This is a genomic window from Photobacterium sp. NCIMB 13483 (assembly GCF_003025475.1).
In the GTDB taxonomy this organism is placed as follows: domain Bacteria; phylum Pseudomonadota; class Gammaproteobacteria; order Enterobacterales; family Vibrionaceae; genus Photobacterium; species Photobacterium piscicola.
In genome coordinates this window covers 115,343-230,685 of sequence record NZ_PYLV01000002.1, presented here as the reverse complement: position 1 = coordinate 230,685, position 115,343 = coordinate 115,343, and the positions used below count along the sequence as shown (strand labels likewise).

Annotated in this window: 117 protein-coding genes and 2 pseudogenes (2 of these 119 running past the window's edge); 68 read left to right on the top strand and 51 right to left on the bottom strand. The window is 36.4% G+C overall.

The genetic code is table 11. The annotated features are described in order from the left end of the window. Positions 1-514, bottom strand: partial view of a protein-methionine-sulfoxide reductase heme-binding subunit MsrQ gene (gene msrQ / locus C9I86_RS02990; RefSeq protein WP_107275583.1) — the 5' portion only. It extends 158 nt beyond the left edge of the window; the window shows 514 of its 672 coding nt (coding positions 1-514); its start codon is at positions 512-514; its stop codon lies beyond the left edge, outside the window. After that, the gene (gene msrP / locus C9I86_RS02985; RefSeq protein WP_080156016.1) at positions 514-1,527 is read right to left on the bottom strand and encodes a protein-methionine-sulfoxide reductase catalytic subunit MsrP; all 1,014 of its coding nucleotides are present in this window, start codon (positions 1,525-1,527) and stop codon (positions 514-516) included. Before msrP ends, msrQ begins: the two co-directional genes overlap by 1 nt. Before the next feature lie 144 nt (positions 1,528-1,671). On the opposite strand from msrP, the gene C9I86_RS02980 reads away from it, so the two are divergent. The 3 genes from C9I86_RS02980 to C9I86_RS02970 all read left to right on the top strand — a co-directional run bounded on the left by C9I86_RS02980 (position 1,672) and on the right by C9I86_RS02970 (position 4,576). Next, entirely contained in the window at positions 1,672-2,154 is a 483-nt protein-coding gene (locus tag C9I86_RS02980; protein ID WP_080156015.1) for a hypothetical protein, read from the top strand. A 91-nt stretch (positions 2,155-2,245) separates the two neighbouring features. Next, positions 2,246-3,379 carry a fatty acid desaturase gene (locus C9I86_RS02975; RefSeq protein ID WP_080156014.1) on the top strand — a complete coding sequence of 378 codons (1,134 nt, stop codon included), beginning with the start codon at positions 2,246-2,248 and terminating at the stop codon, positions 3,377-3,379. 291 nt (positions 3,380-3,670) lie between these two features. After that, a complete protein-coding gene (locus C9I86_RS02970) occupies positions 3,671-4,576 on the top strand; it encodes a L,D-transpeptidase family protein (protein WP_080156013.1) in 906 nt (301 codons plus the stop codon). A gap of 250 nt (positions 4,577-4,826) precedes the next feature. Here C9I86_RS02970 and C9I86_RS02965 read toward each other — a convergent pair whose 3' ends face one another. From C9I86_RS02965 to C9I86_RS02950, 4 genes are all read right to left on the bottom strand, one after another. After that, complete coding sequence (locus C9I86_RS02965; protein ID WP_080156012.1) at positions 4,827-5,090, bottom strand: Lpp/OprI family alanine-zipper lipoprotein; 264 nt, start codon at positions 5,088-5,090, stop codon at positions 4,827-4,829. 457 nt (positions 5,091-5,547) lie between these two features. After that, positions 5,548-6,141: an SCO family protein gene (locus C9I86_RS02960; protein ID WP_080156011.1), complete on the bottom strand. Its 594-nt coding sequence runs from the start codon at positions 6,139-6,141 to the stop codon at positions 5,548-5,550. A gap of 180 nt (positions 6,142-6,321) precedes the next feature. Then, positions 6,322-7,239, bottom strand: coding sequence for a DUF368 domain-containing protein (locus tag C9I86_RS02955; RefSeq protein WP_107275582.1), 918 nt, complete (start codon positions 7,237-7,239; stop codon positions 6,322-6,324). A gap of 229 nt (positions 7,240-7,468) precedes the next feature. Next, positions 7,469-8,086 carry a hypothetical protein gene (locus C9I86_RS02950; RefSeq protein ID WP_241956841.1) on the bottom strand — a complete coding sequence of 206 codons (618 nt, stop codon included), beginning with the start codon at positions 8,084-8,086 and terminating at the stop codon, positions 7,469-7,471. Positions 8,087-8,966: 880 nt separating this feature from the next. On the opposite strand from C9I86_RS02950, the gene C9I86_RS02945 reads away from it, so the two are divergent. Then, on the top strand, positions 8,967-9,380 hold the full coding sequence (locus C9I86_RS02945) for an NADH:ubiquinone oxidoreductase (protein ID WP_080156008.1): 414 nt from the start codon (positions 8,967-8,969) through the stop codon (positions 9,378-9,380). A gap of 96 nt (positions 9,381-9,476) precedes the next feature. Here the strand turns inward: C9I86_RS02945 and nagA are convergent, their stop codons facing one another. Further along, the gene (gene nagA / locus C9I86_RS02940) at positions 9,477-10,610 is read right to left on the bottom strand and encodes an N-acetylglucosamine-6-phosphate deacetylase (RefSeq protein ID WP_107275580.1); all 1,134 of its coding nucleotides are present in this window, start codon (positions 10,608-10,610) and stop codon (positions 9,477-9,479) included. Between the two features lie 561 nt (positions 10,611-11,171). Between nagA and C9I86_RS02935 the strand changes: the two genes are divergently transcribed. The 4 genes from C9I86_RS02935 to C9I86_RS02915 all read left to right on the top strand — a co-directional run bounded on the left by C9I86_RS02935 (position 11,172) and on the right by C9I86_RS02915 (position 15,978). After that, positions 11,172-11,936: a hypothetical protein gene (locus tag C9I86_RS02935; RefSeq protein ID WP_080156006.1), complete on the top strand. Its 765-nt coding sequence runs from the start codon at positions 11,172-11,174 to the stop codon at positions 11,934-11,936. Between the two features lie 243 nt (positions 11,937-12,179). Then, positions 12,180-12,866 (top strand): VC0807 family protein, encoded by a 687-nt coding sequence (locus C9I86_RS02925; RefSeq protein WP_107275578.1) that lies wholly within the window; start codon positions 12,180-12,182, stop codon positions 12,864-12,866. A 157-nt stretch (positions 12,867-13,023) separates the two neighbouring features. Further along, the gene (locus tag C9I86_RS02920) at positions 13,024-13,503 is read left to right on the top strand and encodes a hypothetical protein (RefSeq protein WP_107275577.1); all 480 of its coding nucleotides are present in this window, start codon (positions 13,024-13,026) and stop codon (positions 13,501-13,503) included. 909 nt (positions 13,504-14,412) lie between these two features. Then, complete coding sequence (locus C9I86_RS02915) at positions 14,413-15,978, top strand: EAL domain-containing protein (protein ID WP_158258911.1); 1,566 nt, start codon at positions 14,413-14,415, stop codon at positions 15,976-15,978. Positions 15,979-16,033: 55 nt separating this feature from the next. On the opposite strand, the gene nagZ is transcribed toward C9I86_RS02915, so the two are convergent. Then, a complete protein-coding gene (nagZ, locus tag C9I86_RS02910; protein ID WP_107275575.1) occupies positions 16,034-17,038 on the bottom strand; it encodes a beta-N-acetylhexosaminidase in 1,005 nt (334 codons plus the stop codon). 240 nt (positions 17,039-17,278) lie between these two features. Here nagZ and C9I86_RS02905 point away from each other — a divergent pair, with 240 nt between their 5' ends. Next, positions 17,279-17,752: a DUF1097 domain-containing protein gene (locus C9I86_RS02905; protein ID WP_080156000.1), complete on the top strand. Its 474-nt coding sequence runs from the start codon at positions 17,279-17,281 to the stop codon at positions 17,750-17,752. A gap of 78 nt (positions 17,753-17,830) precedes the next feature. Here the strand turns inward: C9I86_RS02905 and C9I86_RS02900 are convergent, their stop codons facing one another. Beyond that, positions 17,831-18,769, bottom strand: a complete 939-nt coding sequence (locus tag C9I86_RS02900; RefSeq protein WP_107275574.1) for an NAD(P)-dependent oxidoreductase — start codon at positions 18,767-18,769, stop codon at positions 17,831-17,833. Positions 18,770-18,877: 108 nt separating this feature from the next. Then, positions 18,878-20,005, bottom strand: a complete 1,128-nt coding sequence (locus tag C9I86_RS02895) for a serine protease (RefSeq protein ID WP_107275573.1) — start codon at positions 20,003-20,005, stop codon at positions 18,878-18,880. Positions 20,006-20,202: 197 nt separating this feature from the next. Between C9I86_RS02895 and C9I86_RS02890 the strand changes: the two genes are divergently transcribed. From C9I86_RS02890 to C9I86_RS02880, 3 genes are all read left to right on the top strand, one after another. Further along, on the top strand, positions 20,203-21,054 hold the full coding sequence (locus C9I86_RS02890; RefSeq protein WP_369924954.1) for a DUF5718 family protein: 852 nt from the start codon (positions 20,203-20,205) through the stop codon (positions 21,052-21,054). Between the two features lie 76 nt (positions 21,055-21,130). Further along, positions 21,131-21,691: a nucleotidyltransferase family protein gene (locus C9I86_RS02885; RefSeq protein WP_235865768.1), complete on the top strand. Its 561-nt coding sequence runs from the start codon at positions 21,131-21,133 to the stop codon at positions 21,689-21,691. 8 nt (positions 21,692-21,699) lie between these two features. Then, positions 21,700-22,557 carry a sulfurtransferase gene (locus tag C9I86_RS02880; protein WP_107275571.1) on the top strand — a complete coding sequence of 286 codons (858 nt, stop codon included), beginning with the start codon at positions 21,700-21,702 and terminating at the stop codon, positions 22,555-22,557. A gap of 111 nt (positions 22,558-22,668) precedes the next feature. On the opposite strand, the gene C9I86_RS02875 is transcribed toward C9I86_RS02880, so the two are convergent. Then, positions 22,669-23,490: a phosphate ABC transporter substrate-binding protein gene (locus C9I86_RS02875; RefSeq protein WP_107275570.1), complete on the bottom strand. Its 822-nt coding sequence runs from the start codon at positions 23,488-23,490 to the stop codon at positions 22,669-22,671. A gap of 398 nt (positions 23,491-23,888) precedes the next feature. Here C9I86_RS02875 and C9I86_RS02870 point away from each other — a divergent pair, with 398 nt between their 5' ends. Continuing rightward, positions 23,889-25,544, top strand: a complete 1,656-nt coding sequence (locus C9I86_RS02870; protein WP_107275569.1) for an ATPase RavA domain-containing protein — start codon at positions 23,889-23,891, stop codon at positions 25,542-25,544. A gap of 60 nt (positions 25,545-25,604) precedes the next feature. After that, a complete protein-coding gene (viaA, locus tag C9I86_RS02865; protein ID WP_080155993.1) occupies positions 25,605-27,062 on the top strand; it encodes an ATPase RavA stimulator ViaA in 1,458 nt (485 codons plus the stop codon). An 85-nt stretch (positions 27,063-27,147) separates the two neighbouring features. Here the strand turns inward: viaA and C9I86_RS02860 are convergent, their stop codons facing one another. Then, positions 27,148-28,281, bottom strand: a complete 1,134-nt coding sequence (locus C9I86_RS02860; protein ID WP_107275568.1) for a transporter substrate-binding domain-containing protein — start codon at positions 28,279-28,281, stop codon at positions 27,148-27,150. A gap of 260 nt (positions 28,282-28,541) precedes the next feature. Here C9I86_RS02860 and rlmF point away from each other — a divergent pair, with 260 nt between their 5' ends. From rlmF to C9I86_RS02785, 15 genes are all read left to right on the top strand, one after another. Next, positions 28,542-29,564 carry a 23S rRNA (adenine(1618)-N(6))-methyltransferase RlmF gene (rlmF, locus tag C9I86_RS02855; protein ID WP_107275567.1) on the top strand — a complete coding sequence of 341 codons (1,023 nt, stop codon included), beginning with the start codon at positions 28,542-28,544 and terminating at the stop codon, positions 29,562-29,564. A 258-nt stretch (positions 29,565-29,822) separates the two neighbouring features. Next, a complete protein-coding gene (locus C9I86_RS02850; protein WP_107275566.1) occupies positions 29,823-30,917 on the top strand; it encodes a YdcF family protein in 1,095 nt (364 codons plus the stop codon). A gap of 166 nt (positions 30,918-31,083) precedes the next feature. After that, a complete protein-coding gene (locus tag C9I86_RS02845; protein WP_107275565.1) occupies positions 31,084-31,629 on the top strand; it encodes a cytochrome b in 546 nt (181 codons plus the stop codon). Positions 31,630-31,680: 51 nt separating this feature from the next. After that, complete coding sequence (locus C9I86_RS02840) at positions 31,681-32,268, top strand: YceI family protein (RefSeq protein ID WP_080155989.1); 588 nt, start codon at positions 31,681-31,683, stop codon at positions 32,266-32,268. A 198-nt stretch (positions 32,269-32,466) separates the two neighbouring features. Next, a complete protein-coding gene (locus C9I86_RS02835; protein WP_107275564.1) occupies positions 32,467-33,414 on the top strand; it encodes a 2-thiouracil desulfurase family protein in 948 nt (315 codons plus the stop codon). A gap of 46 nt (positions 33,415-33,460) precedes the next feature. Beyond that, entirely contained in the window at positions 33,461-34,261 is an 801-nt protein-coding gene (locus tag C9I86_RS02830) for a MerR family transcriptional regulator (protein ID WP_107275563.1), read from the top strand. Between the two features lie 25 nt (positions 34,262-34,286). Further along, entirely contained in the window at positions 34,287-35,783 is a 1,497-nt protein-coding gene (gene phrB, locus C9I86_RS02825) for a deoxyribodipyrimidine photo-lyase (RefSeq protein WP_107275562.1), read from the top strand. A 25-nt stretch (positions 35,784-35,808) separates the two neighbouring features. Then, positions 35,809-36,246 (top strand): nuclear transport factor 2 family protein, encoded by a 438-nt coding sequence (locus tag C9I86_RS02820; protein ID WP_080155985.1) that lies wholly within the window; start codon positions 35,809-35,811, stop codon positions 36,244-36,246. Next, entirely contained in the window at positions 36,243-36,989 is a 747-nt protein-coding gene (locus C9I86_RS02815; protein WP_080155984.1) for an SDR family NAD(P)-dependent oxidoreductase, read from the top strand. The genes C9I86_RS02820 and C9I86_RS02815 overlap by 4 nt, the downstream gene beginning before the upstream one ends. Beyond that, on the top strand, positions 36,986-38,260 hold the full coding sequence (locus C9I86_RS02810; protein WP_107275561.1) for an NAD(P)/FAD-dependent oxidoreductase: 1,275 nt from the start codon (positions 36,986-36,988) through the stop codon (positions 38,258-38,260). The genes C9I86_RS02815 and C9I86_RS02810 overlap by 4 nt, the downstream gene beginning before the upstream one ends. Continuing rightward, positions 38,253-39,083 carry a DUF1365 domain-containing protein gene (locus C9I86_RS02805; RefSeq protein WP_107275560.1) on the top strand — a complete coding sequence of 277 codons (831 nt, stop codon included), beginning with the start codon at positions 38,253-38,255 and terminating at the stop codon, positions 39,081-39,083. Before C9I86_RS02810 ends, C9I86_RS02805 begins: the two co-directional genes overlap by 8 nt. A gap of 14 nt (positions 39,084-39,097) precedes the next feature. Beyond that, positions 39,098-40,336, top strand: coding sequence for a cyclopropane-fatty-acyl-phospholipid synthase family protein (locus C9I86_RS02800; protein ID WP_107275559.1), 1,239 nt, complete (start codon positions 39,098-39,100; stop codon positions 40,334-40,336). Next, complete coding sequence (locus C9I86_RS02795; RefSeq protein ID WP_107275558.1) at positions 40,336-40,851, top strand: DUF2878 family protein; 516 nt, start codon at positions 40,336-40,338, stop codon at positions 40,849-40,851. Before C9I86_RS02800 ends, C9I86_RS02795 begins: the two co-directional genes overlap by 1 nt. Continuing rightward, positions 40,848-41,345 carry a hypothetical protein gene (locus C9I86_RS02790; RefSeq protein ID WP_235865767.1) on the top strand — a complete coding sequence of 166 codons (498 nt, stop codon included), beginning with the start codon at positions 40,848-40,850 and terminating at the stop codon, positions 41,343-41,345. The genes C9I86_RS02795 and C9I86_RS02790 overlap by 4 nt, the downstream gene beginning before the upstream one ends. 53 nt (positions 41,346-41,398) lie before the next feature. Further along, positions 41,399-41,953 carry a DUF3833 domain-containing protein gene (locus C9I86_RS02785; RefSeq protein ID WP_080155979.1) on the top strand — a complete coding sequence of 185 codons (555 nt, stop codon included), beginning with the start codon at positions 41,399-41,401 and terminating at the stop codon, positions 41,951-41,953. An 86-nt stretch (positions 41,954-42,039) separates the two neighbouring features. Here the strand turns inward: C9I86_RS02785 and C9I86_RS02780 are convergent, their stop codons facing one another. Together C9I86_RS02780 and C9I86_RS02775 are read right to left on the bottom strand one after the other, a co-directional pair. Continuing rightward, the gene (locus C9I86_RS02780; protein ID WP_107275557.1) at positions 42,040-43,038 is read right to left on the bottom strand and encodes a sensor domain-containing diguanylate cyclase; all 999 of its coding nucleotides are present in this window, start codon (positions 43,036-43,038) and stop codon (positions 42,040-42,042) included. A 171-nt stretch (positions 43,039-43,209) separates the two neighbouring features. Continuing rightward, the gene (locus C9I86_RS02775) at positions 43,210-44,883 is read right to left on the bottom strand and encodes a DUF2813 domain-containing protein (RefSeq protein WP_107275556.1); all 1,674 of its coding nucleotides are present in this window, start codon (positions 44,881-44,883) and stop codon (positions 43,210-43,212) included. A 148-nt stretch (positions 44,884-45,031) separates the two neighbouring features. Between C9I86_RS02775 and C9I86_RS02770 the strand changes: the two genes are divergently transcribed. The 12 genes from C9I86_RS02770 to C9I86_RS02715 all read left to right on the top strand — a co-directional run bounded on the left by C9I86_RS02770 (position 45,032) and on the right by C9I86_RS02715 (position 57,181). Further along, on the top strand, positions 45,032-45,427 hold the full coding sequence (locus tag C9I86_RS02770; protein WP_080155976.1) for a VOC family protein: 396 nt from the start codon (positions 45,032-45,034) through the stop codon (positions 45,425-45,427). Positions 45,428-45,661: 234 nt separating this feature from the next. Further along, positions 45,662-47,413, top strand: coding sequence for a bifunctional UDP-sugar hydrolase/5'-nucleotidase (locus C9I86_RS02765; protein WP_107275555.1), 1,752 nt, complete (start codon positions 45,662-45,664; stop codon positions 47,411-47,413). Positions 47,414-47,643: 230 nt separating this feature from the next. Then, positions 47,644-47,838, top strand: coding sequence for a hypothetical protein (locus tag C9I86_RS02760; protein ID WP_080155974.1), 195 nt, complete (start codon positions 47,644-47,646; stop codon positions 47,836-47,838). Between the two features lie 305 nt (positions 47,839-48,143). Continuing rightward, positions 48,144-48,419 (top strand): HlyU family transcriptional regulator, encoded by a 276-nt coding sequence (locus C9I86_RS02755; RefSeq protein WP_107275554.1) that lies wholly within the window; start codon positions 48,144-48,146, stop codon positions 48,417-48,419. A 374-nt stretch (positions 48,420-48,793) separates the two neighbouring features. Next, a complete protein-coding gene (locus C9I86_RS02750; RefSeq protein WP_080155972.1) occupies positions 48,794-50,347 on the top strand; it encodes a Re/Si-specific NAD(P)(+) transhydrogenase subunit alpha in 1,554 nt (517 codons plus the stop codon). Positions 50,348-50,357: 10 nt separating this feature from the next. Further along, entirely contained in the window at positions 50,358-51,734 is a 1,377-nt protein-coding gene (gene pntB / locus C9I86_RS02745) for a Re/Si-specific NAD(P)(+) transhydrogenase subunit beta (protein WP_107275553.1), read from the top strand. A 171-nt stretch (positions 51,735-51,905) separates the two neighbouring features. Continuing rightward, positions 51,906-53,345: a sensor histidine kinase VxrA gene (gene vxrA, locus C9I86_RS02740; protein ID WP_107275552.1), complete on the top strand. Its 1,440-nt coding sequence runs from the start codon at positions 51,906-51,908 to the stop codon at positions 53,343-53,345. Beyond that, complete coding sequence (locus C9I86_RS02735) at positions 53,320-53,979, top strand: response regulator transcription factor (protein ID WP_080155969.1); 660 nt, start codon at positions 53,320-53,322, stop codon at positions 53,977-53,979. Before vxrA ends, C9I86_RS02735 begins: the two co-directional genes overlap by 26 nt. Before the next feature lie 19 nt (positions 53,980-53,998). Next, positions 53,999-54,895: a DUF2861 family protein gene (locus tag C9I86_RS02730; protein WP_235865766.1), complete on the top strand. Its 897-nt coding sequence runs from the start codon at positions 53,999-54,001 to the stop codon at positions 54,893-54,895. A 131-nt stretch (positions 54,896-55,026) separates the two neighbouring features. Next, positions 55,027-56,226 (top strand): NnrS family protein, encoded by a 1,200-nt coding sequence (locus C9I86_RS02725; RefSeq protein WP_369924888.1) that lies wholly within the window; start codon positions 55,027-55,029, stop codon positions 56,224-56,226. Positions 56,227-56,310: 84 nt separating this feature from the next. Beyond that, a complete protein-coding gene (locus C9I86_RS02720; RefSeq protein WP_080155968.1) occupies positions 56,311-56,496 on the top strand; it encodes a YoaH family protein in 186 nt (61 codons plus the stop codon). Between the two features lie 157 nt (positions 56,497-56,653). Further along, positions 56,654-57,181 carry an HD domain-containing protein gene (locus C9I86_RS02715; protein WP_107275551.1) on the top strand — a complete coding sequence of 176 codons (528 nt, stop codon included), beginning with the start codon at positions 56,654-56,656 and terminating at the stop codon, positions 57,179-57,181. An 87-nt stretch (positions 57,182-57,268) separates the two neighbouring features. Here the strand turns inward: C9I86_RS02715 and nadE are convergent, their stop codons facing one another. Next, positions 57,269-58,105: an ammonia-dependent NAD(+) synthetase gene (gene nadE / locus C9I86_RS02710; RefSeq protein ID WP_107275550.1), complete on the bottom strand. Its 837-nt coding sequence runs from the start codon at positions 58,103-58,105 to the stop codon at positions 57,269-57,271. A gap of 248 nt (positions 58,106-58,353) precedes the next feature. On the opposite strand from nadE, the gene C9I86_RS02705 reads away from it, so the two are divergent. Continuing rightward, positions 58,354-58,881 carry a nicotinate-nicotinamide nucleotide adenylyltransferase gene (locus tag C9I86_RS02705; protein ID WP_080155965.1) on the top strand — a complete coding sequence of 176 codons (528 nt, stop codon included), beginning with the start codon at positions 58,354-58,356 and terminating at the stop codon, positions 58,879-58,881. Between the two features lie 56 nt (positions 58,882-58,937). Continuing rightward, complete coding sequence (locus tag C9I86_RS02700) at positions 58,938-59,450, top strand: hypothetical protein (protein ID WP_146142621.1); 513 nt, start codon at positions 58,938-58,940, stop codon at positions 59,448-59,450. A gap of 96 nt (positions 59,451-59,546) precedes the next feature. Here C9I86_RS02700 and C9I86_RS02695 read toward each other — a convergent pair whose 3' ends face one another. Beyond that, complete coding sequence (locus C9I86_RS02695) at positions 59,547-60,230, bottom strand: AraC family ligand binding domain-containing protein (RefSeq protein ID WP_080155963.1); 684 nt, start codon at positions 60,228-60,230, stop codon at positions 59,547-59,549. A 260-nt stretch (positions 60,231-60,490) separates the two neighbouring features. Between C9I86_RS02695 and C9I86_RS02690 the strand changes: the two genes are divergently transcribed. Beyond that, positions 60,491-61,609, top strand: a complete 1,119-nt coding sequence (locus tag C9I86_RS02690; RefSeq protein ID WP_080155962.1) for a 1-acyl-sn-glycerol-3-phosphate acyltransferase — start codon at positions 60,491-60,493, stop codon at positions 61,607-61,609. Between the two features lie 88 nt (positions 61,610-61,697). On the opposite strand, the gene C9I86_RS02685 is transcribed toward C9I86_RS02690, so the two are convergent. Continuing rightward, entirely contained in the window at positions 61,698-62,618 is a 921-nt protein-coding gene (locus tag C9I86_RS02685; protein ID WP_107275548.1) for a LysR family transcriptional regulator, read from the bottom strand. A gap of 234 nt (positions 62,619-62,852) precedes the next feature. Here C9I86_RS02685 and chrA point away from each other — a divergent pair, with 234 nt between their 5' ends. Both chrA and C9I86_RS02675 read left to right on the top strand, forming a co-directional pair. Further along, positions 62,853-64,001 (top strand): chromate efflux transporter, encoded by a 1,149-nt coding sequence (gene chrA / locus C9I86_RS02680; protein ID WP_107275547.1) that lies wholly within the window; start codon positions 62,853-62,855, stop codon positions 63,999-64,001. A 166-nt stretch (positions 64,002-64,167) separates the two neighbouring features. Then, complete coding sequence (locus C9I86_RS02675; protein WP_107275546.1) at positions 64,168-64,464, top strand: hypothetical protein; 297 nt, start codon at positions 64,168-64,170, stop codon at positions 64,462-64,464. A 43-nt stretch (positions 64,465-64,507) separates the two neighbouring features. On the opposite strand, the gene C9I86_RS02670 is transcribed toward C9I86_RS02675, so the two are convergent. Together C9I86_RS02670 and rpoS are read right to left on the bottom strand one after the other, a co-directional pair. Next, on the bottom strand, positions 64,508-65,053 hold the full coding sequence (locus tag C9I86_RS02670) for a DUF1439 domain-containing protein (RefSeq protein WP_080155958.1): 546 nt from the start codon (positions 65,051-65,053) through the stop codon (positions 64,508-64,510). A 67-nt stretch (positions 65,054-65,120) separates the two neighbouring features. Continuing rightward, entirely contained in the window at positions 65,121-65,999 is an 879-nt protein-coding gene (gene rpoS / locus C9I86_RS02665; RefSeq protein WP_080155957.1) for an RNA polymerase sigma factor RpoS, read from the bottom strand. Positions 66,000-66,451: 452 nt separating this feature from the next. Between rpoS and C9I86_RS02660 the strand changes: the two genes are divergently transcribed. Further along, on the top strand, positions 66,452-67,696 hold the full coding sequence (locus C9I86_RS02660; RefSeq protein WP_369924884.1) for an Nramp family divalent metal transporter: 1,245 nt from the start codon (positions 66,452-66,454) through the stop codon (positions 67,694-67,696). A gap of 41 nt (positions 67,697-67,737) precedes the next feature. On the opposite strand, the gene C9I86_RS02655 is transcribed toward C9I86_RS02660, so the two are convergent. The 4 genes from C9I86_RS02655 to C9I86_RS02640 all read right to left on the bottom strand — a co-directional run bounded on the left by C9I86_RS02655 (position 67,738) and on the right by C9I86_RS02640 (position 71,107). After that, positions 67,738-68,004 (bottom strand): hypothetical protein, encoded by a 267-nt coding sequence (locus tag C9I86_RS02655; RefSeq protein ID WP_107275545.1) that lies wholly within the window; start codon positions 68,002-68,004, stop codon positions 67,738-67,740. Positions 68,005-68,135: 131 nt separating this feature from the next. Next, a complete protein-coding gene (locus C9I86_RS02650) occupies positions 68,136-69,584 on the bottom strand; it encodes a tyrosine-type recombinase/integrase (RefSeq protein WP_107275544.1) in 1,449 nt (482 codons plus the stop codon). A 378-nt stretch (positions 69,585-69,962) separates the two neighbouring features. Beyond that, complete coding sequence (locus C9I86_RS02645; RefSeq protein WP_107275543.1) at positions 69,963-70,472, bottom strand: carboxymuconolactone decarboxylase family protein; 510 nt, start codon at positions 70,470-70,472, stop codon at positions 69,963-69,965. 32 nt (positions 70,473-70,504) lie between these two features. After that, complete coding sequence (locus tag C9I86_RS02640) at positions 70,505-71,107, bottom strand: glutathione S-transferase family protein (protein WP_107275542.1); 603 nt, start codon at positions 71,105-71,107, stop codon at positions 70,505-70,507. Positions 71,108-71,228: 121 nt separating this feature from the next. On the opposite strand from C9I86_RS02640, the gene C9I86_RS02635 reads away from it, so the two are divergent. After that, a complete protein-coding gene (locus C9I86_RS02635) occupies positions 71,229-71,768 on the top strand; it encodes a TetR family transcriptional regulator (protein WP_107275541.1) in 540 nt (179 codons plus the stop codon). Positions 71,769-72,222: 454 nt separating this feature from the next. On the opposite strand, the gene C9I86_RS02630 is transcribed toward C9I86_RS02635, so the two are convergent. Both C9I86_RS02630 and C9I86_RS02625 read right to left on the bottom strand, forming a co-directional pair. Then, complete coding sequence (locus C9I86_RS02630) at positions 72,223-72,600, bottom strand: cupin domain-containing protein (protein WP_080155952.1); 378 nt, start codon at positions 72,598-72,600, stop codon at positions 72,223-72,225. A gap of 99 nt (positions 72,601-72,699) precedes the next feature. Beyond that, entirely contained in the window at positions 72,700-72,948 is a 249-nt protein-coding gene (locus tag C9I86_RS02625; protein WP_107275540.1) for a DinI-like family protein, read from the bottom strand. A 268-nt stretch (positions 72,949-73,216) separates the two neighbouring features. Here C9I86_RS02625 and C9I86_RS02620 point away from each other — a divergent pair, with 268 nt between their 5' ends. The 4 genes from C9I86_RS02620 to C9I86_RS02605 all read left to right on the top strand — a co-directional run bounded on the left by C9I86_RS02620 (position 73,217) and on the right by C9I86_RS02605 (position 75,979). Further along, complete coding sequence (locus C9I86_RS02620; RefSeq protein WP_107275539.1) at positions 73,217-73,696, top strand: YbhB/YbcL family Raf kinase inhibitor-like protein; 480 nt, start codon at positions 73,217-73,219, stop codon at positions 73,694-73,696. A gap of 99 nt (positions 73,697-73,795) precedes the next feature. Beyond that, positions 73,796-74,569: a helix-turn-helix transcriptional regulator gene (locus C9I86_RS02615; protein ID WP_107275538.1), complete on the top strand. Its 774-nt coding sequence runs from the start codon at positions 73,796-73,798 to the stop codon at positions 74,567-74,569. Positions 74,570-74,692: 123 nt separating this feature from the next. Beyond that, positions 74,693-75,580, top strand: coding sequence for a LysR family transcriptional regulator (locus C9I86_RS02610; protein ID WP_107275537.1), 888 nt, complete (start codon positions 74,693-74,695; stop codon positions 75,578-75,580). A 126-nt stretch (positions 75,581-75,706) separates the two neighbouring features. After that, positions 75,707-75,979 (top strand): hypothetical protein, encoded by a 273-nt coding sequence (locus C9I86_RS02605; RefSeq protein WP_080155947.1) that lies wholly within the window; start codon positions 75,707-75,709, stop codon positions 75,977-75,979. 64 nt (positions 75,980-76,043) lie between these two features. On the opposite strand, the gene C9I86_RS02600 is transcribed toward C9I86_RS02605, so the two are convergent. Further along, the gene (locus tag C9I86_RS02600; protein ID WP_107275536.1) at positions 76,044-76,496 is read right to left on the bottom strand and encodes a protease inhibitor I42 family protein; all 453 of its coding nucleotides are present in this window, start codon (positions 76,494-76,496) and stop codon (positions 76,044-76,046) included. Between the two features lie 188 nt (positions 76,497-76,684). Here C9I86_RS02600 and C9I86_RS02595 point away from each other — a divergent pair, with 188 nt between their 5' ends. The 4 genes from C9I86_RS02595 (at position 76,685) to C9I86_RS19995 (ending at position 79,079) form a co-directional block, all read left to right on the top strand. After that, positions 76,685-76,882: a YwbE family protein gene (locus C9I86_RS02595; protein ID WP_080155945.1), complete on the top strand. Its 198-nt coding sequence runs from the start codon at positions 76,685-76,687 to the stop codon at positions 76,880-76,882. 115 nt (positions 76,883-76,997) lie between these two features. Then, positions 76,998-77,768 carry an endonuclease gene (locus tag C9I86_RS02590; protein ID WP_369924878.1) on the top strand — a complete coding sequence of 257 codons (771 nt, stop codon included), beginning with the start codon at positions 76,998-77,000 and terminating at the stop codon, positions 77,766-77,768. A 128-nt stretch (positions 77,769-77,896) separates the two neighbouring features. After that, positions 77,897-78,577 carry a class I SAM-dependent methyltransferase gene (locus C9I86_RS02585; RefSeq protein WP_107275535.1) on the top strand — a complete coding sequence of 227 codons (681 nt, stop codon included), beginning with the start codon at positions 77,897-77,899 and terminating at the stop codon, positions 78,575-78,577. Between the two features lie 331 nt (positions 78,578-78,908). Beyond that, positions 78,909-79,079 carry a hypothetical protein gene (locus C9I86_RS19995; protein ID WP_158258910.1) on the top strand — a complete coding sequence of 57 codons (171 nt, stop codon included), beginning with the start codon at positions 78,909-78,911 and terminating at the stop codon, positions 79,077-79,079. 218 nt (positions 79,080-79,297) lie between these two features. Here C9I86_RS19995 and C9I86_RS02580 read toward each other — a convergent pair whose 3' ends face one another. The 3 genes and pseudogenes from C9I86_RS02580 to C9I86_RS02570 all read right to left on the bottom strand — a co-directional run bounded on the left by C9I86_RS02580 (position 79,298) and on the right by C9I86_RS02570 (position 81,038). Beyond that, complete coding sequence (locus C9I86_RS02580; protein ID WP_080155942.1) at positions 79,298-80,032, bottom strand: hypothetical protein; 735 nt, start codon at positions 80,030-80,032, stop codon at positions 79,298-79,300. A 148-nt stretch (positions 80,033-80,180) separates the two neighbouring features. Continuing rightward, positions 80,181-80,336: pseudogene (locus C9I86_RS19990) on the bottom strand (DUF6559 family protein); the annotation flags it as partial. Between the two features lie 63 nt (positions 80,337-80,399). Next, on the bottom strand, positions 80,400-81,038 hold the full coding sequence (locus tag C9I86_RS02570) for a nuclease-related domain-containing protein (RefSeq protein WP_107275534.1): 639 nt from the start codon (positions 81,036-81,038) through the stop codon (positions 80,400-80,402). Positions 81,039-81,260: 222 nt separating this feature from the next. Here C9I86_RS02570 and C9I86_RS02565 point away from each other — a divergent pair, with 222 nt between their 5' ends. After that, positions 81,261-81,521: a helix-turn-helix domain-containing protein gene (locus C9I86_RS02565; protein WP_080155939.1), complete on the top strand. Its 261-nt coding sequence runs from the start codon at positions 81,261-81,263 to the stop codon at positions 81,519-81,521. 11 nt (positions 81,522-81,532) lie between these two features. Here C9I86_RS02565 and C9I86_RS02560 read toward each other — a convergent pair whose 3' ends face one another. Further along, a complete protein-coding gene (locus tag C9I86_RS02560; protein ID WP_107275679.1) occupies positions 81,533-82,639 on the bottom strand; it encodes an alkene reductase in 1,107 nt (368 codons plus the stop codon). 135 nt (positions 82,640-82,774) lie between these two features. Between C9I86_RS02560 and C9I86_RS02555 the strand changes: the two genes are divergently transcribed. The 3 genes from C9I86_RS02555 to C9I86_RS02545 all read left to right on the top strand — a co-directional run bounded on the left by C9I86_RS02555 (position 82,775) and on the right by C9I86_RS02545 (position 85,720). Beyond that, on the top strand, positions 82,775-83,695 hold the full coding sequence (locus tag C9I86_RS02555; protein ID WP_107275533.1) for a LysR family transcriptional regulator: 921 nt from the start codon (positions 82,775-82,777) through the stop codon (positions 83,693-83,695). A gap of 40 nt (positions 83,696-83,735) precedes the next feature. Next, positions 83,736-83,951, top strand: a complete 216-nt coding sequence (locus tag C9I86_RS02550) for a DUF3653 domain-containing protein (protein WP_107275532.1) — start codon at positions 83,736-83,738, stop codon at positions 83,949-83,951. A gap of 146 nt (positions 83,952-84,097) precedes the next feature. Next, positions 84,098-85,720, top strand: a complete 1,623-nt coding sequence (locus C9I86_RS02545) for a DUF262 domain-containing protein (protein ID WP_107275531.1) — start codon at positions 84,098-84,100, stop codon at positions 85,718-85,720. A 139-nt stretch (positions 85,721-85,859) separates the two neighbouring features. Here the strand turns inward: C9I86_RS02545 and C9I86_RS02540 are convergent, their stop codons facing one another. The 5 genes and pseudogenes from C9I86_RS02540 to C9I86_RS02515 all read right to left on the bottom strand — a co-directional run bounded on the left by C9I86_RS02540 (position 85,860) and on the right by C9I86_RS02515 (position 89,565). Next, on the bottom strand, positions 85,860-86,132 hold the full coding sequence (locus C9I86_RS02540; protein WP_241956834.1) for a hypothetical protein: 273 nt from the start codon (positions 86,130-86,132) through the stop codon (positions 85,860-85,862). A 162-nt stretch (positions 86,133-86,294) separates the two neighbouring features. Further along, positions 86,295-86,501: a hypothetical protein gene (locus C9I86_RS02535; RefSeq protein WP_107275529.1), complete on the bottom strand. Its 207-nt coding sequence runs from the start codon at positions 86,499-86,501 to the stop codon at positions 86,295-86,297. Between the two features lie 9 nt (positions 86,502-86,510). Then, positions 86,511-87,191: a hypothetical protein gene (locus C9I86_RS02530; RefSeq protein ID WP_146142620.1), complete on the bottom strand. Its 681-nt coding sequence runs from the start codon at positions 87,189-87,191 to the stop codon at positions 86,511-86,513. A gap of 608 nt (positions 87,192-87,799) precedes the next feature. Continuing rightward, a pseudogene (locus C9I86_RS02520) lies at positions 87,800-87,988 on the bottom strand (helix-turn-helix domain-containing protein); the annotation flags it as partial. 215 nt (positions 87,989-88,203) lie between these two features. After that, entirely contained in the window at positions 88,204-89,565 is a 1,362-nt protein-coding gene (locus C9I86_RS02515; protein WP_107275677.1) for an ISNCY family transposase, read from the bottom strand. Between the two features lie 245 nt (positions 89,566-89,810). Between C9I86_RS02515 and C9I86_RS02505 the strand changes: the two genes are divergently transcribed. Both C9I86_RS02505 and C9I86_RS20245 read left to right on the top strand, forming a co-directional pair. Next, positions 89,811-90,176 (top strand): regulator, encoded by a 366-nt coding sequence (locus C9I86_RS02505; protein WP_107275527.1) that lies wholly within the window; start codon positions 89,811-89,813, stop codon positions 90,174-90,176. A 255-nt stretch (positions 90,177-90,431) separates the two neighbouring features. After that, positions 90,432-90,647 carry a DUF3653 domain-containing protein gene (locus C9I86_RS20245; RefSeq protein WP_241956833.1) on the top strand — a complete coding sequence of 72 codons (216 nt, stop codon included), beginning with the start codon at positions 90,432-90,434 and terminating at the stop codon, positions 90,645-90,647. Between the two features lie 37 nt (positions 90,648-90,684). On the opposite strand, the gene C9I86_RS02495 is transcribed toward C9I86_RS20245, so the two are convergent. The 8 genes from C9I86_RS02495 to C9I86_RS02450 all read right to left on the bottom strand — a co-directional run bounded on the left by C9I86_RS02495 (position 90,685) and on the right by C9I86_RS02450 (position 99,498). Continuing rightward, positions 90,685-91,989, bottom strand: a complete 1,305-nt coding sequence (locus tag C9I86_RS02495) for a hypothetical protein (protein ID WP_107275525.1) — start codon at positions 91,987-91,989, stop codon at positions 90,685-90,687. A 211-nt stretch (positions 91,990-92,200) separates the two neighbouring features. Then, positions 92,201-93,463: a secretin N-terminal domain-containing protein gene (locus tag C9I86_RS02490; protein WP_107275524.1), complete on the bottom strand. Its 1,263-nt coding sequence runs from the start codon at positions 93,461-93,463 to the stop codon at positions 92,201-92,203. Positions 93,464-93,467: 4 nt separating this feature from the next. Then, a complete protein-coding gene (locus C9I86_RS02485) occupies positions 93,468-94,523 on the bottom strand; it encodes a zonular occludens toxin domain-containing protein (RefSeq protein WP_107275523.1) in 1,056 nt (351 codons plus the stop codon). Positions 94,524-94,551: 28 nt separating this feature from the next. Next, positions 94,552-94,920, bottom strand: a complete 369-nt coding sequence (locus C9I86_RS02480; protein WP_107275522.1) for a DUF5455 family protein — start codon at positions 94,918-94,920, stop codon at positions 94,552-94,554. Then, a complete protein-coding gene (locus tag C9I86_RS20130; RefSeq protein ID WP_199190733.1) occupies positions 94,920-96,533 on the bottom strand; it encodes a hypothetical protein in 1,614 nt (537 codons plus the stop codon). The genes C9I86_RS02480 and C9I86_RS20130 overlap by 1 nt, the downstream gene beginning before the upstream one ends. A gap of 68 nt (positions 96,534-96,601) precedes the next feature. After that, entirely contained in the window at positions 96,602-96,847 is a 246-nt protein-coding gene (locus tag C9I86_RS02460) for a major coat protein (protein WP_107275519.1), read from the bottom strand. 238 nt (positions 96,848-97,085) lie between these two features. Next, complete coding sequence (locus C9I86_RS02455; protein ID WP_107275518.1) at positions 97,086-97,403, bottom strand: hypothetical protein; 318 nt, start codon at positions 97,401-97,403, stop codon at positions 97,086-97,088. A 31-nt stretch (positions 97,404-97,434) separates the two neighbouring features. Beyond that, positions 97,435-99,498, bottom strand: coding sequence for a replication endonuclease (locus C9I86_RS02450; RefSeq protein WP_107275517.1), 2,064 nt, complete (start codon positions 99,496-99,498; stop codon positions 97,435-97,437). Positions 99,499-99,607: 109 nt separating this feature from the next. Here C9I86_RS02450 and C9I86_RS02445 point away from each other — a divergent pair, with 109 nt between their 5' ends. After that, positions 99,608-99,964, top strand: coding sequence for a DUF3693 domain-containing protein (locus tag C9I86_RS02445; RefSeq protein ID WP_107275516.1), 357 nt, complete (start codon positions 99,608-99,610; stop codon positions 99,962-99,964). 317 nt (positions 99,965-100,281) lie between these two features. Here the strand turns inward: C9I86_RS02445 and C9I86_RS02440 are convergent, their stop codons facing one another. Then, complete coding sequence (locus tag C9I86_RS02440) at positions 100,282-102,651, bottom strand: cellulose-binding domain-containing protein (RefSeq protein ID WP_107275515.1); 2,370 nt, start codon at positions 102,649-102,651, stop codon at positions 100,282-100,284. A gap of 362 nt (positions 102,652-103,013) precedes the next feature. Then, positions 103,014-104,531, bottom strand: coding sequence for an OpgC domain-containing protein (gene opgC / locus C9I86_RS02435; RefSeq protein WP_158258907.1), 1,518 nt, complete (start codon positions 104,529-104,531; stop codon positions 103,014-103,016). A gap of 207 nt (positions 104,532-104,738) precedes the next feature. Between opgC and C9I86_RS02430 the strand changes: the two genes are divergently transcribed. After that, a complete protein-coding gene (locus tag C9I86_RS02430) occupies positions 104,739-105,803 on the top strand; it encodes a low specificity L-threonine aldolase (protein ID WP_107275513.1) in 1,065 nt (354 codons plus the stop codon). A gap of 113 nt (positions 105,804-105,916) precedes the next feature. On the opposite strand, the gene dtpA is transcribed toward C9I86_RS02430, so the two are convergent. Next, positions 105,917-107,371 carry a dipeptide/tripeptide permease DtpA gene (gene dtpA, locus C9I86_RS02425; RefSeq protein ID WP_107275512.1) on the bottom strand — a complete coding sequence of 485 codons (1,455 nt, stop codon included), beginning with the start codon at positions 107,369-107,371 and terminating at the stop codon, positions 105,917-105,919. A 273-nt stretch (positions 107,372-107,644) separates the two neighbouring features. After that, positions 107,645-107,968 carry a stress response translation initiation inhibitor YciH gene (gene yciH / locus C9I86_RS02420; RefSeq protein ID WP_080155930.1) on the bottom strand — a complete coding sequence of 108 codons (324 nt, stop codon included), beginning with the start codon at positions 107,966-107,968 and terminating at the stop codon, positions 107,645-107,647. Positions 107,969-108,089: 121 nt separating this feature from the next. Between yciH and C9I86_RS02415 the strand changes: the two genes are divergently transcribed. Continuing rightward, on the top strand, positions 108,090-108,695 hold the full coding sequence (locus tag C9I86_RS02415) for an HAD family phosphatase (RefSeq protein ID WP_080155929.1): 606 nt from the start codon (positions 108,090-108,092) through the stop codon (positions 108,693-108,695). Positions 108,696-108,793: 98 nt separating this feature from the next. Then, complete coding sequence (locus tag C9I86_RS02410; RefSeq protein WP_199190732.1) at positions 108,794-109,318, top strand: RimK/LysX family protein; 525 nt, start codon at positions 108,794-108,796, stop codon at positions 109,316-109,318. A 50-nt stretch (positions 109,319-109,368) separates the two neighbouring features. Here C9I86_RS02410 and C9I86_RS02405 read toward each other — a convergent pair whose 3' ends face one another. Continuing rightward, positions 109,369-109,725, bottom strand: a complete 357-nt coding sequence (locus C9I86_RS02405; protein ID WP_235865765.1) for a DUF3319 domain-containing protein — start codon at positions 109,723-109,725, stop codon at positions 109,369-109,371. A gap of 168 nt (positions 109,726-109,893) precedes the next feature. Between C9I86_RS02405 and C9I86_RS02400 the strand changes: the two genes are divergently transcribed. Then, positions 109,894-110,859, top strand: coding sequence for a tyrosine-type recombinase/integrase (locus tag C9I86_RS02400; RefSeq protein WP_107275511.1), 966 nt, complete (start codon positions 109,894-109,896; stop codon positions 110,857-110,859). Between the two features lie 106 nt (positions 110,860-110,965). On the opposite strand, the gene C9I86_RS02395 is transcribed toward C9I86_RS02400, so the two are convergent. Together C9I86_RS02395 and C9I86_RS02390 are read right to left on the bottom strand one after the other, a co-directional pair. After that, positions 110,966-111,964 carry a D-alanine--D-alanine ligase gene (locus C9I86_RS02395; RefSeq protein ID WP_107275510.1) on the bottom strand — a complete coding sequence of 333 codons (999 nt, stop codon included), beginning with the start codon at positions 111,962-111,964 and terminating at the stop codon, positions 110,966-110,968. Between the two features lie 224 nt (positions 111,965-112,188). Further along, positions 112,189-113,271 (bottom strand): SPOR domain-containing protein, encoded by a 1,083-nt coding sequence (locus C9I86_RS02390; RefSeq protein WP_107275509.1) that lies wholly within the window; start codon positions 113,269-113,271, stop codon positions 112,189-112,191. 218 nt (positions 113,272-113,489) lie between these two features. Here C9I86_RS02390 and C9I86_RS02385 point away from each other — a divergent pair, with 218 nt between their 5' ends. Beyond that, positions 113,490-113,999, top strand: a complete 510-nt coding sequence (locus tag C9I86_RS02385) for a hypothetical protein (RefSeq protein ID WP_080155924.1) — start codon at positions 113,490-113,492, stop codon at positions 113,997-113,999. Between the two features lie 182 nt (positions 114,000-114,181). Here the strand turns inward: C9I86_RS02385 and C9I86_RS02380 are convergent, their stop codons facing one another. Then, a protein-coding gene (locus tag C9I86_RS02380) for a GGDEF domain-containing protein (RefSeq protein ID WP_107275508.1) crosses the window boundary here: on the bottom strand, positions 114,182-115,343 show its 3' portion. It continues 542 nt past the right edge of the window; the window shows 1,162 of its 1,704 coding nt (coding positions 543-1,704); its start codon lies off the right edge, out of view; the stop codon is at positions 114,182-114,184.

Below are 115,343 nucleotides of genomic sequence, written 5' to 3'. Positions count from 1 at the left end.
AGTGAATAGGGCTTAATAGTAAAGCGAGATACACCCAATTATGCAGTTGTTGCCAATGTTTGCCTAAGCGACGCTGCATCGATTGTGTAGAGGTAAGTGTTAATAATAATAAGATAATCCAACTAATAGCACCAATGGCAAGGTAAGGATGTTTTATTATCTCGCTGCCTAATAAAGACCAATCAAAATTCAGATCCAGTGCAAGATAGACACTAAGATGAAGTGCAGCCCAAAAGAAGCTGTATACGCCGAGTAATCGTCTTAGACGTATCAGTCCTCCTTGTTTATATTGCTTTGCTAAAGGTGATAACAATAGTGTCAGTATCAATGTATTTAATGCTGCTTTACCAGTGAAATGCTCTATGCCCTTGATTGGATCAGCACCAAACCCACCGTTAATAGTGTTGTAAATTAGTATTACGATAAAAAATAAAGACACTGTATGGATAGTGACTTTTATCATTAAGACACGAGAAGGGGTGAGGCGGTACTTTTGAGCATGTTGAGTGAGCATTAATAGTTCCTTTTTAAATCCATACCTTTGTATAACGCTGCCACTTCTTCAGCGTAGCCGTTAAACATTAATGTGGGTTGGCGACGACTACTAAAGACATTACCTTCACCGATAAAACGTTCACTGGCTTGACTCCAACGTGGGTGATCAACCTCAGGATTAACATTGGCATAAAAGCCGTACTCGCTCGGTGCTAAACGATTCCAAGTCGTTGGTGGTTGTTTATCGGTAAGATGGATACGTACAATTGATTTAATACTTTTAAAACCATACTTCCATGGCACGACAAGCCGTAAAGGAGCCCCATTTTGCGGGGCTAATGTTTTGCCATATAATCCGACTGAGATCATGGTCAATGGGTGCATGGCTTCATCAATTCGTAAGCCTTCTACGTAGGGGTATTCAATACCGCCACCAAGTCGTGATGAGGCTTGCCCTGGCATTTGCTTAGGATCGTATAAGGTTTCAAAGGCGACGTATTTTGCTTGTTGTTGTGGATCGGCTTTTTTAATGATGTTGCGTAAGCTAAAACCTATCCATGGAATATTCATTGACCATGCTTCAACACAACGTAAGCGGTAGATACGTTCTTCTAAGGTAAACTGGCTAAATAAGTCATCATAATCGAGTGTGAATGGTTTATTTACCATCCCATCAATTGTAACTTTCCATGGATCAGTGATGAATTTTTCTGCACGTACCGCTGGCGATGATTTGTCAGTTCCAAACTCATAAAAATTATTATAATGAAGAATTTTATCCTCTGGTGTTAGTGACAATGCTGCATTCGATAATGACGAGGTTGTTCCTGCTAATTGTCGACGATGATCAATTGCAGGCTCTTCTGAAGATGAGATAAAATCAAACAGGCCAGCATGGGCATTGGTTGATAATGGTAATCCAACTGCTGCAATCCCTAATTTTTTTAAAATAGAGCGCCGTTGATGATAGATATCTTCTGGTGTGATTTGGCTTTCCGTTAATGCCCAACGAGGGCGTATTTTTATTTGCATAAGCGGCCTATTGGTAATATTCAAAATGATAATTATCGTTATTTGAATAGACCGTAATCGAATAATAAAAATTTCAAAAATAGTTGGTTTTTATTATTATTTGGAAAAATAACAAACAAAAACAAGCAAATAAAAGGAATACATATGAATGAGATCAATAACTTTAATGCTAATCTTGAATTACAACATATTTATTTAGAAGTTTATTCCGAGCGGTATAGTCATTTACGAACGTTTTTAGAGTCATATTATTGCTACCAACATGGATTAGTGACAAAGCAAGGTAAACCCGATTGGATACAGATATTTAATATTGGTAAACGAACGGTTGCGGCGCATCATATTCAGGAACGGAAATTGCTTGTAAGAGAGATGATAATGCCGTTATCGGTGCTCACTGGGTATTTAAAAACCTTAGTACGTGATGATGAAGCAACGATTGACAATATTAAGACGATTATTGATGAGCATCTTGAATATGTCATCATGACACGAGAGGAATATAATACGTTAGTAGACGCAGGGCTAAAAGAATCAATGCCTGCTGGTTATTATCAAGCTTCAGAAGCCAGTTATCGTTGCATAAATGCTCGTTTTGATGTGGTGGGAATCACATTATTGGCGTAGTAATAACGTTAATTGTGGTGGTTAGTTGAATCACTCAAGCGGTCGGTATAATGTGGCTTACATGTGTACGCTGAAAATAAGGTGAACAAGGATGATACCTCAACAGCAAAAACCGCCTATTATTTGGTTAAATGTAGCTCTATTTACGCTCACGTTTTTAATCGCGATTATTGGTGTGCCGCTATACCTTTATTTTTATAACCTCGATCTTACGCTTGTCGTGATGACCATCGTGGCTTTTTGCTGTTGTGGTATGTCAATTACAGCGGGTTACCACCGTTTATGGGCACATCAAAGTTATCAAGCAAATCGTTTTTTGCGAATGATGTTTGCTCTTGGCGGCGCATTTGCTTTGCAAAATAGTATTCTACATTGGTGTGCTGATCATCGAATTCATCATCGTTATGTAGATAATAATAACAAAGACCCATACTCAGCTAAAAAAGGATTTTTCTATAGTCACATCGGTTGGATGTTACGACAATATCAAGCTAGCCGTTATCATGATTATTCAAATTGTGTTGATTTACAACAAGATCCTATCGTTGTCTGGCAACACAAGTATTACTTATTATTAGCCGCCATCATGAATATCGGGGTGCCTGTTGTGGTTGGGTTATTGCTTGGTAATTTATGGGGAGCTTTGTTGTTTGTTGGTGTTTTGCGATTAGTATTAAGTCACCATACGACCTTTTTTATTAATTCATTGGCTCATAAGTGGGGATCTCAACCTTATACCGATAGAAATAGTGCGCGTGATAATGGCATTATTGCATGGCTAACATTTGGTGAGGGCTATCATAATTATCATCATATTTTTGAAAATGATTACCGCAACGGCATTTGCTGGTGGCAATTTGATCCAACAAAATGGTTGATCAAAAGTTGCTCATGGCTTGGCTGGACAACAAATTTAAAAGTAACACCAGCAGATAGGATAGAAAAAACGCGGACAAAAATGGAATTTATGCGGTTACAGAACAAATTGAAATCATTACCAAATAACAGTGCGCGTTTGCAACAATTACAATTTGAATATGAATCCTTAATGAGTAAAATTTCTGATTATTACCAAGTAAATAAACGCTTAATAGATTTAAAGCAAAAAAAATTAGCAAATAATTATGAAAACTTTGAATTTATGCAACAGTATGAGTTGATTAGACAGAAATTAAATCAACAGCGACGAGAATGGAAGTATTTACTCCAACAATATACTGTTTAATATTTAAAAATACTGATTGAGCTGTTAGGTCTTACCAAGATTTAACAGCTCTTTTTTATGAGAGGTTATAATCAAATGACACTATCATGCTGTTCCTTGGTTTGTTGTGATCAATATTATTGTAGATTTACTGTTACCGATAAACTAGTAGATTAAAATAATATCAAGTAGTATGGCAGTAAAGCTTAAAAACACATGTAATAATTAAATATAGTTATTGTATGTATAATTAATTACAGCGTTTTACATCCATGATTGAATGTTTGTAAGATCTTAACCGGAGATATTGTCGTGTACCGCGCATTACTTTTGTCACTCACATGTTTAGCTTCATCCGCAGCGCATGCAATTGAATATAAGCTACCAACCAATGGTAGTAATATCGTTGGTACAGCAGAATATTACGAAGTAAAGCAAGGGGATAGCCTTGCTGATATTGCAAATAAATATAACGTGGGTTTTCTTGGAATGATGGCCGCAAATAAAGGTATTGATCCTTTTTTACCACAGCCAGGAAAGCTATTACAAATACCTACCCAAGTTATATTGCCAGATGTTGCTCATAAAGGCATCGTGGTCAATCTTGCTGAATTACGTCTTTACTATTTTCCAAAAGATGATGCTTCTATTGTGTACGTTTTTCCTATTGGTATTGGTCGCGTTGGTCGTGAAACACCAAGTATGACTACTTCCATCAGTGAAAAAGTAAAAAACCCAACATGGACACCGCCAGCCTCAATCCGTAAAGAGCATGCAGCAAAAGGGGATATTCTTCCGGCTGTGGTTCCCGCAGGGCCTGATAACCCATTGGGTGATTATAAAATGCGATTGGCCTACGGTCATGGCGAATACCTTATCCATGGTACCAATAAAGATTTTGGTATCGGTATGCGTGTTAGTGGCGGCTGTATTCGTATGAACCCTTGGGATGTTGAGTGGCTGTTTCCACATGTAGCTCTTGGTACTCAAGTTCAAATTATTAATCAACCCGTAAAAACGTCACGAGATCCTGATGGTGAGTTAATTGTAGAAGTACATTCACCACTGTCAAAGAGCGAATCTCAGATAGGGGTTAAGAAAAGTCTTGATGCACCAGAAGTCTTATTGAAAGATGTAGAAGGTGATACTAAGGCAACGAAACGACTATATTCAGAACTGGATAAACAATCAGGTCTTCCTGTAATTTTAAAATCATAGTAAGCCCGTTGTTACTATATAAACGAGATAATATTATCTCGTTTTTTTTTGCATATTATTTGAAAAATAAAATATGATAATCACATTAATAATGTATTAACTTTATATTATTGTGATCTGTATTTTATTTTTATTTGAGATAATGTGGTTGGAATTGAGAAGGGTTATTTATAATTATTATTGTAAAGATAGACAAATAAAAAGAGACGACATAAGCCATCTCTTTAGATATTTTATAGCTAAGTATTGATTACTTAGTGTATGAACCAGCGATGTGGTCGATACGCTTATTAGCACGCATTGCTTCTTGGTATGCTGCGTCAGATGCTGCACGAGAATCATTTACTGCGCCTACGATTTGGTCTTGTTGACCTTGTAGCGCACTAACTTGCTCAGACAGTGTGTCAACTTTGTTAGTTAGTTGCTGCATTTGACTTACTTCATCAGAGCTAGAACAACCTACAAGAGAAGCACTTAGTAAAACACCAGCTAAGATAGATACAGTACGTTTCATTTTTATATAATCTCCATATTGATTTAGCCACTACAACTGTTGAATAAAGTTTGAGTTGGCAAATTCATTATGGCATAACTTATTATAATTGCTCATTAATTTTTTTCAGCAAAGAAAAAAAAATCCGATATCTGTCGCGTTTTTGAATAAAAAAAGTACATATTTAACCGTTTTTTTGCATTTATATTTAAATTGGCTTGAGCATAACTCCGCTTAATATAAGGAGTTACAAGTAATTTCTCGTTTTTAATAGTACCTAAAGTCAGGGAAATGTAAAATTTTGCAAATACTCAAATAAATAACATAATAGATTAAAAAACGAGCAAAAAAGCAGTGATAAAAATAAGTGCCATTTATATTATGCAATTAAAAAAATAGATCATTTAAGTATTAAATATAATAGATATGAATCATGTCGACTATTATGATCTATGTCTTAGTTCTATTTATTCATTTATTACTCAGTTATTGATGATGTTATTATCGGAATCGTTGCAATTAATTGAGCAGGACTAGCCATATGAGGGAGTTTTTTAATTAACTCACCGGAAGGTTTTAAAAAATAAAAATAAGAATTGTGATCAATGACGTATTTTATTTCGGAATTATTTAATTCGTTTTTAATATAGAGTACGCCGTATGTGTCTGCTAATGATTTAATTTGTTGTTCTGTCCCTGTTGCCCCTGTAATAGTCGGGTCAAAATAAGCCGCATATTGAGCTGTTTTATCTGCTGAATCACGCATTGGATCAAGACTAATAAAAACAGGCCATAATTTATCTCGTTGTTGTTGTGGAATTGCCTTTAGAGCTGCTGACAATACAGCTAACGAGGTTGGACAGATATCTGGACATTGTGTGTAGCCAAAATAGACTAAACGAATACGTTCGTCTTCAGGGGCAAATAAATCAATAACCTCTGTACCTGATTCCAAATAATTCATTGGGTAGTAGGGTTCACGTGCAACTTCTGGATCGTTACTGTCCATCATGTAACGGGCAAACAGTCCAGCAACTAAAGCCAAAGCAAGAACTAACCATTGGTATTTCATCCATTCATCCTTAAATGTTTCCTGATAATCTATGTGGCATAAATGAATTATGAATAGAGATGTTTATAAAAGGTAGGTGCAGAGTAATTTTTTGTGATGTAACGGCATGGATAAGATTCAAAGAATAAAAAAAGTAGCCATGGCGGCTACTCTTTAAATGTTTTTTGAGGCTACTGGCAATTAGTCATTACGTTCAGCATATTTTTCAAGACCCCAAACAACGGCAAGACCTAAAATCATGGCAGCGATAGCATAACCAAGTAGAGCAGGGTGACCCGTTACATTCTCATAATTAAATGGTGATAAGTTATGCTCAAGTAGTGGCACTTGTTCACCGTGTGAATTTGTACGCCATGTTAGCACTTCTTTCCAAGGCCAAATCTTACCTAAAGTACCAATCATTAAGCCTGTTAGTAGCGTTAGGGCAAGATCACGGTAATTGCGTAGAATCCATGACAGTACATGAGAGAACGTCAACAGACCAGCAACGCAACCAACAGTAAATAAACCAAGTGTGAATACATCCACTGATTTTGCAGCCGCAAGAATAGGAGCATACATACCAAGCAGGAGTAAAATGAAGCTACCAGAAATACCTGGTAAGATCATTGCACAGATAGCGATAGCGCCAGCAATAAAGATATTTAATGGCGTAGGATCCATCGCTACAGGGTGTAGTACGGTAATACCATAGGCAAATACAACACCAAGAATAATGGCTATAAAACTACCAATATTCCATTTTTCAACTTGCTTAAGCATATGGATAACGGAAATAATAATTAAGCCAAAGAAAAATGACCATAATGGAATTGGATGAGTATGGAGCATCCAAGTGATCACTTTCGCTAACGTAAAGATACTTGTTAATATGCCACCAAATAAACAGATTAAGAAGGTACCATTAACGTGCTCAAATGCGGCTTTAATGCCACCGTTGCGGATTATTCTTATTAAGCTTGGATTGATACGACGAATACTTTCAAGCAGCGTATCGTAAATGCCGGTGATGAATGCGATAGTACCGCCTGACACGCCAGGGACAACATCTGCTGCACCCATCGCCATGCCTTTTAAAAAGGTTGATATTTTACTCATTGGATTCCGTAACTGTGATAGCTGAATAATTTAGGTCGAACATTATACAGCGAACTACTAAAAACCACTATTAAATCATAAATATAGTATTTTTCTATGTATATAAAAAGAAATATACATATAGTGGATATTGTTTAATTAATTATGATGACACAGCATATTAATTGTCGTGTCGTTTTTGTGTCAATTTAGCCGGTAAGTTTACATTCCTATTGATATATAACCACAATCACTGTGGGATGAATGTAGTTTGTAACATCGACTCGGCCAAGAGTGTAAATCTCTGACAAGGTTGTGGTTCAAAGGTAATAGTGAATGGGGATGTGGCTATAATAGCTAATAGTTTTTCTTCTGCTTTATCTTTAATGACTAGCTGCTGGTCGGTATTAAAATAATTTAATATGGGTGATATCAAGGTATTATCTACCTGTTGTAATGAGTAATAGCATTGATTAATAGCAATATTATTTGTAATTAAACTGAGGGCTGTAATTGAGAGAATACGATCTTTTTGATTAAGTGTTGCGAGGAGTCTGTCCCAGTGCGCTGCTGCTAAAATACCCATAGCAACATATTCAGGTCGTTGGTATTGACTGAGTAAGAGTCGTTCATAGTCATCTCGAATGTTGTTGTGATTGATATCGTTCATCACTTTATCGTTAGTTGATAGGATCTCATAAGGACGAGGAACCTGACTGCTGCTTACTTTCTTTAATGCTAAGATTTCTAAAGCATGATACTCATTTAAAGGTAATTCGACAGTATGTTGTGTTATGGGATCTGGTGATAATTTAATCACTGTTTTGATGGAGGCAGCCAGTGTTGAGCTTGTTACCAAACTCGTCACAACATAAAAAATAACAGATAGCGAGTAAAGTAAGTGCATATAAATGATAATATTACAGCCAATATTAACTTAACTATGTGATTTATAATTATAAATAGCAATTTTATTAATGTGATTTGCGATGGATAATAAATAACAATATGATTAAAAATGTTATTTAAGTAACAATTGTGTATATTTTGTCGCAATTTTAGTGACGATAAAAATTAATCGAATGCGTGCATTTCTATATAATATTTAACATTCAGATGTGAGTTGTTCAGCTAATATTTAGTATTCATAATTATACTATTATTACAGAAATAAAAGGTTAATACCTCGCTTAACCATAAGAAGTCGAGGCTATTAATTAACCGCAATAAGTTACGTTGTAACTGAACACGTGGTGTAATATGGCCAAACATATCTTTGAATTATTACTAACTGTGGGTGCAATAACATTGGCTATTAGTATATTCATGCTCATTGTTATTCATTAGTTTTTGAAGCCGTTATAAGTTTATCCATGCTTATAGCGGTTTTTTCGTTAATGATGAAAAATAAATCTTCTAATCTAATATTCACGATTAAATGTGGGTAAATCGGCATATCCCTGGCTTCTTTGGTGTGGAAAAAACTGCTTTATATTGTTTTTATGGTATTAATAACTAAAAATAGTCTTTTTATAATAAAGTATCGCTATCGTTATTAAGTATTTTATCAGTTAATTTGTCGTCTATAATTATTTAATAACAATTGCTTAGGTTATTTTTTGCAACTGAGAAACTCATAGCGCCATTAATGGAATCTTTTACTCCATATATACAAGTTGATATTTAGGTGAGAAAATACATTTAGAAACTACATCGAGATGTTTTGTGGATATTATAAGTGAGGATATATGATATTTGGATTAGTTATCTTGTTATCTATCGTTGCTGGAATACTATCTGGTGAGCATTTCCATTCGTTTATGGCAGGCTTTGGTATTGCAGCTATCGCGATAGGAACGGCGTATTGGTTAGCTTTTCGTGCGACACGTTATCCGCAATTAGCATTACTTATGTTACTTGTGGCGATGATGGCGAAATTAGTGATTACTGTGATTGGCGTAATCTGGGTTGTTAAGGCTAATTTGCTTAGTTCACCTTTTGTATTTTCACTGTCTTATTTGTTCTTCTCTATCGTGGTGAGTTACGGCTATTTCAAATTGCGAGAATATCAAATGTCTGTTGCTGAAAAACGTAACACGGTCGTTTTTTCTACGCCAATAAAGCGTACAGTTACAATGATAACTCCAACAACATCATCGTAGATGTAATCATCAAAATTAAAACGCATTACTAAAAAGGCAGCCATTTATTGAATGGCTGCCTTTTGCTTTTTTATTACTTTAAGCTATGAACTTAAATTAGAATGCTTTTTTACCCATTTGGTAAACGTGCTGAACTTGGTTATTATCAGAAAGCAATGTGATATTTGCTTTGTAGCCCGCTTTTAGTAAGCCGTATTCGTTATCAACTTTAATTGCTTTTGCTGGATACAATGTAGCCATACGTAATGCTTCTTCACGAGAAAGGCCAACGTGATCGATAAGGTTATTTAGACCTTGTTCCATTGTTACCGCTGAACCTGCGATTGTACCGTCTTTGTAATGACATTTGCCGTCAGTTACGTAAGCTTGTAAGCCGGCCATATCAAACTCAGTCATATCTGTGCCCGCTGGAGCAACGGCATCAGTTACCATAAATAGTTGCTCACCTAAAATTTCGTGGGCAATACGTACTGATGGGTAAGAAGCATGAATACCGTCAACAATAATACCTGCATGTGGTTTTTTATCGAAGATGTAACCAACAACGCCTGGTTCACGAGAGCCTAGTGGTGTCATTGCATTATAAAGGTGAGTGGCCATAGTTAGACCTTTCTTCTCTGCAACTTGCTCGTAAGTTGCATTAGTATGACCTAATGATACGGTAATACCTGCATTACGAACAATATCGATAACTTCTTGTGAAGTATTCTCTGGTGCAACGGTTAATACGCAAATTTTATCTGCATTATCAGCAAGATATTTAGCCGTATTTTTGTCTAATTCGCGAATAAATTCTTCGCGGTGCGCGCCTTTCTTTTCTGTGCTGATGAAAGGGCCTTCAAGGTGCAAACCTAACACGCCTTTTTGTAAGCGATCATCCATTGCTCCAACCATATCAAGCACTTCAATCATTGACTCAGCATCGCTGGTAATGAATGTAGGTAGAAACTGTGTAGTACCACCTTTTAAGTTGGCTTGATTCATTGTCTCAAGGGTTTCTTTACAGATAGCAGTGTTAAGTAATACACCACCACAACCATTTAGTTGTACATCAATAAAGCCTGGTGATGCGAGTAAGCCTTTTGCATCAAACGTTTCTTGTGGTAATTCACTTTCTGATACATCAGACATTGGAACAATACGTGAAATAAGATCGTTTTCAATAAAGATGGCTTGGTTTTCTTGAATAGTTTTACCATCGAATACGTTGGTGTTAATAATTGCAAACATCTGATTACTCACTTTAATTCTATAGCCTGATGATAAATTAGCAGGCAAAGTGGTGATTTTACTCTATATCGAGTGTGCCTTATTTAAATAAGAGCAATACATGTACACATGATAGATAGAGCACCGAATAATTGGGTTGAAATGAGATTTTTTATGGCATGTTAAATCTTATTTCACTATAAAAAATAAGATACCTGTTTCAATCATCCTTCGTCAATCTTTTATCCTATTAAATGCTAAAAATTCTCTGATCGTTATCTTTTTTTATATTTAGATCATACAAAAGTAAATTTTATCCTGTAACTGAATGAGGTTTATGGTAGGAAACTGAAATTTATATGCTTTTATAGATAGGGCTGTTGTTATCTGCTGCTTTAATTGATTTTATAAATACTTATAGTGCTTATTTTAGTGAGTAAATTTGTTCTTTTGTACCAAAGCTTTTTGCACTCATTCAGACAATTAGGCAAAATAGCCATTTACTAAAATACGTTATGATATATGACGTTGGTTATATCGACCAATATCTTATGTCTAAGTAAAGCTGTGTTAGGAGCTAAAATGCAGTGGAATAATTGGTCAATATTATTGTCTGAAGTGTTAGAGCAATTTTCGATAGGGGCGTTCATCATTATTGGTGGGGTAATGCTGTCGGGTAAATTATGTTTTGGACAACATGATCGAGTAATGAAAGTGTTACCTTTCATTAGTTGGCTATTGATTGCTTCATTGTTAATACGTGAAGCGACTTTAATGGCATTACCATCAAGTAGCATTGCCACCAATGCGAATATGGTTGTGTTTGTTTTAGTGTTTGTCGCTTTAACGTTAATTTATAGTTTGTGTGAAAATCGTCTAATTGGAAAAGATGGATCGCGTAAGCTTATTATCGGTGTCATGCTATTGTGGAGTATTGCTTATGTTGTCGATATTTTAAGCTTTAATGCTGGTAATGGCCATATTGGCAATATAATCACAACGGTTTTCAGTGTTGGTTTTGGCGGAAGTCTGTTAGCACATTCAATGCTAATCAAAGCACAGCATAAAGTTGATCCTCTGAATGTTGGATTACCATTATTTGGTACATTGATTAGTGTTATTGTCTTTATTGTTGCATGTCTAGATTTAGCAACACTTGTTGAACAAACCCAATCCGGGATTTTATTGCCATTTATCTGGCGCATGGTAGGTGTGGGATGCTTGGTGGCCGCAACAGGGCTATGGTTAATGTCATTATTAACTAAAACTAAACCCGTGTTAGCAATATTAGCGTGTGCATGTACTTTAGCTGTTATGGCTAGTTTAGCGGTTAATGGTAGTTTTTGATGATGACTAAATTAATGTCGTTGCTTTATTGAAGAATATTTTAATGATTTGTAACGATATTGTGCTTTACAGTTATGATAATAAACGAAACAATCAAAACAAAGAAAGAGCAGTTTCTATAGCTTTTACTAAAATTACTATAATACCAACGATAATTTTAGAAGAGTTGTACGGAATTAACATATTTATGTTGAGCTCCATTCAAAGTGACATAATTATGAATAAAGGAAATTATTAGGAATTATGGCTAAAAAGAAAGCAAATCCGTTAAATGAGATTATTTTTAACGTTGTTGTTCCATCAATCATTTTAATGAAAATGAGTGGTGATGATCGTTTAGGCTCCGTAGGGGCATTATTAGTTGCTTTGGCTTTTCCTGTAGCATTTGGTAGCTATGAATTATTAAAAAATAAGAAACTCAACTTTATAGCAATACTTGGTATTGTGAGTGTTTTACTTACTGGTGGTATTGGTATTTTACAGCTTGATACACAATGGCTGGCAGTGAAAGAAGCATTAATACCCGGTATTATTGGCGTTGTTGTTCTAGGTTCAACTTTTACGAAATATCCGATTGTCACTAAAATGATATTTAATGAAGGCATTTTAAATTTAGGTTTAATTAAGCAAAAGCTAATGGAATATGATCAACAACAAGCTTTTGATCGTTGCCTAGTTCAATCTAATTATTTATTTGCAAGTACCTTCGTTTTTTCTTCTGTTATGAATTATATTTTAGCAACAGTAATAGTAACGAGTCCGGCTGGAACGGAAGCATTTAATGAAGAACTTGGTCGTATGACGTTATTAAGTTACCCCGTTATTGCTATTCCTTCAATGCTCATGATGATTGGAATATTCTATTTTGTTTGGCGTCAAATTCGTAAAATGACTAAGCTTGAAACAGTACAAATATTTAAAACACAATAAATTATAATGTGTTAAAACAAATAATAGCCAGTAATGCTAACAACATTGCTGGCTTTTTTGTATGTAAAAATCTTAATTATAAGAACTTTGGCATAATCAAAGCAGTCCAACAATGAGTAAGTCATACTGGTGTTAATACTTATTATTGGAGGGTAATATGAAGCCATTCTCATTACTCTGTACATTATTTTTAGTTATAGCATGTTCATCAGCTGATGTTGCTGAATTAAATAAAAGTACCAATATTCGCCAAGGAGAGCATTGTGGTACGTATTTAGCCCCTCAAACTAAGGATTATTTTAATGACTTTATTTCTTTACAATTACAACAAGTTAATGCCCTCAAAGGTAAAATTACAAATGATAATCTGAATGAATTGCATAATGCGTTATATCAATTTGAAGCCCATTGGTTAGCGCTAAAAGAAGAACGGTATGATGCTTGCCAGCGATATGCAAATTGTACTGAATTAGAGCTGCAATATAATAATAAAAGGGTACAGCATCCTCGAGATTGGATTGCTTCATCGCAGCATTTGATGTGTCAAAAAAGTAGCTTTGAATACGCAATTAGCCGTATAAAAATGGTGGCATTTTACACTGATGTTGAGCGATTAGAATTGATTCGCCAAGAATAATAAAATCAATATGAATGTTGTTTATTAACATTATGATAAATAACAATTTAATCTTATTAATTCTCACCTGATAAAATCTTATTTTATCAAAAATAAGATTTTCATTGTATTCAATACTATAGTTAATAAGAGTTGTTTTATACCAATGTGAGATATTGTGCTAATGATCAATGAGATAAATTGGAATCTATGACTATTATTTAGGTAGGGAATACTATTGCACACCATTAATAACGTGCAAGGCTAAGCATATAGATGCAATGTGAGTTGATGTTCATATTGTTTGTGTTGAATTTATAATTCGATAAATTTGGCAAAGTATGATGTTGTGAATTGTCATACTCAATAACGTTAGATATAACGTGAGTTTTATGCAAAATGTTGTGCGGAACGTAAATTTTAACCGTAAATTGTCACAACTTTATAACTTATTTAAGCTGTTGTTAGTACAATCATGTAAGTTATTGGAGGATTTGAGCCAAGCGATAATCAGATTCCAATGACTTATGAACTGGAAATTATCAGTTGGTTTTGTTTTAGCAGATATAAAGGTCAATTATGGAAATTATACTCACCGTAGCGTTTATTGTTGGTGCGTTTTATATTATTTTTAAAGAGAGAAAAAAATGTTCAAAATCTGTCGACTATTCAAAAGATAGTTTATAGCGCAAGATATAAGTAACATTTATGGTAAATATCGTTAATATGATATGGTAAAAGTACCAAATGGTACTTTTATGCATTTTTGATACATAATCATTGTCATATAAAATAAACTAATATAAAACCACTCCTTTCCGTTCTAAATGTATGTATATTATTATTGTTGATAAGAATAATATCAGTTAATATTTGCAATATAATAGGAAGTATTAAAAGTAGAGTAACATTATAAATATAATGAGTGACTTGTATAAAATAAAATCATGGTTTAAAAGTCGATTAATAGCGGATTATGCTGGTACTATGATGGTAGTAGCTATATTCATCATTATATTTATGGCTATAAGCTTCACCTTGCTATCGCCTTATATTGCGAGAGAACAATTGTCTTCTAAATTAGACACTATGTCTAGTGAATTGGTTGATAACTACAGTACAAATATTGGTGAGTATCATGAACTTATAACAGATGTAGTCAATAATATTAATTTTGATTGTAGTAAAAGTGATCGTAAATATATAAAAACAAAAACATATAATAAATATTATATTAAAAATATTGATATAAAAACGCATGATAATATTGTTTGTTCAAGTTTTAATGGTAAGCCTAAACATCACACTCAAGCTATATTTATTAAAAATCTTCAAGATAACATCTCGTTATGGGCTATTGATAATAACAAAGAACAATCAATACTTTCATTAGTATGGGAAGATACCAAGGGTAAAGTTTCTATTGATTTTGAACCAATAATATCAAAGGTTACGCGTAATAAACATTGTGATGACTGTATCTTAACTGTAGTTTCAATGCCAAATAATAATAAAACACTACACTCTCAAGATGATGATGAAAATGTTCTATCAAAACAAGCTTTAAATATAGAAGTTTTTAAAAACAGTTTAATATTAAAAAATTATGTTGACCCTCAATTGTTATCACTTATATCTATGGATTTAAAACCGTTATTATTTATTATTGGCGGGCTAATTGGTTTGCTCGTTTTCTTTGTCATTAACACTTATGCTAAGCACCAATTATCTTTACATTCATTAATCATAAAAGGGATAGGGCGTAAAGAATTCATTCCTTATTATCAACCTATTATTAATGTTAAAAATAATAAAATGTATGGTTGTGAAGTATTGGTTCGATGGTGGTTTAACAAAAAAGAATTAATTTCTCCTGATGAATTTATCCCTTATGCTGAAAGCAACGGATTAATTATACATATTACTGATATTTTGCTTGAAAAAACATTAGCACAGTTAAGTTCATTAGATTGGAATAAAAGCTCGGGAATTATCAGTATTAATCTTGTTCCTGAGCAATTAGAAAATAAACTGCATATGCGTAAAGCTGTTGATTTAATTATTAAGTCATCAATTTCGCCTAAATTAATTGCTTTTGAAATTACAGAAAGAATGTCATTTACTGATCTTAATAAAGCAGCGGCTGTTATTGATTATTTGAAGGCTCAAGGTATCAATGTCAAATTAGATGATGCAGGTACAGGCTATGGCAGTTTTAGTTATATACAACATTTGAAATTGCAAAGCTTAAAGATTGATAAAATGTTTGTTGATACCATAGGTACGTTTGATCATAGACTGTCTGTTTTAGATTCAATTATTGCTTTTGGTAAAAAGTCAGGTATGGAAATGATAGCTGAAGGTGTTGAAACTAAAGAACAATCTGAATATTTGTTAAATAATGGTGTCTATTTGCAACAAGGGTACTATTTCTCAGAACCATTAAAGTTTGAACAATTTCATGACTATTACAAACAAGATCAAGTTAATAATTAAAAGGCACTTTATTCTCCAATTAAAATGAAGAATAAAGTGCGATAATTTTAGTCAATTAATTATTTTTGTTATTCCACGTATCGACTAAGTGTGCAATAGATTGGTGTGCTTGTTTCCATTCACGAGTTTGCATTAATGCATTAAATTCAGGTGTTGGTTTTTTCAATAATGAATTTAAGATAGAAACTTGAGTCTGTGGTAATCCATCTAATGCTTGTATTGCACCTTCACGGTTATTACATAACATAACCATATCACAACCTGATTGTTGAGCGGCAACAGCACGTTCACCATAGGTACCTAATACATCAGCACCTTTCATATTTAAATCATCAGAAAAGATAACGCCATTAAAACCTAAATCACGACGAAGTACTTGTTTTAGCCAGTATTCAGAACCACTTGCAGGTCGTTCATCATAAGCATCGAATACGACGTGTGCAGGCATAATCCCTTGAAGCTTATTGTTGCTTATTAAATCCGTGAATACAGTCATATCGTGTTGCTTGATGTTGTCACGTGAGTCATATGGAGTTTCAAGGTGTGAATCTGCAATTACACCACCATGGCCTGGGAAATGTTTCCCTGTCGCTGCCATACCTGCGGTTGCCATACCATCAATAAAAGCAGAGGCATAACGAATAACATCGGCCGGATTATCAGAAAAAGCCCGATTGCCGATGGCTTTACAATCAAAACCTAAATCCAATACTGGCGCAAAGCTGATATCGATATCCATTGCCAGTAATTCAGCGGCCATTAGCCATCCTCCGGTTGTTGCAAGTGCTAAACCATTGTCTGATTCTGCAAATGCACGAGCCGGTGGTAGTATAGAAAATTGCTCTCTAAAACGCTGAACACGTCCGCCTTCTTGATCTACGCCAATAATAAGAGGGCGTTTTGCTGTTTTACGAATATCTTTTATCAGTGCTCGAAGTTGATCGCGATTATCGTAGTTGCGAGCAAAGAAAATAATGCCGCCAACAGTAGGATGTTGAATAATTTCACGTTCTTCTGCATCAAGTTCATAGCTTGAAACATCAAGCATTAAAGGTCCCATCAAGACACTCCAGCAAACAAATAGAACGAACAAATTATCATAGTTTGCTATAACCGCAATTTTTAATCTGGATTTTATTGTATTTTTTAGTTCTTGATACAGAAAATTAAGCAGTGATACGTATCACTTTAAATAGTAACTGAATGTAAGATTATTTATCTGAATGTGATCTAAATCGTTTCAAGTGCAGCTCTGGTTAATATAGACTACGCACCATTGAAAATTGATGCGGGATCAATGATGTCTTTGCTTATTGCGATTGCTTTAACAACGGGTATTCTTTCTGGAATATGGGGCTGGGTTGCTGTTTCTTTAGGATTACTGAGTTGGGGGGGCTTTTTAGGCTGTACAACATACTTTGCTTTGCAACGAGATGGACTGAAAGGGGTTGGATTAAGTATTGCGACTAACCTCAGTGGTGTTTTTTGGGCGATGGTGATTATTAAGCTATCAAGCATGATTAATATAGAAATCATTGGTTATGTCATTACAGCTCTTGTCGCATTTATGATGTGTGCTCAAGCAAAGAAACACTGGTTAAGTTTTATCCCTGGTACATTCATTGGTTCTTGTGCAACATTTGCTGCAGCGGGTGATTGGCAGCTCGTGATTCCGTCTCTTATTGTTGGTGTTATCTTTGGTTATTTGATGAAAACAACGGGTATATGGCTACATGCAAAATTATCACCGAATTATGAGCAAATAAATAGCTAAGAATATAGCAATGAATAAGTATTGATAACAAAAACGCAGAGCTTCGGTTCTGCGTTTTTAGTTCTGTGTGACAATATTTCAACCAAAAATGGGTACGAAAATACCATTATGGCTGGCACAGTATTTTTTGATGCCTGGACGGTGGTTATCTTTAGTGGCAAGTATGCAAACTCGCACGCCTTGCTGGGTAAGATTTTCAGTGAGAGCTTGAATATTTTTATGATCACAGCGTTCACGATCAGCATCGCGTCGACATAGATCAACAAACACATCAGCTACATCGTCATGGTAAAGAACATATTCCGACTGTTGCATCAATCGTAATGCTTTAAGACTGAGTAATTCAGGATCATGCCCCGTTTCAATAAGGTAGATGCTTCCACCACATTGGTTCTTCTCAGTTAATAATTGTTGAAAAGCCACTTCTAATTCTTCGGTTGTATGGGCATTTTCTACCACACTTAATCTGAAAAATTGTTCCCAAAATTTTCGGCGTCCATCTACGGTAGTGAAATGTTGTTTAATACGTTGGCGTTGTTCGCCTGAGAATGATGCGAGTAAACTTAAATTTTGTGGTAAATAAGTTTCTAAACGTTCACGTAAGTAACGTACTAGCACGGGTGATGCACCACCACTAGAAATGGCAACTTGAATTGGAGACCGATCAACCATTGATGGTGTAATAAAGTCGCAAAATGTTGGGTCATCAACGACATTAGTCCAGATTTTTAATGCATTTGCGTCATGGTAAATCTGATGATTAAGCGCTGCTGAGTCAGTTGTTGCCCACACTTGATCGGCACCACTAAGTTGTGATGACTGATAAGGTTGTTCGATATGTGTGATCAGTTGCTGTTGTAATAACTCTTGCAAATGCGGATGTAGTTGTGGTGATACAACGGTAACATTTGCGTGTGCTTTTAATAATAAATCAACTTTACGGCAAGCAACGTCGCCACCACCAACAACTAAGATTTGTTTGTTATTTATTTTTAGAAATATGGGAAAGAAATCCATTTAATAATATCCATTTAAATATCAATGTAGGTCTATTATTACGTAATAATTATCGATGACAATAATGTATTTTTTATTATTCATAAATAGACAGTTAGATCTACACTTCTATAATAAATTGATTCTTTTTCGAAATAAAGCAATTGCTACAAGTATAATCAAAACTTTAATTGGTATATTTCCAGCAGATTGAGGCTGAGTTGAAACTAATAATAGATTAAGATCTTGGTCTTGAGGGTAATCATCGACAAGGATGAATGGATCGTACTTGTAATTAGGTGAATTATAGTGTGTGGATAAAGAAAAGTGGGGCAGGTTGTCATATTGCTTAATAGTGTCTTCAATCCAAATACGCAATGCGGCTAATTCGGTATATTGTCCATGCAGTTGTTGGTACTGCTGTGTTGGATTATTGAGCCTTTGTTCACACAGAGCGCCGTTACTAACGATGCCAAGTACACGTAAACCAAAGTCACTATTAGCAATATGTTGTTGGTTTTGCCAAATTAAAGGGCCACCAGAGTCGCCACTACAAACGTCTTTTAGAAGGCCATCAATATTTGAATCAGCACAAATGATTTGTGATTTGTTGGCTTGCAGGCCATTGCAATATTGATCAGGAACACCGGCTAATGTTATTAATTGTAATTGGTTAGGGTAGTTTATTTTACTGTCATTATTGGATTTCCCCCAGCCTGATGCAATGAGATTTGCTGTTGAGTTTTGATGTATTACCCAGTTATTATCAAAAATATTATTAGCTGCTATTTGTTCATTTACTGACGCAATAACAATAGGTTTAGCAACAGTAAATAAAGAGCTATTAACACGGATTAATGCAATATCATTAGCAAATATTTCCTTATTATAATTAGGGTGATTTATAATATGTGCGATGGTGAATTTATATTTGGCATCGAGTTGTTGCGAATTTTGCCGAGGAATTGTTGAAGTTCCAGCAATAACATGACGAATATAATTTTTGGTACAGTGAGCGGCGGTAATTAACCAATATTCATCAATAATAACGGCGCCACATAAAACAGAGGTTACATTTGATGACGTTATTGCTGCTTGCCACGGTAATAATAATGGCGCATAACGCGTAGCTGGATTACTGTTTATTGCTTTTGGTGTAGGTTGTGCTGCAAATACAATTGCATGATGAGCGCTCGTTACTATAAGTAAGAATATAAAAAAATAACGGGTTATGTTTTGTTTTATTTGTAAACGCATTATTCTTCCTTATCTTACCTTTCCCATTATCTTCAGTGTAGTTAGCGGAAGATTAACTGGCTGATGAAATTGTGACTAAAGTTGAATCAAAAATGAGAATGTTGTTTATTGAGTTGGAATAATTGTTAACTTGATAACGGAAAATGACGTAAATTTTGATTATCATAAGCAACTATTTTTTGCTTATTGATGGATAAATCGTGTTTAATCAATGTATTGGTTTTGGTGTAGCAGGCAATTTTGCGGGGCATTTAGAACAGGCGGGTGAAGCTGCGGATTTTGTTACGGTTGCAGTAAAAGAAGTGACACAGCCAAAAGCTATTTTTCCATTTTATCTTCCTAATATTAATTCTGGATTGCTAACAGCATACCCATTATCTTCTACACAGATCACGCCTCCTAACGATGCTGATAATCTTCAAATTGAACCTGAAGTGGCATTGGTTTGTGATGTTATATATACGACTAATGCTGATGATAGCCGTCAAACGGTATCAGATTTAATTCCACGTCAATTTGGTGCTTATAACGATTGTTCAATTCGAAAACCACATGCGAAAAAAATCAGTGAAAAGAAAAACTGGGGTATAAATAGTAAAGGCATGAGCGATCATCTTATTGCTATCGATCATTTTTCTGCGGGTGGTGTTTTAGACCGTTACCGTATCGCGAGTTTCCATTGTCGTGACGGTGAAATTCATCGTTATGGTGAAGACAGTGCCGTGGTTGGTTACAGTTATTTTCATGACACATTATTAGATTGGATTATTGAACGAATGAACCACCAGCAAGATGTTGGACCGACTGAAAATATTGCTGATTTATTAGAACAGAGTCAGTATCCAACTCAAGCGGTGATCAGCATTGGAGCGACTCGTTATACACCCTATGGTGAAAGCCATTTTTTACAAGCGGGTGATACTAGTATCGTCGTTGTCTACGATGGCAATTGCTATAATGCTGAAGAAATCATGCAGATGGCATTAACTCATGATCTAACTAATGATGATGGTATGTCAGTATTAATTCAACAGGTTGTTACATCGTAACTTACTACTAGGTACAGATGTTACTGCTTATATCTATTGTTATTTATAAACATGCGCCCGTAAAGGATCTTAATATATGGCTGACTTAGTCTCAAATACTGCCATCGTCATAGCAGCAGATCCTCTTAGAATGGCATGTTTACGTGCTGTACAAACATTGAATTTACCAGATTGGTTTATAGCTGCTGGGTTTGTTCGTAATGCTATTTGGGATCACTTACATCATTTACCGATGACACCATTAAATGATGTTGATGTGGTGTATTTTGATCCTAATGACTGCTCATTAGTAACTGAAGCGCATTATGCCGCATTGCTACAACAGCAATTACCTATGATTAATTGGGAAGTTAAAAACCAAGCAAGAATGCATTTAAAGCATCAACATTCACCTTATAAAAATAGTGCAGATGCCATATCTCGCTGGGTAGAAGTTCCCACATGTGTTGGGGTACGGTTACTGGTTGATAATCAATTAATTTTTACTGCAGCATATGGACTAGAGCATAACTGGTCATTACATGTTAGCATCAATCCACATTACCCAAGACCTGCCGTTTATCAACAGCGTATTCGAGACAAAAAGTGGCAGGTATTGTGGCCCAGGTTAAAAATTTTAACTGCGGATTATTCCTAAGGATTTTTATGGTATCGCCTGTTAATAATATAGTGTCTGCTGCTTGGCTTCATCAGCAATTATTTAATAGCTCGTTGGCAGCATCAATTGTAGTGCTAGATGCTAGTGCATTTATGCCTGATGTGCCGCGTGATCCGCAACAAGAGTTTATTGAGGTTCGCATCCCAACGGCACGTTTTTTTGATTTTAACCATCAAATAGCAGCACCGAATACTGATTTACCGCATATGTTGCCATCAGCTGAATTATTCACTCAAGAAGTCGCAAAATTAGGCGTGAATAATGATAGCCATGTTGTTATTTATGATAGCCAAGGAATGTTTTCAGCACCACGTGGGTGGTGGATGTTCAAGGCGATGGGACATGATAATGTGTCGGTGCTTGATGGGGGTTTACCTGCTTGGCTAGCGGCGGGTTATGCGACGCAAACGGGTGTACCAATGACTAATGCTATTGGGGATTTCAGTGCTAAATATCGATCTAGTTGGGTGATTGATGCCGATACTTTGTGTCAAAGACTGGATGATACCTGTATTCAAATCATTGATGCACGTCCTACAGCACGTTTTCTCGCCACTGTAAAAGAACCGCGTGTTGGGCTTCGTAGTGGTCATATGCCAAATGCGAAAAGTTTACCTTTTGGCGAGTTATTAACCGATGGTTATTTTCTGCCCGTTGAACAATTACAGCAGAAGTTTGATGCATTGAGTACTGCCGAGCAACAACTTATTTTTAGCTGTGGTTCTGGTGTTACGGCTTGTATTTTAGCTCTAGCCGCGCAACTTAGTGGACGTGACAATGTCACTGTTTATGATGGCTCATGGACAGAATGGGGCGCAAATGAGAAGTATCCAGTGGTGAAATAACTGTCGTTAACCGATCCAAATAATGCAAAGAGTTATGATTTAAAACTAGAACTTAGCATTGGCTTTTAGTGGTGTTTTCACTAAAAGCCATGCTTGTTTTAAAAGGGGCAATTATGATGATTCTGCGATATAACCATTATTATTAATGATTTTTTTTGCATCATCAGATGCTAAAAATTGAATAAATTTCGCAGCGTTCGCTGATAGTCCTTGCTTCTTATACATAATCAAAAATGGGCGAGCCATCTTATATTCACCTGAATGGATATTACTAATAGTGGGCGTTACTCCATTATAAGATAATGGTTTAATTGAGCTATCAATTGATCCAAAAGATAAATAACCAATCGCTTGTTGATTTCGTGCAATTAAACTTTTGACCATACCATTAGTGTTTACCACTAATACCTCAGGATTGATGTCTGATACGGTAAATCCTGCCACATTTTGAGTGAGTTGCATAAAGTGCTCAAACGAAAATCGAGATCCTGATGCATTCTCACGGCTCACAACTGCAATTTCTTCATTATTACCACCTACCTGTTGCCAATTTTTTGTTATGCCATGATAAATATTATTAACTTGTGAGTGGGTGATATTATTAATCGGATTGGCAGGGTTAACGACTAATGCAATTCCATCATGTGCGATAGGGGTAATTGTATAGTTATCATCAAGCTCATCTGCATTAATTATACGTGAACTCATGCCTATTTCAGCAGTACCCGTTTGTAATGCGACGATACCAGCGGATGAACTGATACCTTGTACATTAATTTTGTTATTAGGATATTGTATTGAATAGTGCTCAGCTAAAATATCCATAATATGACTGACTGATGTTGAGCCAGTCACGGTAACGGTAGTGTTAGCTTGAGCACTAAATGCAAGTGTTGTACAAAGAGCCCATAGGGTAGTTGCCTTGATTAGCATTGCTTTGCTCCATTGGTGAATGATAAGCAAATATGTTATTACGTATATATGACGATAATATGAAACTCAAACAGCGATTTTATTAACTTAACTCTATTCAAGTTACGTTTAACTTAGTATTAAAAGAAATATAAAATAAAAATAAATTTGGTATAACAATGATTTGTATAATAAATTTATTAAGCCATATCTATATTAACGTGGTTATATAGCAATGTTCGTTTTATAGCTTGTTTTTAACATGACACCTTATTGTTAAAAGTTCGTATAAGATGTATCAGCGCACAAAATCATGCTATAACGGTAAAGAGACAATAACGTAGAGGTGTGGTTTTCAGCCATTAAACACTGTTTACGGTACACCATGTAGGGTAAGAAAAGAATTCAAGGTTGGATATATGCTTACAGTAGCAACAGCAGCACCGAATAAAGCCATTTTATCAGAACGCATTCAAAAGCTGATCAGTGGGCTTTCTAATGGTGTTTATGAACGTGAAGAAACCATCAAATTATGTCTATTAGCCGCGCTAGCTGGCGAAAGTGTGTTCCTGTTAGGCCCTCCTGGTATTGCAAAGAGCTTAATTGCAAAACGATTAATTCAAGCGTTTGATGACAGTAAATTTTTCGATTATTTAATGACACGTTTTTCAACGCCTGAAGAAGTATTTGGACCATTATCTATTCAGGAATTAAAAGATAATGGTAAGTATGTGCGTTTAATTGATGGCTACTTACCGACAGCTCAAGTGGTTTTTCTCGATGAAATCTGGAAAGCGGGACCTGCTATTCTTAATACTTTATTAACCGTAGTGAATGAACGAACATTTAAAAATGGTCAGGATATTTTACCAATACCTATGCGATTGTTGATTACTGCATCAAACGAATTACCCGATGCAGACAGTGGTTTAGACGCGTTATATGACCGTATGTTAGTACGCGTGTTTGTTAACCGAATTCAAGAAAAACGCAATTTCAAATCAATGCTTATGGGTGATGGTGCAACGCTAACAGCGATTGATCCATCATTAACTATCAAAGATGATGAATACCATAGCTGGCAAGCACATATTGAGGATGTGACATTAACTGATCCCCTTTTTGAAAAAATTTATCAGTTAAAATCAATGATAGAAGCGCGTTCTGGTGAAAGTATTGAACAAACAACGGATAGTGAGCTTTATATTTCTGATCGCCGCTGGAAAAAATCAGTACGTTTATTAAAAGCGAGTGCATTTTTTAACGGCCGTGACCATATCAATCCGTTAGATTTGTTGCTATTGCAAGATTGCTTATGGCATAGCCCTGAATCACGTAATGTGATTGTGAGTATTATGAAAGAATTTGCGACTAAACATGCTTTTAATCAACAAGATGCTATTGCTGATGCCAAAGAAGCTCATGTGATTATTGATAATATTAACCAAGATATCTGCACCCAATTAGTCGTTAGCTTTACGCGTGAAAGTACGATGCGTAAAGAATGGTTTAAATATAATTTTGCAACAGCAACGCGATTTAATATCAATAACAATCCCCGCATGATTAAGCTTGTTATGCTTCAATCTAATACCTCGGTGTCAGAGCAAGAATTGGGGGATAGCCGTTGGGTGTATGTTGATGGAGATGAGTTTGATAAAAAAATTCGTACAGGAAAATGTGATATTTATGGCTTTGTAAATAAAAATACCCATTTATGTCGACTACAGTTTGAGATAGACGCTGAAAATCAATTAGTCATTAAAGACATTGCTAATCGTCCGGTTCTTGTTGGTATTACTGGTAATAAAGGCCTAACAAGCTCACAACAGCAACAATGGCAACAATTGGTTGATCAAGCAATGGCTAAGATTACGGACTCTGAGCATAGTGTGATTAAAGCGCGGACGTTGTTCCATGGTGCATTACCGCATAATTTTATCAGCGGCGATTTTCCAACATTAATAGAACAAAGCCTTAATGACTGTGTTGATACAGTAGCTGAATTGAAATTAACGGCCGAAAAGAGTGCCTTTAGAATTACTCACATGGATGATTATTTTTCACAACAATGATTGTTAATTTAAAAACAACTTTTTATGAGTGATGAAAAATAAAGTAAAGGATAGATGCTTATGCCAGTATCTGAAGGGTTAAATTTTGCTTTGATGCTTGCAGAGTCAGGTATTATTGATACTGCTGTCCATGAAGTTATGGTTAGGCCACAACTTCTTATGGCAGCAGAGGCAAGCCCTGGTGTCAAAACGGCGATGAAAAATCAGATCATGAAGTGGCGTGGCCAAATGATTCGAAAAACTGCTAAAGGCACGGTTGTCGAACAATTCAGTGATGAGATTAATTTATACCAACAAGTCTGCACATGGAATAAAGAGTATTTTTTTGCCCACTCAGAGCAAATTGTTAAGCAATTAGAAGGGCAATCCGCTTTTTATTTCAAAGCGAAAAGCTTACTTGCAACAGAAAAAAGTAAACATAACCCCATGTTTCAACGTTTCTTTTGTGATAAATGGTATGACTATTTAGCTCATGCATTGCGAGAAGCGCAAGAGTCTGAAGTTGAAGAGCAAAAAGATCAGTTATTAAAAGATTTGTATCAACGTATTGAAACCATGAAAAAAATGGCGACAGTAACCGATGCTGGTGATGTCAGTAAAGCTGGACGTTTGTGGGATATGGCACAAGCGAAGCTGACTAAAACTGATGTTGATGTGATGAAGAAAATTGCTGCATTCTTAAAAAAGAATAATGGCCTTCAAGAAATAGCTGAAAAATTAGGTCGTATGGCCAGTGAAGTTGATGATCCTAATAAAGAACGGGTGAAATCAGAACAAATGAAGCTGGTGGAAGAAATAAGTGACAATGTCACCGATGATATTGTTGGCATCCATGAAAGTGATGATTTGACCAAGCTATTACCGAATGAAGCGATGTTTTTAGCTTACCCTGAGCTTGAAGTGATTTTTTATAAGCACTTAGCGGATAAACGGTTAATGAATTATCGCATGCAGGGGACTCAACGTAAGCTGCGAAAAGTAAAAGCTTTTAAACGACAAACCAAGCAGGTTGATCAACCTAAAGGTCCTTTTATTGTTTGCATTGATGCATCAGGTTCGATGTCGGGTTATCCAGAAAACTGCGCTAAAGCATTGGCTTATGGTTTGATGCAAATAGCCCTTGTTGAAGAGCGTGATTGCTTTGTCATTATGTTTTCAACACAACAGATCACTTACGAACTGACAAAACAAGATGGTTTACATGAAGTAGTTAACTTTTTATCGTATTCCTTTCATGGTGGTACAGATTTAGGACCAGTACTTGATCAATCAATTGATTTGATGGCGGCGGGTAAATATAAAAACGCTGATTTAGTCGTATTATCTGACTTTATTGCACCAAGCCAACCTGAAGTAATGCAATCGCGAGTTCAGAAGTTAAAGCAGCAGAAAAACCGTTTTCATGCTGTGAATTTATCGAAATATGGCAATCCTGAGTTATTAGAATTGTTTGATCATTGTTGGTCTTATCATCCATCAACATTAAGCCAACTTGGACGCTTATTTAAACGGCGTTAAGTGTGTCTCTAATTTGTTATAGATAAAACAAGGAGTACATTAGTACTCCTTTTTGTTGTTACTGTTTAAATAACTATATGTCGTATTATTTGATCTTAAAATATTCGATCAACGTTTTTTTCCATTGATTACTTTTTCTAAATTGTAGTAGCTCTCGATTAATTTCTTCATCATAAGGGCTATTTTCACCGAGTACGATTCCGTAATTTTGTTTCTCAAATTGGTATGGAAGTACTTGTAATTGTTCAAATACTCCTTTGCTTTGCGCTTTTTTAATTTGATATCTTAAAATAGCATCATCATAAACAATGGCATTCACTTCACCATTATTTAGCGCGCTTAACATGTCAGATACGGTTGGATAGGTTTTGTGAATAATACTATGGTTAGTTAAGAATTCTGATGAGGTAGATGATTTTTTTGCTCCTGTTAGAACATTATCTAAATCATTTGGGCCTTTAATATCATTATTGATTAAGCCTAACGTAAATGAACTTGCGAGCACGGCTGTAATACTAGCAATAAATAGGGTAGTAAAAACGGCAAGTAATACTGTGACCACACGTCCGGTTAATGTTTTAAATTCGTAATAATTAAACGGGCCCTTAGTGATAAATAATAACCCAAGTATAAATCCTTCGACTAACCGTGCTGAACGTGATTGCATTGAATAAAGTTTGTCATTTACACGGTGTTCAAGTAAATAATAAATACCACCTACGGTTGAAGCGGCAATCGCAACAATGGCTAATATCTGCAATAGTTTTTTATTAAAAATAATGCCAGTGAATGTTTCCCAGTGGCTTTTTTGTTTTACAGCTATGGCTAGATTAGTTTCATAAAAAGAGTGAGAGAAATCCAATAACTCTTCACGCTCTGGCGTAATAGAGATACAAGATAAACCGACATCGAGTTTGCCACTGGCAACGGCTTCTAATAATTCCTTGAGTGGTAGCTCTTTAACACGGTATTTTAAATTAAGATTGGTTGCTATATTGTCCCATAATAAAAACGTTAGCCCTTGATAATCATCAGGTTTATCAATCATAACAAAAGGTGGGCAAGAATAAGTACCCACGAGTAATGTTTTATCATTAATTGATTCTTCAGCTTGTATTTTTGGTGAAGATAATAGTGTCAAAATACCCATAGCTGATATGAATAATAAGGCGTGTAAATATGAGTAATATAGCTGAGATGATGGAGTCGTCATTGTCATAGCATCATTCCTAGCAAACAGGTGATTGTTAAGTATACGTATTTAATAATAGTTATAATCTTAGTTATTGTTAATTTGAATTAAAGGGTTGTATTTGTTATCAATAGGTTAATGGTAATGTTAATCCTATTAATAACAAAAGGTGTTGTATATATGTTTGTGTTTTTTTTGTGCATTTGATCATTAATATACTAAGGCTATTGAGCTTTAACATGTACAATGCACCGCTTAATTATATTTGATTCCTGCGAGTAGCAAAGATGACCCAAAAGAAAGCCGCACAGCCTAAACAAGGCCTACATCCACGTAACCCACACCGTGCGCGTTATGACTTTGCGACATTAACTCAAGCAACGCCTGAGTTAGCACAATATGTTAGTGAAAATGCTTATGGCGATCTTTCCGTAAATTTCTCTGATCCTCTCGCAGTAAAAACATTGAATAAAGCGTTATTAAAGCATTTTTATCATGTTGACTACTGGGATATTCCTGCGGGCTTTTTGTGCCCACCGATCCCTGGTCGTGCTGATTATATTCATTACATTGCCGATTTATTGGCACAATCTAATGGTGGTGCCGTACCACAAGGTAAAGGTGTTCGCGGTTTAGATATCGGTATCGGCGCAAACTGTGTTTATCCTATTATTGGCCATCGTGTGTATGGTTGGCAGTTTGTTGGTTCTGAAATTGATAAGTTAGCCGTTAAGTCAGCTAAATTTATTGCGGCAAATAATAAGAGCTTAAAGGGCGCTATTCAGATCCGTCTTCAAGATAATGTTGATAATATCTTTACTGATATGATCAACGATGAAGAAGTATTTGATTTTACAATGTGTAATCCACCGTTCCACGGTTCAGAAGCGGAAGCGATGGCTGGATCTGAGCGCAAAGTACGTAACCTTGCGACTAACTCAAATAAAAAGCGTCAAGCCCATGGTCGTAGTAATAAGCTTTCGGCATTTAATGCGAAATCTGAGTCAACAACGCCAGTGCTTAACTTTGGTGGTCAAAAGGCTGAATTGTGGTGTACAGGTGGCGAAGTTGGTTTTATTAAAAAGATGATCAACCAAAGTGCAACCAAAGCGACACAATGTTTCTGGTTTACAACACTTGTTTCTAAGAAAGAAAACCTTGGTGTGCTTTATAAGCAACTTGAAAAAGTAAGCGCATTCCAAGTGAAAACCATTGAAATGTCACAAGGTCAGAAAATCTCGCGTGTTGTTGCATGGACGTTCTTAAATGAAGAACAACAAGCAGAGTGGCAAGCAGAACGCTGGGCATAACGTTTCCGTAATATATATTCGCATTGATAATAAGCGACCTGATGGTCGCTTTTTTTATGGCTGTTTAAGTTAAAGCTTAATATTGAATGTGATTAAATGACGTTGTTTAGTCTATATTTTAATTATATGGCGTAATGTTGATGTTGGTTCATACTTTGTAAAGATATATAAAATAGACAAAAGAAACACGATGTTATGCACAAAAAAGCAACCTTATAGAACATAAAATATGTTTTTTGTTTTACTGTTGGATTTATTATGAAACGCACATTCTTAACTCTTTCTTTGGTCGCTATCCTTTCTAGCTCTTTTTATTCAGCGCCAAGCATGGCTGCATTAGATGCGGTTCAACCACAGACTAATTTCACCGAAATGACCTCTCAACGTCAGGTGGTTGATCAATTACTGAATGATGCTTACCAAATATTTAAAAATCCAGCCCGTATTTCTCATGCTGGCTTTACGGCAAAAATGCCAAGCAATGTAGAGATGATCACGAACAATTTACTTGATGCTTATAAACTTGAACCTTATCGTGTTGATTTATTATTTTCTGCGGCTAATGCTCAGATTTATAACAGTAATGTTGACCGGGCTATTGAACTGTTTACTCAAATATTAGATGTAGCACCTGATGATGTTGATGCGCATTCATATCTTGTTATTTGGCAAAATTTTAAAGGTAATAAAAGCGAAGTAACCAAACATTTAAATGCGTTAGAACAGCTAAATAATGGGCGTGTTGCTGATTTGAAAAAAATCATGTCTACCATTGATAGAATCGTTGCGACGCCATTAAGTAATAAAATTAAAAAACCAGCGAAAGGCAATAATGCCATTATTACTTTGGGTTATGCTTTAAATCCTGATGGTAGTATGAATGAAATCTTAATTGATAGATTAAATGCAACGCTCGCGATGGCGAAAAGCGATCCTAATACTTACATCATAGTGACTGGTGGCGTACCTAAGAATCACAAGACTGAAGGTAAGTTGATGGCTGATTGGCTGGTAAAAAATGGGATAAAAAAATCTCGTATTATTGAAGATAATTACGCGAGAAGTACGGTGGAAAACGCACTATACAGCAGTTATGCCTTAGCTCGTCATGATATTGATCATGCAACAATTATTAGTTCTGCAAGTCATGTTCGTCGAGGACAAGCTTTATTTGAAGTGGCGAGCTGGCAAACGGGCCCTAAAGGGATTTTATTTGATACCTATGCTGCTAACGATCGTCCATTAGAAGAACTTAAAGTTCCAACTGATGGTGAGTTGTTAGGGATCTATCGTGATGCTTTACGTGTTTATGGAATGTGGAGTTATCGTTCATATCCTTTAGAGCAAAGATAATATTAGTGAGTTTCTATGTAGTAAATTAAAGCGATCTTGATGATCGTTTTTTTTTACTCAAATAAAAATAACGATAAAAAACGCATAGAACGGTTTAATTTGGTTATTATTTAAGCAAGGATTTGATCGCGTATTTAGAATTTTGATTTGGAGAGAGTAGATAGTCGTGAAAAGTGGACCGCATAAGAACTGGCATCCCGTTATTATATGGCTTCATTGGCTCGTTGCATTAACCGTAATGGGGTTATTTGCTCTTGGCTGGTGGATGGTTGAATTAAATTATTATCATGCTTGGTATAAAACAGCACCAGACACACATAAGAGTATTGGTTTGATCTTACTATTTTTTGTAGGGATTAGGCTGATATTTAGAATGTTAACGGCTTCACCTGTGGCTATTTCAACCCATGCAAAATGGGAGAAATGGCTTGCAAAATACACACACTGGGCACTGTATGGTGTGTTAATGATAGTGATGCTTAGTGGGTATCTGATTTCAACCGCAGATGGACGTGCTATTAGTATTTTCGGTTTATTTGATATGCCTGCAACGTTAACAAACATTAAAAATCAAGAAGATATCACTGGTACTATTCATTGGTATGGTGCTTGTATACTGATCGGTTTAACACTATTGCATGCTATTGGTGCGATAAAACATCACTTTTTAGATAAAGATGACACATTAAAGCGCATGCTAGGTAAAGCTTAACAATAATGGATTTATTTGATTAGACATATCACAACATAAATGGAGATTATGATGAAAAAATGCCTTTTAACCTCTTTGATTTCTGTAACATTATTGGCCGCGGCATGTGTATCTTCTGTCGCTTTAGCTGACGATTATAAAATAGATACTTCTGGCTCTCACGCTTCTATTCAATTTCGAATTCAGCATCTAGGATACAGCTGGTTAGTGGGGCGCTTTAATACATTTGATGGCCAGTTTAGTTATGATGAAAATCAACCTGAAGCATCAAAAGTGACAGTCAATATTGAAACAGCAAGTGTAGATTCAAACCATGCAGAGCGTGATAAGCATCTGCGTAGCAAAGATTTTTTAAATGTAGATAAGTTTCCTCAGGCGAATTTTGTCAGTCGTTCTTTTAAAGACCTCGGTAATGGTAAAGCTACTATGATAGGAGATTTAACCTTAAATGGAGTGACAAAACCTGTCACGATTGATGTTAAGAATATTGGTGCTGGTAATGATCCATGGGGCGGCTATCGCCGAGGTTTTGTTGGTACAACAATGATTGCGTTGAAAGATTATAATATTGAAACAGATTTAGGTCCCGCGTCTACGATAGTTGAATTAGAGTTAAATGTTGAGGGGATTCGTCTTTAGCCAATGAGTAAAAAACAATACATGATGAAACGGCCTGATGGTCGTTTTTTTATGGCTGTAATTTAGAGTTATTGTTTACTAATACTTTTGTCATTTAGTTGTACAACAAAAAAAGTTGTACAACCAATTTATTTTGGCTACATTAACTATACAACTTTTAACATTTGTACAACTTTGTTGTACTGGTTTGGAGGCAATATGGGAATTCCTGTTGGTATTAGTGCTTGTGTATTGGGACAAAAAGTACGTTTTGATGGTGGGCATAAGCGTAACCGTTTTGCTGACGAAGAATTGAGTGAATATTTTGACTTTAAGCCAGTGTGTCCAGAGGTTGGTATTGGAATGACCGTTCCACGACCTACGATTCGTTTACAAGATAACGGTGATCGTATTGCTTTGGTTGGTACTAAAGATCATACCCTTGATTATACAGATGATATGGTTGCATTTGCAGATAATCAAATCCCCAGCTTTAACGATTTATGCGGTTATATTGTTTGTGCTAAATCACCAACCTGTGGTATGGAGCGAGTGAAATTATATCTAGATAATGGTAATTCAATCCCAGGGGGAGCCGTCGGTATTTTTACCCAGCGGTTGATGGATAAAATGCCGTGGTTACCGATTGAAGAAGATGGTCGCTTACAAGACCCTGTATTACGTGAAAATTTCATCTTCCGTATTTATGCGCTTGATGATTTATACCGTTCTATTGCAGGGGGAATAACACGCGATAATATTATTAAATTTCATTCTCGCTATAAATTGTGTTTGATGGCGCATGATCCACAATCTTATCGCGTATTAGGCCCTTTTGTTTCTGATATTCATAAGTGGGATGACTTGAATGCTTTCTTTGTTGAATACCGCCAACGCTTAATGGATGCATTAAAAAATAGAGCTAGCCGTAAAAATAACACCAATGTATTAATGCATATTCAGGGGTATTTTAAGCGTGATCTTGATAAACCTCAAAAAGCCGAATTGCGTGATGTCATTATGCGCTATAGAGAAGGGCTTTTACCATTAATTGCACCATTAACTCTGATTAACCACCACCTAACGGTTTATCCTGATAGTTATCTCGCTGATCAAGCATATTTAGATCTTTATCCTGAAAGTTTGAAGTTACGTTATGCATTGTAAAATCAGTAGGTATTAGTGATAGTTGTAATTATTTTTAAGAGGTTTTATGGGTGATCTTACTGAAGATACTAAATTATTTACAATCAGTGAGGTTTCTGATGTTACAGGGGTTAACGCTGTAACATTAAGAGCATGGCAACGTCGTTATGGTCTTTTGGTCCCTCAACGTACCTCTCAAGGTCACCGTTTATACACTGAAAGCGATATAAGTAAAATTAAATTGATCCTTAATTGGTTAGCTAAAGGGGTTTCTATTGGAAAAGTGAAACCCTTGTTAGCTGGCGATGCTGATCCAATATTAGAGCGACAGCAAGTATTAGACATTACGGACGATATTATTGCCGCAGTACAAGCATTAAATGGGTTTAAATTAGAACGTTTAATTAATGAAGCGTTAAAAATTTATCCCTATGAGGTGATTCAACAGCGCTTATTACCCGAGGTGAGTGCTGTTATTGAGCATCAAGATAATCCTTTATATTCAATACAAAAAAGTTTGTGGATATCTGTTTTAACTGTCTGTTTTATTAATGTTATTACCAAAATAAACAATGAAAAGAAACTAACGTGCTTATTGATTAGTTTTGATAAATGCAACAGTTATAAGATTTGGCAACAAGGGCTAGCATGGTGCTATAAAGGTGACGGTGTCACTATTATGCCAAATTTATCAGGACGATTAACGGGTCTCTCTGCGTGTATACGTGAACGTAATATCGTTAATCTTGTGATCGTGGGCGAGACTAAACTCAGTCGACGTCAACTGGCTGATATTGACATGGTGCAACAAGAAACAGGCGTGAAGCTGTATTTTGTTGGCAGTATAAAAATAATTCACGGACTGTAATAGTACATGCCATAGGGATAATAGAATGAATACTGAGCCTCAATTATCAACAATAACGGGTCATGCATTAGTATGGCTGCGGGCTGATTTACGAGTTACGGATAACACCGCTTTAAATCGGGCCATAGCGTCTGGTTTACCTATTATTGCAGTTTATATTGCAACCCCAATGCAGTGGTATCAACATTATGTTTCAGGACGGCAAATTGATTTAATTGAGCGCAGATTGCAAGTTGTTAAGCAACAGTTTAATGATATCAATATTCCATTATTAATCCTTGAAGGGGATGATTTTTCTGCGGCAACTGACATTATTCTTAACTTGTGTCAGCAATACCAAATTAATGCAGTGTATTGTAATCGCCAGTATGGTTGGAATGAAAAACAACGAGATCGTGCGGTAGAGCATGCTTTATTAATGCAAAATAAACAGTGGTATTGCAGTGATGATTTTTGTGTCTTACCTCCAGGTAGCGTGGTTACGAAACAACAACAAATGTATAAGGTTTTTACACCATACCGAAACGCATGGTTAACACAGTTTTTAATGCATAATTATCAGCCCGTTACTAATAGTGACATCGTAACCCCTAGTGCGCAATGTGCTGATCTTCTTGCGGGCAATATTGACGCTAACTGTAATCTTCAAACCTTTAATTACCTCAAACAAGACAGTGTCTTATGGCCGGTTGATGAAGGAACTATTCAACAACGATTACAGATGTTTTGTGAAACTAAAGCTGAATATTATCAGCAACAACGTGACTTTCCTGCCATTGATGGTACCAGTTGTTTATCTCCTTATTTGGCCATTGGTGCTTTGTCTGCCCGTCAGTGTTTAGCTTCTTTACTACAAACTTTACCGCAATGTGTTGAAATAAATAAAGATAACGGTGCTTTTGTCTGGTTAAGTGAAGTGGTGTGGCGTGAGTTTTACAATCACTTGCTTGATAGTGATGAACGTTTAAGTAAAAACCAACCTTTTCAGTTATATACAGATAATGTGCAATGGTTAGAAAATAGCGATCATGTTCATGCTTGGCAACAAGGACAAACCGGATTTCCGCTGGTGGATGCAGCAATGCGACAACTGGCAACAACAGGTTGGATGCATAATCGATTACGGATGATCACCGCAAGCTTTTTAACTAAAGATATGTTGTGTGATTGGCGCATTGGTGAACAGTGGTTTATGCAGCAGCTGATTGATGGTGAATTAGCCTCAAATAATGGCGGCTGGCAATGGGCTGCATCAACGGGAACTGATGCTCAACCGTATTTTCGAGTCTTTAATCCCACCACGCAAAGTGAACGGTTTGATCCCAAAGGGGAGTTTATTCGCCAATGGCTCCCCGAACTTGAATCCGTTCCTGATAAATATATCCATGCACCATCATTATGGTCTGGTTTTGGTTGTGTGAATTATCCGTTGCCGATTGTTGATCATAAACAAATGCGGTTGTTAGCGATTGAGAGTTATAAGCAAGCTAAAACTGAGTATGACAACCAGCGTGAGGCATAAATAGAATAATAATAAGGACATTATTATGGTTACAACCAATAACACAGTAATTAATAGGTTTATTGAGGTTTATTGTCAGCTTAATAAAGACAATTTATTACTGCTCAATGATGTCTATCACTCAGAGATTGTATTTGAAGATCCTGCCCACCATGTTGTTGGTATTGACGCATTGCAGCATTATTTTACCACGCTTTACAGTAATATTAATTATTGTAATTTTACTATAAATCAAGCGGTTGTTGATGGCGATTGTGCGTTTTTACAATGGACAATGATTTTTTCTCATCCAAAGTTACAGCAAGGGAAGCAACGCACCTTAGACGGTTGTACTCAGCTAACCATTAAACAGCAACAGATCATTTATCATCGTGATTTTTTTGATTTAGGGGCGATGCTATATGAAGGGCTACCTGTTATTGGTTATGTCATTACGTCTATTAAAACGAGGTTAGGCCAATGAAACAGGTACTTATTACCGGTGCAAGCTCAGGCATTGGTCAGCAGTTAGCAACAGATTATGCGAATAGTGGTTGGCATGTTTATGCTTGTGGTCAAAATCAACGACGACTTGAACAATTAGTCACTAACCTTGATGCAACCTCGATAGGAAAAATAACCCCGTTAGTTTTTGATGTCACCAATCTTGAGCAAACAAGGCAAGTTTTAGCCGAAATTGAAACATTACCTGATTACATTATTTTAAATGCTGGCACTTGTGAATATATCGATAATGGTGTGATTGAGAGTGATGTATTTAAGCGTGTATTTGAGGTCAATTTTTTTGGCATTATTCACTGTTTAGATGCAATGCAATCTCGATTTACCGCTACAACACATTTGGTCTTTATTAGTTCATCTGCCGCTTATACCGCTTTACCCCGTGCTGAAGCTTATGGCGCTTCAAAAGCAGCTCTATCTTACTTAGCTAATGGATTAGCGATAGATTTAAAAGACAAGGTTAAGACGGTTACTTTGGTTAACCCAGGATTTGTTGCAACACCACTTACCAATAAAAATGACTTTCCAATGCCGATGATTGTTAGCTGTGAATATGCATCCCTTAAGATACGTCAAGGTATTGAGAAGCAACAAGCAGAAATACATTTTCCGATAAAATTCACCTTATTACTGAAAGCGATTGCTTTATTTCCTGTTGCTTTACAGCGAATTATTATTCAACGGATGACAAGGAATGCGTCATGAAAATAGCAATTATAGGATCCGGGATTTCAGGGTTAACTTCAGCATGGTATTTACGCCATCAACATAGTATTACGCTATTTGAAGCCAATGATTATGCTGGTGGGCATACAGCAACAGTAGATGTTGAGGTTGCGAGTGGTCGATACGCCATTGATACGGGGTTTATTGTTTTTAACGATCGTACATACCCTAATTTTGAACAGTTATTAACAGAGCTTGATATTGAAAGACAAGCCAGTGAAATGAGTTTTAGTGTTCATAATGAAAATAATGGCTTGGAATATAATGGTCATGGGTTGAGTTCACTGTTTGCTCAGAAAAAGAATCTATTTAAACCACAGTTTTTTCACTTCTTATATGAAATCACTAAATTTAATCGCTTGGCAAAACAAACGGCTTATGAAGATATTGAGCAACAGCAAACGTTAGGTGATTTTTTACAACAGCATGGTTTGAGTGATTATTTTACGGAGAATTATATTTTACCGATGGGCGCTGCAATTTGGTCATCATCATTGGCCGATATGCGCAATATACCATTAGGTTTTTTTCTGCGTTTTTTTTTAAATCATGGCTTACTTGATATTGTTAATCGTCCACAGTGGTATGTCATTCCTGGTGGCTCACGTGAATATGTGCAACGAATATTGTTAGAAATTGGCCCCTGCGTTCGATTAAATTCTCCTGTACAGCAGGTGAGTCGTATTAATGAGCAAATTCACATCACCGTTAATAACAGTGTGGACGTTTTTGATCATGTTATTTTTGCATGCCATAGCGATCAAGCATTAGCGCTGTTAGCTGATAGTACCGTAAATGAACAACAGGTGTTATCAGCCATGGCGTATCAAGATAATGATGTTGTCTTACACACAGATGCCAGCATTTTACCTGATGCGAAAGCTGCATGGGCCTCATGGAATTATCATTTACCATTAACGGATAATGGGTCACTCCACCAGCTTCCTGCCTTAACTTATAATATGAATATTCTACAAGGTATTGATGCTCCTGAAACATTTTGTGTCACGTTAAATCAAACGCAAGCTATCGATCCCAGTAAGATATTACGCCAATTTACTTATGCTCATCCGGTGTTTAATCTCAGTAGTATTAAAGCGCAACAACAACGGCATTTGATTAATGGTCTAGATAATACATGGTTCTGTGGTGCTTATTGGTATAACGGATTTCATGAAGATGGCGTTAAAAGTGCGTTAGATGTTATTGAGGCAATAACACATGCTGATGGTGTAAATGCGTATGAGTAAGGTTGTGCCTATTATCAATAGTGGCATTTATAGTGGCCATGTTAGGCATCGACGCTTTACACCCGTATTGCACCGTTTTCGCTATTCAATGTTTATGGTGTATCTCGACGTTGATGAAATTGATACATTATGTGACAGGGTAACGTGTTTTGGGCGATCATGGTTTCATTTTGCTCGTTTTCGTCGTCAAGACTATATTGGTGGTGCTGAAAATATTAACTTGTCAGTTGAGAATAAAATTTTTGAACTGACGGGTGAACGTATCAGTGGCAAGGTCAGCATGTTATGTCATCTACGTTATGGTGGATTGTATTTTAGTCCATTGAATATGTATTACGTTTTTGACCAACAAGGATGTTGGCAATATGTTCTCGCTGAAGTGAGTAATACACCTTGGAATCAACGTCATTATTATGCGATCCCCGCCAAGCAATATTGGCAACAAAAGCATTTTATTGATGACAAAGCGTTTCATGTCTCCCCGTTTAATCCTATGGATCAAGATTATGTTTGGCAGTTGTCCATCCCTGATAGCATTGTCAAGATTCACTTGGAGGTACATTCTAAAAAAGATAGCTTTCATCGGGAGGGTGAAAAAAGATTTGATGAAAATAGCAATCATAACGTTGAGGTTCCAACAAAAGTCTTTGATGCCACATTAGCGATGCAAAAGCAGCCATTTACGACTGCAATTTTACTACGGCATTTGTTCGTTACACCAATGATGACGATTAAAGTAGTGGTAGGGATATATTGGCAAGCCTTTAAATTGTGGCGTAAAGGGGCACCAATTTATGATCATCCTCATCATGACAATGAATAGTAAGGGAATAAACTATGCTTAGAAGTGAGTTAGAGCCGGCAACATCAACAGGTTTATTTAATCATGATCGGTCACGTCGATTAATTTTTACGATATTACGTCAGCTATCAGATGTTGGGTTAACATTGTCAGAACAAGGCGGAGATACCCATTTCTTTGGCGATAAGCAAGCAAGTTTGCAATCGAGTATTACAGTCATACACCCTCATTTCTATAAACGTTTATTAACTGATGGCAGTATTGGCGCTGGTGAGGCGTATATTGATGGTTGGTGGGATAGTCCTGATTTAACCAATGTGGTGCGTATTCTGGCTCGCAATATGACGACGCTAGATAAAATAGAAGCTAAAGTTGGTTGGATAACTCGGTTAATTAAACAATTTCACCATTTTTCACGCAGAAACAGTCAAGATAATGCGAAAGATAACATTTCGGCGCACTACGATTTAGGTAATGATTTATATCGACATTTTCTTGATGACAGAATGCTATATTCCGCGGGTGTGTATTTAACTGCATCAGATACGCTTGCTCAGGCTCAAATTAATAAAATGGCAAGATTATGTGATCAACTACGGCTGACAGAGCATGATCATCTCTTAGAGATAGGCACGGGTTGGGGGGGAATGGCAATTTATGCGGCGCAGCATTATGGTTGCCATGTCACTACTACGACCATTTCTAAGGAACAATACCAATGGGCGCAAGAGAAAGTTAAACAAGCAGGTCTTGAGCATAAGATCACTTTATTATTGGAAGACTACCGTGATTTAACGGGTCAATATGACAAATTAGTGTCAATTGAAATGATTGAAGCCGTCGGTAAGCAGTACTTATCCACGTATATTAAGAAATGCCAATCATTACTTAAACCTAATGGTTTGTTTGCTATTCAAGCCATAACCATTGCTGATCAACGTTATAAAAGCTATAGCAAAGATGTTGATTTTATTCAAAAACATATCTTTCCCGGTGGGTTCCTGCCATCAATTAGTGTATTACAGTCACAATTAACATCACACAGTGATTTTGTAACACGTGATATTAAAGATATTGGTTTAGATTACGCGAAAACATTAGCTGATTGGCATGTCATGTTTAATAAAAACAGTGAAGTCTTACACCACTACGGTTATGACGAACGGTTTATGCGTATGTGGCGCTACTATTTCTGTTATTGCGAAGGGGGATTTCTGGAACGCAGTATCAGTACCATTCAGTTAGTTGCTAGTCGTCCTCAGTGGCGTGAATAATGAAATATCTTGCGATAGGCCTTGGGTTTAATCTGTTTTGGTTACTCGCCGTATGGGGGCAATACCAGTATGTGACGCTATTGATGTCACTACTGATTGGTTGTTGGTTATTCTATCGTCGCTGTTTTCCTTACGCGTTATTGGCAAGTGTTATTGGTATTGGTGGCGATTACATTCTGTTTCAATTAGGAGTGATGCAATTTCCTTTGCCTACTGATCCGTTGTTTGCACCTTTTGGCTATTTTATACCGTTATGGCTAATCTTATTATGGCTAGGGTTTACCTCAATGGTGTGGATTATGCGTGAGCAAGTTCAAAGGTTACCACTATGGGGCGTGATTATTGGCGGTAGTCTTGGTGGCGCTGTCAGTTATTGGACGGGATTAACATTAGGTGCGGTGATATGGCCTTATGGTGAACTTGTTACGTTTATCGGTATTGCACTTGTCTGGAGCATCTATAGTGGTTATTTACTGTGGTTATTACGGCGAATGAGCAAAAGAGGATCAGTATGAAAAGTTCTTTAATGGCATTACTGTTGATGACGACTTTTTTCTGCTCATCAGTGCAGGCTTCAGCATGGTATACATGGCCGACGGTGGGGGAATCAACACTCAAATGGGGCTGGTGGCAGATATATATCGCCCAACTTAAAACCCCATCGGGTAAATATGTTGCAAGTGATCCAAATTTGGCTCTGATTATTCGTTATTTACGCGATATTGATAAAGAAGATCTTCTTATTGCAACAGATAAGCAATGGCAACATTTAGGTATTTCGTCACAACAACGACAGCAATGGCTTAATCAGTTAGCGCAACAATGGCCGAACGTAAAACAGGGCGATAGGTTAGTGTTTGTAAAAAATGCGACCGAGGGCCGTTTTTATCAAGCAGGAAAACCGCTCGGTAAACCACTGTCTACAGCATTAAGTAACGCTTTTATTGGAATTTGGTTATCAACCGACACTGCATACCCTAAGTTACGCTTGCAGCTCATTGGTCAGTAAGCCTAGGTTATATACACTGATTATTGACTATAGCAAGTTAAGAGGAACAGATTATGGCTTCTCATTCTATTTATCAGACCTCATACATCACCTTACAGTGGTTACTTGGATGCGTATTAGCATTGTTACTCAACGGGTGTACTGCCTCGATTGAAGATTACGAACATGCTGAACCTAAGTTTAATTTATTTCAGTTCTTTGAAGGACGGAGTCAAGCCTGGGGAATGGTGCAAGATTATAAAGGGCAGCAAGTACGCCGATTTAGTGTTGAACTCAATGGTGTGATTACTGGCAATAAACTGGTGCTTACTGAGGATTTTGTTTTTGATGATAAAGAAACCCAACAACGGGTATGGACGATTACGAAACAAGCCAATGGTCAGTATATTGGTACTGCTGATGATGTTGTCGGTGAAGCCGTTGGTTATGAGAAAGGGAATGCTTTACATTGGCAATATGTATTAGCGATGGATATTGACGGCACGACATACCATATTAACTTTGAAGATTGGATGTTCTATCAAGATAATAATCAGCTGTTTAATGTGGCTAAAATGAAAAAATGGGGGATCACTGTCGGTTCTGTGACATTGTTTTTTCAAAAATAATAACCCCCTTATTTTATAAAAACGAAAAGAGAGACAATAAAATAATACGGCTCTGGTGGTACTTTTAAATATGATAGATGAATGAGTTAACATGGCCGTGATAAATGTTTGTTGCTATACATAGACATATCTGCATTATGAATTAGACTGTCAATGTTAGTGTTATTTATATTTTTTGAATGAATACAATATGAACCAATAGATGCCGTAATAGAAACACCATCTATTTCTATTTGTTGTAATTTAGATAAAACCTCTCTTTTTTTTATGTTGGCATCGACCAGAGTGCTTACTTCACTGTAAACAATAAATTCATCGCCCCCTAAACGAGCCACACCGGTTGTATCATTACTGATTTTCCGTAGCTTAGAAGCATATTTCTTTAGAATGCGATCACCAAAATGATGCCCATATTTATCATTGATCATCTTGAATTTGTTGATATCAAGATAGAAAATAATAAGGTATTCATTTTTCCGTTTTATATTGATAATAGCTTGATTTATTTGATGATAAAACGCACGACGGTTCCAAATGTTAGTCAAAAAATCATATGAAGCTAGATAATCAAGCTCTTGTTCTTTTATGTTTTTCTCTATTGAGATAGAACAAACGGTTGCTGCCATATCAAGCAATTCACATTCATTATCTGTCATTGAAGAATGATGAGGACAATGAGAATATATAATACCTAAAATTTTATTTTGTGATGATAAAATAGGTTGGCCGTAACAAAAATTAAAGTTATTAATAGTCTTAAGGCTGTAATATTCACGGTATTCATTAGCGTTAGTTATGTTTTCGGATATAATAAGTTTATTTTTTGCACAGATGTGTTCAAAATGTATTTGAGCCGGATTAACCATAAAACGTTCATTACAGATTGAATGGCTGTCTTTATTTATAAATGGGGTGAATTTTTTTTCATTATCATCATAAAGAAAGATCGATGTTTGACGACTATTAAATGTTTCTTCTGTTAGTTCAATGACTTGAGATAGCATGTCTGCCAGTGATTTATCTACCGGTAAACGTTTCAGTATTTTGTTAAATGAACGATATGCTGTAATTAATTCAGCTGACACATTATATTCCTAATGGTATAGATAAAATTAATAATTAAAATCCCTTTATGAAACATACTATACTAATTATTATGAATAATAGGAATGCTATTTATTTATAATTATATTTATTTCGTGATCTATCATTAAATAACTTATATATATTCATTTAATATAAGTGTATTCATTCATTCAAACTATACCTCTTGCCATTATTATTACTCTTTTTAACACCCAACGAATTAATAATGGCATTTTGTCTGAATCTGACTCACGAGTATATTGTACGATAGCTAAAGCGACATCAGGCTTGGCATGTTTTTTTAAGGCGCGATAAATGATTTTTCGAATGGGTATTTGGTCATTATCTGAAATATTAGCAAGTTGGCGAAATAAGGGCTCGTAACCTTTTTTAAAGAGGAAATGTTCAATGTCTTTCGCGGGGAGCACGGTTAAACGCTCGCGTTCGCTGTCATTATTCAATAATGCTCTCACTTTATCGGCATACTTTCGTCCTGCAGGATCGCCATCAGCGACAAGATGCCATTCAATCCCTAATAAACGAGCAAGCTTAATCAGTGGTTTTAGCCCGCTTTGAGCAAACTCAATCACATGAATACCTTCAGCGACAAGGTTATGTCCAGTGAGGTGTGCCATTTCATTAAAGAGCCATACTTCCGTCTCTCCTTCAACAAGAAGCCAGACGCGTGCATAAAACGCACTCGGGCGATGCATACGGACATGAAAGGTGACTTTACGAATATCATCTTTATTAAGTTCACCATTATTTACGCCATGCACCACCGTTTTTTGTGGTGTTCGCTGTAGACGTTTAATGGCTGTTAGTGGAACGACACTTAATAGTTCAGGACTATTGGTTGTTAATACTTTTTGCATCGGCATATTTTGTATAAATGCCCACGCTTGATGGAGCATGATAGGGTGCAATCGTCCTTCAGGATCTTCTAAGATCATGATTGGGCGCGATATACGTTTTAGATCAACGGGACCGCGGGCACGAATATAAGCGTTAAGTAGGCCCATTAAAATTAATTTCGCTTGTTTGGTCATTCTAGGTTGTACAAGTTGATCAAACGGATTGAGACATTGATCGTCATATTGATTTTCTAATGGATAGTAAGTATGAGGCTCGACTTTTGTACGGGTATGTGGTGCAAAGGCAAAGTAGTGATCAACTAATGAACGTAATGTGTTAATACTACTTTTTATTTCAGCCGCGCTCACATGCCCAGGCTGTGTCATTAAACGGCGGCATGTATTATCAAGCCGGCGTTGAATACGTTCGGATTCTCGATTTTTTGCTGGTGGTACAGTGGTAGCATTGTGTGTAGGAATTGTAGAGGTATTACCATATTCTAATTGGCGCGCGTCACGAATTCTTACGATTGGATGCAAGACCATTAATTGACGTAAAAACTTATCGGTATCTGGATGTTGAATAATATGACCATCAGTATGTAAAAAATGACGGTGAGTGATAATTTTATCGTTTTTGATGTGACTATCGATCTGAACATAAAGATGTTTTAAATGATGTTGTTCATTCCAGAAAGGATCAAAAGCACGATAACGTCGAGCACGGTATTCACCTTGATAATCTTCATGCCAACGAAGAACTATCTGTAGGGAAGATGTACGCTCATGGCCCATAGCATGATCAATATGGAAGTCAGAGAACTTCATTTCGTAAAATTCAGCACTTGGGCATAAGGCCAAGCTTAACGCATCCAGCAGTGATGATTTCCCCCATGCATTTTCTCCGATAAGAACGGTTAATTCATCAAATGACAGTGACAATCGTTTGATACCTCGAAAACCCGCGATTTCAATACGTTCTAAATGCATGATTTTTCCTTCTTCTTTCTTTACAACATAGCGCAGAGATTATTAGAAAGGGATCGTTTTGCTCACATTATTGATACAATGTTCAAATTAAAAAAGATACTATAGTCCGCATGAATTTTTAACGAAAACAATTATAAAGGACGATCAGATGGCTAAAATTATTCACTCTATGATTCGTGTTATTGATCTTGACGCATCACTAGAGTTCTATAAAAAAGCATTAAACTTAGATATTGCACAACGACTAGATTTTGATGGTTTTAGTTTGGTGTATCTACGCAATGATGAAAATGACATGGAACTTGAATTAACATGGAATGAGGGGACAACGGAACCTTATACACATGGTACAGGTTATGGTCACATTGCCGTTGCTGTGGATGATCTTGAAGCTGAGCATCAAAACTTGGTGGCATTAGCTTACAATCCTGCAGAAATTAAAGAATTTTTTCGAGATGGTGTTTTATTGGCTAAATTTTTCTTTGTTCAAGATCCTGACGGTTACAAAATTGAATTTCTACAACGCCATGGTCGCTACCTGTAATAATTGAGAATGTTATCTTCATTGAGTGAATAAAAATGAGCACTATTGTGTTAAGAGGCTATTCACTCAGTGTTTTTCCTGAAAAGATGGTATATTTTGATAAAGATCTCATATTTATGTCATTGTATGTAATTTGGTTTCTTATTTAGTGACGAACTTTATTTTTGTAATGCTGTGAGCGTTATAAATCAGTCGTTAGGTAATACCGATGGTTCTGGAGGAACTGAAATTATTATGACTGTTAATCACGCAGCAACAATCACTTTTGCTCATATTAATGATACACACTCTAATTTTGAGCCTTCTGCGATTTCCTTATCACTTTCACCTGATGTATTAAATTCAGAGACATCGGTTTATGCCAGTTGTGGCGGTTTTTCACGTCTTTGTTCTGCGGTGACTGAAATTAAGCGTGAAGCATTACTTCATCAACGTGAATTTATGTTCTTACATGCGGGTGATTGTTTTCAAGGCACATTGTATTTTTCGCTTTATAAAGGTATGGCTAATGCAGTTTTGCTCAATGCTATTGGTGTTGAGGCAATGGCATTAGGTAATCATGAACTTGATATGGGCAATGACATTGTTGCTGATTTTCTTGATCATACGGCGTTTCCATTATTAGCTGGCAATTGGGATTTATCGCAAGAAGATCAAACAAAGCGTAATCCTCTGCGTAATAAAGACAATGTTTATGCTTATGATAATGCGACACAATCAGCGCATTATTTGATAAAGAATGTGCATGGTGAGCCCGTGGCTATTTTGGGTTTAGCGATTGAAAATATGGCGGGAATAGCGAATCCTGATCCTGATACATCTTTTTGTAATGTAGCAACGGTGACTAAAAATACAATTGCATTGCTTAAAGAAAAAGGCATTAATAAAATTATTGTGTTAAGTCATTTAGGCTACGACCGTGATTTATCATTAGCCCAAGAGGTTGAGGGTATTGGTGCCATTATTGGCGGTCATTCTCATACGATGCAAGGCGATTTTACTAATGTTGGATATGGTAAAACAGATACTTATGCCTTCATGGTTAATAATACTTGCGTTGTTCAAGCTGGTTGTAATGCGTTAGCTCTTGGTCAATTAACCATCGCGTTTAGTGCTGATGGTCGTGTAGAAAGTGCGACCGGGTGTAATCAACTCCTACTTGGACGTAAATTTACGATTGATGCAGGGCGGACTCAACATTTAGATCATGATAACCATAATAAAGTTCGTGATTATTTATTAAATCAGCCCAATATTCGGTTTGTGGTAAAAGATCCACGCATAGAAGACATTCTAAATCAACATTACCGTCCTGCTGTGCGCGCATTACAAACGGATAAAATCGCGTCTATTAATGAACCTCTTCGTCATATTAGAGTTCCGGATGCAAAAGGCCCGAGTGATATTGCGCCTTGGGTGGTAAAAAGTTTTGTTTGGCAAGCGAGAGAGCTTGGTCATCATGTTGATTTCGGTATTCATAATGCTGGTGGCGTAAGGTGTTCATTTAATCCAGGAGAGATAACGCCTGCTGATGTAGCGGGACGATTATTACCCTTTGCGATTGGGATTATGATGTATAGCGTACGTGGGTTACGTATTCGTCAAGCGCTTGAAGGTGCGATTGATAATGCGACTAATAATGACATTGAAGGAACGGGTGACGGTAGTTTTCCTTATGTGGCAGATTTACGTTATGTGTATCGTTGTGGTGCGCCAAGCGGTCAACGGATTGAAAGCTTAGAATATTACACTAATGGGCAATGGTTGGCGGTTGATGATGATGCTGTTTATACCTCTGTGTCATCAGGGTATACCGCGGCAGGTAAAGAAGGATATGCTCCCTTGCTTGATTATGTAACAGAGCCTCAAGCCCTTAATGTCACAATGGCTGATGCATTTGAAGCCTTTGCAAAACAGCAGTGCACGTTTGATAAACCAAGTGAAAATTTAACGGTATTTATTCCATGTGATAACCGTGAGAATTGACCCTTATTAGTTATTATTTTATGAGTTAAAAAACCGCATTAATCACTGTTAATATGGCGTATTTTAGCTTTTTTAGTGAGATATTCTGTGCTGGTGGTATCTATTTGTTTTTAGTATTTTAGATTAGATTATCTAATCCTAATTACTAAATAATGTCATTGTTAAAGCGCTTTAGCATTACGTTATTATGCTGCCAATCCCATTGATAACGGCTAATCCGAAGAGGCAGTATGGCACAGGTATTTGATTTCGATTCTATTCCAACAGCAGTAATGAATGATCAAAAAACGTATTCATTGACGTTGAAAGGCCTACTCGTCCACGCTCGTGATATTCTATTTAGCCGTTCAGTTTCAACGCCAACATTACGTAATGTTTCTGATTTACCATTACATATTCAAAAAGATATTGGTCTTTACCGTTAATTACTTTTTATGGTTAATGGTATAAGTAGGTAAGCAGTTTGATTGCTTTGCTTACGAATAGAGAAAATAAGAAACCAGCTAATGTGCTGGTTTTTTTGTGCCTGTAATAATGGTGTCATACTATCTTGATTTAGAAACTAATGTTCGATAAAGATAAAAGCATATAGTATTGATTTTATGATATAAAAATAGTTTATATTGATAAGTAAAAATAGAAGTTAGTGTGTTTGAGGCTAGAGGTATCATGGATAAAACATAGCCTTAGATTAATAAAGCGACGATTGATAAATTAACATGAGGTAGTAATGGGATTATTTTCTTGGTTATTTGGTAAAAAGGCCACAACTGAAACAACAATTGAACCCATTGAATATAATGGTTATTTGATTTATCCCGAGCCTCAAAAGGAAGGTGGGCAGTTTCGTATTGCTGGGCGTATTTGTAAACAAATCAATGACACAATGCAGACACACTACTTTATACGTTCTGATATTTTACCGTCACGTGTTGATGCTGAAACATTTATGTTAAAAAAAGCACAAATGTTTATCGATCAAACGGGTGAGCGAATGTTTAAATAAATCCACATATACAACATATTTCATTGCAATCGTGCTTGTTGCTGGGTATCTTATTTTTAGCACTAAAAATAAGTAGCTAAGTGCTGCTATTTTGTTAAATATATTTTGTTTTTAATACGTTTAAAGCAAGATTAATAGATATATTTGCTGAGTTGTTTTTTTGACTTAGTTAATATGACTAACATTATGTAATACATATTTTTTAACCTCTTTGTCATGGATGAAAAGGTGCTTATATTTCATGAAAAAATGACAATAATGTTATTTATTAATGAAATTTGTGGAATTTTTTGTTTTTAACTGTAAAAAGCTTGCTATTGCTTTTAAGGTTCGATACAAAATATTTATCTATAGCCAATGTTCAGGGAATAATAATGCAGATTGGTGTACCAAAAGAGGTCCTCGCGAATGAAACGCGAGTTGCTGCCACACCTAAAACGGTTGAGCAGTTATTAAAAATGGGGTTCAGCGTTGTTGTTGAACATGGAGCGGGTGCATTAGCGAGCTTTGATGATGCCGCTTTTGAAGCTGCTGGTGCTGAATTAGCAACAACTGAAGCCGTATGGCAAGCTGATCTTATTTTAAAAGTGAATGCTCCACAGGTGAATCCAGCTACAGGCATTGATGAGTTTGATTTAATAAAAGAGGGTGCGAGCCTAGTTAGCTTTATTTGGCCGGCGCAAAACGCTGAATTATTAGAAAAGCTAGCCACTAAAGACATTAATGTCATGGCGATGGATTCAGTGCCACGTATTTCACGTGCGCAAGCCTTAGATGCATTAAGCTCAATGGCAAATATCGCAGGTTACCGTGCTGTCGTTGAAGCTGCACATGAATTTGGCCGTTTCTTTACAGGACAAATTACTGCGGCAGGTAAAGTGCCTCCCGCAAAAGTGTTAGTTGCTGGTGCTGGTGTTGCTGGTCTTGCTGCTATTGGTGCTGCAGGAAGTTTAGGTGCGATTGTTCGCTCGTTTGATGTTCGCCCTGAGGTGAAAGAGCAAGTTGAATCAATGGGCGCAGAATTCCTCGAAGTCGATTTTAAAGAAGATACTTCGACGGGTGATGGCTACGCTAAAGAAATGTCTGATGAATTCAACCAAGCGGCTGAGCGTTTATATGCAGAGCAAGCGAAAGATGTTGATATTATCATCACAACAGCACTGATTCCTGGTCGTCCTGCACCTAAATTGATCACTAAAGAAATGGTTGACTCGATGAAGTCGGGCAGTGTGATCGTTGATTTAGCGGCAGCAAATGGGGGCAACTGTGCTTACACTGAAGCCGATAAAGTTATTACGACTGCAAATGGCGTTAAAATTATTGGTTACACCGATATGGTTGGCCGTTTACCGACACAAGCGTCGCAACTATACGGCACTAACTTAGTTAATTTATTAAAACTACTGTGTAAAGAAAAAGACGGCACGATTGATATTAACTTTGATGATGAAGTCTTACGTGGTTTAACTGTTATTAAAGCGGGTGAAGTCACATGGCCTGCGCCACCAATTAAAGTTTCTGCAGTTGCGCAAAAACCGAAAACGGTAGAGAAAGTACAGCCTAAAAAAGCTGAGCCTATGTCACCGATAAAGAAATACGGCATGATGGCAGCAGGTATTGCATTATTTGCATGGGTTGGTCATTACTCGCCACCTGAGTTCCTTGCTCACTTCACTGTATTTGTATTGTCATGTGTGGTTGGTTATTACGTTGTATGGAACGTTAGCCACTCTTTACATACACCACTTATGTCAGTAACAAACGCAATTTCAGGCATCATTATTGTAGGTGCATTACTCCAAATAGGACAAGGCTCCGGAATCGTATCCGTGTTGGCTTTTGTTGCTGTTCTCATTGCTAGTATCAATATTTTTGGTGGCTTTACCGTCACTAAACGTATGCTAGAAATGTTCCGTAAAGATAAATAAGGAGTAATACATGTCTGCAGGAATCGTACAAGCGGCATACATTGTTGCTGCCGTATTGTTTATCATGTCACTTGCTGGACTGTCCAAGCAAGAAACCGCACGAAAAGGTAATTACTTCGGTATTGCGGGTATGGCGATTGCATTAGTAGCCACTATTTTTGGACCAGATTCGCAAGCGACAGTTTGGATCATTCTGGCAATGATTATTGGTGGTGCAATTGGTATTTTCTACGCTAAAAAAGTAGAAATGACCGAAATGCCAGAGCTCGTTGCAATGCTTCATAGCTTTGTTGGTATGGCAGCGGTGCTGGTTGGTTTTAATACTTTTTTACACCATCAACCGCTAGAAGGCGCACTGCTTAATATTCACTTAGTGGAAGTATTCCTTGGTGTATTCATTGGTGCAGTTACCTTTACCGGTTCATTGGTCGCTTTTGCTAAGTTACGAGGCTTAGTGTCATCATCTGCACTTCAGTTGCCACATCGCCATAAACTTAACCTTGTAGCATTACTTGTTTCTGCTGCATTGCTAGTGTGGTTTGTGAAAGCTGAAGGCTCAATGGTGGCATTGATCCTAGTCACATTGATTGCATTTGCATTTGGTTACCACTTGGTTGCCTCTATCGGTGGTGCAGATATGCCAGTGGTAGTGTCAATGCTTAACTCATACTCAGGTTGGGCAGCAGCAGCAGCAGGTTTCATGCTTGCAAACGACCTTCTGATTGTAACGGGTGCATTAGTTGGTTCTTCGGGCGCCATCCTTTCTTACATTATGTGTAAAGCGATGAACCGCTCTTTTGTGAGTGTTATTGCCGGAGGATTTGGTTCTGATGGTGCAGCACCTGCGTCAGATGAAGAATATGGTGAACACCGTGAGACAACAGCAGAAGAAGTGGCTGAATTACTAAAAGATGCTAAGTCAGTTATTATCACTCCTGGATATGGTATGGCGGTTGCACAAGCTCAATACCCTGTACATGAGATCACTGATAAACTGCGTGCACAAGGTATAGAGGTTCGATTTGGTATTCACCCTGTTGCAGGACGTTTACCTGGTCACATGAACGTATTATTGGCTGAAGCTAAAGTACCGTATGATATCGTATTAGAAATGGATGAAATCAATGATGATTTCCCTAAAACTGATGTGGTATTAGTTATCGGTGCTAATGACACCGTAAACCCAGCGGCAATGGATGATCCAAATAGTCCAATTGCTGGCATGCCTGTTCTTGAAGTGTGGAATGCAAGTAATGTAATTGTATTTAAACGTTCAATGAATACGGGGTATGCGGGCGTTCAAAACCCATTGTTCTTTAAAGAAAATAGCCAAATGTTATTTGGTGATGCGAAAGCGTCATGTCTATCTATTCTTGAACATTTATAAAAATATCCGTACTATAATTAAAGCCACTCAGGGTTGAGTGGCTTTTTTTTTTCAATAAATAATAGAATGTATTTTAAATTTAAATGTTATAAGCAAAGGCTAGTGTTTTAAGTAATTGTTGCTCTGACATTTTTTTGACAAAACACGGTTCTACAATGTTAAGCTACAAGCATGAAAACGTATGTGTTAGTCTTTTCTTTATTTTTTTCTTCTGCATCATTCGCGGAAGCCCAAACATTTCCAGAACGGTTAAATGCGGTTCGTTCTGATCTATTGAAACATAAGCCTTTAGCAACATACGATTTTCGTAAACTTCAGAGCTTATACCCAGGACCCTTACTAGTACCTGAAACGTTATTACCGCAAACGAATGAATATCCACTGAATGCATTACGTCAGTTGTACCATAATTCATTAAATTGTAAGGGACCATGGCCGTTATCACCATTGGTTACTCAGCCAGTCGTATTTACTCGTGCTATCTGTTTTAAAACAAAATTACCGTCGAGTTGGTTTGTACGTTCAGGGTACATTCACCCCGGTGGTGGTAGTTATGCTTACCGTTATATTCAAAAACATCCGGATATGGCGATAAAATACAGTAAGTATTTGCATATAAAAGAACGCCCAATTGCAGCGGCAACAACGATTTTAGGCCGATTGCAGCGAATGAATAATGATGAGATCCATGCATTTATTTCTGGTGCGCAATTTTTTATATCAAATGGCGAACTTTGGGTTCGTAATGATAATGAATACCGTGTTTTTGGCCAAGTAACATGGACGAAAATGCTTAATCGCTATCAATTACATTTTAAACGTTTAGATGAAAATGATTTTTGTCTTGCGAAAAATGGCAATATTTGTTGGCGAGAAGATAATAAATCACATGTAACTTACTATTTATTAATAGGTTTACTTGTGATGAATGCTGGTTTGCTATTGAGTTGGGTAATTTATCGATTCCGCATCCGTCGTCGAACGATGGAAGATCGTATGTTAGTATTACAAATATTAACGCATGAATTACGAACACCTATTGCAAGTTTAGCAATGACAGTTGAAGGTTTTAGACGTCATTTTGACGAATTGCCTGAAGGGTTATATGACGAATTCCGCCGTTTAACTGAAGATTCTCGTCGACTCCGTCAATTGGCAGAAGCGAGTAAAGATTACCTTCAAGCAAACCAACAACAGTTAAGTGTTCAAAACGTAGAGTCATTAAATGAATGGTTAGGTTATATTGCTGAAAAATATGACGTTATACTAAAATTAGAAGAAGATAGAAGTGTCCTTGTTAATATTTATTGGCTAGGAACCTGTCTTGATAACCTACTATCCAATGCTCATAAATATGGCGTAGTGCCTGTTAGCTTATCGTCATCGTATAAAAATGGGACTTTGAAATTAGTTGTTCAAGATGAAGGGCAACTAAGTGCAAAAGATTGGTCCCGTTTAAGAAAACCATTTGTTAGTTCTCAAGGCTTAGGTCTGGGTTTAACAATTGTTGAATCGATGATTAATAGAATGGGGGGGCGAATGAAACTTATTGGTCCACCTACAACGTTTATTTTGGAGATTCCGTGTGAATCAAACTCTGCTGCTGGTTGAAGATGACCGGAACCTTGCTGATGGTTTACTCGATTGCTTAAAGCAAGCTGGATACAATTGCTTATATGCTGATTGTGCCACTAAAGTTGATGCATTATGGCGTGATGCAGATCTTGTTGTACTTGATCGTCAATTACCAGAAGGTGATTCGCTTGACTACTTATCAGGTTGGTTAAAGAAGAAATATGTTCCTGTTATTCTATTAACAGCAATGGTTTCTATCAATGATAAAGTGATCGGGTTAGATTCAGGTGCAAAAGATTATTTAACCAAGCCTTTTGCTGAAGAAGAGCTCTTAGCACGAGTGCGTGTGCATCTACGTGGTGAAGATGGCGATATGGCTGCCATTAATATCATCTCTGTTGGTAATATTCGTATTAACCAAGAAAGTCGTGAAGTATTTCACGGTGATGAGAGTGTGACATTAACGCGTACCGAATTTGAACTATTAGTGTTCCTAGCTAAAAATGCAGGTCGTGTATTTACTCGTGATGAACTATTAGATCAAGTGTGGGGCTACAATCATTACCCAACAACCCGTACTGTTGATACTCATATTTTGCAATTGCGTCAAAAATTGCCTGATATCGAGATTGAAACATTACGTGGTGTTGGATATCGAATGAAACCATAAGGTTTAGGTACCGCGTTCCATGAGAATAAATAAGCCAAAACGCTGGTTTATGGGGTTATTGTTAGTGCACTCGACGTTGTTTTCATCGAGTGCATTTGCTGCATCTGATTGGTTCATTTCAAAAGATCTTTATACGATGGCGCATAAAGAATTACTTGAAGATGATACCGCGGCTGTTTTTCAAACCATCATTCAAGCATGGCAACAATCGCCTAATAGTGTTGAAGCCAATAATCTTGATCAATTACTTAATTTAGCCATTAGTGAAGACTGTGGCCATAGCCTCGAACGTAAAGTTTTACCAACATGGCTTCCTAAGTTATCGATTGAACGCCAAGCAGAACAAAATCTTAATCAGCAACTGCTGAAGATATCTGTTGTTGGTCTTACACGTAGTGATATCACCAATATTAGTCTGACTAAATGGCCCAATAAACCGTTATTACGAGGTGCACCATTTATTGATGATGGTGGCTATTTTTCTGTTGAGTCACAACGGCTAGATGAACCCGTATCTGCGGGGTTATATAAACTCTCAATTACAGCGGTGAATAAACCGGCTTGGGTTGGATGGATTGTTTTAACCACACCAGCAGATAAACAAGAGATCAGTTGGAAAGACAGTAAAACATGGCGTATTGATAATATTAATAAGAATAGTGGTAATTGTCCTGCACCGACATTAAGCACGAAGCTGTATGATCTTAACGATACAACATGGCACGCTATCTGGAGTCAAGAATCAGATTCCGATTGGCCGACAACGTTACCGAAATTAAACTTTCCTGAAGGGCGTTATTGGCTCAGTGTTGGCGTTGTAAAAACACGCTGGCAAGGTGAAATTTCGATCCTCGACATTCAACGAATCACTCGCCCTGTTGACTATGTTGGCGATGATGATGAAGATAATGGATAATAAAATGGCTACTGCAGTAATGTGGTAGCCATTTTTTTTACTTTAATTTCATATAAATAAAACTAATTCGAGAAAGTATAGAAATAGCACTATAAACATGTATAATTTATGCATGTTTATAGTGAGGTAGTATGATGCAAATTATCGATCGAGCAAAAGAAGAAAAAATCCCCCCTTTATTTAGGCTCGCATTTCGTCCATTTTTTATCGGTGCAGCTGTTTATGCCGTTATTTCAATCGCATTGTGGGGATTGTTATGGGCTGGTAATACGCATATTAGTCAATTTATGTATGGTAACCCGCTATGGTGGCATAGCCATGAAATGCTGTTTGGATTTGCAGGTGCGGTTATTGTTGGCTTCTTACTCACAGCAGTACAGACATGGACAGGGCAGACTGGTGTTAAAGGAACAAAGCTGGCCTGTTTATTTGGATTATGGCTTATTGCGCGTTTAGGGCTTATGTTTGCAACACCAAGCTATTTATGGATGGTTATTGATTGTGCTTGGATTATTGTAGCTACAATTTTTTTAGCAAAACCTATCTTCAAGGTTAAGCAATGGCGTAACGTGTTCTTTGTCCCTGTTCTTATTATGTTTACGTTACTCAACGTCAAATACCATTTAATGGTGCTCAAAGTTATTCCTTATGATTTAAAAGCAATCGCATTAACAACGTTAACTATTATTGCTGCGGTTGTTATTGTCGTTGGTGGTCGAGTGATTCCATTTTTCACTTCACGAGGAACACAAACGGAAACAATTACTCGTATATCAATGTTGGAATATGCAGCCTTAATACCTATTTGGATATTGTTAATATTCACACTTTTCCCGGTTACGGTTCCTTCATCTATATTAGCGGCAACTTATCTTATTGCAGCGGTAACTAATTTAGTTCGCATGTGCCGCTGGCGTAGTTATAAAACAATAACAGTACCATTATTATGGTCGCTACATGGGGCTTACTTATCAATGATCATTGGTTTAGCATGGCTTGGTGGAAGTTATATTAACCATAATATGAATCCAACAATAGGCATTCATATTATTGCTATTGGTGGCATTGGTGCGATGATACTGGCAATGATGGCACGTGTTTCATTAGGCCATACTGGTAGGAAGTTGCAGGTTGGTCGTTGGATGGTTATTGCCTTTATAAGTTTATTGGGTTCATTATTGGCGCGTACATTATTAGTGGTGATTATGCCGATAGCGACTATGGATGCGTATGTTATTTCAGCTGTTTTATGGGTGATTGCCTTTACTATTTTTACGATCGTTTATTATCCAGTATTAACCAAAACACGTGTTGATGGTCATCCAGGTTAATTTGTATTCAGTGAGGATAAACAGTGACATTGTTTCACTTTACTCCTAGAATACCTACCCGTTTACGAAGTTAAGAAGAATGATATGTATAATCACACGCCGACATTAACACACTCAGAGCAGCAAGTAGCCGCAGAGCGTATTCATGATCTTATGGCTACAGGTATCAGTAGCGGCGAAGCTATCATGATTGTTGCTAATGAGATTCGTGAAGCGGATATGAAGCGTCGTCAGGCTGCGGGCGAACTTCCTGCAGATGAAGAAGAATAACCCTGAGTTATCATTCGTAACTATCTAAAAAACAAAAAGAGTCGAAAGGCTCTTTTTTTATTTTTGAATTATTTTATTCCAAATAAATGACTAGTAACAAGGAATGTATTACTTCTACAATGAGTCAATATAATAAGAAAGTACCGAGGATAAAGTGATGGATAGTCGTTATTTAGCTGCACAAGAATTTGCAAAAAAACGCCATGGTGACCAAAAATATGGCGAACTCCCATACGCCGTTCATCTTAATACCGTAGCAGAACTTGCACAGCCATTTGGCGTTGATGCAATGATTGCAGCTCAATTACACGATGTAATCGAAGATACGGATACTAATTTTAATGAATTGGTTGATCGTTTTGGTTTTACTATTGCTGATGCAGTTAATTCTGTTACTGATGTGAAATTAGAAGATCGCGCGAAAAGAAAATTAGAAATTAACCAACGCTTATCCGCTTTAAATATTGAAGATGATGCTGCACGTTTAGCGCTAATAGTGAAAGTTTGTGATCGTTTGTCTAATGTGCGCTCAAGTAGAAAAAGTTCACCACGCCATTATAAAATGTATCAACACGAGCATTCTGCGTTTAAAGAAGCGGTATACCGCCCTAATCTTTGTGATGATTTATGGAGAGAGCTGGATGCACTCATTATCGATCAACCTCAACTTGAGCCATGTAAGTAAATTATTCGCTATTCAGCAATATAGAGGCCTAACATCTTGTTAGGCCTTTTGTTTTTGTCTCAACGAACTATCGCAGTGAGTACTGAATCAATCAATATCATAAATTGTCGGAATAGGCTGACGTTTGTGCTGCGTTGCACGATAAATGCTTATTAGGCGCTCACGAGCAAAATCATCAACAGGTTTACCTTCAAGGAAGTCATCAATTTGGTCATAAGTCACCAATAGCGCTTCTTCATCTGCTTTCTGTGGTGCTAGTTCTTCTAAATCAGCCGTTGGTACTTTTACTACAAGATGGGTTGGTGCACGTAACGTCGCGGCAATAGCACGAATCTGACGTTTATTTAAACCAAAAAGAGGGGCTAAATCACAAGCACCATCACCAAATTTAGTGTAGAAGCCTGTAATGTTTTCTGCTGAATGATCGGTACCAATCACAAGCCCACCAACTAAGCCTGCAATTTCATATTGAGCAATCATACGTGCACGCGCTTTAACATTGCCTTTTACAAAGTCAACTTTAGCCGCATCTGTTGGAATTAAAGTTGTGCCTTCTAATCCTAATAATGCGTTGGCATGCAGTGCATCAACACCTGCTTTGATATTTACGCTAACAGATTGACTAGGTTGAATAAATTTTAAAGCTTGTTGTGCTTCATCTTCATCTTGTTGCTCACCGTAAGGTAAACGAACCGCGATAAATTGATAATCATTACTCGATGTTGTTGTATTTAAATCATTGATAGCAAGTTGTGCTAGACGGCCACAAGTTGTTGAATCAACACCTCCGCTAATACCGAGTACTAGAGATTTACAACCAGACTGTTTGAGTTTTTTCTGGATGAAAGCAACACGGCGTTGAATTTCAAACTCAACATCGATAGTAGGAAGTACGCGCATTTGTTCACGGATAAGTTGTTCCATGGGTAATGAATCCTTAAGGCTTTTGCCCAAATATTAATCACTTAAAACGGCATAATGGAAAAATGAGAACTCAGCCATTACACCTTTACCAAAATCATGCGATAACTCTAACTAAGGATCAATGCTCAAGCGTAAAATTATTTAAAATAATCCCGTTTAGCGTTAAAACAGTACGATACTAAGGAACATTTCGCTATAGCGATAGTATTTGGCTGGTTTTGCAATATAAGAGGTTAGTTGATTGAAATATGAAACAGACACTAGCAGTTTTTGGAAGCGCATTTAATCCTCCGAGTATAGGTCACCGCTCGGTGCTAGAGCGACTAGGGCAGTTTGATAAGGTGTTATTACTTCCTAGTTATCAGCATGCTTGGGGAAAAGTAATGCTCGACTATAAGGCTCGATGTGATCTTGTGGGTGCATTCATCAGTGATATTGGACAAAGTAATCTAGAATTATCTACATTAGAGCAACAAATAGCGGTTGATGATAATGCAGTCACAACGTTTGCCGTACTTGAAGCTTTACAATTAAAGTACCCCGAGGCAAATATTACTTTTGTGATTGGCCCAGATAATTTTATGAGTTTTCATCGCTTTTATAAAGCAGAGCAAATTCTTAAACGCTGGCAAGTAATGGCATGTCCTGAAACGGTTCCGGTACGTAGTACCGTTATACGAGAGGCATTGGCACATAATCATGATATTACTCAGTACACGACGCCTACGGTGAAAATGATGCTGATGAATGATGAGCGGTTTAAATTTACTGATTAATGGATGGATAATTAATATTGCATATGAATAAAATTAAAGCATTGATACTTATTATTATGAGTAACTTAATTTATTCATCATCTGCATATGCTTTTCCATGTGACTTGACGGCAAATAACACCATAAAAACAGAAGATCAATTGTTTCAGTTTGATCATTCCGTATGTCGATTATCGAATAATGCAGATAGTATCCCTTTCTTGCAGGTTAAAGATGATCCTTATTCTAGATCACAACGGTTTAATGATTGGAAACAAGATCAGGTTGATAACACCAGTGAGTTTTGGAATCACTGGAGTGACGACTTTGCTGATCATCCTGTTTTTACTGAATATAATGATTCAATGTATTATGGCTTGGGATTTTGGTTACCAAGACAATATGACAACGAAAACGTTGAAGATATTGTTGATGCCGAACAGTGGGTACTTAACCATGGCGTTCAAATGAGCTTAGGTTTTGGTGATCCCAATGATGATAGTACACGTGTACGATTGGATTATCGCTGGCATACCAAGAGTAGTGTAGATGATGGCATCTCAGTACAGGTTCATGTGCCGCTTAATTAGACGCATGTTTACTTACGTTATAACCATTGATTAGCGTCATTCGACGTGATGAATAATGCCCATTACGATAATGGGCATTATTTTGTAGAGTCAGTTTTATTTTTGAAAGGGTTTACCTAAAATCGCCATTGCAAGAGCGTCCAGTAGGACTTCGGATGTATTTAACTGGGCTGCTATTTGCGGTAATTTTCTTCCTGAACGGATTAGCTTCACTGTCTCACGCATAGTGATACAAGCTTCAAATTCTTTTAAGGTCATCCCTAATACCGGCTCTATTGCTTGAACAGCCGATTTTTCAGTGACTTTATTGCCATTAAATAATAATGCCAATGCACTATGGTACTGTTTATTGATAGCTGGTGATAACGATTGTGTTGACGCTGATAGGGTGGATACTTGATCCGCTATCACTTTAAGTAAGCGTCCTTCTACACCATCCCAGTCGTGATTTTCTGCTGGCTGTTTTTCCAGTTCAATTAGCAGAGCATCAAGTAGTGGTGTAACCACAAAGAAGCCCGTTTCACGGCAGAGAGGCTGTCGCAGGCGAATTGAAAAAGCAACGTTGAAAAAATGCGTGCCAGGTAAAATAGTTACCGCATGTAAACAATCAAAGGGAACCCAAAAGCCATGTCCTTTGGATACGAGGTGTTCATGTTTACCCAACCGTATTAATATGCTGCCGCTAGTAACAACAATAAAATAGGCGTTGTTACTTTTACGACGAGAACCGACGAAAAGAAAAGGGTGTTCGTTTTTAGAAAACTCAATGGCTTGTTTCATAATGTCTCTCTAGCTCGATATCTTGCACATATTCGGCTGTTTTTATTACCTCGTCAACAACACATAGGCGACAATAGTTAAAATCAGTGTATGATTAGTCACTTTTGCATTAAATTGTAGTTTTAATAATTAATAGTGGTTGAATTTTCAACGACATCATGTGGTTAGACCTCCAACCATTTCCCTTATTGACGTAGGTTATTTGGTAAAACAACATTTATCAGTAGAATAGCCAAGTTTTTTCAAGATGAAGCATTATTGTGTGTATAGATAACGATATTTATAAAGAAATCCGCCCTTACAACGATAACGAAGTTAAAGGGGCTATCAAACGCCTTATTGATGATAGAGATTTTATCAATGCTATTTTAAAATACCGCTTTCCTCATGCATCCGGTATGTTTGGCTGGCTACTTATTCCGTTAATTAAACGTTTTCTTGTTAAAAAGTGGTCAAACGTTGCAAGTGTTAAAGATGTGCAAGACTATGTTGCTAAGTATATGCGTGCAACCATTGCTCATTCTTGTGACGGTGTAACGACAACAGGATTAAATAAATTAGATCCAAATAAAGCTTATTTATTTGTTTCTAACCACCGTGATATTGCGATGGATCCTGCGATGGTGAACTGGTGTTTATTCAATGAGAACTTCAATACTGTTCGCATTGCAATTGGCGATAACCTGCTTAAAAAGCCATGTGCGACTGAATTGATGCGTTTGAACAAGAGTTTTATTGTGAAACGTTCATCAAAGGGGCCGCGTGAATTAATGAAGTCATTAGGCCTACTTTCTAGTTATATTTCACATTCCTTAATGACGGGCAATAATATTTGGATTGCACAAAAGGAAGGTCGAGCAAAAGACGGCAATGATAAAACTGATCCAGCCATTCTAAAAATGTTTTTTATGGAAGGACGTAAGCAAAAATTACCTTTTGCTGAGTTTATGAGTGGTTTAAATATTGTTCCTGTCTCTATTTCATATGAAAATGATCCCTGTGATTTAGCTAAAGCCCAAGAGCTTTACCAAAAAGAAACCACTGGTACTTATGAAAAATCTGAATTTGAAGATATTGAAAGTATCGTACAAGGCATTGTTGGTCAGAAACGCCGTATTCATATCAGCTTTGGTGATGTAATCACTGATGCACCAGAAACACCGGATGAACTTGCAGCTATAATTGATAAGCAAATAACTGAAAATTATCATTTATTTCCATCGAATTATATCGCAGCAGAGATTGAATCTGATCAAGTAACGGCAGAAGAAGAGCAATTATTTGCCCAGAAACTGGCAGATCAACCTCAAGGTGTACAGGCTATATTACGTCGAATGTATGCTTTACCTGCGCAAAAGAAACAAACAGTAGCAGAATAACGTTCCTTTAAATATAAAAACGCGGCCATCACGGTCGCGTTTTTTGTTTCTCGATAACTGTAATAGCATCATCAAAACATAATAAGTTTTATATCACTCGTGGACTCTTGTACGGAGCTTGTGCCATTCGCTCTGCCATAAAATCGATAAAGCAACGTACTTTAGGTGCTAAATACTTTCTACGTGGATAAACAGCATAGATAGGTAAATCGACCGTTGTTTTCCATTCGGGAAGTAACTGAATTAATTTATGGTTCTCCAGCTCATCAGTCATTAGATAAGTCGATAAATAGGCAATCCCTAAGCCACTCACCGCAGCGTCTAACACTGCGGGGGCATTATCTATACGGTAATTCCCTCGAACACGAATAGATTGCTGTACGCCATCACGAGAGAAAGCCCAGTTAACATATTTACGTTCACGGCTTTGATAAGTAATACAGTTATGGCGACGCAAATCACTGGGTGTTTCTGGTTGGCCATGTTGAGCAATATAATCGGGTGATGCGACTACAACAAACTCACATGTCGCTAATTTTCTGGCTACCATACCTTCAGGCGGATGCTCATGAATGGCTATCCAGCAATCAAAGCCTTCTTCTAATAGATTAGGACGATGATCAAAAAGACTAATTTCTAACTCTAATTCAGGGTTACTTTTTTGAAATTCAGCTAAAGCGGAGGTAATGTGAATATTGCCAAAAGATTGGGCTATGCCAATTCGAAGCACGCCTTTAATCTCATTACGGTAGCCTGCGACCATTGCTTCAGCTTCATTAACAGTATCAACCAACTGCTGACCATAATCCGCATATTGTAAACCGATTTCAGTTAACGCAACCGTGCGCGTACTGCGTTGAACTAACTGACACCCTAAGCGTTCTTCTAAAAAGCGCACTTGTTTACTGACTTGAGATTTAGAGATGCCTAATCTATCTGCTGCTCGAGTGAAATTTTGTTCATGGCCGATAGCTGCCAAGATGACCATTTGTTGAAGATTTTCTAACATAAGCATCGACTCTTGAAGAGAAAAGCAAAGTAGGAGAACTGTATATGACTTTGCTTGTTATTACATAAGAAGAATATGATTTCTATCATAGAGGATTATGTGCATTATGAAAATGATATGACGCAATAAAGAAATTAAACATCGATTATATTAATGATATGTATCTGTACAAACGATTTTAGTAATAGAAGAACAATCGTTACAATCATGACTTCACTATAGGAGATGTGATTAATGGTAACGGTTTTTTGGCAGTTTTTAGTGTTAGGGCTATGTAGTTTCGGTGGCCCCGCAGCGCATATAGGCTATTTTCAGCAAGCGTTTGTCGTTAAGAAAAAATGGCTTACTGATGAAGATTTCACACAAGCTATTGCGTTATGTCAGTTTTTACCCGGCCCAGCGAGTAGCCAGCTTGGAATGTATATTGGATATAAAAAAGCAGGTTATATAGGATCGATTGCTGCTTTTATTGGTTTTACTTTACCATCGTTTGCATTATTAACTTTCCTTGCTGTTGCAAATAATAAATTTGGTAGCTCTGTTATTGTTGAACAGATTATTACCGCTGCAAAATTATTAGCGGTTGTGGTTGTTACTGATGCTTTATGGGGAATGATAAAAAAGAATTTAACTTCTATCCCAACTATTACAACAGCATTATTAACCATGACGTGGTTAATGTTCAGTGATGGTTTACTCGGTCAAATATTCCCTATTATTATTGCTAGTATAGTGGGTTATTTATGGTCATTTAAAACACAGCCAGTAGTTAATAAGCATTTAATTAAGCCCATTCGACCACATATTGGATTAGTTATAACTTTTTTAGGGTTATTAGCATTATTACCTTTTATTGCAGCAACAAACGATAGTATTAAATTATTTTCTATTTTCTATCAAGCGGGCAGTTTTGTTTTTGGTGGTGGGCATGTGGTGTTACCATTATTACAGCCAATGCTTGATGGTATGGTCACAGATAATACCTTTTTAAGTGCTTATGCTTCAGCACAATTAGTACCTGGACCTATGTTTACGATGGCCAGTTACCTAGGTGCTTCAGCTATGCCAGCAATGCCTCTCTGGGGGAGTGTCATTGCAACTGTTGCGGTTTTTCTACCAGGTAGTTTATTGCTATTTGCTTTTCTTCCTGCTTGGAAAGCATTATTTAGTCATCCTCGTTTAATACAAGCAATTTTATTAATAAATGCCTGTGTGGTGGGTTTATTGGGAAGTGCACTTATTAATCCGGTAGTAACGAGTTCAGTTAAATCAATTACTGACGTTATCGCCGTTGTTATAGGGTATATTTTAATTAAAAAGTATCAATGCCCCGTGTGGCTATTAGCTATTTTATTATTAATATTTGTAATTATAGCTTCTTGATAACGGAGCAGAGTGTAATAGCTCTGCTTTTTTTATAACATCTAACGCACTATAACTTTATAATTTAAATGAAATATACCATCATCCATAAACTTAAACTTACGTAAGCTTAAATTCAGATTAGCTTGTTAAAATAACCTGTTATTAATTAAACTGAATGTTTAAAATGGATAAAAATCAAAGAATACGTTTAAACATCACCAACTATGATGTACTACGCGCAGTAAAAGCAGAAATTAAACAAAGTGAAGCTCGTATTACTCGACGAATATACATCGTCGCTATTTTGTCAGTTGCTACAATTATATTTGTTCTTATGCTTATTATTACTAGTCAAACGCCGTCAATGAGGGATTATGCAGCAGAAGCAATGAAGCGTTCTTTTGAAGCAGAAAAGTCAGTAAAAATGATGGATGAAACCTTAAATCAGCATATTTTAAAACAATCAGAAAATAGTCAATAAAAAAGCTCTTATATTAAGAGCTTTTTATATGTACAGTTATTTATTACCAATCTAAAACTAATTTATGGTTTTCAATCACTAATTCAGGTTTGGTTTTTTTCAAAAGTGCTTGTTCTATTTCATTATCATTCAGTTTATACACCGGTTTTGTCGATAAAATTTGGCTTAAGAAAGAAACAATAGGCGTGATAACTGGTTTGGTTAACACATTGTTTAGCCTCTGCGGTGTAACATCTAATGATTCAATATTTAGATCTTTTAAGTAAATAGCACCTTGATCTTGGTTGTAATAGGGGATAGCACTAAAATTCGCTTTAATTGATATATTTTGAGTCGCTTGTCCCATTAACTCTAAATCAGCCGTTGCCGTCGCTGCGACATTGACTTTATTTTTAGCGACTCGTCCAATTCCTACTTTAATATTATCAAACTTGCCCGTTGCATAAGCTAACCCTTGAATACCAACTGAATGATTAAATTGGGTTTCTTTATTTAAGTAAGATTGCATTTCATTTTCAGTTACACCGTAACTAGCACAACCTGAAAAGAATAAGACAGAACCTGCAACCAATAATGATTTTAAATGCATAACAAACCTTAACTAGAACAATAAAAGAGCGCCTGATGCGCTCTTTTAAATAATAGTAAACAATCTATCATGCTGTGTCAGCAAATAGTATTGAGATATCATAATTATCCCGTTGTAAATAATTACGGAGTTTTTTCAATGAAATAACTTGTAATTGACGAATACGCTCACGGGTTAATCCTACTTCATCAGCCACTTCTTGAAGTGTTTGTGAATCGTAACCCAGCAATCCAAAACGACGACAAATGATTTCCTTATCTCGAGGTGGTAAGGAATCAAGAATAGAGGTAGTTATATGCTTAATATCCATCTCATCTAAATGTGCATCAGGCTGTAATTCTTTATCATTAGCAAGAAAGACAGCTAGCGATTGTGAATTAGCATCATCGTTGATTGTTTGATCGTAAGATATAATCGGAGCATCGTAAGATAATAGGGTGGTAATATCATCAACATCACGGTTTAGCGTTTTCGCGACATCTTCATCTTTTGGCTCTTTATTTTGACTATGCAATAAACTTTTATGCGTCCGTAAAATAGTATTGATTTCTTTTGATACATGAACAGGTAAACGAATTGTTCGACTTTGATTATGGATTGCACGTTCTATCGTTTGTTTAATCCACCATGTCGCATACGTTGAAAATCGAAATCCTTTTTCTGGATCAAATTTATCTACCGCAGTGATAAGGCCAATATTACCTTCATCAATCAGATCACTAAATTGAATAGAGCTACCACGATAACGTTTAGCAATATTCACCACTAAACGTAAATTACTCTCAATCATTACCTTCTTAGCACTGTTATCTCCCGTTAGGGCTTTACGGCTATAAAGAATTTCTTCAATTTTAGAGAGAAGTGGTTTCATCGAGATATCACGAAGATATAATTGAATAACATCATTTTCAAAAGCATGTGTTTTACTATTTACTTCAGCTTCCATATTACATCCCTTTTTAAATATCCATTTCGCATCATAGTTGTAGCAATAGCGTATACTGTCGTGTTTATTATCAATAAATAACCTTACAAAAATATGACTATTTAAAATAATAAAACAAACATATATTTGATAAGCATTAATATTTTCTATTTATAATGCGTTAAGGATATATAAATCAACAAGACGACAATATCGATCTTTTTAAAAAGATAAAACACTCTAATACTTATTCTTGACAAATGATCACAATTTTTTGATGTTGATGACATTTTTAACATTAAAAATGATAAAATTTACAATCTCAAATTAAAATAGCAATCATACCAATAGGTATTAACTATTAATATCGCAAAAACCATAAGTGGAACATAAGCACTCATATTTATTAATTAAATGATATTGATTCTCATTTGCATCTTAAGTAAAGTAGGCTCAAGACAAAGGAGTCACTTATGAATAAAGCATCTATTGCACTTTATATGCAGCCAACCCCATTTAGCTTAAAGTTAAAAAAGAAATTACTTTTATTAGGCCCTGCATTTATTGCTGCTATTGGTTATATTGATCCAGGTAATTTTGCTACAAATATTGAGTCGGGTTCAGCCTTTGGTTATCAACTTTTATGGGTCGTTCTGTGGGCTAATTTAATGGCGATGTTGATTCAATATCTGTCAGCTAAATTAGGGATAGTCACAGGTAAAAATTTAGCCGAACATTTACGAGATCATCTTCCTAAATGGGCAATTGGTCCTTATTGGATTCAAGCCGAAATAATAGCGATGGCAACCGATCTTGCCGAGTTTATTGGTGCTGCTGTTGGTTTTCAATTATTATTTGGTATTAGCTTAATGGAAGGGGCTATTATCACAGCAATTGCAACAATGATGATATTAATGCTTAATAACAAAAGCCAAAAACCGCTCGAAGTCGTTATTGGTGCTTTATTATTATTAGTTGCCGTTATTTATATATTTGAATTATTTATTGCACCGCCAGCATCACATGCTTTAGTTACTGGATTAATTGTTCCAACATTAAATAGTCCTCACCAAATATATTTAGCCGCAGGTATTCTTGGTGCAACAGTAATGCCACATGTTATTTATTTACATTCAGCATTATTTAAAAATACGTACGGCGAAAAAGTTTCAACACGGTTACGCTCAACAAAATATGATGTATTAATTGCAATGGTTATTGCTGGGTTTGTTAATATCGCTATCGTAGCAATGGCCGCCGCAGTATTTCATTATTCTGGTAATAAAGATATTGCTGAAATAGAAACAGCATATAAAACATTAACACCGTTAGTGGGTAAATCAGCATCAGTTTTATTTGGTATTTCGTTAGTAGCATCAGGGCTTTCATCAACAGTTGTCGGCACAATGGCTGGTCAAGTTGTAATGCAAGGCTTTGTTAAATTTAGTATTCCAATGTGGGTGCGTCGTTCAATCACTATGATCCCATCATTTGTCGTTATCGCTCTAGCGGTTAATACTACTGAGATTTTAGTCATGAGCCAGGTGGTGCTTAGCTTTGGTATTGCACTTGCAATCATTCCATTATTATACTTTACTAACAGCAAAGTCATTATGGGTAAATACAAAAATAATAAGGTTGTTTCTATATTAGGCTTAGTTATTGTCGCTATTGTATTAGCATTAAACTTATATTTAAGTTATACATTACTCGCTTAAAACTACAATCATAAGTCCTTTGTTAGCTCCCGTTAATATTATTAGCGGGAGTTTCTTTTATGACAATTCTTTTTCTTATATAATTCATTAAGTGCTTTATATTCTCGTTTTAAATCTTCATATTCTCTTTTTGATGCTGTCGATAACATCATTGGTAACCTTTTTTTAAAGCTATCTATTCGAGTCTCTAACCCTGTACAAGGTAATAGAGCATATTGTTGAGTATACTGTTGAAGTGTTAGAGCCGAGCTTGATGCCGTGAAAATAATGAACAACATCAATAATAATGTGCGTATAAATATCAACATAATTAATCCAATTTGTTATTTTTTACACGATAACATTTCTTTTAATATATAGCAGAATATGATGCTGTTATTATACTTAGGATCAATTTTTCACAATAAATATTGAAACAAAATGTCTATAGTGTGAGGTATTAACGACCTGGAGTTACACCTTGTAATTCATCATCAGTTCGACGGTCATAACGCTGGGTTGTTGTAATACTACTGTGTCCCATAAACTTACTAACTAATAATAAATCATACCCTGAGCGTAATAAATTCGTTGCGACTGAGTGACGAAAATCATGGGGGGATATTTGACGAGAAAACCCCAATAGATGAATATGTTTACAAAGATCATTTAAAGTTTGAGTTGTTAAACGTTGTGACGTTAATTGCTGGTACCGATTAACACCACAAAAGAAAGTAGATATTTGTTGTGAATGTTGAGAACGGATATTAAGCCATTTTTCAATAGCGGCATAAAGATCACTACTTTTTGAAAAAGGGACATAGCGTTCTTTATTACCTTTACCCATAACACGTATTTTGCATAAATAAAGGTCAATATCATTGATATCAAGCCCAATGACTTCTGCACGACGTAAACCTGATTCATACATTAACCAAAAAATGGCATTGTCTCTTAATGCTTTTATTTTATTCGATTGTGTTAAAGTTAGTGCCGATATTTGGTCAACATCTGAATAACTTAAATAACGTCCACTTGATTGCCGTGAGCCTCGCGGCAGCTTTATAGCCTTAATTCGTTGTAAGGTTTCAATCGAAATCGATTCCGATAACCAAGCATGGTAAGCAACACCACGTAACATTCTTAATAAATTATCAGCCGTAGCCGGTGCATAATCTTGTTTTCTATCACTACTTTTCATGGTTAAACGTGAAGATAAAAAGGATTGCATTGATGTTTGTAATACGGGTGCATAAAGAACACTATACCAATCCATTCTTTCTATACATGACCTTATACAAAAACAACTGAATGCTTCCAACATAATTTTCGCTTGAGACGTAAATTCAATCGCTAATGTTTTTTCCGTAATAAGAGCAGGAAGCCAACCTTGTTCTAAATTAATAGAAGGGTGGTTTTTAATTGAAAAATTACTGATAGCATATTGCCAGGTTTTGTATTGGGCTGTTGAAATCTGTTGCTGTTGATAAAAATAATCACCCACAGTGAAAAGTGCTTTTTTTAAGGGATTAATGTGTAAGTTTTTTAGTGATCGCTGTGGATCATAAAATAGCCCCTTCATCTGAGCTTTTCTTTTTGCACGATGGATAAGAAAGGCGGCCATTGCTTTTTCAATAAGAGTAGGGCTCGTTAATAGTGTGATCCAATCCATTCGATCGAAGGTTGATCCCAACATAAATCGACCAAATCTTTCTATTGTGTAACGAGCATTTGCTTGACCACCGGTCGTATCTGTCGCAGCCAATGAGTTTATATATGCCAATGCTGGATTAGCTATAAATTGATCCCTTTGACGGATTTGTTGGCCAACAGCTGTTTGTTGACGAAGTGTTCCCGGCCTAAGATTAAAGTCGTTATGTACTAGCGCGTTTGAAGGGGCGATCGTCATTGATTATAATCTTTATTCTTGATCTGCTATAAGAGATATTATATAAGACTGATAAATTAAAACCATATAAATCTGTTACTTAGCGAAAAATAGCAAGATCATCAAAATCAATAAACACAGTTATTATTGATTAAAAAATAACCACAAAAAAGAGGCTGAATTTTTATTTTAACGGGTGATGTGTGGAAATGTTAAACTATTTTAAAGTGTTACGTTGTAACTTATAGGGTGTTTGTAGGGAATAATAGAAGAGTAAAGATCATAGATCAGATACGGTGTCATATTAAAAAGTAATACTAAACCGTATCTAAGGGGGATTATTTAATATCATGATAACGAAATTTATATGATATGAGTGTTGCATAACAAGACAGATAACTAGTGATTATTATTTAAAATACCATCGATAAATGTTCTTTTAGAGAGCGAACAGCACACTGCTGCAAGACGCATCGCAGCATCAATACTTTGCTCTGTTTCATTACGTGCTAGCAAACTATTCACGTGAGAAGCAAGACACATATGGCCACCATTCATTAGCGAAACAACGACACACGCATAATGATAAGCAGTTTCATTTTTTATATTCAATGCGTGTAATGGTTGAAAATGAAGGCTATTTAAAGACCCACCTTGTTTGATATCAACAAATTGTCTCGCAATAAAATAAGGGTTAGTAACACCCATTCGTGAAATAGCATATTCAATATCTTGTAACGTATCCACATCTGGACGTTTGATCTGTTTACTAATATTTTCAACAACATACTTACTTTGAGAATTTAAAGCAGCCGCCCAAGTTGCATACACTAAATTATCGTTTGTTAGATCTGTTTGCTTTGTTAACAGCGATGACAGAAGGGCTATTTGATCATCAATTACTGACATGAATAAATACTCATACTATGAATGTAAATAAATTAAAGAAACGTTGGTTGAATAAACCCAGCTAATGATTTGATGTTATTAAGCCAATTTTGAATATTTTTATAGTTATCTAAACTAAAAGAAGCTTCATCAATAAAGAGCAGTGTTGAAGCAACAGCAATATCTGCAATGGTTGGCGTATCGTTAACTAAAAATACGTTACCTTCTAATTGAGTGTTTAAGATCTGTAAAGCGCCATGCGTTATCGTTTCACATTGTGGCAATAATTCTTCAGGTAACATTTTAAAAGCAGTAATTAATCGTGCTTTTTCAATTCCTTCATATAATTCATTACTGACTAAAGATAATAGCGAATCAATCTTAGCTGCGGTTGCAATATCGGATTCTGGATACCAATGCTCAGTTTGAGATTTTCTCGCTAAGTAACGCAAAATAGCCATTGAGTCAGTGACGATCAAGTGATCATCTGTCATGACCGGAACTTTACCTAGAGGGTTAATCGCTAAGAATTCAGGTGATTTTTGTTCGTTCTTACTCAAGTCAATAATTTGATCTTCAATATTAAAACTAAGTAGTGATGCAGCCAATCGCGTACGGTAGCTAGGTAAGGAATATGGAAAGCTATATATTTTCATTTTAATCTCTTTTTACACAAGTCTGTGTAAATTATTATAAGCTACTTTTTTTGAAACACAATCATTTTTACACAGACCTGTGTATAATCAAAAATAACGAATAAATAAGGCAATATAACAAATGACCAAACGGCAGAAATTAATTACGGGTTTTCTAGAACTAGCACAAAAAGAGGGTATCACTCAGACGGGGGTTGATACGATTGCTGAACACACTAAAATATCTAAGAAAACAATTTATAATAACTTTGGCAATAAAGAGGGGTTGGTAATCGAGGCATTAACTTCGTTTAGCCATAATATTCAACAAAATTGGGCTGAAGAATGGAATGTTATTGAGGATAAGAAAGAATTAGTTTTGGCTCGATTTAGTGAATTAGAAATGTTAATAACTAACCAACAATTCTATGGTTGTATCTTTATGGTTGCTTGTCGAGAATTTTCAGATGCACAGCATCCATTGCATCAGTTAGCAGTGAAGCATAAGCAGGCTTCTTACATTGAAACGCAAAAAAGATTGACTGCATTGGGCATTGAAAATTCTCAGTTAGCTTTTCATATTGAATTACTTTATGAAGGACTCATTGTTAAATTAATCGCACATAAAGACGTAACATTAATTTCAGATACAAAAGAAATTATACGTAATCTTATGAAATAAAAGAAGTACAATCAGCATTGTACTTAGACACCATAAAAGAATAACCACTCGAGATAATCAGAATATTGAGCGGTATTCTATCTGAGTGTAAATGCGTTGCTATTATTTTCTAAGGTACTCAGTACGATAGCCACAAATGCATAAAATGATACTTTTGCCTTCGAGATATTCTGATTGTCCACATTTTGGACAGACGAAATTTTTTATTAAAATATACATAAACACACCATATTATTTAACATATGTTCAATATATAGGATTAAATGATTGAGTCAGAATAGTTTTAATAACATGCGATAAAAACCACAAAATAAAAATAAGTGATGCATTTTTTTTCTAAATTATTGCTAATGCTTCCCAAAGCTAGTATTAATCAACACATTGTTTTATCTAAAAAAACTCTCACTTTAAAGAAAAAGAATGAGAGTTTTTTATACAACAATTTTGCTAATAATTACTTATCAACTTCAAAACCGAAGGTTTTATTCTGGATATATACCATGTCACAATCAGTGGTGTAGACAACACTGTGGATTCGGTTTGCTTTGATATAACCAGTTTGACCTGCTTTTAAGATCATCGGTTCGCCATCATTTACTAATTCACCATCAACACGAAGATGAAATTGAATAGCGATTTCGCCCGTTACAATAATAGACATATCATCATGTGGGTGATGGTGAGCATCTTCCACTGTGCCGGCTTTCCAACGTTCAAGTAATGCTGTTACACAATTGGTATTACTTTCATCTGTATCTCGAAAACTAAATCCTGGAAACTCAGGATCAACGGTAAAATCAGACCAAATGTCTTTTGAAATAAATGTATTCATAATAAAGGCTACCAATAAATAACAATAAACCTATTATAAACACTTATTAGTAACGTCATCAGTATCAATTTAGTAAGCTCAATGTGCAATTATAACGTATTACATATCGTAATTTGGTTGTTCTAACCAATCATCAGCTTCATCAAACATCGCTTCGAGTTGTAATTCAACTTGTTGTTTATCTTCTTTTATACCACCCAATACGCTTATTTCATTACTTCCGCCTAAACGTACACGTACTAATGCATCAGGCCATGAGATTGCCATACGTCGAGTAAATTCGGATTCAACCTGACAAAAAGTAGCTTCAGGCACATTATTTTTGTTAAGCATTAATTCAATACGCATATAAGTCCATCTATTATACTGGATAAAATAACACTGATTATAATTACAGTATAGTTATCTAGACAATTCAATTTATTTATGGTCTTGATTGGAAGAGCTTATTAACCTAATTCTCTATTCATCATATTATTTACAGATAAAAACATCACCAGAACACAAAAAGAGTCAAAAATAATATAATCAAGCGTTAATTTGACACTTAAAGGTGAAAATAAATCAAAAAAAACTCGTATAGTAATGCCATCGACAACAAATAGAGCATATAATCATGTCAACATTTACAATGACAAGTAACAGTATTACTGAAGGTCAACACCACGAAAAACGTTTTTCATTTAATAGTTTTGGTAATGATGGCGATAATATTTCACCGCAACTTGCTTGGGAAAATGCACCCCAAGGTACAAAAAGTTTTGCAGTAACATGTTTTGACCCAGATGCACCGACAGATTGTGGTTTCTGGCATTGGCAGGTAATTAACATTCCAGCATCAACACAGGAATTAGCTGAAGGGGCATCTTCACATCTTGCCGCTGGTTTAGAAATGCGTAATGACTATGGTTTTAATGGCTACGGCGGCGCATGTCCTCCTGAAGGTCATGGTGTTCATCGTTACATCTTTACAGTATGGGCATTACCATGTGAGAAGCTAGAAGTACCTGATGATGCTTCATGTGCATTAGTCAGTTTCATGCTTAATGGTACAGCACTCGCTAAATCAACCATTACAGCGCATTACCAACGCTAATAATGTTGATTAAAAAGAAAAGCCTCAGTAATAGTAAAATGTTATGGGGCTTTCTTGTTTGATAGTATTAATAACAGCAGATCGATAAAGGGGAATAGTTTGGCTTCAGTTGTTCAGTGCATCTATTATACAGGGCAAAAATCACAATCATTACGTAATGTACCCTTCATTTATCCATCGGTAGTTTGGGTGCAAACTGGTGTCAAAAAGCTGCAATGGCAAAATGATTGGATAAGCATAGATCGTAATAATTGGTTGCTAACGGCCGGTCATTCACAACATACATTTATTAATGAGCCCTCAAAAAACACTTTTTCATCATTACAATTGTGCTTTTTAACGCGACCTAGTACAGCTCTTATTCAACGTTCTCGTCAACATTCTCATCATAATACTGCGCCCAATTACTTGTTTGATGAAGAAGGTGAGTATCTGCTTATGAACTTGGTTAACATGCCAAAGTCATTACCGTGTAACGTTCAGCAGTGTTTGGTTAATGCTTTCTTTGAATACTTAGCCAATATCGGCAAGCTTCATCAACTGTTTAGTTATCAAGATTTATCATGGCGCGACAAATTGGTAGAGTTATTTAGACAGCAACCAAGCGAGCATCATAGTATTGAATCAGCCTGTCAGCATTTAGGATTAAGTAAGTCGACATTAATTCGACGTTTACGTGAAGAATCAGCCCAGTTTCGAGAAGTTTTAGCAGAGTTGCGAATGGGTTATGCATTGACACTATTACAGCAACAACATTATACACAACTTGATTTAGCACAGTTATGTGGTTACCAGTCAGAAACACGTTTCGCACAGCGGTTTAAGAAACAATTTGGTTTATCACTAAAAGAATACCAACAAACAATGACTTAGATTTAAATAGACAGTTGTAATAAACGATAAAAATAAGTGACTGCATAAGATAATTGATAAGAATACAGTTATCATTTATTCTTTTTATCATAATTTATTGTAATGATCTTATGCGAGCGCCAGATGATAAATCCGCAATGGTTAACAACCTTTAAAACACTAGTCGAAACCGGACATTTTACTCAAACCGCTGATCTTTTACATATGACACAACCAGGTGTTAGCCAACACATCAAAAAATTAGAACACGCTTGTGGTTATGAACTTATAACACGCTATAACAAACAATTTGAAATCACCGAACAAGGGTTGCGAGTTTATCAATTTGCCGAGCAGCAAACACACCAATATCAAACGTTAATGAATGACTTACAAACAGACAGTCCTTATGAAGGCACCTGCAAGCTTGCTTGTTCAGGCTCATTTGCATTATCGTTATATCCCCAGTTATTACACTTACAGCAGCAACATTCTAAATTGCATTTTCATCTAGAAGCCGCCCCTAATCATAAAATCTTAGATAACATTGAAAGTAATACGATAGATATGGGCATTGTTACTCAACAACCAGTAAACGATCTCTTTAAAACCACCTTAATCGGACAAGAAGCCTTATGTTTAGTCTTACCGCTACATTACAAAGATCATAATCTTACAGATGAAACCCTAACAACCTGCGGCCTTATTGATCATCCTGATGCACAATATTATTTATCTAAATACTTTCTACATTGTGGTCATAAACATTTAGCCGCAGTTAAAATCGAACAATTACCAATCACGAGTTACATCAATCAACTAAATCAGATTCTAGTTGCTGTTGCGGAAGGTATTGGCTTTACCGTATTACCACAAAGTGCCATTGACCATTTTACGAATAAGCATAAATTGTATGTTGTATCCCCCCCAAAGTTAGTCACTGAACAACTTTTCATTATTCAAAAACAGCACCGCCAATTACCTATTCGTTATCAAACCGTGACCTCATTATTAGCATCATTATGTCAATAAATAATTAAATTGGTGATTAAACAAGCAATAACGGGTATGTTTAATTACATAATTTGATCTTCTCTATAAAATAAATATTAAATGGAAGATAAATAATTACCCGTATTTTACAAAAAGGGATCGCCCATGAAAAAATCAACGAAATCTGCATTGGTGGTACTTGGCGGAATCGTAATCTGTAGCCTAGTGTTTACAATGATCAAAAGTGAGCAGACCAAAAATAATGGCACGACAGCGCAACAGACAACACCAGCAACGCTAATAAAAAACAAGCCGTATAAATGCAGTGATTTTGATCCTAAAACTGGAGGATTAAAAGGTTGGACAGCGGATATGGGAATAGGGCCTGTAATACCCGAACAGTTACTTCCAAAAGATTGTCCCGCGCTTAAACAGTAGTCTTATATACAAAGCCCTCAATCAAAAGGGCTTTGTTTTTACATTAGCATAAATAACACGTCTATTACTGATGGACAGCAATCGTAATAGTTTTAGTTTCCCAATCTTCTTTTTCCCAAGAGCGACCATAATTTAATTTTAATTCACCGACTCCCTTTGTTACCGCTTTAAAAGTGTAAGTTCTTAAACCACTACAACCTGTCATGCCTTTCTGACACTGCTCTGAGTTGTGATAATCAATACTCAATAGCATCAATGCATTTGGCATAGAACGTAATGCCCATGAAAAACCCGTAGAAGGACTTGCTGGTAGGCTTAACTGAAAAGTTTGATTAAGCTTAATTTTTACCGCTTGTTTATTATCAGTTGGCAAGCAAGTATGTTGTGGTGTTTTACTATAGTCGCCCGTTACAATGCTTGTAAAACCCGCATCACAGGTTGGTTGTGATGTTTGTTCTGCCGCAGCCACATTGAAACTCATCAATCCTAAAGCTGCGACTAATCCAATATATTTCATATCCTTTGACCTTTATTTATCTGGCTTATTTATCTTTTAATACTAGCAATAAACCCTTACTCAAGGCTGTATCAATAAGCTACTTCCGTTAATTGTGTATATTAAATAATCATCTTTTAATATTAAGTTGCGTTTTACTGTAAAAACTCAATAATACAATTTCAAAAATTAAAAACAAAAGAGTCAATATGTCAGGCACTAACCGTTCAAATATCCACGTTGGATTAGATGTACAAATTGTATTAAAGCAAGATCAACGTAGTGGAAAACTAACATCAGGTACGGTAGAGAAAATCCTCACTAATTCTCCCACACACCCACATGGTATTAAAGTACGTCTAACCTCAGGCGATGTAGGGCGTGTAAAAGTGATCGTTTCCGAATAAGCCCCGTTTAACTATTACTAATTTTTAAATAACTAGGCCAAAACTATAACGCTTTGGTATTTCACCGCGTCAGTCTATTGACGAATTAAACGCGCCTAATAAAAAAGAGAACACCGTGAACCGAACTAATATTATTCTACTCAGTGTGGCACTATTGCCGACGCTTGCATTTGCACAATCGCCACAAGGTAACACAACTAACCAATCATTCAGCAAAGCAAAAAAAATCATGCAACAGCAGATTTATACTAACCCTGTTGATATGAAAACTATTTACTGTGGTGCTGATTTTAATAATAAAAAATACGTTACCTTACCATCTGGCTTCACGACAGACGTGTATAAAAAGCGCGTTAAACGTTGGGAGGCAGAGCATGTAGTGCCAGCGGAGAACTTTGGTCGCTCATTTTCAGAATGGCGTGAAGGCGCAAAAGTGTGTGTTGATAGCAAAGGTAAATCATTTAAAGGCCGTAAATGTGCTGAAAAAGCGAATGCTGAATACCGCTTAATGCAATCAGACCTTTATAACCTATATCCAGCGGTGGGTGCAGTTAACGCAGCTCGTCAAAACTACAACTATGTCATGTTGCCAAAAACAGTCAGCAAAGACTACCGTTCATTTGGTAGCTGCGACATGATCATTGATAAAAAAGACCATGATGCACAGCCACCAGAACGCGCTCGTGGTGTTATCGCGCGTACTTACATGTATTTTGACGCAGTGTACCCTAGCTACAAAATGAGCCGCCAACAACGTCAGCTTATGAGTGCATGGGACAAGCAATACCCAGTATCAAAATGGGAATGCCAACGCGCCGCTAAAATCCAAAAGATTCAAGGTAATGTCGATCCTATCTTAGCTTCACGCTGCAAAAATATCGGTTAATATTACTGTTATAAACCGTATCTAAATCCACATTTAACGATGTGGATTTTTTTATATTTGATTTATGACAACTCAACAATAGCAATTACAATGGAGCAATAAATTCATCGTAATAAAAAGGGATCACAATGTCTGAATTATATTCAAAACATGCGGCTAAATATGACAGCATGATTCAAACCAATATTTACAATGCTATGTATGATTTTCCCAGCATGACAGCACTAATCGGTGACGTTACAGGGCTTGATATTGTTGATCTTGGCTGTGGTTCTGGTGTTTATGCGCAATATTTTATTGATAATAATGCAGCTCAAGTAACATGCATTGACGCATCACCAGAGATGATAGACATAGTGCAGACCAAACTGGGCGCTAGGGTCATATCACAAGGGTTAGCAGTAATTGAGGCGGGTAGTGCTGATCGGGTTATTAGTGCCTTGATGATACATTATCTTGCAGACCTTAATGCGTTATGTGCAGATGTTAGCCGCATTCTAAAACAGGGTGGAGAATTTGTATTTTCAACTCACCATCCCTTTGCTGATTTTAACGATTCTGCATCTGATAATTATTTTCAACGTGAACTAATAACGGATATGTGGAATACCGTTGGCGAGCCCGTTAAAGTCCAATTTTATCGTCGTGCATTAAGTGAGATAACCACCGCACTGACAGATAATGGCTTGATGATCAGCGCATTAACTGAAGGTCAGGTGTTAGAACAAGCAAAAACGATTTGCGAAAAAACCTATCATTTCTTATCAACTAAGCCAAACTTCCTATTTATCAAAGCAGTAAAAGTCTAGTTAATTTTAGTTCTGTGTATCTTACTATGGATGCACGTATTGCCTCTGCTTTTTATAAATTGTTAACAACAACCAATATTCGTAATGCCAATGTTATGATCTTGGTGGAATTATCGACCACTGATAGCATTGATAACAAGCGTTAGTTATCAAAAACAAACTAAACTATATTAATATTTCATTATTTGTAGTCTTATATGCTACGCTATAAATGTAACGAGCTAGAAATACAATAGCATTGAGCATTTACTTAGTTAAACTATTGTATTGATATATAATTTAACCGTAGTAATACAACAAATAACATCATTTATCGGAGTACCATTTATTAATGAGCAGCAATCGTAGAACCCAGAATCAATTAGCTACACTTACAAAAAAGCTTTCTAAGTTACAAGCCATGTCTAAATCTACTAGAGATGGTGCAAGTAAAGCACGTTACACTGCCGAAATTGAAAAAATTGAAATAGAGCTTAGTAAGCTTAAAGAAACTGAAGAATAGAATCTTTCTATTCATGACGTTTGGCCTACTACTATTTCGACAATAGTAGTAGGTTAGTCAACCGTGTAATTACCGCCGGTGTTACTCACGCATACCCATCGCAAGCAGCATTTTTCCTAAAATCCGCACTGACTTTTAACCACTTTATTGTTCAACGTAGATCAAGCCGTTTTCATTATTGCTACTGTTATTTATCCCCTACAGCGGATAAATGAGGGCTATAGTATCGCTGCACCAACAGAGAAATTTTTATCAGTATGCGTCATTATTGCTTGAGTGGTTTCTTTTATGCTTTTGTTTAAAAGAGGAATAAATTTGTAATCGAGCTTATAAGCGATAATTGAAGGTGCATTCCCAGAGAGAGAGATCACACTATCAGAATTAGAACCCCATACTTTTTCTGTTCCAACCAAATTATTTAAGAATACCTTTGAAAGTGGATTAACATTAATAGGATAATCTTTTGCCTCAATGTATTGACCATACTTAGAGCTAAGATGATTAACTAAACTGGCATAGAAATACTTTTTTTCTTCTGGGGGTAGACCGCTAACGAAAAAAGTAACGTTTACTTGATAAAGTGCTTGAGATTGACGAGTAAAAAACAAACTGATGTTTGCACTTTCTCCTGCAACAGTTGCTCTGTAAGAATAGGTTCGTGCATCAGGGTTACTATTAATGTGTTTTTCATTATATTTACCATAGATAAATGAAGAGCCAACATTAACAGCGAGTTGCCTTTCTTTAGCTTGTTTTTTGAAAGCTAAAATATTCATACCGTATTTCCAACCATCAAAAGTCGCAAACTCACTCATTCCATAATCGTAAGCTTCTTCACATGGAAAATCTTGAAACGTTAGTTTACCATCAACAGAACACTTATAGATTTCTGAGGCAAATAAAGGGCAACTAATAAGCATAAAGCCCATTAAAAGCAGTTTGTTATACTTCATATTCATCCTTGAATTAATATCACACAGTCCTTAATAAACACGAAGCATATTATTGCATCGTATGGAATGGTAGAAAATAGGGCTTGAATGATATTGCGAGTATAGAAACAATTAAGGCGCAATAAATGTAGAGTAGCTACCGTGAACGTTAATAACGACTCCCCATACCAAAGCGGTTTGACATGTCATCATCTATTTGACCACCTTTCCATCCACCGAAAACAAGAAGATTAAGCACATCCTGCCCAGTGTAATCATTTCCTTCAAAGAAATAGTGTGACACATCATTACGTAAAAATTTCAGAATTCCCTTCATAAAACCGTGAACAATTAGCAACATGAAGTGTTAGCCACGGATTTGTATTCATTATAAAGCCTGTCTCTTAGACAAATTCTGCAAATGTAATTTATCTGTCTGCTCATTATCAGGCAAACGCAAAAACGCCAAACGACCATAGCAAAACTGAATCCGATTTAAACTCATTACATTATCTTCATGTTGGTTCATCCAATCTCTAATACCATTTAATAACACCACATCTTTTGGACGTGGCGTTTTAAATTCGCCATCACCAGTAAACACCACTAACGACTTAACTTGATCAGTTGGCACAAAATCGAATAGGGCTTGAACTGCTTTGATATGTTTGTAATTTTGATGAATAGGGTTCTGAAACCGTGAGCGCTTTTTGAATAAAATTTGCATCCATTGTTTTTGTTTAGCATCACCATAAATCCAACCGCTATAATGCTTGGTTTCAATGACAAATACGCCTTTAGTGCAAATCAGAATATGATCAATTTGGGTTGTACTACCATCAATGGATAAAGTCACGTTATTGACGACAATCCCTGTCACTTGCTCATGTATTAAATAGGAATTTACGCTTTTTGAAACAAGACGTTCACCAATGTTTAGGGTGTGTCCTTTCTGTTTCTTATGACAAAAGACAATGCCGCAAATGAAAGCAACAAATAAACCCAATACATACCAAAAACTAAACATAATCAACCTCATAAAATATGAGCATAAATTTATCATTGCATACAAAAACTTACCATTAAATTAATGCATCAAGATTTATATGTTTTAAACACTGTGATTCAACACGACTGATTATTAAGCATGATATAAAGATAAAAGAGTCAATTGGTTATATAACTTATCCGCTGTAAGGGATAAAATTCAAATATCCCCTATAGCGGATATAAATAGTATGGTGACCCGATGCAAATAACATCAGCAAAAATGCTCGCAAATGCAGTAAGAGATCAACGAAAAACGCGTAATATCACCCAAAGCGAAACCGCTAAATTGGTCGGTATCAAACAAAATACAGTATCAGCGTTTGAAAATAATCCCGATGGTACAAAACTAGAAACATTATTTAAACTATTGGCAGCATTAGATCTCGAATTACATCTTCAGCCTCGTAATACCACCGCAGAGCCACAAACTAATACTCAAAAATGGAGTGAAGAGTGGTAAACATCAGTGTGTTAACCGTTGGTTTGATTAACCAATACAGGATAATCAGTATAACCGTGTTCATTCCCACCAAATAGCGTAGTGCCATCCAATTCAGCTAACGATTGTTGGTGTTGTAACCGCAAAACAAAATCAGGATTAGCAATAAATGGACGCCCGAACGCAACCAAATCAGCGTAGCCTTTATTAAGCACTTCATCAGCCCGCGCTTGAGTATAACTGCCCGCGACAATGATCGTATTGGAGAAATACTCACGCAACTCAATTCTAAACTGCTCAGGGATCACTGGCGCGTCATCCCAATCAGCTTCCGACAAATGCAAATAGCCAATATCACGGGCTTGAAGCTGTTTTGTCGCCTCTAAAATGGTCGGCACAATATCAGGGCAATTCATGTCTTTAAAGGTAATGAAGGGCGCCAGTCGAACACCCACTTTATGCGCACCAATCACATGACTTACCGCATCAACGACTTCTAATAAGAAACGAATACGGTTCTCTCTAGTGACACCGTAACTATCTGTACGATGATTAGAATTAGTACGTAAGAACTGATCGATAAGATAACCGTTACCACCGTGAATTTCGACACCATCAAAGCCTGCATCAATCGCACGTTTCGCAGCATGTGCAAAATTAGCCACCACCCGATCAATATCAGCTTGGGTCATTGCTCTTGGTTCAACACAATCAACCATATTGCCATTACCTTGTTCATCAGCAATCCACACTTTGGTTTCTACTGGTTTAAGTGCTGATGGCGCAATAGGTTTATCACCATTTTGAAAGGTAGGATGAGACACGCGGCCCACATGCCATAGCTGACAAAACATTGCCGCACCTTGCGCTTTTGCCGCTTGAGTAACCGTTTTCCAGCCAGCGACTTGTTCATCAGTATAGACACCAGGAGTGAACGAATAGCCTTGTGAATCATCTGAAATCTGGGTTGCTTCCGAGATAATTAATCCCGCATTGGCACGTTGTTGGTAATAGTTCGCCATTATCGCGTTTGGAATATTACCCGGTTGGCTACTACGCGCTCGTGTCATCGGTGCCATCACAATACGGTTTTGTAAATTCAGTGATTTAAGCTGTGTTGGTTCAAAAAGCTTGCTCATCATCGACATCTTCATTTCCTTTCTGTCTAATCTTGTTTTGATGATGTCAGTATATTGATTTGATAGAATTTGATAATTGGGTGAAATTTAAAAAGATTATTCGGGTAAGCTGAACAATAAACACAAGGAAAGGGCATGGATAAGTTTTCTGATATGACGTTATTTATCAGCATCGTCAAAAATCAAGGCTTAGCGGCAGCAGGAAGAGAGCTAGGATTATCGCCAGCAACCGTCACCGCAAGGCTGCAAGCATTAGAAGATCGCTACGGGGTTAAGTTGCTCAATCGCAGTACAAGGCATCTCTCTTTAACAGAATCTGGTGCAATGTATCATCAGGCCAGTTTAGACATTATCGATAGCGTTAAAGAGACAGAAAACTTACTCCAAACCGGTAGCCAAGAAGTGCGTGGAACGATAAAGATCGCAGCGCCCCGAGACATAGGCAAACAATACATATCACCAATAATTTCAGCGTTTTGCGAATTATATCCCGACGTTGTGCCATACTTATATTTAGACGATAAACTCACCAACTTAGCGGAATCAGGCATAGATATTGTTATCCGTTATGGCGAACTGGCAGACAGCAACCTAATCTCGCGCAAACTGGTATCCAGCAGACGCGTATTGTGTGCAACACCTCAATATTTAGCCAATAAAGGCACACCGATCACACCGCAAGATCTCGCTGATCATCATTGTTTAGCCATGGTACGCAGTAATGAAGAGCTGAAAACATGGCATTTTAGCGACGATACCCAACACAACGTTATAACCGTATTACCCAAACGATTTTCAGATGATGGCGAAGTGATTCGTCAATGGGCATTAGATAGCGCAGGTATAGCGTTAAAATCAATTTTAGATATTGAGCAAGACATTAAGCAACAGCGACTGGTCACCGTACTTGATGGATATATGAAGAACTTCAATGCATCGACATCATCAGCCAGTGCAGATTTAAATGTGATTTACCAAAGCCGCCAATACCAACCCAAACGGCTACGACTGTTTATTGATTTCTTGATAGCACGATTTGCTGGTAGGTTAGGGTAGTTGTCGTTATTATTTTTACTCATCGTGGGCAACACGTTTTATGAGAATGTACTCTTGCCGAGATTTATCACCCCTTGATGAAGATTGGCTGGGCTGGAAAATATCTAAAGGAAAGTTGATTACCCCTGATGGTTGGTCGTTAACACCAAACAAGATCATTATGGGTAATGCTCTCATAGAGATAGGGGCCGCTGATGAACTTCGTTTTCAGCGTGAAGTACTGAGAATAGCTCGGCTATTGAAGAAACTTAAATAATGTAAGAGCCTGTCGCTGACAGGTTCTTATTATAAATAAAATTTATCTCTTACATTTACTAACAATAATTAAGCACCAATAGTCTATCTGTTACATATTATCGCACTATATACTCCACATCTTTCTTAACTTGTGCAGAACAAAAAATGACTGAAAAGAGCAATGCCGAACTTGATGTAACATCTATACGTGTTCAAAAATTAGTAGAAAAAATTGAAAATGGTGCGATAAAAATACCTGAATTTCAAAGAGGTTACGTATGGAAATCACAACAAGTAATTGAGCTACTGGAAAGTATTGCAAAAAACTATCCAGTTGGCAGTATCCTTCTATGGGAAGCAGAAAAAGGCGAAAAATTACAGTCCTCTAGACATATTGCTGGTATTGATTTACCTAATGTACCTGATAAGTATCCAGTTCAATACTGCCTCGATGGCCAACAAAGAATCTCCACACTCTTCGGCGTTTTCTGGCAACATGCTAATTCAGCATTTAGCTCACAATATAATCCAGAGCAGGGTGTTTTTGAAGTCTATTACGATTTAGATGATGAGTGTTTTGTTCATGCACATGAACTTGATAATATTGATAATAATAGACATTTTTATCTTCGTGACTTATTAAGTAATGAAAAACAAATTGATGTATTTATGGCTCACAATTACCAAAAAGATCAAATGAAAAAGGTGAGTCAATTAGCAAGTAAATTCCTAAATTATGAAATGCCAATCATTCAAATCAGCAATAGAGCAATTCATGAAGTTGGTGTTATTTTTGAAAGAATTAACAATACAGGTGTTAAGCTAAACACCATGGATTTAATGACCGCTTGGACATGGGATGAAGAGTTCCACTTAAGAGATGTAATAGATGATCTTCTCGATGAATTAGAAGCTCATTGTGCATTTAAACTAGATAGCACTTTAATTCTACAAATTACTTCCTCGATTATTCATGACTCAACGTCATCTCAAAGTATATTATCTATTAATCCTACTGTATTTAAAGATAACTGGTCGTCAATTTGTACTGCTATAAAACAAGCTATTGATCATTTGTCTACTGATTTACTTTGCAAGTCGGGAAAATTCTTACCTAATAAACAACTTTTATGCAGTATGACCTACTTCTTCTATAAATGTCCTAAACCTAGTTCAAAACAGGTTGATGCACTAAATGCTTGGTTTTGGATTACATCTTTCAATCGGAAATATGATGGTGGTAACACAACACAAAAAATGGATCATGATTTAGTAATAATGAATCGACTTATTGCTGGTGATAAAGCTACTAGCCTTGATAGCTTAAAAATAACTGAGGAGATACTTATGAAATCAGTATTTTCAATTAGAAGTTCATTAACGAGAACAGTTCTATTGTTCCAAGCCCAATACTCGCCAATGGATCTAATATCAGGAAGAAAAATAAATATTGGAAAAGTTCTATCAAACTATAATAGAAGTGAATTTCACCATATTTTTCCAGATGCATTCTTAAGAAACACTTTAAATGTAAGTGATAAGAATGAAAGATATCGCTTATTAAATTTTTGTTTCTTATCATCAGCATCAAATAAAAAAATCAGTGCAAAGCCACCATCTGAATATTTTAAAACTTTAGTTCCTCAGCACAAAGTTACAGATATCGTTAACTCGAATCTAATGCCGAATAAACTATCAATTTACGCAGGCGATCAGATTAATAATTTTATGAGACAAAGAGCAAAATTAATAATATCTACAGTAAATGCTACAGTTAAAAATAAGTAGTTAAAACGGTAGTATCACTAAAAAGATTAATATTGTTAAAATTTTTTATATATATTAGTAAACAATATTTACTATCCTCGTCATGTGGATAACAAAAAAGCGCGTTATCCACAATCCTATTGAACAGTGGTACGCGCTTTTAGATCGGCACACCAGTATCATTGTTTCTTGATTCCTCACCAACCAAGCCACCAAGTATGATTGATTGACCATCTTTAGCTTGAATCACCGTTTGTATTTGGCGGTTATTGGTGATGATGTCGCTTGCTATATCACTATTACTGACACTGCTTGATGTTTGGTTAATGTTCATCAATACCGTATCACCAATGATATGCGGTGTTACACGCAGTGATACACCCACGTTCTGAGCAACAGTGATATAACCTTGCTCACGGTCAGTAATAAGCAAATATGTATAGCTAAATTGGAAAAGATGATAGATTGATAACGGTAACGGCTTATACGTGTTAGAGATTACCTCAGGGAATGAGAAATCACTAATTCAAACACGAGGATACTGAAGAACTTGTCATAAAAAAGCCGACAGAATTAGTCGGCTTAAATTCATAAATTAGTCTGGTTCATGACCTTTAAATATACCGTCATTATACATTTTATTATATAACTCAGATGTCAACTCAATTAATTCATATTGTTCATAATCGCTTGAGCAACTATTAATAAGATCTTGCCATGACTTAAAAGTATAAAAACCATCTATTTCAGTAAAAGTTGATATCATCTCTTCAGATATTTTATCATAGAAAACTTTTATCATAATTATTCCTTATAAAGATGCTTTATTAAAATTCCTAATAACTCTATATTTAATTAACTCATTTGTAGCTTCTATAAGCTCAATTCTTGCACCTTTATAACCAATTTTATTAGATGCTTTAAGATCATATTCGACATTATTGTTAAATGCAGGACGTGCTAAATTATTTGAAAATTCTCGATAACCAATATTTATTTTATTTCCAACCTTACCATTATAAATCAAAGTCTGTTGAAAAGAGTTTGTTGATAATACAGGTTTTTTTACTCGTTCAAACGTTGCATTTGTTTCACAAACCATCGCACTAAATGCGGTAATCACACACAATGTTGGTTTATCTTTATATACCATTACTGCCGACCAAGGATCTGCTAATACCGCTTTATCAATACGACCGCCATCGGTATCATTACTCGGCATATATGTTTCAGAATTACTATCATCCCCTTGCTTCAAATAATAACCAGGTAAAACATCATAAGCCCAACCAGCTCCTACAGTTTTAGATAAATATATTGCATCATGCTCAGAATATTTACCTTGTCTTAGCATTACATCACCGATATATGCAGTATTAATTGTATCTAAAGGTGGCTCACTAATTTCTGTCGTAATCGAAGTATAATTATAATCAGGAGATGCACACCCACCAAGAATTGATAGGAATGCAGCAAACATTAATTTTTTCATTTTAAATTCCAAAAAGGGATAGTATTAAGATAATCTAAATATTTTAAATTATATGCACCAGAGCTTCTATGATTAGAGTTAAATATTTGAGATTTATATATAATAATTACTAAAATTAGAGTAGATGGAAAATAACTAACCAGTCTATATACGTTGGCGAAGATCAAAGCAAAGAATGAGTAGGTAGACCATTCAAACAACTAGGATATGAACAACCTTGGTATGGCGGTGGTTAAAGCTAGCGATAAACAGAGGAGAAATACATTATTCTATCTTATCAATGTATTGCAACGTATTTCTTTAACTTACTGAACTTTATAAAAAGCTGTTGACCTACTATGTTCAGCAGCCAATCTGAGTTAGAAGTCTGAATAATCTTCATAGATAAAATTTATCCCTTATAGCGAATAATTAACAAATATCCTTTATAGAGGATAACATTGATATATCTCTTACAGGGGATAATTTAAGTATGGTGATGAAATACAAATAACATCGACAAAAATGCTAGCAAATGCAGTAAGATATCAACGTAAAGCACAGAATATAACTCAAAGTAATACCGCCAAATTAGTGGGTATCAAACAAACTACCGCATCAGCATTAATTTTATTGCCTGGTGATTGTCCGCGACGTTGATGCACTAAACCAACAGCACCAAGATCTCGATAGCGTGTTATTAATCGTTGAACCTGACGAACGCTGACATTAAGAAGCTGTGCAGCATCTTTACGTTTGATTCGTTTTTCACAAACATCACGAATTGTACCTAAGCGAAATATCTCTTTGTCATTCATGGTAACCAACATATTTTGTTTAACTCACATTGATCAGCAGATACTGATCACTATAGAAAAACAGGACATTTTAGCTTTGCAAAAAAGAGACACTTTACCTTGGGAGTTACAACCTATGTTTTCTCTCTTTTAAAATGTCCTCATTATTCCCCGATTAAAATGTCTCCTTTTAAAGTAGTTCATTGTGGTGAAATTGGGGTTATAGAGTAGGGAAGTCAGGGCTTTTTTCTGGTGCTGGGTTTAAATTGTTCTGGGTGAACTAACACTGGATTGATGGCTTCAAGTTGACGGATTGCCCGTTGTTGAGCGGTTCGTTTAGGGGCTTTTTTGCTGCGACTACGCTTTTGTTGTTGGTCATATTGTTGCTGTTTCGCTTGAGCAAATTTTAATACTACACCCAAACGTTTGTTATCGACTACCTGACCTTGATCGACTTCTTCGAGCTTATCAAATACCTTAAATTCTAATTTACGATGGCCGTATTGAATGGCGATGGTGTCATCTGGGCGATCTAGAACTTTAACAACTTGATGTACAAGTCGTTGATTTTCTTCTGTTGGGTCAATTAAATAGATGACTTTATCATATTGAAATGTCAGTGACTTTGATAATTTTCTTGGCTCTTGCCATGCAAAAATATCATGTAATTCATCTGTAGATTCACGTAATGGCCGATGCATGTCTTTAGGATATTGAGCAGCTTTAGCAAAACGTTGGTTAAAATCAGTGATAAAGTCGGGGAGCCACGCATTAGCTTGTTCAATATTATCAATGTGTTGTAAACGCATTTCTTTGACTAAGCGATCTTGTAAGGTTTTGTTGGCACGCTCAACACGGCCTTTGGCTTGAGAGCTGTTTGCGCAAATCAATTCAATGTTTAAGTCATGCAATACACGACCAAACTGAGTGATGCGGTTTGTTTTTGCATCCCGTTTATTGACATGAAACACCGCATGTCGATCGCTGTAAAAAGCAGTGGGCTTGCCATGTTGCTCAACATATTCGCGCGTGGCGACCATGTAATCAAACGCAGATTCTGTTTCACTAAAACGTAAGTTCATCAGTTTGCCGGTGGCATCATCAATGAAAACCAACAAACAACATTTGTCACTGCGACCTTCAAACCAATCATGATGTGAGCCATCTATCTGAATTAACTCACCATAACAATCACGTCGATGACGTCGATGACGTGGTTGATAAACACGAGGCTTACGTTTGAAATGTGGTACCCAAAGGCCATCAGCGATCATCCATTGGCGTAAGGTTTCTAATCCAATTTTAATGCCGTGGCGTTCAATCAGTTTTTCACGTGCTAACGTGGGTCCAAAGTCTGCGTAATATTCGTGGATGAGATTTAAAATACGCAGCCTATGATTATCATCATAACGATGATTACTTGGCACGCCGCGTTGTTGTGAAAGTAATCCGCCAGCACCGAACTGAGTAAAGCGTTTTACTAATCGTGATACTTGACGACAACTCAAGTTAAGTCGACGGGCAGCTTCAACACCAGTAATTTGTTTATCACAAACATCTTGAATAACTTTTATTCGGCTTAATTCATTTTCAGTCATAGTGAGCAACATTTATTGATTCCAGTTCATAGCAAAACCTATGATCTGAAGATAGTTCAACATGACATTTCTAACGGGTTCAAACCGGACATTTCTAAATGGGACCTACAACCTAAGTGCGCATTATGCTTGCGTTATGTTAAAGATGTTTCTATTTATCAATATGATTTACAACGAATTAATTACAAAGCAAAGCATAAATCCGCATTACTAAAAATAAGACAAAATAAGCAGGATATGATGCAATGAGAACTAACCTTACTCAAAACTATGTTTTCCGTAAATTCACATGTGGATTATCCAAAAGAGACACTGCTGAACTTTGTTTTAAAAGTGTGACCACCATCACACGATGGGATAAAGGAAGACCGATTCCTCCTGAATGTAAAAGGCTAATGCGAATATATAAAGGAATGGAATTGGCGACTATAAACCCCAATTGGCAAGGCTGGAAAATCAAGAATGGAGAATTAACAAATGCAGCAGGGATTTCGCTTAAACCTGAACAAATATTGACAGGCTATGCGTTACTGGAGATTAACTCAGAAAATGAAAGGGCGCTTAAGACTAAGATCATTCAAACAGCAAGGATGCTCAAGAACTTACCTTAATATAATTAATAACTTAGATATTGAAATATACAACTCATTATACATATAGGGCATATGACGAAGTGATAGAATTCTTTCTTTAGCAAAGAAATGAACAAAATCAATAAGAAACGCCACATTACTGATAATGAAATATTTCGATTCTACACCTGCAATCTAACTGTTGAGATGACAGCAAAGCTGTGCTTTAAGACACCTAAAACGGTTTTACAGTGGGATAAAGGTAAGACAATACCACCAATCTGTAGGCGTTTAATGAAAATGTATGCTTACCGAGATTTATCACCACTGGATGATGATTGGGATGGTTGGAAAATATCAAAAGGAAAACTGATTACCCCTGATGGTTGGCCGTTAACTCCAGATAGAATAATCATGGGTAATGCTCTAATTGAAATAGGAGCGGCTGAAGAATTACGTTTCCAACGTGAAGTATTAAGAACAGCAAGAATGATTAAGAAATTACCCTAAAAATAAAAGCCGACTAAAAAAGTCGGCTATTTATAGATTAATCTTCTTTATCCGTTTGTTTTGTTTTAATCGTAGGTTTTATATTTTGCATAAGAGATGAAGCAAAATCAGTAAATTCAGAAGTTGGTGTGTTTTTTACTTTATCATTAAAGAGTCTAATTGGATTAGCTCCCATACAATCAATAGATAATGATAGTAATTTCTTTTGTAAGTCTTCATCAACATCTTGAACTTGTTGGTTATATCCTTCAAAAGCCATTGCTGATGCTGCCTTAAAAGCATAATCTTCTTGAATACGAACTAAATAATTATTACGTTGGCTATTACTCCATGCGATCCAAATAAAAGGGGCAATAATAGGTAACTTAATCAAAAAATCTTGATAATTAAAGTCACCATTACCAAATCCACTGATCTTTAATAAATAGAAAGAAATTGCCCCAATTGCAATTAATGCTATATTCATTATATTTGAAGATTTATTTATTGGTGATGTTAATTCTTCTTTTCTTTTCAAAAAGGAACTAGCCATTGATGCACGATTTGCATCAGATAATATTGCATTAATCTCAGCGTTCAAATTATTAATCTTTTCTTGTACTTCTTCTGAATATTTATTTAACTCATCTATATTTGAAACAGATTCATTTAAGCTCTCCAATTGAACTTTAGATGTTTTTGTTAACATTTCAAATTTAACTTCAATATCTGATATTTTTTCTTTTTTATCAGATATATATTCTTTACTATCTATTACATCATTATAAATTTCATTTAATTCAGATTGCTTCAATTTTAAATCATCACAGGTACTAGATACAAATTCTTCAGAGTTTTTATATTCATCATGAAATGCAATAATTTCTGACTCTACTCTATTTATATTATTTGACATTAAATCTAAAGATTCACTTAATGTTTTATAATTAGTTAAAATACCATTATATGTATCAATAGAATCTTTTATATAAATTAAATCGGCTTCATTCCTAATTGCCTTTGTTACAACAAGAATATATGTTTCTTTAATTTTACTCGTCATATTAAATACATTTTCTAGAAACAGATTAAATTCTTTTTCTTTATTTGAAAACGGTCTATTAAGATCTTTTAAATTTTCATTAGCTAAATTAGATATGTGAATTAGATTTCTTTTAAGAAAAACAACTTCAAATGAGTCTGGTTTTGTTTCTAACTCTTTTAATAAAGAATGAGCTTCATCTAGACAATCAATAATTATAATTTTATTAATACCATTAAAATTATAGATATTATTGTCGTCTGGAAGTGTCTCTATTACTTTTGTCTTTAACCTAGTAATTGTTGATTTAGCATGCTTCATTTTATTAACTAGCTCATAAAGTATCTATTTAAATTAGTGATGTTATTTTACATTAATATAAATAGATTGCATATGTAATCATATAAGACATATCACGTCATGTGGATAACAAAAAAGCGCGTTATCCACAATCCTATTGAACCGTGGTACGCGCTTTTAGATTTGGCCTCCGGCCATCAAAGTTTTCTTTTTTTGTTTTTTAAAGCAAAAGCTAGATGATGCTGACCTTTATCAATACCGATAACTGATTATTGATCTCTCTGTCTGATGTTGAGCCAAAGAGCGAGCCTATTAGTGGTATATCTTTTAGGATCGGCACTCCCGTATCATTGTTTCTTGATTCCTCACCAACCAAGCCACCAAGTATGATTGATTGGCCATCTTTAGCTTGAATCACCGTTTGTATTTGGCGGTTATTGGTGATGATGTCGCTTGCTATATCACTATTACTTACACTGCTTGATGTTTGGTTAATGTTCATCAATACCGTATCACCAATAATATGCGGTGTTACTCGCAGTGATACACCAACATTCTGACGCTCAATTTTTTGGATCGTATTACCACCATCGGTAACTTCACTTGATACCAAAAACGGTACGTTCTGACCAACAGTGATATAACCTTGCTCACGATCAGTAATAAGTAAATGCGGTTTACTCAACAGCTTAGTTTTACTGTTAGTTGATATGGCATTAATCAGGCCGTCTATGTCACCACCTTTAAAGATGATACTACCACCAGTAAGAACGCCCTCAGTTTGCTTGGTGATCACCGAAAAACCAAAATCACCCAACATCGCGTTAAGATTTACGCCAACTTCTTGTCCATCATTAATCTGTGACTCAACAACCACCGCTTGAACGAATATCTGCTTTCGACGTACATCAATACGCTGTATCAAGTTATCTATCTGAACAATTTGAGAGGGTGAACCCGTTACAATCAAACTATTAGCATGAGGTAACATAATGATGCTATATGCGGTTTGAGTCTCACCAGTATTGGTGCTGTAGTTATCTAATAAGGTTTGGATAATAGGGGTAACGCTTTTATTGTCGATATGCAGTAAGTCATAAAACTTGGTCTTTGGTGGTACAACATTGATGTTTCTTACAACAACTTCTGTTTGACCAGGCATTAATAATTCTTGGCCCAATACTTGTGGTAATGGATCGCCCACACGTAACAATGACACTTTAAAAATATTGCCGTTCTTTTCTAATCGAAAACCGTTACTTGCTAATACTGTTTCGATAAAAGGGTAGAAGTCATCTGCATCAAGTGAGGGAGCTGAGAACGTCACCGCACCTTTAACACCTTCCGAAACAATAACGTTCTTATTTAATGATGTACTAAACCATTGTACAAACTCAGCAATTGGCATGTTTTGCGCTTCAAAAGCATCAATCTTTTTAGCTGCATAGGTATTGAAAGAAAAGGAGAGTAACAAAATAACAATGATAGCTTTCATGGTATTACCTACACTTGATTAACGATTCAGACTGCCCATTAGAGAGCTTTAACGTACAGGCATTGATTGATACAACATCAAAACCAATATCCTTAAGTTGAACGCTTGAAATGCTAGTACCATCCGAATCCTGCAAAGAATAGGTATAAGGTTGATTTGGCATTTTGTAATACCCCACAATCTTATAATTAGCATACTCAGTTGGAGATATTTTCAAAACTTCCGCTTCTGGCGGTGCATTAAACTCAAGCCACAACAATGACAATAAGCAGCCGCCAGCAAAGCAAGTTACTTTCTTAAAACGTTTAAAATATATCTTAGTAATACGCATGATATTTCTAAATCCATACGTTACGCGGTAACGATAATGTGTATAGTAAGGTGGCAGGTATGAATACACGCCATGATCGTAGTTACTGGTAAATATCTGTGAGGTGTTATAGGCGTTGTAAAGGCCAGAGCCGAAACATGTCCATTTATCAACCGTCATTGAATGACGTTCAGTGCCATACTTCACCACGCCAACATGCATTTTAGGTAACTTCAATTGTGTACCCGTGATCATGCGATAGAGTGAACCAATAAACGGGATCGTCATGCGATCAGTACGACGACAATAAACCACATGTTCAGCAAACATTACCCGCGCTTGCTTATCCAGTACTGATAAATCTTGAACTATAAAGCCTATATCCCAACCACGTTTGCGGGCGTGGATGATCCAATCTATAAGATCCTTTCGACCTTTATCATTCCAATCACGGCTATTAAACCAAGTACCACATTCATCAAGTAGTAATAGGCCGTTACGTGATTCATCTTTAATACCACGAGCAATTAAAGGATGACCTAAACCGATAGCATTCAAATCAAATACACTCGGTTTATCAGGAACGCGCATTACTCGGCACTTTTTAGCTTGATGCCTTACTAACCAATGCAGGTTTAAATCAATATTAGTGGCAACAATACGATCTTGATTTAAGTAATCACGTACCTTAGACACTGACATAATTGATTTACCACCACCCAATTTTCCTGTTATTACATAAACAGCCATATTGAATAATCCTAAAATTTAACGGTAATTAATGGCTGATTGCATAAACAACCCATGCTTTCCATTCCCATACCCAACGAATTAAACGCGCACTAAATAGCACTGAAGCACAAGCGGTAAAATTAGTTGGAGCAATAATTGATAAACCTATTGCAATCTCAGGAGGCATAAAGAAATTGATTGAAAATAACAGTGTTTCAATAGTGGTATAAGCTAAAACCGCTGATGCTGTAATCATTGAAATGATCACTAAATTCATTGCGACTCGTCGCGTAAAAAACTTAATGAAAAAAGTAAATAATGATGTAGCGACAGAAAACAACCCAGCAACAAGAGCAGGGAACTTTGCCATCTTGGCAATACCGCCAACAATAACAGGTAATAATTGAAAGGCCATTAGTACGGTTTCCTTGCAGGATTAGGAACAATGCCTGTAAACAAAATATCTATTAACGTCAAAGCGGTATAGACATAAATAAAGAAGCCAAATATATCTCTAAACTTTTGAAACTTTGCACAATCAATAGTGAAATAATCACCAAACGATAAGTTCTGACACTTTGATGGAATCGGAATCAATTGATTCGCAAACTCTTTGACATTATTAAATAACGCCTCTGTCATTGGAGTATCAACAAGTGCTGTTTCAATTGTCTCCTCAACAACCTTCTGATATTCATTAAGGTTATTATTCGCTAATTCATCAGAAGAATTAGCAAGATTAGAGAGGTGATCATGACTTAAATCATTTAACGTCATTTCTCTATGAAAATCCTGTATTCGATAAGATAACTCATTTAACCCCTGAGCATTTTTATCACCAAGTTTAGTTAATAATTCAGTTAATTCATCCCCCTTAACATGATCTTTATCTTTTAAAATGGATTCATCAATATTTGATAATAATTGATTAGTCAAATTTGAATTATCAGTTATACCTGATAATAATTTATTCGAATTATCCGTTTTAGTACCAAGACCTGTTAATAAATCATTAGACACCAATTGATTATCAATCATTTTATTTTGATTAGCTGATTGTAATTTCAGTTCATCATTATTCTTTTTAATTTCATCTGTAATACGCTTAGTATTTGCATTTGCTGCTTGATTAATAGAGTCATCAACATTATTTAAATTAGAACTTATATTACTAATAATATTATTTGTATTTGTTGACGTATTATTTAAACCTTTTGTTAATGATGCAATATTTGACAAAGCATCGTTAGAAACATCAAGCGCAGCAATACCCACACCTAATAAAGTATTTGACTCAAGTGATGTAGTTAACGCTTTTGTTTGCACTTCCAATAGATTATTAACGGCAGGGCGACTATCTGCAATAGCATCTGTAATCGTGTTCTTATTACTATTAATCGCATCAAGTAAACCGCTTAAATCAATATCCCCAGAACCTCCGCCACCTGAACCACCACCGCCTGAACCTCCACCACCTGAACCACCGCCGCCACCACCTGAACCATCGTCACAGGGAGGTGAAGAACCATCAGGACAAAGTTCAGGTTCTGGCGGAGTTACTCCCACAATATCGCACGTACTTTCTAAACGTTCAGCTTCACGATTACATTGACCTGAGAACGTAGCTGTTTGAAATTCAGTTGTCTGAGATTCACATGCAGTTTTAGCCGCATCTAAATCAATCGAATATTGCGCAGAATCACAATAATTAGTTTCTTTACATTCACCGTTTATCAACTCAGTACCAACGGGACACTTAACATCAGCACTACAAAAGTAGTCATCAGAACCAGCTGCATACCAACCATCACCAGTAGACCTTTTGCGCAAGAATTTCCACTTGCGACCAGAAACCCAATGATCAAATTTATAACTGGCAGTCTGTTTCTCAACACACGATCTAATAGACGCCTCTGTATAAGTACCAGTACAACCAGCAACAGACGCACCAATTCCACCACTTCTACAAAGCAATTGAGCATTAGCATTCAAACTAAAAAATAAAAATAAAAATAATATTTTCCGCATACATCACCATTAAAAAAGGCAGCACAAAGGCTGCCGATTAATCAAATAAAACTTAATGGGATTAAATATTAAGAAGCAGATTTCTTTGCAAACTTCTTGAATAATGAGATACCAATAACGGCTACAGTTACCGAAATGGCAATAGGCCATGCCGCGGTCTCAAATTTTGTAACCAATGCACCAACTTGAACAAAAGCAGCATCAGCACCAGAAGCAGGATCAGCAGCAAATGCCGATGTAGAACAAACAGCAGAAGCAACTAATAGACCCGCTGCTGTTTTTTTAGATGCTAAGATGTTTTTAACGTTATTCATTTTGTAACTCCAGTTTATATTAATCACTTACAGAAACTTCTGTAAATCGTTTATAGGCGTAAATGCCAAACCCAAGACACCAACCAGAAAAGAAGCAAGCGCCATAGAATATTAAGAACTCGTTCATTATCTTTGACTGCCGAATATTGCGCCAAGACCGAGACATACAACACCTAACCCCCAATACAATGCATCAGATATAAATTGAAGTTGATCAGGTGTTAGGCTTTCCATTTAATTAAGCCTTTGTATCTAATGTTGGAATACCTAATAAATGATAACCACTGAATGAAACGTGCTTACCACCATCACCAGCAAATGATCGTTCAACATGCTGAATTTTAAATTCGACTTTTTTATCAATTAATTTAACCAAATCACTACCGCCACCGAATGCATCCCATAACTCAGGAGAAATACGCGCTTCAACCACTTCAGATGGATTGAATAATTGCAATTTCACGATCCCAGAATCACGGCTTTCGCCTGTATTGGTATTAGTGTTTGTTTTCTTTTCAATATCGTCTTTGTCATTTATGCGAGCTAGTACAATCATTATTTTTTCCTTATTTCCAAATCTTCGACAGTTATTGACACAAGTCCAAGGATGAAGCGGGCAGACCTCCGTCATGGGCTGCGCCCACGAACGAAGGCCATGCCGCTTCATCAAAAGCAAAAGCAGTAATCTCATCTACACGTTGTAAATATTGTTGGTATTCATTGAATTGTTCATCAGCCAAACGGTGATATTCATTTTCACGTTCAAGTACATCGAACACATCAACCACACCAGACATGATGCGTTTCGTTCCACGCAGGAATTTTTCTTTATTTTCAGTTTTCCAATTGCGTACACGAGTTGCTAAGAACGCACCACGGAACAGAACACCAACCACACGTGCAATAGCTGCATCGCCATAACGAGTGGTAGCATTACGCTCAGTTGTATGTTCTTCACCCCATTCATCAACGAGCTTGCTCATAATTTGAGGAACAGAGTAAACAGGGGAAATTGTTTGATCTTTACGACGAACGAAAACACCGCCCATTGCATAGCAGAATGCTTGCCAATCAGAAGCATCAGCAGCACGACGAACATTTTCTAATGCCATATGTTCGCCTGTAGATAATGAAGCGATCACAGGATCATCCTCTTTAATTTCTTCACGAACACGACGCATTTCACGCCAGACCGTAACAGATGGACCACCAATAAATTGAAACTGGCGGATTCGATTAACACGCGCCCATGTAACAACACGTTCAGATGCTTCAATACCTGTTAGATTTGATGAAACATCATTATCAATGTGCTTACCGTCAATATTCTTAGAAAGGTACTTAGCAACGTAACCAACCGCTGAACCTTTTGACCAATCAATAGTTTCAACAGTAAAACGGTGTTTTTGTGCGCCTTTTTCTTCTGGTGAATCCAACAATGCATAGTGCTGAAATAAATCAGTAACTACAGGTTGTTGGTTCTTTTCCATGAACATAAGTAAATGCCAGTGCGGACAACCATCGGCATGAGGTTCTGCAACACGTAAGCCATAAATCTTGATTCCAGCTTTATCCAATGCCTTACGGAAACCCGCAAAAACAGTTAATAGATATGCTTGAGCATCTTGAGTTGTTGGCTTGCCAGCATCCAACCATGATTGGTTAACATGCGACTTAGACACCGAGTGAAAACGGCTAGGGCAGGTAAGGGTATAGAACATTGCTACATGATCGTTATCTTGTGCAATGGCTTCAAATCCCTTTAGACGTACAAACATTTCAGCACGACGAACAACAGGATTTGATACAGATTTATCTGCTAAATCAGATAATGTGTACCAGTTATCTTCATTAACTTCATCATAAGCAACTGTATTTTCAAGTATTGCTTTGTTATCCGTATCGCGTTCACGACGACGGCTAACTGAATAGTTTGAGCAATATGCTTGTCCGTACTTATGTACAATTGCTAAGTCACGCGCAACACGTTCAACTTCAATAGCTGAAAGTTTACGTAAAGCTCTGCGCCACCAAAGTTCATTGGCCGCACGATTTACTAACGAACGCAGTTCACCTTTATCTGATTTAGCCTTGATCACAGAATCAGAAAAATACAAACCGTAGTCAGCTAGTATTGAAGATGCTACTTCAAACGCTTGAGCATCATCTTCAATAATAGCTACAGCTTTCATTACGGCATGGCTTTTAGCTTTAGCAAATGTCACTAATTCATCATCAGAGAACGTGTAACGAAATTCATTTTGAGTTAAACGATCATTAGCAGCTGCTAAAGAACGCATAGCATCAAGTTCACCGATTTTCTTTTTCAGGTTTAGATAGGCACGAGACATAACCGGTGCAAAAGCACGATGCGGACGAACTAAGTTCAGTATGTCCAAACATGGTGCAGTAAAAGACGGTTTAATATTATCTGATGTGTCATAAGAATGAATTGGTGTTGCTAATGACTGACGTTTCAGTAAATCAGCCACATAAGCGTTATTTGGGCGAGTATGATCAACATAGCCTGATAATTTACGGCCATTGTTAATGTCTGGTTTTGTAAATGATGAACATAAAGTTTGAGCGTGAAGAAAGTTCACGTATTCAAACTGATCTGTTGCTAAATCATGTACTAAAATTCTTTTCATAACCACATCCAAATATCGATTTACCGATAATCTAATATCGATTAACCGATAGCGCAATAATCGATTTACCGATACTAACGCGCTAATATAGAAAAAAAGGAGAATGACTATGTTTGCCAATGAGCTACTGGACACCTATAAAAAGACCAAAAACTATGTACAAGATAAGCAAATTGCAGCAGATTTAGAGCTCAGTCAGCAGAAGATATGCAATATCAGAAATGGTAGACGGCAACTTACTGATGCAGAAGCAATTTTCCTTGCTGAAAATTCAAATATTGAACCTCATGAAGCATTAATCTATTTAGCAGCAGATAGAGCCACAACAAAGAAAGCCCAAAAGTTATGGGCGGACATAACGGCAAAATTAAGTAGCCAAGGATTTTCGGGCTTAACCCTTGGTTTTACTGGATTTTTAGCCCTATCCCTATACTCGATTCAGTGCGCATTATGTACCTTATGTTAAATAGGATATCAGGTATTGATAACATCATACAGTTACACATAGGATATTGATTAATAATAGATAAATACACTCTCTCGCAATTTTTGATTGTGTATTTAACAGTATTCGCTATTTACCATAAAGTACATAATTAACACTTATTCTAAGATGCTACCTCAGACATTCTGTATTCGGTAGCCCCTTAGAAACATGTAATTATTAAACCTAATTTGATCAGGTTTACAAAATAGATCACCACAATGTAAACGCAAAAAATAACCCTGTTTCGAAAAACAGGGTTTAAATTTATTACAAACTTAATACAGCAACTATTTTGCTTACTGTGGGTTAAGTCCTAATTTTTGTAGCACTAGCTTAAAGTTGGCTTGGCGTTCTTTAATGTTATGAACATCGCCTGTCGAACAAGTTGAATCTGGACAGCCACGGTTCACAATACCAGAAACATCATCAATAAATTCAGTTCCTTTCAGGCCACCATTAACGTACTTTTTCAGTTCGTTGTAATAGTTCCAATCTGCATAATCACCACCTTCATTAGAGTATGCTTGCACTGATGTTACCCAATAGAATAAGCCTGCAATCCATTTGATCTCTTTATTCTTCTCAGAACTACAGATTAAGCCTGGGTTTGAACAGAAATCAAGATCAGCATATAGCGGGTTTACAGGTGGCGCTTCAACTGTTACACCATCAATCGTTTGACCAATGGTTGCAGGATCAACGTGTGAACGGCCTAAATAATGGTTTAACGTACCAAAATTTTGGCGGCCTGTGGTTTGAATAACGCCACGTCCCCACCAACCACAGCCTTCAACACTTTCTTGGCTGCTGCCATCCCATAAGAACGTACCGGCTTTTTGACCAACGTAGATTTTACACTCATCACGTTCCCATACTTGTTTCGAAGTATCGATTTTGTCTGGCACCGCATTACAGTGACCATTGTTAGTCCACCGTCCCACATGACCATTAACCAGTAAGCCTTGCTCTTCTAATACTGCATCGGGAGCTGCAAATACAGGTGCTGGTGCGCCGTACCATTTAGCATGGGTTAATGCGCTGACTTCCATTTTGTTATCACGCGGACAAGAATAAGCATAATCTAAGCCTGATACTGGGTTAACACCGTAATCTGCGTATTTTTGACCTAACTGACCACAACTCGCTGACATTGGGTAATCGGCAGGTGCGCCATATTTAATTTCAGACCAGTTGTTTTCATCACATGCGTTATAACGGATTGTCTCTTGCATGCTTTGTGCTAAGAACGCAGCAATGGCGACTTTGGCATAAATAATATTAGTGGCATCATCTGCTTCATCAGTCAATAACCAAAACTTATTACCCGCGACACCAATATTGTGCATCGCATTAAGTCCATCAAGGAAGTCATTCCATTTATAAACGGTCGATGGCACCCATTGTGATTGCGGAGTTTCATAGAGGAAGGCTTCATTATCCATGACATCTGAGGCATTCGTTAACTCAGTATTAAGTGCTTCAATACGTGTTAATGAGCCTTTTTCGAGTTCTTCACCAACGTAATATAATGGCACTTTCGCACTTTGGTAAGCTTCAATTTTACTGGTTAAATCTGCGCTGTCTTTATCAAATAAAATCGCAAATATATTGCTGTGAGCCGCTTTACGAATTTGCTGATCACGTGTTGTTTGACCCATAAAATAATTCGCAGCTTGCTCGGTTGGAATATTAGCAAGCATTGCAGGCGTCTTAATATAATCCGTAACTTGTTTTACATATTCAAGTGCGTTGTGCCATTGCTCAGTTGATAATGCAGCCGTTGTTGTTGATTTGGTAAAGCTAATAAAGTCAGCTTTGGTTAATGACTCTGCTTTGTAAACATCGAGAGTATTTAATAGATCTGCGGTGGCACTTGATGCAGCATTCCACACAGATTGGCGACCAGAATGGGTATCAAATGCAAAATCACCAATGCTGAAAGACCAACCAAAACTCGCTTCAGGAGCAAGCGTGGTTAGAATTAAGTTGTGAGCTTGTGACCAACCTTTCAAATCATCACTAAGGGCATTAATTTTATCAATATCAATGCTAGCTGCGGTTGTATCTACGGCTTTGAGTAATGCCTCTTTAACCGCAATAACACCCAGAGACTGACCTTTATCTAATGTCGCTTTATCAAGCACATCACTGCTAATAATGACAGATGAACGCCCTGCTTGTGTCGCCGTATCTATGATAGAAACAAACTTAGCGGTTAACTTATTAACATCAGCAAGATCTTCAGTAGCACTCGTTGCAATAGTTATTGTTGGCGGTGCCGTTGATGTTGGGCTCGCAACCACAAAATCATTTGGCCATCCAGCAACTTCAAGGCGTACAGGATCCATTGGATTTGGTAATGAAAGTACAGCCGCAGTACCTGGCTCAGATCCATCACAATTAAGATGTAGAGTCCATGAGCTATCACTTCCAGGAACTGATTGAGTCCAATAAACAGCAGAATAAGCAATATTTTTGTTAACCATTATATCGCCAGTACCAGCGTGATCACCCCGCGTCCAATCAGGATAAACATTAAATTCATCACATAATCCCGCAGAAGCCAAAGGTGCAACACTTGATATCTGATTAACATCAGACGCACACACATAACCGCTAAGCATAGTACTGAATATCGCTATTGTTATTTTATTTATTTTTCTCACAAATTAATTCCTTCTATGTTCATGCGTTTAAATAGATCAAAAATCTAATCTGAGTAGTTATTGGCTAAAAATATTGTTCATTGACTATAAATACAGCACCTTATGTAACAGTTTTTTAATTACTTGCTAACTTATTTATCATTGCAAATTAAAAGCCACAATATGCAACCACTCAATATCAATGAAATATGATCGTTTGATCAAAGAAAAAAACAGTAAGAAGAGAGTATGGATTTTATAAATGTGAGATTGAGCCTAAACAATAAAAGCTGTAGCTAACTGTTGTAAGTGCCCTTTTTATCAAAAATCACCGAATGGCAGCACTCAATTATTGTTAATTGAGTGCGCTGTTTTAAACCATATTAAAAATTAATGGTTTGAGTTTGTGGTCCTCTATGAGCAAATTTCGCTTGCTCCATTGATACTGGTGTATCTAATGGTGGGTTGTTTGAATAACCAAAACGTTCAATAGGCATGCCATTGTTACCTATTGTTAAATTATAATCACCGTCGTTATCTTGAAATACAAGTACCGCATAATTCCCTGAGGGTAATGCACTTATTGTGACTCCTTGTGCTAATTTTTGTGGCGAATAGGCATTTGAATATACCGAGGGATATTGGGTTAAATCATCTTTTTCATCGTAAACTAATACTGATGTTTTGGGATCATTAATATTGGTAACTTTTATTGTTAACGGGGAAACACCTTCTGTGCTGACAATATTACCAAGCATGATGAAACTCAACATTACACTAAAGCCACTGACCCAATGTAAGCGACTTACTGTATGTGTGTTTAGTTTTTCCGACAGTAATGCCGCTATCCATAATGTTGCAGCAAAAGCGATGATAAGTAGCGTGTAATATGATTCTAAACGGAGATTATGCAGTAACGGTGCGCTTAAGTAGACAATAACAACTTGCCAACTGAACACACGTAATGAATGACGGCCAATATAACTTAATGCTTTAATATGAAGTGCATTAGGGTAATATTGAATAATAATAGCAATCAAATAAACCCATACGGTGATGTTTAAGGTCCGTAACCAGCCAAGTTCAGGTTTATCCGCATATGAAGACAACATCCACCGCTGAATACCATAATCACTGAATACACCGTAGTGCGCAGCAAAAAGACCTGTTGCAATAATCACGGCAATAACGGTTAAAGCAGGATGCTGCCAGCGTAATGTTTTATTTTGTAACATAAATCCAAGGGTTGATCCGCCGACAAACAATAGTTGCCATGCAAAAAGATTAAAATAACCCAGTTGTAGTTTAAAACTCGAAAAAACAAACGAGAATAAAGGCAGCAATATTGTTGTATTAAGCTCTTTACTAAAAATCCAGAGAATAATACTGATGCTAACAACCGCCCACCCTAACCCTTTACGGTATGCCATAATAAGCACAGGCAACAACAACATGAAAATAATATAGAGTGGCAGAGTGTCAAAATAGTTAGGTTGATTAACCAACACAACACTGGCTATCAATGTCTTAAAGGGGCTTTCTAATACATTCTGTGCACTGTGTTCAAGCATAGGTAAAGCTGATGGTAATAAATATGCTGCGATAAGAATCCATGCAAACACTATCAACAAACAACCGATATGATAACGGTAGATACTAAATGCTCGGTGCCATGCCTTAGTGATAGTCTCGGTATTGGTTAATGATTCTCGACTGTATATAGCCCCGGCAAGTAAGCCAGAAATAAACACAAAACATTCAGCAGCACCAAACTGCCCTAAAGGCTGTAAAGTCACATTTTGAATGACAGAATACCCGCCACTTATCCATATTAAGTGATTGATTGTCATTAATAATAGTAATAAACCTCGAATACTATCTAACGCTGCTATCCTTTTCATTATCGTTACTCTAAATAATTGTATTGGCGTATTTTTATCAAAAAACATGCCTTTTTATATCTTTCATTGCCATTTGATCTCAAGCTTGGATGAAGCACCACATTTCGCACTGTAATAGTCAGGTAATTACAAAACTAGAATAATAATATTGCTTATCTTTCGCGCTAAATTAGGTATATTGATAATTCAATCTGTATGGAGACAACAATGACAAGCTCAACCTTAACGACCTCGAAAAAAACCATCGGCTTAACCAGTGACAATATTGCAGGTGTGTCACCTCAAATATTGCAACACCTTATTGAATATAGTGTTGATGATGCCACACCGTATGGTAATGATGATTTATCGTTACAATTAGATCGTAAAATGAGTGTGTTATTTGAAACCGATGTTGCTGTCGTTTTAGTGCCAACAGGAACAGCAGCTAATAGCTTATGTTTAGCCGCAATGTCTCCTGCTTGGGGAGCGGTGCTTTGTCATCCAAATAGCCACATTAATAATGATGAATGTGGCGCACCGGAGTTTTTCAGTAATGGCGTAAAGCTTCTGCCGATTGATGGGGATGATTGTAAAATTGACCCTATAACATTGAGTCAACGTGCTACTTTAAAAATTGGGGATGTTCATACCGTACAACCAGCTGTGGTTAGCGTAACCCAAGCGACTGAAACTGGTAGCGTTTATACTATTGATGAACTTCGCGCAATTGGTGATGTATGTAAAAGCCACAATTTAAAATACCATATGGATGGCGCACGTTTTGCTAATGCTATTGATGCCCTTGGTTGCACACCTGCTGAAATGACATGGAAAGCGGGTGTCGATGCCCTTTCTTTTGGTGCGACGAAAAATGGTGCTTTTGGCGTAGAAGTAATTGTTTTATTTGATACTAGCTTAAAAAATGAGATCGAATATCGCCGTAAACGTGCGGGACATTTGATGTCTAAAATGCGTTTTCTATCAACACAAATCGATGCTTATATTACCGATAATTTATGGCTTAACAACGCACAACATGCGAATGCAATGGCTACAAAATTACGTAACGGTATTCTGAACATCGATGGTGTTGAGCTACTCCACCCGTCAAAAACAAATATTGTATTTTGTAAAATGTCTCCGGTGACGATTGCAACCTTACATGAACATGGCTTTGAGTTTTTAGCTAATCGCTGGGGTGATGGTGTCGCGCGTTTAGTAACCAATTTTGCAACCAAAGCTGAAGATATTGATGCTTTTATTGATGTACTTGCAGCTAGTAGTAAGTAGTAAGTAGTAAGTAGTAAGTAGTAAGTAGTAAAAGAATAACGGCAATCACCTAATATGATTGCTGTTATTCTTCACACCACATTTATAGTTACAGTATGGTTAGTCATATAACACTACGCTTTACCTTGAATAATACGCGTTAATTTTGGCGCAATAAGTAATGTAAATATAGCAATAGCAGCGGTAACATACCCAATTTCACCAAAGACTTCCGCATAAAGAACAAGAGTTTGTGCTGGTTCAATAACCCCTTCAGGCGCAGCCGTTAAACTTGCAATCCAGCCAGCTAAAATAGCCGCTGTGGCAGAGGTTAAAAACCACATTCCCATTGCAAAGCCCATCATGCGTTGTGGCACTAATTGAGCAATCATAGCGAGCCCTAGTCCTGACACTAACAACTCCCCTAGTGACTGTAATAAATAGCTTGCCACTAACCAATTTGAATTGATGATCCCTTGTGAGTTTGCAAACCCAGTTGAGAATTTCAAAATTAAAAAAGCCAAACTACATAACACCATTCCAAATGCAAACTTAAACGGCATCGCAAATCGTTCACCGAGTTTATTATAAAGAATGGCTAATAATGGACTCGCAATCATGATCCAAAATGGGTTCAGCGCTTGAAATTGTTCTGGCTCTACTTTAAAGCCAAATAAATCATGACTGACATTATGAATAGCAAAAAAGTTAAGTGACGTCGGCATTTGAAAATACAGCGCAAAGAAGACAATACCTTGTAGCATTAAAACAAAAGCGACAAACATTTTAGCCCTTTCTAGACCTTGGGTTTTAAATGCTTCTTTGAAATAAATAAACACTATTGTAATTCCGACTACAACCAAAATGGCATGAGCGTAAAACAAGTGTTGTAATAGAAACGCACTCAAAAAACTCAACACGACAGTGGCAACCACAACTGCGAAATAATAACGTTTATTGACGGGCAACATATCAGGTTTTGAACCAATGTTTTTAACGATTCGACCCATCACCATAAAGTTAACCATAGTAATTAATAATCCAATCGCACTCACACCAAAAGCTACGCCATAACCCATTTTTTCAGCTATCCAAGGACTTAATAGCATTGAGAAAAATGAACCTAAATTAATCGCCATATAGTACATGGTAAATGCACCATCAAGACGCGGATCATTTTCCTCATAAGATTTTGCAAGTAAACTTGAAGGGTTGGCTTTAAATAAACCATTACCCATAGTGATAAAACCCATTGCTATATAGATAAGTTCTTTTCCGCCAAACCCTCCCGCTGCGGATAGCCCTAATAAAGAGTACCCAATAGTAAGAACAAACGCCCCGAGAGTAATGGTCCGTTTCGTACCAAGGATCTTATCCCCAACCCACCCACCAATCGCTACTGAACCAAATATTAACGCAGAAAATGCACCAAATAAGGTAAATGACTCGGCCTCTGACATGCCAAGAATGTTGACCATATATACAGTAAGAATGGCTTGCATGCCATAGAACCCAAATCTCTCCCAGAACTCTACTGAAAATATGAGATAAAACGGTTTAGGTTGTTTAAAAACATTCACATCTGACATACAGTCTTCCTTAAATCAGTCGCAATTGCTTTAATAGTAGTCGTTATATTAAAAATGCGGATTGCGAGACTGATTCAAAAATAGATATTATCGAATAGGGTTTATATCTTTAAGAGGAAGGTTGAAATTAGAAATAATAGCGGGATTTAAAATAGATAACGTTACAATGCTGGTGGTTATATATAAACGAATAGAATTAAGGCAATAATCGTTTGAATTATTGCCTCATATAAACTACTGACCAATCAGATTGTTAGCGTATATAATTGGCTATCAACCGCCAGCTAATTTAACTGTATGGCCTTTCTTTTCAAGGTGCGCTTTTATTACATCACGCTTATCACCTTGAATTTCAATTTTACCCTCTTTTACTGCACCACCACAGCCACACACTTTTTTCAATTCAGCAGCAATGAGCTTCAGTTGGGTATCTTCAACATCAAGACCTGAAACAATACAAACGCCTTTGCCCTTACGTCCTTTTGTTTCTCGCTGAATACGAACAATACCATCACCTTTTGGGCGTACAGGTTGTTCTTTTTCTTCTTTAATTCGACCAGTTTCGGTTGAGAAAACTAAACGGCTATTATCACTCATTGTGCAATTTATCTCACTTGGTTGCTTGATTGTGTGAATAACATTAAAAGTTAGCACATCAATCTTGCGAAATACTCATGAACCAATACTATCAATAAATGGTACTCTAACGGAACATCTTATGATTCGTAATGTGATTTTTGATTTTGGCGCAGTACTATTTGAATGGAATCCACACCATATTGTTAATAGTTTCACCACATCACCATCAGAGAGAGAAATATTGCTGCGTGATGTACTTCAACATCCTGATTGGCTATCACTTGATCGTGGTACGATGCTTATTGCGGAGGTGATCCCGAAATTTTCAGCACGAACTCAAATATCATCACAACGTATAGAAGATTTTATCGCACATATTCAATTGAGTTTGACCAAAATACAACAAACAGAAACACTCTTTAATCAATTAACACAACAACCCTACTCACTTTATTATCTGACCAATATGTGTAGTGCCTTTTTTGATACACTGTATGAAAAGCATCATTTTATTTCATTTTTTGATGGTGGCTTAGTTTCAGGCAAAGAATTAGTAATGAAACCAGAACAAGAAATATTTCTAAGGCTCTGCGATCGTTATCAATTAACACCACAAGAAAGTCTGTTTATTGATGATAATAGTGAGAATATTCAAATAGCATCAGCACTCGGTTTTAATACTATTCAGTTTGACCAAACAACATCATGTTTCCAGCAAATCGAAAAGCAACTTTTTCTACATTAAATTCAAATAATTGCCTAAATTTTACATAAAATTGAACATTGTTATTACCACCCAGTCTATTATCTATGAATGAAGAGCTAATAAGATCAGGAGTTTATGTGAAAAAAGTTTTTATGTCTGCCATGTTCGTTGCTGCGGCAACACTATCAACCATGAGCTATGCTGACAACCAGTGTGATGGAAAGTACATTGTTGGCCCTGTTGAGACCATTTACGTTAAAGATCTTGATATGGATTACAAGGCGCGTATTGATACGGGAGCAAATACTACGTCCATTAATGCGTATGATTTACACGTTATCGATGGTAATAATAACCCTAACGATACCAAAAAAAGCTGGCAAGAAAACCTGGGTAAAATGATCAGCTTCAAAACAGCAAATGCACAAGGGCAAGAACAAACACACACAAGCAAAATAATAAAAATCAGTAAGATACGTAACGCTCAAGGTGTTGAGCGTCGCTATGCTGTTGTAATGGATCTAGTTTGGAATGGTAAAAATCATGCGATTCCAGTCAACTTACGTGATCGTAAAAAACTAGAGTATAAATTACTTATTGGCCGGAACTGGCTAGATGGCCGTTATTTAGTTGATGTATCAAAACACGACGATGATGATTAATTCTTCAACAAATAACTAAATCAGTGCCTGTAATCAATAGGCACTGTTTTTTAGGCTGTAAGCGTTCTATCTAAATATTTTTTTATTGAAACAATATCACCTTTAACTAACTGCCCGCGCACCATGACGTACCACTCATTGGCTTTACCGCTATCATTTTTTAAAACAATACCTCGATACTGTTCAGATTTAGCTATTACAGTTGATTGCCTTACCTGAGGATGAGTATTAAATTTTTCTGGCGGCACAAAAGCCTTGGTATCGCACCACCAATCTACACTCTTTTTAATGTTGGTTATCATTCCTTTGACGGTTTGCCCATTAATGGTTGTTTTCCAGTCTGATGTAAGCCCAGTGCTATTTTCAATAGTATAACCACGATGAAAAAGGCGTTTTTTAATTGTCATATCCCCAACCTTATTAAAGTATGAGTTTCTTTAATAATCATTATGTTAACTATTTATATAATATTAATTATTAAATAGCTAGGATAGCTTTTTATAAAAATTCTTTCGTTTTTCGATGATCGTTGTTATTATCAATATCATATAAAGTTATAGTGCATTAGAGGTGTTATGGCTAAGAAAATCACTATTATTGAAGATGAAACTGTTCGTAATGCAAGTATTACTGACTTTTCAACCATTGCTGAGTCCATTACCGTTTGGCAACGACTAACACACCAACAATATGCCAAAAATACTTTGGTTGCATTTAAAAATGATTGGAATAATTTTTTACTTTTTTGTGAACAACATCAAGCGTCAGCATTACCAGCATCAGCTGAGATTGTTCATCGCTATATAGAAAAAATGGCACAAACTCGTAAGTTAGCCAGTCTTAAACGTTACATTGTCACTATTAGTTTGGTGCACCGTTGTCATGCATTACCTAATCCCTGTTTAAGTAATGAAATTAAACTCGCCATGCATAAACAACGTCTTGATAAACATGATGATTACACTAATGCTCAGGGCTTTCGTGATAATCATTTACACGATCTTCTTGATGTTTTTATACTTTCAACAAAAGCCAAAGATGTACGAGATATGGCCATTTGGGCGATGACTTTTGAAGCTATGCTAAAACGTTCAGAAGTAACCGCCCTAACCATCAATGACATTGAAGTAACCCCCGATGGCTTAATTACCCTGTCGGTGAATGGAACCTTAATTGCCCTAAGTGATGTGGCCTCTCAAGCGATTAATCGTTGGTTAACATTATCCATGATTGATAGTGGTTTTGTTTTTAGACGTATAGATCGACATAACAATATTGGTGATAATCCACTCGATCATTCATCTATTTATCGAATTTTCAGACGAGCGAGCCAAGAACTAGATCTGCCGGCGGATGTTATTTTTTCAGGTCAATCACCACGGGTGGGAGCAAGTCAAGATTTAGCCGATGCGGGGTTGTCTATTCATCAAATACAGCATCAAGGTCGATGGCGAAGCCCTGCTATGCCTGCTCAATATATAGGTCAACGTGCTAAACGAGATAACACCTTAAAGAAATTTGCCAATAAAAATGGAAAATAACACAGGCTCAGTAAACAGCATTAACATGGCATAAAAAAGCCAACCCTGTATTCTTTCTCGTTGAAAGTATAATAAGAGGTTGGCTAATAAAACACTTGGTTAGATATTACTTAACGGCGTTTTTAATCGCTTTTTCAATAAAGTCTGTAAAGTCATGGCCATAGTTCTCTAGCATTTTAGGGAACATTGAAATTGGCGTCATACCTGGGAAAGTATTAATTTCATTTAATAGAATTTCATTGTCTTCACTTAAAAAGAAATCAATACGAGATAAATCTTTCAGCTTCATTTGCTCAAACGCTTTACGCGCATAGTGCTGAATAGCTTCAATTTGTTCTTCAGTGATATTACGCGCTTCAACCTGAGTTGTTGACAAGCTGTCTGTGCTATATTTTTCTTCATAGCTATAAAACTTATCATCTGGGCATGATACTTCACCCGGCTTGGTAATGATTAGTTGATCACCAAATTGATAAGCAGCAACTTCTAGCTCACGAGGCTTAATTGTCTTTTCAATAAGCACTTGGTTAGAGTAACCAAATGCATTATTCACAGCTGTACGTAATTCTTCTGCGTTTGCGACGCTATAACAGCCTACAGATGAACCTTGGCATGCCGCTTTAACAAAGACCTTACCCCATTTATTCAATGCAGCTAACGCTTGCTGATGCGCTTCTTCAGTGTTCTCACTCAAGAAAACATAGGGCGTATTTGGAATATTTAGCGCATCAAACCATAATTTAGTGGTAATTTTATTAAAACAATTCGTGCTTGCTTCTGCACCACAACCTAAATAAGGCAAGCCAGCTAAATCAAACAGTGATTGCAGGTCCCCTGTTTCACCAGGAAAACCGTGTACACAAGGAATCACGTAATCAATCGTGATAGGTTGCTCACCGATAGCTGATAATGTTTTATCTAAGTTCAATTCACAAGAATGTTGGTTTTCATTTAACCAACCTTCATTTTTAGTCATTTCAACACGTGTATAGCTAACGCCATCAATCGCTTTTAATTGTTGTTCAATAAAGTTTGCAGACACGAGAGAAACTTCATGCTCAGCACTACCGCCGCCGCATAATAATAATACATGGATAGAACTCATTATCGTTCCTTAATTAGACCAATCACAATACAATGCAGATTACAAAAGCCTTGATACACTACCAAGGTCAAAAAGAATAAGGCATTCACTGCTGAATATAGTAATCAAAAAACGAATGCGAATGCACCCTCTACATCATCTTATCGTGATTTATTTTTAAATCATGCGAAGTTTGTGCTAAAAATGGTGATTAAACCACCATTTATCTGCTATTAACTATTGAATTATTGTAATTGCTTCAATTGTGGTGAACGAGTATGTTCAATCTCATAAAAATTCCTCACAAATGCGCCATTGTTCTGTAAAGCTTCAGGTAACAAGGCTAGTGCTGCTTTTGCTTGTTCATGATCAGAGTAATGCCCTAATAATAAAGTATAAACCTGACTACCATTAATCATTTTCTTATTTAACCAAGCTGGTTGCTGGCTATCTAATAACGACAGCAATGTCACTAATGATTGTTCATCTCTTGATGCGGTAACCTGCACACTATAACCATGCATAACCGTTGTTTTATATTCATCATCAGCTGCTATGGGTTCATTCGCCGAGGCTTGGTCATCGACAACAGTTTGATCATCCACAGTAGTATCATTTGATGACTCAATTGGTTCAGGTTCATCCGTTACAGTCGCTGTCGTAACAGCGGCTGTCGCCGTATTATCTGTTTCTGTTGCCGCATTCACAGCTGATTCAATAGATGCAGCATCCATCTCCGTCACTGCATTTATGGCAGGTTCAGTCGCTACTACATCAACATCTGTTGCTGTATTCTCGGCTGGCTCGGTGGCAGCTGAATCAACATCTGTTGCTGCATTCTCGGCTGGCTCGGTGGCAGCGGCATCAACATCTGTTGCTGTATTCTCAGCTGGCTCTACGGCTACGACATCAACATCTGTTGCTGTATTCTCGGCTGGCTCTGTGGCAGCTGAATCAACATCTGTTGCTGCATTCTTGGCTGGCTCGGTGGCAGCGGCATCAACATCTGTTGTTGTATCTACTGCTAGCTCATTCGTTTCTTCAATAGCAGTAGGTTCTGAGGTGTTTTCAGTTGTTGGTGTGGCCTTTGCGGCTGGCTGCTCTTTTATAACTTGTTCGCTGACGGCAATCGAATCTATCGATTGATACAGAGGGTCTGTTTTAACGGATTTATCTAACTCAGCAACGACCGTTGGTTCTACAAATTTTTCAGTCGATTGTGTTGTATTAATGGTTTCAATCGGGGTTTGTAATGATGTTTTTGGCGGCATCAATTGAGCACACCCCACTAAGCTCGATAACAGGCTCAATGTGATAATTTTTTTCATTTTATTCTCTCTTATTCTCAACCGAATATTGGGGTGCTCATCATCAAAACAATTGAATGACAAAGGATCTATAATAGTTTGCCGTAGCTTTTGATTACGATCAAACAGATCATAACGATTGATCAATCGAAAAGCATTTATGTTACCATGCTCACAATAAATATTGTTTTGTTAACAATAATATCACCCACCTTTTCTGCTACTGCCTAGGAGCCTCAATGGCTGATCCACATATTAAATGCGAACTCGACATACTTGATAAACTAACCGTTATCCTATACCGATCTGCATTCACTGTTGCTGCTATTATCATGACAATCATTGGCTCAGAAACCAATGCCGCAACCCCTTTTCTAGTTATGGTCGCTTTATTAGCATCAACAACTGTTCATATTTATGACAAACGTTTTCGCTGGCTAATCCAAGGCGCGGGCTTATTCTCAGCAATCTGGTTTATCGCGGGCTTATGGCAACCATTAGCCTTAGGTGCTGCTTTATTTGTCTTTAGCGCACTTTCAATAAAAGAATATTTCTGCTTTAAAGTAAAAATACTCTTATTAACCCCTCTTGCTTTAGCCGGTTTTTGGTTCTGCTTCGTATTTAATGCTGCAAATATTGGGGTTGGCTTTGCTATGGTAGGTGCTGCATTACTTGCATTTGCTGCCTTTAGTAAATGGCGTATGCCGCTACATTTTGATATCGGTGATAAAAGCCGCTACCAGGTGTAAGCTACTTATAATAATTGATCCACCAGCAAAAAAAGAGATCATATGATCTCTTTTTTTTATATTTACGTGTATCACTTTGTTAGCTTTATAAAAGCGATATTTATACTAATTAATCATATCCAATACGCACGTAATATTATAAAGACAACTCGGTTTACTCTATAAGTTAGAACACAATCATATTATGCCAATAAAGATTGTCGCTTACTTTTTCTAAATGCTTTTTCTTGATACATTGCAATATCAGCTCGCTTAAGCGCTAAGTCAACTCCGGCTTCTAAAGAAGCTATCCCATAAGAAAAACTAAGTTGTATTTTTTTCTGACTAAAATAATATTCGATACTTTGTCTTAATTGTTCAACTCGTTGCTGAACGTTTTTAATCACATGACTATTTAATAGAATAACAAATTCATCACCACCAAAACGTATCATCACATCAGAATCTCGTAATAAATCTTTCATTGTTAAAGAAAAATCACGTAAGACTTCATCACCAACATAATGTCCTAAAGTATCATTAATCTCTTTAAAGCCATCTAAATCAATAAAAACTAAAATCTTATACTGATTCATATAGTTTGATGATAAATAATTCTTTTGGTAACAATTAGTCAGAGGATCGACAACGATAGAATCAACGGTGCCATAAACAGAACAAATAATGAAATGTTGGCCGAAGTGAGATACCTTTTGCCTATATGTATGAACAAGCTCACTATTATCTTTTGTTTCAATGATCTCATCAGCCATCATAAAGCACGAGTCACTAGATAAAAGTTCATTATCAACATTTAAGCAACTACGATAATCTGTAATTTTTTCACATACTTCTTCTACAGGTACATCAACAAGATCAATACCAACAAAATTGATAAACTTTTCATTATTAAAAATGACATTACCGTCTTTATCACGAATAACGACAGCGCCATCGCAACCACATACTAATGATGCAGCAAGTAAAAAATGTGAACTTGTTTTATTTTTTGTAATTTCACGATAATTTTGGTTGATCCGTTGACGTTCACTATGTAGATCAAACGTATTAGATGTTAATCCAATAATATTATATTTGTCTATTTCTTTGATTTGATTAATAGCTTTTTGTATGTTTTCAGGATCTTGAGACCGATTTAAGTCAAAAATAGCTTGATCTAGTTTTAATGAAAATTCTTTCTTAGGTGCTTTTTTTAAAGATCGAGGATTAGCTATTTTCCGAATTTTACTAATATCAATCGCTTGAGAGAAATAAAATCCTTGATATAGCATATCACCAAATTCTTTTACTAAATTAAATTGCTCAAATGTTTCTATGCCTTCAATAATTACAATTTTACCAAGG

Bases quoted from the DNA above. Each gene is read 5' to 3' on its own strand.
- C9I86_RS02480 (WP_107275522.1), bottom strand. From the start codon at position 94,920: ATGGCCTTTCAATTATTACCTGTTATTGTTGGCGGTATTGCCAAGATG.
- C9I86_RS02555 (WP_107275533.1), top strand. From the start codon at position 82,775: ATGGATAAGTTTTCTGATATGACGTTATTTATCAGCATCGTCAAAAAT.
- viaA (WP_080155993.1), top strand. From the start codon at position 25,605: ATGCCAGTATCTGAAGGGTTAAATTTTGCTTTGATGCTTGCAGAGTCA.
- C9I86_RS02905 (WP_080156000.1), top strand. From the start codon at position 17,279: ATGTCTTTGCTTATTGCGATTGCTTTAACAACGGGTATTCTTTCTGGA.
- C9I86_RS02925 (WP_107275578.1), top strand. From the start codon at position 12,180: ATGGCTAAAAAGAAAGCAAATCCGTTAAATGAGATTATTTTTAACGTT.
- C9I86_RS02445 (WP_107275516.1), top strand. From the start codon at position 99,608: ATGTTTGCCAATGAGCTACTGGACACCTATAAAAAGACCAAAAACTAT.
- C9I86_RS02815 (WP_080155984.1), top strand. From the start codon at position 36,243: ATGAAACAGGTACTTATTACCGGTGCAAGCTCAGGCATTGGTCAGCAG.
- C9I86_RS02975 (WP_080156014.1), top strand. From the start codon at position 2,246: ATGATACCTCAACAGCAAAAACCGCCTATTATTTGGTTAAATGTAGCT.
- phrB (WP_107275562.1), top strand. From the start codon at position 34,287: ATGAATACTGAGCCTCAATTATCAACAATAACGGGTCATGCATTAGTA.
- C9I86_RS02390 (WP_107275509.1), bottom strand. From the start codon at position 113,271: ATGAAAAAAATTATCACATTGAGCCTGTTATCGAGCTTAGTGGGGTGT.
- rlmF (WP_107275567.1), top strand. From the start codon at position 28,542: ATGACCCAAAAGAAAGCCGCACAGCCTAAACAAGGCCTACATCCACGT.
- C9I86_RS02495 (WP_107275525.1), bottom strand. From the start codon at position 91,989: ATGAAGCATGCTAAATCAACAATTACTAGGTTAAAGACAAAAGTAATA.
- C9I86_RS02565 (WP_080155939.1), top strand. From the start codon at position 81,261: ATGCAAATAACATCAGCAAAAATGCTCGCAAATGCAGTAAGAGATCAA.
- C9I86_RS02830 (WP_107275563.1), top strand. From the start codon at position 33,461: ATGGGTGATCTTACTGAAGATACTAAATTATTTACAATCAGTGAGGTT.
- C9I86_RS02545 (WP_107275531.1), top strand. From the start codon at position 84,098: ATGACTGAAAAGAGCAATGCCGAACTTGATGTAACATCTATACGTGTT.
- C9I86_RS02750 (WP_080155972.1), top strand. From the start codon at position 48,794: ATGCAGATTGGTGTACCAAAAGAGGTCCTCGCGAATGAAACGCGAGTT.
- C9I86_RS02600 (WP_107275536.1), bottom strand. From the start codon at position 76,496: ATGAAATATATTGGATTAGTCGCAGCTTTAGGATTGATGAGTTTCAAT.
- C9I86_RS02720 (WP_080155968.1), top strand. From the start codon at position 56,311: ATGTATAATCACACGCCGACATTAACACACTCAGAGCAGCAAGTAGCC.
- C9I86_RS02535 (WP_107275529.1), bottom strand. From the start codon at position 86,501: ATGATAAAAGTTTTCTATGATAAAATATCTGAAGAGATGATATCAACT.
- C9I86_RS02790 (WP_235865767.1), top strand. From the start codon at position 40,848: ATGAAAAGTTCTTTAATGGCATTACTGTTGATGACGACTTTTTTCTGC.
- nagA (WP_107275580.1), bottom strand. From the start codon at position 10,610: ATGTTTGCAATTATTAACACCAACGTATTCGATGGTAAAACTATTCAA.
- C9I86_RS02980 (WP_080156015.1), top strand. From the start codon at position 1,672: ATGAATGAGATCAATAACTTTAATGCTAATCTTGAATTACAACATATT.
- msrP (WP_080156016.1), bottom strand. From the start codon at position 1,527: ATGCAAATAAAAATACGCCCTCGTTGGGCATTAACGGAAAGCCAAATC.
- vxrA (WP_107275552.1), top strand. From the start codon at position 51,906: ATGAAAACGTATGTGTTAGTCTTTTCTTTATTTTTTTCTTCTGCATCA.
- C9I86_RS02760 (WP_080155974.1), top strand. From the start codon at position 47,644: ATGGCACAGGTATTTGATTTCGATTCTATTCCAACAGCAGTAATGAAT.
- C9I86_RS02945 (WP_080156008.1), top strand. From the start codon at position 8,967: ATGATATTTGGATTAGTTATCTTGTTATCTATCGTTGCTGGAATACTA.
- C9I86_RS02460 (WP_107275519.1), bottom strand. From the start codon at position 96,847: ATGAATAACGTTAAAAACATCTTAGCATCTAAAAAAACAGCAGCGGGT.
- C9I86_RS02885 (WP_235865768.1), top strand. From the start codon at position 21,131: ATGGCTGACTTAGTCTCAAATACTGCCATCGTCATAGCAGCAGATCCT.
- C9I86_RS02415 (WP_080155929.1), top strand. From the start codon at position 108,090: ATGATTCGTAATGTGATTTTTGATTTTGGCGCAGTACTATTTGAATGG.
- C9I86_RS02860 (WP_107275568.1), bottom strand. From the start codon at position 28,281: ATGACAATGACGACTCCATCATCTCAGCTATATTACTCATATTTACAC.
- C9I86_RS02705 (WP_080155965.1), top strand. From the start codon at position 58,354: ATGAAACAGACACTAGCAGTTTTTGGAAGCGCATTTAATCCTCCGAGT.
- C9I86_RS02670 (WP_080155958.1), bottom strand. From the start codon at position 65,053: ATGCATTTAAAATCATTATTGGTTGCAGGTTCTGTCTTATTCTTTTCA.
- C9I86_RS02875 (WP_107275570.1), bottom strand. From the start codon at position 23,490: ATGCTAATCAAGGCAACTACCCTATGGGCTCTTTGTACAACACTTGCA.
- C9I86_RS02765 (WP_107275555.1), top strand. From the start codon at position 45,662: ATGACTGTTAATCACGCAGCAACAATCACTTTTGCTCATATTAATGAT.
- C9I86_RS19995 (WP_158258910.1), top strand. From the start codon at position 78,909: ATGAGCAGCAATCGTAGAACCCAGAATCAATTAGCTACACTTACAAAA.
- C9I86_RS02775 (WP_107275556.1), bottom strand. From the start codon at position 44,883: ATGCATTTAGAACGTATTGAAATCGCGGGTTTTCGAGGTATCAAACGA.
- C9I86_RS02430 (WP_107275513.1), top strand. From the start codon at position 104,739: ATGACAAGCTCAACCTTAACGACCTCGAAAAAAACCATCGGCTTAACC.
- C9I86_RS02695 (WP_080155963.1), bottom strand. From the start codon at position 60,230: ATGAAACAAGCCATTGAGTTTTCTAAAAACGAACACCCTTTTCTTTTC.
- C9I86_RS02755 (WP_107275554.1), top strand. From the start codon at position 48,144: ATGGGATTATTTTCTTGGTTATTTGGTAAAAAGGCCACAACTGAAACA.
- C9I86_RS02560 (WP_107275679.1), bottom strand. From the start codon at position 82,639: ATGAGCAAGCTTTTTGAACCAACACAGCTTAAATCACTGAATTTACAA.
- C9I86_RS20245 (WP_241956833.1), top strand. From the start codon at position 90,432: ATGAAAATGTATGCTTACCGAGATTTATCACCACTGGATGATGATTGG.
- C9I86_RS02645 (WP_107275543.1), bottom strand. From the start codon at position 70,472: ATGTCAGTAATTGATGATCAAATAGCCCTTCTGTCATCGCTGTTAACA.
- C9I86_RS02580 (WP_080155942.1), bottom strand. From the start codon at position 80,032: ATGAAGTATAACAAACTGCTTTTAATGGGCTTTATGCTTATTAGTTGC.
- C9I86_RS02795 (WP_107275558.1), top strand. From the start codon at position 40,336: ATGAAATATCTTGCGATAGGCCTTGGGTTTAATCTGTTTTGGTTACTC.
- C9I86_RS02570 (WP_107275534.1), bottom strand. From the start codon at position 81,038: ATGTTTAGTTTTTGGTATGTATTGGGTTTATTTGTTGCTTTCATTTGC.
- C9I86_RS02655 (WP_107275545.1), bottom strand. From the start codon at position 68,004: ATGTTGATATTTATACGCACATTATTATTGATGTTGTTCATTATTTTC.
- C9I86_RS02805 (WP_107275560.1), top strand. From the start codon at position 38,253: ATGAGTAAGGTTGTGCCTATTATCAATAGTGGCATTTATAGTGGCCAT.
- C9I86_RS20130 (WP_199190733.1), bottom strand. From the start codon at position 96,533: ATGCGGAAAATATTATTTTTATTTTTATTTTTTAGTTTGAATGCTAAT.
- C9I86_RS02730 (WP_235865766.1), top strand. From the start codon at position 53,999: ATGAGAATAAATAAGCCAAAACGCTGGTTTATGGGGTTATTGTTAGTG.
- C9I86_RS02850 (WP_107275566.1), top strand. From the start codon at position 29,823: ATGAAACGCACATTCTTAACTCTTTCTTTGGTCGCTATCCTTTCTAGC.
- C9I86_RS02530 (WP_146142620.1), bottom strand. From the start codon at position 87,191: ATGAAAAAATTAATGTTTGCTGCATTCCTATCAATTCTTGGTGGGTGT.
- C9I86_RS02660 (WP_369924884.1), top strand. From the start codon at position 66,452: ATGAATAAAGCATCTATTGCACTTTATATGCAGCCAACCCCATTTAGC.
- nagZ (WP_107275575.1), bottom strand. From the start codon at position 17,038: ATGGGACCTTTAATGCTTGATGTTTCAAGCTATGAACTTGATGCAGAA.
- yciH (WP_080155930.1), bottom strand. From the start codon at position 107,968: ATGAGTGATAATAGCCGTTTAGTTTTCTCAACCGAAACTGGTCGAATT.
- C9I86_RS02640 (WP_107275542.1), bottom strand. From the start codon at position 71,107: ATGAAAATATATAGCTTTCCATATTCCTTACCTAGCTACCGTACGCGA.
- C9I86_RS02635 (WP_107275541.1), top strand. From the start codon at position 71,229: ATGACCAAACGGCAGAAATTAATTACGGGTTTTCTAGAACTAGCACAA.
- C9I86_RS02820 (WP_080155985.1), top strand. From the start codon at position 35,809: ATGGTTACAACCAATAACACAGTAATTAATAGGTTTATTGAGGTTTAT.
- C9I86_RS02785 (WP_080155979.1), top strand. From the start codon at position 41,399: ATGGCTTCTCATTCTATTTATCAGACCTCATACATCACCTTACAGTGG.
- C9I86_RS02840 (WP_080155989.1), top strand. From the start codon at position 31,681: ATGAAAAAATGCCTTTTAACCTCTTTGATTTCTGTAACATTATTGGCC.
- C9I86_RS02400 (WP_107275511.1), top strand. From the start codon at position 109,894: ATGGCTAAGAAAATCACTATTATTGAAGATGAAACTGTTCGTAATGCA.
- C9I86_RS02675 (WP_107275546.1), top strand. From the start codon at position 64,168: ATGGATAAAAATCAAAGAATACGTTTAAACATCACCAACTATGATGTA.
- C9I86_RS02920 (WP_107275577.1), top strand. From the start codon at position 13,024: ATGAAGCCATTCTCATTACTCTGTACATTATTTTTAGTTATAGCATGT.
- C9I86_RS02965 (WP_080156012.1), bottom strand. From the start codon at position 5,090: ATGAAACGTACTGTATCTATCTTAGCTGGTGTTTTACTAAGTGCTTCT.
- C9I86_RS02900 (WP_107275574.1), bottom strand. From the start codon at position 18,769: ATGGATTTCTTTCCCATATTTCTAAAAATAAATAACAAACAAATCTTA.
- C9I86_RS02650 (WP_107275544.1), bottom strand. From the start codon at position 69,584: ATGACGATCGCCCCTTCAAACGCGCTAGTACATAACGACTTTAATCTT.
- chrA (WP_107275547.1), top strand. From the start codon at position 62,853: ATGGTAACGGTTTTTTGGCAGTTTTTAGTGTTAGGGCTATGTAGTTTC.
- C9I86_RS02450 (WP_107275517.1), bottom strand. From the start codon at position 99,498: ATGAAAAGAATTTTAGTACATGATTTAGCAACAGATCAGTTTGAATAC.
- C9I86_RS02625 (WP_107275540.1), bottom strand. From the start codon at position 72,948: ATGCGTATTGAATTAATGCTTAACAAAAATAATGTGCCTGAAGCTACT.
- C9I86_RS02870 (WP_107275569.1), top strand. From the start codon at position 23,889: ATGCTTACAGTAGCAACAGCAGCACCGAATAAAGCCATTTTATCAGAA.
- C9I86_RS02595 (WP_080155945.1), top strand. From the start codon at position 76,685: ATGTCAGGCACTAACCGTTCAAATATCCACGTTGGATTAGATGTACAA.
- C9I86_RS02485 (WP_107275523.1), bottom strand. From the start codon at position 94,523: ATGGCTGTTTATGTAATAACAGGAAAATTGGGTGGTGGTAAATCAATT.
- C9I86_RS02455 (WP_107275518.1), bottom strand. From the start codon at position 97,403: ATGATTGTACTAGCTCGCATAAATGACAAAGACGATATTGAAAAGAAA.
- C9I86_RS02515 (WP_107275677.1), bottom strand. From the start codon at position 89,565: ATGACTGAAAATGAATTAAGCCGAATAAAAGTTATTCAAGATGTTTGT.
- C9I86_RS02490 (WP_107275524.1), bottom strand. From the start codon at position 93,463: ATGAAAGCTATCATTGTTATTTTGTTACTCTCCTTTTCTTTCAATACC.
- C9I86_RS02620 (WP_107275539.1), top strand. From the start codon at position 73,217: ATGTCAACATTTACAATGACAAGTAACAGTATTACTGAAGGTCAACAC.
- C9I86_RS02550 (WP_107275532.1), top strand. From the start codon at position 83,736: ATGAGAATGTACTCTTGCCGAGATTTATCACCCCTTGATGAAGATTGG.
- C9I86_RS02385 (WP_080155924.1), top strand. From the start codon at position 113,490: ATGGCTGATCCACATATTAAATGCGAACTCGACATACTTGATAAACTA.
- C9I86_RS02700 (WP_146142621.1), top strand. From the start codon at position 58,938: ATGAGTAACTTAATTTATTCATCATCTGCATATGCTTTTCCATGTGAC.
- dtpA (WP_107275512.1), bottom strand. From the start codon at position 107,371: ATGTCAGATGTGAATGTTTTTAAACAACCTAAACCGTTTTATCTCATA.
- opgC (WP_158258907.1), bottom strand. From the start codon at position 104,531: ATGAAAAGGATAGCAGCGTTAGATAGTATTCGAGGTTTATTACTATTA.
- nadE (WP_107275550.1), bottom strand. From the start codon at position 58,105: ATGGAACAACTTATCCGTGAACAAATGCGCGTACTTCCTACTATCGAT.
- rpoS (WP_080155957.1), bottom strand. From the start codon at position 65,999: ATGGAAGCTGAAGTAAATAGTAAAACACATGCTTTTGAAAATGATGTT.
- C9I86_RS02880 (WP_107275571.1), top strand. From the start codon at position 21,700: ATGGTATCGCCTGTTAATAATATAGTGTCTGCTGCTTGGCTTCATCAG.
- C9I86_RS02935 (WP_080156006.1), top strand. From the start codon at position 11,172: ATGCAGTGGAATAATTGGTCAATATTATTGTCTGAAGTGTTAGAGCAA.
- C9I86_RS02715 (WP_107275551.1), top strand. From the start codon at position 56,654: ATGGATAGTCGTTATTTAGCTGCACAAGAATTTGCAAAAAAACGCCAT.
- C9I86_RS02895 (WP_107275573.1), bottom strand. From the start codon at position 20,005: ATGCGTTTACAAATAAAACAAAACATAACCCGTTATTTTTTTATATTC.
- C9I86_RS02505 (WP_107275527.1), top strand. From the start codon at position 89,811: ATGAGAACTAACCTTACTCAAAACTATGTTTTCCGTAAATTCACATGT.
- C9I86_RS02395 (WP_107275510.1), bottom strand. From the start codon at position 111,964: ATGAGTTCTATCCATGTATTATTATTATGCGGCGGCGGTAGTGCTGAG.
- C9I86_RS02685 (WP_107275548.1), bottom strand. From the start codon at position 62,618: ATGTTAGAAAATCTTCAACAAATGGTCATCTTGGCAGCTATCGGCCAT.
- C9I86_RS02960 (WP_080156011.1), bottom strand. From the start codon at position 6,141: ATGAAATACCAATGGTTAGTTCTTGCTTTGGCTTTAGTTGCTGGACTG.
- C9I86_RS02405 (WP_235865765.1), bottom strand. From the start codon at position 109,725: ATGACAATTAAAAAACGCCTTTTTCATCGTGGTTATACTATTGAAAAT.
- C9I86_RS02725 (WP_369924888.1), top strand. From the start codon at position 55,027: ATGATGCAAATTATCGATCGAGCAAAAGAAGAAAAAATCCCCCCTTTA.
- C9I86_RS02605 (WP_080155947.1), top strand. From the start codon at position 75,707: ATGAAAAAATCAACGAAATCTGCATTGGTGGTACTTGGCGGAATCGTA.
- C9I86_RS02610 (WP_107275537.1), top strand. From the start codon at position 74,693: ATGATAAATCCGCAATGGTTAACAACCTTTAAAACACTAGTCGAAACC.
- pntB (WP_107275553.1), top strand. From the start codon at position 50,358: ATGTCTGCAGGAATCGTACAAGCGGCATACATTGTTGCTGCCGTATTG.
- C9I86_RS02585 (WP_107275535.1), top strand. From the start codon at position 77,897: ATGTCTGAATTATATTCAAAACATGCGGCTAAATATGACAGCATGATT.
- C9I86_RS02835 (WP_107275564.1), top strand. From the start codon at position 32,467: ATGGGAATTCCTGTTGGTATTAGTGCTTGTGTATTGGGACAAAAAGTA.
- C9I86_RS02770 (WP_080155976.1), top strand. From the start codon at position 45,032: ATGGCTAAAATTATTCACTCTATGATTCGTGTTATTGATCTTGACGCA.
- C9I86_RS02800 (WP_107275559.1), top strand. From the start codon at position 39,098: ATGCTTAGAAGTGAGTTAGAGCCGGCAACATCAACAGGTTTATTTAAT.
- C9I86_RS02955 (WP_107275582.1), bottom strand. From the start codon at position 7,239: ATGAGTAAAATATCAACCTTTTTAAAAGGCATGGCGATGGGTGCAGCA.
- C9I86_RS02630 (WP_080155952.1), bottom strand. From the start codon at position 72,600: ATGAATACATTTATTTCAAAAGACATTTGGTCTGATTTTACCGTTGAT.
- C9I86_RS02810 (WP_107275561.1), top strand. From the start codon at position 36,986: ATGAAAATAGCAATTATAGGATCCGGGATTTCAGGGTTAACTTCAGCA.